The organism is Aquabacterium sp., assembly GCF_016234775.1.
In the GTDB taxonomy this organism is placed as follows: Bacteria; Pseudomonadota; Gammaproteobacteria; order Burkholderiales; family Burkholderiaceae_C; genus Aquabacterium.
Window position 1 is genome coordinate 168925 of record NZ_JACRAH010000001.1, and the last position, 115343, is coordinate 284267.

103 protein-coding genes, 3 tRNA genes, 2 pseudogenes and 1 riboswitch (2 of these 109 only partly in view) are annotated in these 115343 nt (G+C 61.6%); of the genes and pseudogenes, 60 read left to right on the forward strand and 48 right to left on the reverse strand.

Annotated elements, in window-relative coordinates; translation table 11 throughout:
* The 4 genes from urtB to urtE all read left to right on the forward strand — a co-directional run.
* Positions 1-270, forward strand: the 3' end of a protein-coding gene (urtB, locus tag HY836_RS00775; RefSeq protein WP_290672858.1) for an urea ABC transporter permease subunit UrtB. Its footprint begins 1293 nt before the window's first position; only the last 270 of its 1563 coding nucleotides appear in the window; the start codon falls outside the window, past its left edge; the stop codon is at positions 268-270.
* A 147-nt stretch (positions 271-417) separates the two neighbouring features.
* The gene (gene urtC, locus HY836_RS00780; protein ID WP_290672433.1) at positions 418-1542 is read left to right on the forward strand and encodes an urea ABC transporter permease subunit UrtC; all 1125 of its coding nucleotides are present in this window, start codon (positions 418-420) and stop codon (positions 1540-1542) included.
* Positions 1539-2435, forward strand: coding sequence for an urea ABC transporter ATP-binding protein UrtD (urtD, locus tag HY836_RS00785; protein ID WP_290672437.1), 897 nt, complete (start codon positions 1539-1541; stop codon positions 2433-2435). The genes urtC and urtD overlap by 4 nt, the downstream gene beginning before the upstream one ends.
* Before the next feature lie 26 nt (positions 2436-2461).
* On the forward strand, positions 2462-3166 hold the full coding sequence (gene urtE / locus HY836_RS00790) for an urea ABC transporter ATP-binding subunit UrtE (protein WP_290672440.1): 705 nt from the start codon (positions 2462-2464) through the stop codon (positions 3164-3166).
* 4 nt (positions 3167-3170) lie between these two features.
* On the opposite strand, the gene HY836_RS00795 is transcribed toward urtE, so the two are convergent.
* Positions 3171-3368: an oxidoreductase-like domain-containing protein gene (locus HY836_RS00795; protein ID WP_290672443.1), complete on the reverse strand. Its 198-nt coding sequence runs from the start codon at positions 3366-3368 to the stop codon at positions 3171-3173.
* A gap of 145 nt (positions 3369-3513) precedes the next feature.
* Here HY836_RS00795 and HY836_RS00800 point away from each other — a divergent pair, with 145 nt between their 5' ends.
* The 4 genes from HY836_RS00800 (at position 3514) to HY836_RS00815 (ending at position 15250) form a co-directional block, all read left to right on the forward strand.
* Positions 3514-3867, forward strand: coding sequence for an FKBP-type peptidyl-prolyl cis-trans isomerase (locus HY836_RS00800; protein ID WP_290672446.1), 354 nt, complete (start codon positions 3514-3516; stop codon positions 3865-3867).
* Positions 3868-3873: 6 nt separating this feature from the next.
* A complete protein-coding gene (locus HY836_RS00805; protein WP_290672449.1) occupies positions 3874-4305 on the forward strand; it encodes a DUF1841 family protein in 432 nt (143 codons plus the stop codon).
* A gap of 152 nt (positions 4306-4457) precedes the next feature.
* Positions 4458-8069: a Calx-beta domain-containing protein gene (locus tag HY836_RS00810; protein ID WP_290672452.1), complete on the forward strand. Its 3612-nt coding sequence runs from the start codon at positions 4458-4460 to the stop codon at positions 8067-8069.
* 203 nt (positions 8070-8272) lie between these two features.
* Entirely contained in the window at positions 8273-15250 is a 6978-nt protein-coding gene (locus tag HY836_RS00815) for a Calx-beta domain-containing protein (RefSeq protein ID WP_290672456.1), read from the forward strand.
* 83 nt (positions 15251-15333) lie between these two features.
* On the opposite strand, the gene HY836_RS00820 is transcribed toward HY836_RS00815, so the two are convergent.
* Complete coding sequence (locus HY836_RS00820) at positions 15334-15939, reverse strand: c-type cytochrome (protein ID WP_290672459.1); 606 nt, start codon at positions 15937-15939, stop codon at positions 15334-15336.
* Between the two features lie 183 nt (positions 15940-16122).
* Between HY836_RS00820 and HY836_RS00825 the strand changes: the two genes are divergently transcribed.
* Positions 16123-16965 (forward strand): MoxR family ATPase, encoded by an 843-nt coding sequence (locus tag HY836_RS00825; RefSeq protein ID WP_290672462.1) that lies wholly within the window; start codon positions 16123-16125, stop codon positions 16963-16965.
* A 15-nt stretch (positions 16966-16980) separates the two neighbouring features.
* On the opposite strand, the gene HY836_RS00830 is transcribed toward HY836_RS00825, so the two are convergent.
* Positions 16981-18171: a diguanylate cyclase gene (locus HY836_RS00830; RefSeq protein ID WP_290672465.1), complete on the reverse strand. Its 1191-nt coding sequence runs from the start codon at positions 18169-18171 to the stop codon at positions 16981-16983.
* 118 nt (positions 18172-18289) lie between these two features.
* On the opposite strand from HY836_RS00830, the gene HY836_RS00835 reads away from it, so the two are divergent.
* Genes HY836_RS00835 through HY836_RS00845 form a run of 3 tightly spaced genes read left to right on the forward strand, consistent with a single transcriptional unit; the run spans position 18290 to position 25617 of the window.
* A complete protein-coding gene (locus HY836_RS00835) occupies positions 18290-19462 on the forward strand; it encodes a VWA domain-containing protein (RefSeq protein WP_290672468.1) in 1173 nt (390 codons plus the stop codon).
* Positions 19463-21403: an autotransporter assembly complex family protein gene (locus HY836_RS00840; protein WP_290672471.1), complete on the forward strand. Its 1941-nt coding sequence runs from the start codon at positions 19463-19465 to the stop codon at positions 21401-21403. It abuts the gene before it with no gap.
* Positions 21400-25617: a translocation/assembly module TamB domain-containing protein gene (locus HY836_RS00845; RefSeq protein ID WP_290672474.1), complete on the forward strand. Its 4218-nt coding sequence runs from the start codon at positions 21400-21402 to the stop codon at positions 25615-25617. Before HY836_RS00840 ends, HY836_RS00845 begins: the two co-directional genes overlap by 4 nt.
* A gap of 2 nt (positions 25618-25619) precedes the next feature.
* On the opposite strand, the gene HY836_RS00850 is transcribed toward HY836_RS00845, so the two are convergent.
* A complete protein-coding gene (locus HY836_RS00850) occupies positions 25620-26972 on the reverse strand; it encodes a DUF3422 family protein (protein WP_290672477.1) in 1353 nt (450 codons plus the stop codon).
* A 162-nt stretch (positions 26973-27134) separates the two neighbouring features.
* On the opposite strand from HY836_RS00850, the gene HY836_RS00855 reads away from it, so the two are divergent.
* Positions 27135-27749 (forward strand): class I SAM-dependent methyltransferase, encoded by a 615-nt coding sequence (locus tag HY836_RS00855; protein WP_290672480.1) that lies wholly within the window; start codon positions 27135-27137, stop codon positions 27747-27749.
* Between the two features lie 13 nt (positions 27750-27762).
* Here the strand turns inward: HY836_RS00855 and HY836_RS00860 are convergent, their stop codons facing one another.
* A complete protein-coding gene (locus HY836_RS00860; RefSeq protein WP_290672483.1) occupies positions 27763-28209 on the reverse strand; it encodes an OsmC family protein in 447 nt (148 codons plus the stop codon).
* 91 nt (positions 28210-28300) lie between these two features.
* Here HY836_RS00860 and HY836_RS00865 point away from each other — a divergent pair, with 91 nt between their 5' ends.
* The 12 genes from HY836_RS00865 to lgt all read left to right on the forward strand — a co-directional run bounded on the left by HY836_RS00865 (position 28301) and on the right by lgt (position 39020).
* Positions 28301-28633, forward strand: a complete 333-nt coding sequence (locus HY836_RS00865; RefSeq protein ID WP_290672486.1) for a metalloregulator ArsR/SmtB family transcription factor — start codon at positions 28301-28303, stop codon at positions 28631-28633.
* A gap of 37 nt (positions 28634-28670) precedes the next feature.
* Positions 28671-29033: a TIGR01244 family sulfur transferase gene (locus HY836_RS00870; protein WP_290672489.1), complete on the forward strand. Its 363-nt coding sequence runs from the start codon at positions 28671-28673 to the stop codon at positions 29031-29033.
* Between the two features lie 3 nt (positions 29034-29036).
* Positions 29037-30827 carry a SulP family inorganic anion transporter gene (locus HY836_RS00875; protein WP_290672492.1) on the forward strand — a complete coding sequence of 597 codons (1791 nt, stop codon included), beginning with the start codon at positions 29037-29039 and terminating at the stop codon, positions 30825-30827.
* Between the two features lie 26 nt (positions 30828-30853).
* Complete coding sequence (locus HY836_RS00880; protein WP_290672495.1) at positions 30854-31042, forward strand: DUF2892 domain-containing protein; 189 nt, start codon at positions 30854-30856, stop codon at positions 31040-31042.
* Between the two features lie 283 nt (positions 31043-31325).
* On the forward strand, positions 31326-32300 hold the full coding sequence (locus HY836_RS00885; RefSeq protein ID WP_290672862.1) for an ABC transporter substrate-binding protein: 975 nt from the start codon (positions 31326-31328) through the stop codon (positions 32298-32300).
* Positions 32301-32337: 37 nt separating this feature from the next.
* On the forward strand, positions 32338-33303 hold the full coding sequence (locus HY836_RS00890) for an ABC transporter permease (protein ID WP_290672497.1): 966 nt from the start codon (positions 32338-32340) through the stop codon (positions 33301-33303).
* A gap of 11 nt (positions 33304-33314) precedes the next feature.
* Positions 33315-34226: an ABC transporter ATP-binding protein gene (locus tag HY836_RS00895; RefSeq protein ID WP_290672500.1), complete on the forward strand. Its 912-nt coding sequence runs from the start codon at positions 33315-33317 to the stop codon at positions 34224-34226.
* Between the two features lie 9 nt (positions 34227-34235).
* Positions 34236-34997: a creatininase family protein gene (locus tag HY836_RS00900; protein WP_290672503.1), complete on the forward strand. Its 762-nt coding sequence runs from the start codon at positions 34236-34238 to the stop codon at positions 34995-34997.
* 60 nt (positions 34998-35057) lie between these two features.
* Positions 35058-36419, forward strand: a complete 1362-nt coding sequence (gene glnT / locus HY836_RS00905; RefSeq protein WP_290672506.1) for a type III glutamate--ammonia ligase — start codon at positions 35058-35060, stop codon at positions 36417-36419.
* A gap of 4 nt (positions 36420-36423) precedes the next feature.
* Complete coding sequence (nikR, locus tag HY836_RS00910) at positions 36424-36900, forward strand: nickel-responsive transcriptional regulator NikR (RefSeq protein ID WP_290672509.1); 477 nt, start codon at positions 36424-36426, stop codon at positions 36898-36900.
* Between the two features lie 122 nt (positions 36901-37022).
* Positions 37023-38189: a D-alanyl-D-alanine carboxypeptidase family protein gene (locus HY836_RS00915; protein WP_290672512.1), complete on the forward strand. Its 1167-nt coding sequence runs from the start codon at positions 37023-37025 to the stop codon at positions 38187-38189.
* 30 nt (positions 38190-38219) lie between these two features.
* The gene (gene lgt, locus HY836_RS00920) at positions 38220-39020 is read left to right on the forward strand and encodes a prolipoprotein diacylglyceryl transferase (protein WP_290672515.1); all 801 of its coding nucleotides are present in this window, start codon (positions 38220-38222) and stop codon (positions 39018-39020) included.
* Positions 39021-39026: 6 nt separating this feature from the next.
* On the opposite strand, the gene HY836_RS00925 is transcribed toward lgt, so the two are convergent.
* The 5 genes from HY836_RS00925 to HY836_RS00945 all read right to left on the reverse strand — a co-directional run bounded on the left by HY836_RS00925 (position 39027) and on the right by HY836_RS00945 (position 44481).
* Positions 39027-39317: a metal-sensing transcriptional repressor gene (locus HY836_RS00925; RefSeq protein WP_290672518.1), complete on the reverse strand. Its 291-nt coding sequence runs from the start codon at positions 39315-39317 to the stop codon at positions 39027-39029.
* 50 nt (positions 39318-39367) lie between these two features.
* Positions 39368-39580 (reverse strand): DUF2892 domain-containing protein, encoded by a 213-nt coding sequence (locus tag HY836_RS00930; protein WP_290672522.1) that lies wholly within the window; start codon positions 39578-39580, stop codon positions 39368-39370.
* Between the two features lie 34 nt (positions 39581-39614).
* Positions 39615-42908 (reverse strand): efflux RND transporter permease subunit, encoded by a 3294-nt coding sequence (locus tag HY836_RS00935; RefSeq protein ID WP_290672525.1) that lies wholly within the window; start codon positions 42906-42908, stop codon positions 39615-39617.
* Positions 42905-43993, reverse strand: coding sequence for an efflux RND transporter periplasmic adaptor subunit (locus tag HY836_RS00940; protein WP_290672528.1), 1089 nt, complete (start codon positions 43991-43993; stop codon positions 42905-42907). The genes HY836_RS00935 and HY836_RS00940 overlap by 4 nt, the downstream gene beginning before the upstream one ends.
* Positions 43994-44100: 107 nt before the next feature.
* Positions 44101-44481, reverse strand: a complete 381-nt coding sequence (locus HY836_RS00945; protein WP_290672531.1) for a DUF3592 domain-containing protein — start codon at positions 44479-44481, stop codon at positions 44101-44103.
* Between the two features lie 103 nt (positions 44482-44584).
* Between HY836_RS00945 and yfbR the strand changes: the two genes are divergently transcribed.
* The 7 genes from yfbR to HY836_RS00980 all read left to right on the forward strand — a co-directional run bounded on the left by yfbR (position 44585) and on the right by HY836_RS00980 (position 50876).
* Positions 44585-45190 carry a 5'-deoxynucleotidase gene (gene yfbR, locus HY836_RS00950; protein ID WP_290672534.1) on the forward strand — a complete coding sequence of 202 codons (606 nt, stop codon included), beginning with the start codon at positions 44585-44587 and terminating at the stop codon, positions 45188-45190.
* A complete protein-coding gene (locus HY836_RS00955; protein ID WP_290672537.1) occupies positions 45187-46845 on the forward strand; it encodes a SulP family inorganic anion transporter in 1659 nt (552 codons plus the stop codon). The genes yfbR and HY836_RS00955 overlap by 4 nt, the downstream gene beginning before the upstream one ends.
* Positions 46846-46914: 69 nt before the next feature.
* Entirely contained in the window at positions 46915-47856 is a 942-nt protein-coding gene (locus HY836_RS00960) for a hypothetical protein (RefSeq protein ID WP_290672540.1), read from the forward strand.
* 127 nt (positions 47857-47983) lie between these two features.
* Complete coding sequence (locus tag HY836_RS00965; RefSeq protein WP_290672543.1) at positions 47984-48439, forward strand: hypothetical protein; 456 nt, start codon at positions 47984-47986, stop codon at positions 48437-48439.
* A 37-nt stretch (positions 48440-48476) separates the two neighbouring features.
* Positions 48477-49139, forward strand: coding sequence for a Clp protease ClpP (locus HY836_RS00970; RefSeq protein ID WP_290672546.1), 663 nt, complete (start codon positions 48477-48479; stop codon positions 49137-49139).
* Positions 49140-49191: 52 nt separating this feature from the next.
* A complete protein-coding gene (locus HY836_RS00975) occupies positions 49192-50118 on the forward strand; it encodes an ABC transporter ATP-binding protein (protein ID WP_290672549.1) in 927 nt (308 codons plus the stop codon).
* Positions 50115-50876, forward strand: a complete 762-nt coding sequence (locus HY836_RS00980) for an ABC transporter permease (protein WP_290672552.1) — start codon at positions 50115-50117, stop codon at positions 50874-50876. Before HY836_RS00975 ends, HY836_RS00980 begins: the two co-directional genes overlap by 4 nt.
* A gap of 19 nt (positions 50877-50895) precedes the next feature.
* Here HY836_RS00980 and HY836_RS00985 read toward each other — a convergent pair whose 3' ends face one another.
* From HY836_RS00985 to HY836_RS01050, 14 genes are all read right to left on the reverse strand, one after another.
* Positions 50896-52152, reverse strand: a complete 1257-nt coding sequence (locus HY836_RS00985) for a GAF domain-containing sensor histidine kinase (RefSeq protein ID WP_290672555.1) — start codon at positions 52150-52152, stop codon at positions 50896-50898.
* Between the two features lie 94 nt (positions 52153-52246).
* Complete coding sequence (locus HY836_RS00990; RefSeq protein ID WP_290672558.1) at positions 52247-53095, reverse strand: NAD-dependent protein deacetylase; 849 nt, start codon at positions 53093-53095, stop codon at positions 52247-52249.
* Positions 53096-53107: 12 nt separating this feature from the next.
* A complete protein-coding gene (locus tag HY836_RS00995) occupies positions 53108-54118 on the reverse strand; it encodes an inorganic phosphate transporter (protein ID WP_290672560.1) in 1011 nt (336 codons plus the stop codon).
* A 16-nt stretch (positions 54119-54134) separates the two neighbouring features.
* On the reverse strand, positions 54135-54782 hold the full coding sequence (locus HY836_RS01000; RefSeq protein ID WP_290672563.1) for a DUF47 domain-containing protein: 648 nt from the start codon (positions 54780-54782) through the stop codon (positions 54135-54137).
* 146 nt (positions 54783-54928) lie between these two features.
* Positions 54929-55789 (reverse strand): SDR family oxidoreductase, encoded by an 861-nt coding sequence (locus HY836_RS01005; RefSeq protein ID WP_290672566.1) that lies wholly within the window; start codon positions 55787-55789, stop codon positions 54929-54931.
* Entirely contained in the window at positions 55765-56787 is a 1023-nt protein-coding gene (locus HY836_RS01010; protein WP_290672569.1) for an NAD-dependent epimerase/dehydratase family protein, read from the reverse strand. The genes HY836_RS01005 and HY836_RS01010 overlap by 25 nt, the downstream gene beginning before the upstream one ends.
* A complete protein-coding gene (locus tag HY836_RS01015) occupies positions 56784-58478 on the reverse strand; it encodes a fatty acid CoA ligase family protein (RefSeq protein WP_290672572.1) in 1695 nt (564 codons plus the stop codon). The genes HY836_RS01010 and HY836_RS01015 overlap by 4 nt, the downstream gene beginning before the upstream one ends.
* Entirely contained in the window at positions 58475-58768 is a 294-nt protein-coding gene (locus tag HY836_RS01020) for a hypothetical protein (protein ID WP_290672575.1), read from the reverse strand. The genes HY836_RS01015 and HY836_RS01020 overlap by 4 nt, the downstream gene beginning before the upstream one ends.
* A gap of 24 nt (positions 58769-58792) precedes the next feature.
* Positions 58793-59833: a hypothetical protein gene (locus HY836_RS01025; protein WP_290672578.1), complete on the reverse strand. Its 1041-nt coding sequence runs from the start codon at positions 59831-59833 to the stop codon at positions 58793-58795.
* 20 nt (positions 59834-59853) lie between these two features.
* On the reverse strand, positions 59854-60900 hold the full coding sequence (locus HY836_RS01030; protein ID WP_290672581.1) for a 3-oxoacyl-[acyl-carrier-protein] synthase III C-terminal domain-containing protein: 1047 nt from the start codon (positions 60898-60900) through the stop codon (positions 59854-59856).
* Positions 60901-61329: 429 nt separating this feature from the next.
* Entirely contained in the window at positions 61330-62265 is a 936-nt protein-coding gene (locus HY836_RS01035; protein WP_290672584.1) for an alpha/beta hydrolase, read from the reverse strand.
* A 24-nt stretch (positions 62266-62289) separates the two neighbouring features.
* A complete protein-coding gene (locus tag HY836_RS01040; RefSeq protein ID WP_290672587.1) occupies positions 62290-63108 on the reverse strand; it encodes an SDR family oxidoreductase in 819 nt (272 codons plus the stop codon).
* A gap of 7 nt (positions 63109-63115) precedes the next feature.
* The gene (locus HY836_RS01045; RefSeq protein WP_290672590.1) at positions 63116-63958 is read right to left on the reverse strand and encodes an SDR family oxidoreductase; all 843 of its coding nucleotides are present in this window, start codon (positions 63956-63958) and stop codon (positions 63116-63118) included.
* Positions 63959-63982: 24 nt separating this feature from the next.
* Positions 63983-65440 (reverse strand): NAD(P)/FAD-dependent oxidoreductase, encoded by a 1458-nt coding sequence (locus HY836_RS01050; RefSeq protein ID WP_290672593.1) that lies wholly within the window; start codon positions 65438-65440, stop codon positions 63983-63985.
* Between the two features lie 84 nt (positions 65441-65524).
* Between HY836_RS01050 and HY836_RS01055 the strand changes: the two genes are divergently transcribed.
* Positions 65525-66190 carry a TetR/AcrR family transcriptional regulator gene (locus HY836_RS01055; RefSeq protein WP_290672595.1) on the forward strand — a complete coding sequence of 222 codons (666 nt, stop codon included), beginning with the start codon at positions 65525-65527 and terminating at the stop codon, positions 66188-66190.
* A 61-nt stretch (positions 66191-66251) separates the two neighbouring features.
* Here HY836_RS01055 and HY836_RS01060 read toward each other — a convergent pair.
* From HY836_RS01060 to HY836_RS01115, 12 genes are all read right to left on the reverse strand, one after another.
* A tRNA-Asn gene (locus HY836_RS01060) sits at positions 66252-66327 on the reverse strand.
* Between the two features lie 53 nt (positions 66328-66380).
* Positions 66381-66456 (reverse strand) — tRNA-Asn (locus HY836_RS01065).
* Between the two features lie 123 nt (positions 66457-66579).
* Positions 66580-68850 carry a TonB-dependent siderophore receptor gene (locus tag HY836_RS01070; RefSeq protein ID WP_290672597.1) on the reverse strand — a complete coding sequence of 757 codons (2271 nt, stop codon included), beginning with the start codon at positions 68848-68850 and terminating at the stop codon, positions 66580-66582.
* A gap of 17 nt (positions 68851-68867) precedes the next feature.
* Positions 68868-68979: riboswitch (TPP riboswitch) on the reverse strand.
* Positions 68980-68984: 5 nt separating this feature from the next.
* Positions 68985-70058, reverse strand: a complete 1074-nt coding sequence (locus HY836_RS01075) for an NAD(P)/FAD-dependent oxidoreductase (RefSeq protein ID WP_290672600.1) — start codon at positions 70056-70058, stop codon at positions 68985-68987.
* Between the two features lie 26 nt (positions 70059-70084).
* Positions 70085-70408: a ferredoxin FdxA gene (fdxA, locus tag HY836_RS01080; RefSeq protein ID WP_290672603.1), complete on the reverse strand. Its 324-nt coding sequence runs from the start codon at positions 70406-70408 to the stop codon at positions 70085-70087.
* A gap of 62 nt (positions 70409-70470) precedes the next feature.
* A complete protein-coding gene (gene cobA, locus HY836_RS01085) occupies positions 70471-71298 on the reverse strand; it encodes a uroporphyrinogen-III C-methyltransferase (RefSeq protein ID WP_290672606.1) in 828 nt (275 codons plus the stop codon).
* Between the two features lie 11 nt (positions 71299-71309).
* Entirely contained in the window at positions 71310-72635 is a 1326-nt protein-coding gene (locus tag HY836_RS01090) for a GTP-binding protein (RefSeq protein ID WP_290672609.1), read from the reverse strand.
* The gene (gene cysD / locus HY836_RS01095; RefSeq protein ID WP_290672865.1) at positions 72635-73594 is read right to left on the reverse strand and encodes a sulfate adenylyltransferase subunit CysD; all 960 of its coding nucleotides are present in this window, start codon (positions 73592-73594) and stop codon (positions 72635-72637) included. Before cysD ends, HY836_RS01090 begins: the two co-directional genes overlap by 1 nt.
* Positions 73595-73645: 51 nt before the next feature.
* Positions 73646-74527: a phosphoadenylyl-sulfate reductase gene (locus HY836_RS01100; RefSeq protein ID WP_290672612.1), complete on the reverse strand. Its 882-nt coding sequence runs from the start codon at positions 74525-74527 to the stop codon at positions 73646-73648.
* Between the two features lie 26 nt (positions 74528-74553).
* Entirely contained in the window at positions 74554-75060 is a 507-nt protein-coding gene (locus tag HY836_RS01105) for a DUF934 domain-containing protein (protein WP_290672615.1), read from the reverse strand.
* Between the two features lie 29 nt (positions 75061-75089).
* Positions 75090-76799 (reverse strand): nitrite/sulfite reductase, encoded by a 1710-nt coding sequence (locus HY836_RS01110; RefSeq protein WP_290672617.1) that lies wholly within the window; start codon positions 76797-76799, stop codon positions 75090-75092.
* A 98-nt stretch (positions 76800-76897) separates the two neighbouring features.
* Entirely contained in the window at positions 76898-77677 is a 780-nt protein-coding gene (locus tag HY836_RS01115) for a sulfite exporter TauE/SafE family protein (RefSeq protein WP_290672619.1), read from the reverse strand.
* Between the two features lie 106 nt (positions 77678-77783).
* On the opposite strand from HY836_RS01115, the gene HY836_RS01120 reads away from it, so the two are divergent.
* Complete coding sequence (locus HY836_RS01120) at positions 77784-78719, forward strand: patatin-like phospholipase family protein (protein WP_290672622.1); 936 nt, start codon at positions 77784-77786, stop codon at positions 78717-78719.
* A gap of 30 nt (positions 78720-78749) precedes the next feature.
* Here HY836_RS01120 and HY836_RS01125 read toward each other — a convergent pair whose 3' ends face one another.
* The gene (locus HY836_RS01125) at positions 78750-79247 is read right to left on the reverse strand and encodes a DUF192 domain-containing protein (RefSeq protein ID WP_290672625.1); all 498 of its coding nucleotides are present in this window, start codon (positions 79245-79247) and stop codon (positions 78750-78752) included.
* Between the two features lie 116 nt (positions 79248-79363).
* Here HY836_RS01125 and HY836_RS01130 point away from each other — a divergent pair, with 116 nt between their 5' ends.
* The 9 genes and pseudogenes from HY836_RS01130 to HY836_RS01170 all read left to right on the forward strand — a co-directional run bounded on the left by HY836_RS01130 (position 79364) and on the right by HY836_RS01170 (position 87486).
* Positions 79364-81760, forward strand: coding sequence for a cation-translocating P-type ATPase (locus HY836_RS01130; RefSeq protein WP_290672628.1), 2397 nt, complete (start codon positions 79364-79366; stop codon positions 81758-81760).
* A gap of 14 nt (positions 81761-81774) precedes the next feature.
* Positions 81775-81909 (forward strand): annotated as a pseudogene (gene ccoS, locus HY836_RS01135) (cbb3-type cytochrome oxidase assembly protein CcoS); the annotation flags it as partial.
* A 90-nt stretch (positions 81910-81999) separates the two neighbouring features.
* A complete protein-coding gene (gene ccoN, locus HY836_RS01140) occupies positions 82000-83457 on the forward strand; it encodes a cytochrome-c oxidase, cbb3-type subunit I (RefSeq protein ID WP_290672634.1) in 1458 nt (485 codons plus the stop codon).
* Between the two features lie 13 nt (positions 83458-83470).
* Complete coding sequence (ccoO, locus tag HY836_RS01145; protein WP_290672635.1) at positions 83471-84100, forward strand: cytochrome-c oxidase, cbb3-type subunit II; 630 nt, start codon at positions 83471-83473, stop codon at positions 84098-84100.
* A gap of 12 nt (positions 84101-84112) precedes the next feature.
* Positions 84113-84250 carry a cbb3-type cytochrome c oxidase subunit 3 gene (locus tag HY836_RS01150; protein ID WP_290644976.1) on the forward strand — a complete coding sequence of 46 codons (138 nt, stop codon included), beginning with the start codon at positions 84113-84115 and terminating at the stop codon, positions 84248-84250.
* Between the two features lie 14 nt (positions 84251-84264).
* On the forward strand, positions 84265-85200 hold the full coding sequence (gene ccoP / locus HY836_RS01155) for a cytochrome-c oxidase, cbb3-type subunit III (RefSeq protein ID WP_290672637.1): 936 nt from the start codon (positions 84265-84267) through the stop codon (positions 85198-85200).
* Positions 85201-85335: 135 nt separating this feature from the next.
* The gene (gene ccoG, locus HY836_RS01160) at positions 85336-86817 is read left to right on the forward strand and encodes a cytochrome c oxidase accessory protein CcoG (protein WP_290672640.1); all 1482 of its coding nucleotides are present in this window, start codon (positions 85336-85338) and stop codon (positions 86815-86817) included.
* Between the two features lie 17 nt (positions 86818-86834).
* On the forward strand, positions 86835-87092 hold the full coding sequence (locus HY836_RS01165; RefSeq protein ID WP_290672643.1) for a nitrogen fixation protein FixH: 258 nt from the start codon (positions 86835-86837) through the stop codon (positions 87090-87092).
* A gap of 106 nt (positions 87093-87198) precedes the next feature.
* On the forward strand, positions 87199-87486 hold the full coding sequence (locus tag HY836_RS01170; RefSeq protein ID WP_290672646.1) for a hypothetical protein: 288 nt from the start codon (positions 87199-87201) through the stop codon (positions 87484-87486).
* A gap of 53 nt (positions 87487-87539) precedes the next feature.
* On the opposite strand, the gene fnr is transcribed toward HY836_RS01170, so the two are convergent.
* Positions 87540-88256, reverse strand: a complete 717-nt coding sequence (gene fnr, locus HY836_RS01175) for a fumarate/nitrate reduction transcriptional regulator Fnr (protein ID WP_290672649.1) — start codon at positions 88254-88256, stop codon at positions 87540-87542.
* A 196-nt stretch (positions 88257-88452) separates the two neighbouring features.
* Between fnr and hemN the strand changes: the two genes are divergently transcribed.
* The 3 genes from hemN to icd all read left to right on the forward strand — a co-directional run bounded on the left by hemN (position 88453) and on the right by icd (position 92153).
* A complete protein-coding gene (gene hemN, locus HY836_RS01180) occupies positions 88453-89877 on the forward strand; it encodes an oxygen-independent coproporphyrinogen III oxidase (protein WP_290672652.1) in 1425 nt (474 codons plus the stop codon).
* 24 nt (positions 89878-89901) lie between these two features.
* Positions 89902-90744 carry a sulfite exporter TauE/SafE family protein gene (locus HY836_RS01185; RefSeq protein ID WP_290672655.1) on the forward strand — a complete coding sequence of 281 codons (843 nt, stop codon included), beginning with the start codon at positions 89902-89904 and terminating at the stop codon, positions 90742-90744.
* Between the two features lie 155 nt (positions 90745-90899).
* Entirely contained in the window at positions 90900-92153 is a 1254-nt protein-coding gene (icd, locus tag HY836_RS01190) for an NADP-dependent isocitrate dehydrogenase (protein ID WP_290672658.1), read from the forward strand.
* 96 nt (positions 92154-92249) lie between these two features.
* On the opposite strand, the gene HY836_RS01195 is transcribed toward icd, so the two are convergent.
* Positions 92250-92543, reverse strand: coding sequence for a cold-shock protein (locus HY836_RS01195; RefSeq protein WP_290672662.1), 294 nt, complete (start codon positions 92541-92543; stop codon positions 92250-92252).
* Positions 92544-92840: 297 nt separating this feature from the next.
* On the opposite strand from HY836_RS01195, the gene clpS reads away from it, so the two are divergent.
* Both clpS and clpA read left to right on the forward strand, forming a co-directional pair.
* Positions 92841-93194: an ATP-dependent Clp protease adapter ClpS gene (gene clpS / locus HY836_RS01200; protein ID WP_290672665.1), complete on the forward strand. Its 354-nt coding sequence runs from the start codon at positions 92841-92843 to the stop codon at positions 93192-93194.
* On the forward strand, positions 93191-95509 hold the full coding sequence (gene clpA, locus HY836_RS01205) for an ATP-dependent Clp protease ATP-binding subunit ClpA (RefSeq protein ID WP_290672668.1): 2319 nt from the start codon (positions 93191-93193) through the stop codon (positions 95507-95509). The genes clpS and clpA overlap by 4 nt, the downstream gene beginning before the upstream one ends.
* Before the next feature lie 77 nt (positions 95510-95586).
* Here the strand turns inward: clpA and HY836_RS01210 are convergent, their stop codons facing one another.
* From HY836_RS01210 to HY836_RS01230, 5 genes are all read right to left on the reverse strand, one after another.
* Positions 95587-96387, reverse strand: coding sequence for a UDP-2,3-diacylglucosamine diphosphatase (locus tag HY836_RS01210; RefSeq protein ID WP_290672671.1), 801 nt, complete (start codon positions 96385-96387; stop codon positions 95587-95589).
* A 4-nt stretch (positions 96388-96391) separates the two neighbouring features.
* On the reverse strand, positions 96392-96892 hold the full coding sequence (locus tag HY836_RS01215; protein WP_290672674.1) for a peptidylprolyl isomerase: 501 nt from the start codon (positions 96890-96892) through the stop codon (positions 96392-96394).
* A 3-nt stretch (positions 96893-96895) separates the two neighbouring features.
* Entirely contained in the window at positions 96896-97483 is a 588-nt protein-coding gene (locus HY836_RS01220) for a peptidylprolyl isomerase (RefSeq protein ID WP_290672677.1), read from the reverse strand.
* Complete coding sequence (locus HY836_RS01225) at positions 97480-98730, reverse strand: L,D-transpeptidase family protein (protein ID WP_290672680.1); 1251 nt, start codon at positions 98728-98730, stop codon at positions 97480-97482. The genes HY836_RS01220 and HY836_RS01225 overlap by 4 nt, the downstream gene beginning before the upstream one ends.
* Positions 98731-98792: 62 nt before the next feature.
* On the reverse strand, positions 98793-99857 hold the full coding sequence (locus tag HY836_RS01230; protein WP_290672682.1) for a tetratricopeptide repeat protein: 1065 nt from the start codon (positions 99855-99857) through the stop codon (positions 98793-98795).
* Between the two features lie 278 nt (positions 99858-100135).
* On the opposite strand from HY836_RS01230, the gene cysS reads away from it, so the two are divergent.
* From cysS to HY836_RS01260, 6 genes are all read left to right on the forward strand, one after another.
* The gene (cysS, locus tag HY836_RS01235) at positions 100136-101527 is read left to right on the forward strand and encodes a cysteine--tRNA ligase (RefSeq protein ID WP_290672685.1); all 1392 of its coding nucleotides are present in this window, start codon (positions 100136-100138) and stop codon (positions 101525-101527) included.
* Positions 101528-102223 carry a DNA-3-methyladenine glycosylase gene (locus HY836_RS01240; RefSeq protein WP_290672688.1) on the forward strand — a complete coding sequence of 232 codons (696 nt, stop codon included), beginning with the start codon at positions 101528-101530 and terminating at the stop codon, positions 102221-102223.
* Positions 102224-102259: 36 nt separating this feature from the next.
* Complete coding sequence (locus HY836_RS01245; RefSeq protein WP_290672691.1) at positions 102260-103231, forward strand: acetyl-CoA carboxylase carboxyltransferase subunit alpha; 972 nt, start codon at positions 102260-102262, stop codon at positions 103229-103231.
* Between the two features lie 35 nt (positions 103232-103266).
* Positions 103267-104661 (forward strand): tRNA lysidine(34) synthetase TilS, encoded by a 1395-nt coding sequence (tilS, locus tag HY836_RS01250; RefSeq protein ID WP_290672695.1) that lies wholly within the window; start codon positions 103267-103269, stop codon positions 104659-104661.
* Between the two features lie 142 nt (positions 104662-104803).
* Positions 104804-106060 (forward strand): aspartate kinase, encoded by a 1257-nt coding sequence (locus HY836_RS01255; RefSeq protein ID WP_290672698.1) that lies wholly within the window; start codon positions 104804-104806, stop codon positions 106058-106060.
* 66 nt (positions 106061-106126) lie between these two features.
* Positions 106127-106217, forward strand: a tRNA-Ser gene (locus HY836_RS01260).
* A gap of 57 nt (positions 106218-106274) precedes the next feature.
* On the opposite strand, the gene HY836_RS01265 is transcribed toward HY836_RS01260, so the two are convergent.
* Positions 106275-107156, reverse strand: coding sequence for an HDOD domain-containing protein (locus HY836_RS01265; protein WP_290672701.1), 882 nt, complete (start codon positions 107154-107156; stop codon positions 106275-106277).
* Between the two features lie 235 nt (positions 107157-107391).
* Here HY836_RS01265 and HY836_RS01270 point away from each other — a divergent pair, with 235 nt between their 5' ends.
* Positions 107392-108417, forward strand: a complete 1026-nt coding sequence (locus tag HY836_RS01270) for a recombination-associated protein RdgC (protein ID WP_290672704.1) — start codon at positions 107392-107394, stop codon at positions 108415-108417.
* A 22-nt stretch (positions 108418-108439) separates the two neighbouring features.
* Here HY836_RS01270 and HY836_RS01275 read toward each other — a convergent pair.
* Positions 108440-109186: pseudogene (locus HY836_RS01275) on the reverse strand (alpha/beta fold hydrolase); the annotation flags it as partial.
* Positions 109095-110153 carry a M14 family zinc carboxypeptidase gene (locus HY836_RS01280; protein ID WP_290672707.1) on the reverse strand — a complete coding sequence of 353 codons (1059 nt, stop codon included), beginning with the start codon at positions 110151-110153 and terminating at the stop codon, positions 109095-109097. The gene HY836_RS01280 and the pseudogene HY836_RS01275, both read right to left, overlap by 92 nt.
* Before the next feature lie 168 nt (positions 110154-110321).
* On the opposite strand from HY836_RS01280, the gene HY836_RS01285 reads away from it, so the two are divergent.
* Together HY836_RS01285 and HY836_RS01290 are read left to right on the forward strand one after the other, a co-directional pair.
* Positions 110322-110471 (forward strand): hypothetical protein, encoded by a 150-nt coding sequence (locus HY836_RS01285; protein WP_290672710.1) that lies wholly within the window; start codon positions 110322-110324, stop codon positions 110469-110471.
* 106 nt (positions 110472-110577) lie between these two features.
* Complete coding sequence (locus tag HY836_RS01290) at positions 110578-111636, forward strand: sulfate ABC transporter substrate-binding protein (RefSeq protein WP_290672713.1); 1059 nt, start codon at positions 110578-110580, stop codon at positions 111634-111636.
* On the opposite strand, the gene HY836_RS01295 is transcribed toward HY836_RS01290, so the two are convergent.
* Positions 111637-112581 carry a CysB family HTH-type transcriptional regulator gene (locus tag HY836_RS01295; RefSeq protein WP_290672716.1) on the reverse strand — a complete coding sequence of 315 codons (945 nt, stop codon included), beginning with the start codon at positions 112579-112581 and terminating at the stop codon, positions 111637-111639.
* Between the two features lie 352 nt (positions 112582-112933).
* On the opposite strand from HY836_RS01295, the gene HY836_RS01300 reads away from it, so the two are divergent.
* From HY836_RS01300 to HY836_RS01310, 3 genes are all read left to right on the forward strand, one after another.
* Positions 112934-113353, forward strand: a complete 420-nt coding sequence (locus HY836_RS01300; RefSeq protein WP_290672719.1) for a hypothetical protein — start codon at positions 112934-112936, stop codon at positions 113351-113353.
* Positions 113354-113389: 36 nt separating this feature from the next.
* The gene (locus tag HY836_RS01305) at positions 113390-114334 is read left to right on the forward strand and encodes an LD-carboxypeptidase (RefSeq protein ID WP_290672722.1); all 945 of its coding nucleotides are present in this window, start codon (positions 113390-113392) and stop codon (positions 114332-114334) included.
* 109 nt (positions 114335-114443) lie between these two features.
* Positions 114444-115343 carry the 5' portion of an ABC transporter substrate-binding protein gene (locus HY836_RS01310; protein WP_290672868.1) on the forward strand. Its footprint extends 1341 nt past the window's final position, so only the first 900 of its 2241 coding nucleotides appear in the window; its start codon is at positions 114444-114446; its stop codon lies beyond the right edge, outside the window.

Here is a 115343-nt window from a genome sequence, read left to right on the forward strand (position 1 = left end):
CTGGCTGGTTGCGCGCTCTCACAGATCGGCAACGTGGGCCCTGACCTCGGCCAGAACTACATCGTGGACTCGTTCATGGTGGTGGTGCTGGGTGGCGTCGGTCAGATTGCCGGTACCGTGTACGCCGCCTTGGGCCTGGGCCTGATCAACAAGTTCCTGGAAGGGTGGGCAGGTGCCGTGCTGGCCAAGATCATGGTGCTGGTCATCGTGGTGATCTTCATCCAGAAACGTCCGCAGGGCATTTTCGCATTGAAAGGACGAGAGGCCTAGCCTCTCCTCCTTTCACCCCCCTACACGCTTCGCGTGCCCCCCAGGGGGCGCGGCCTAAGGCCCGGCAAAGCCGGATCCTTGGCTCGCAGCTGGATCGTGAGGGTGGGGGCCGCCAAGAGTTGTTCTAGATATTCAACGATGAGCCATATGACGAGTTCTTCAATTCTTCCAAAGCCCAAAGGCGGGCTGATGCTCGGAGCAGGGGGCTGGGGTGCCGTGGTGACGGCCTTGGCAGTGGTGGTCGTTCTGGCGCCCATGCTCAATCTGCTGGTGCCGGCCGGTTCTGCCCTGCATCTATCCGACTATGCGGTGGCCCTGATCGGCAAGATCATGTGCTATGCCATCTGTGCCCTGGCCATGGACCTGATATGGGGCTACACCGGCATCCTGTCGCTGGGGCACGGGCTGTTCTTTGCTCTGGGTGGCTACGGCATGGGCATGTACCTGATGCGTCAGATCGGTCGTGACGGCAGCTACCACTCGGATCTGCCAGACTTCATGGTCTTCCTGGACTGGAAGACCGTGCCCTGGCACTGGACCTTCAGCGAATCCTTCATCGCCCAGATGATCCTGGTGGTGCTGGTGCCCGGCCTGCTGGCCTTCGTGTTCGGCTTCTTTGCCTTCCGATCGCGCATCAAGGGTGTGTATTTCTCGATCATCACCCAGGCGATGACGTTCGCGGCCATGCTGCTGTTCTTCCGCAATGAAACCGGCTTTGGTGGCAACAACGGTTTCACCGATTTCAAGCGCATCCTGGGTATCCCTATCGCGCAGCCTTCCACCCGGATGGTGCTGTTCGTGCTCACCGGCATGACGCTGATCGGCTTCTACCTGATGGCCCGCTGGCTGGTGAACACCAAGTTCGGTCGCGTGCTGCAAGCCATCCGTGATGCGGAGAATCGTGTCATGTTCTGCGGCTACAACCCGCTGGCCTACAAGCTCGCTATCTGGACGCTGTCGGCCGTGATGTGCGCCATTGCCGGTGCGCTGTACGTGCCACAGGTCGGCATCATCAACCCCAGCGAGATGTCGGCGGCGTCCGGTATCGAGATCGCCATCTGGGCGGCGGTCGGTGGGCGCGCCAGCCTGATCGGCCCCATCATCGGTGCCTTCTTCGTCAACGGGGCCAAGAGCTGGTTCACGCAGGCCTTCCCCGAGTTCTGGCTGTACTTCCTGGGTGCCCTCTTCATTCTGGTGACCCTGTACTTGCCACACGGCATCGTCGGTGGTGTCAAGAAGCTGCTCAACAAGAACGCCGAGGTGAAAGCATGACCCCAGACCTGATGGAAGCGGGCACCGAAGCCCTGAACAAGGCCAAGGGCCTGCCCAGCAATGCCGGTGAGTCCGGCGGCCGCGAGGCGGCTTACGGACGCGTGGTGGAACCCGATCAACTGGATGTGCGCCATGGCTCCATCCTGTACCTGGATGACATCTCGGTGAGCTTCGATGGCTTCAAGGCCTTGAACAAGCTGAGCCTGGACATCGCCGTGGGTGAGATGCGCTGCATCATCGGCCCCAACGGCGCAGGCAAGACCACGATGATGGACGTCATCACAGGCAAGACCCGGCCTGATTCCGGCTCGGCCTTCTTCGGCTCGACCATTGATCTGCTGGCTCGCCGTGAAAACGAGATCGCCCAGATCGGCATTGGGCGCAAATTCCAGAAGCCCACCGTGTTCGAACAACTCAGCGTGTTCGAAAACCTGGAGCTGGCCTTGAAGGCCGATCGCCGCGCCCGTGCCTCGGTGTTCTTCAAGCTCAACAGCGAACAACTCGATCGCATCGGCGACATGCTCAAGCTGATCCACCTGAAGGACCAGGCGCAGCGCACGGCGGGCTTGTTGTCGCACGGTCAGAAGCAATGGCTGGAGATCGGCATGCTCCTGATGCAGGATCCCAAGCTCCTGTTGTTGGACGAGCCGGTGGCCGGCATGACCGACGAAGAGACCGAACGCACGGCCGAGCTGTTCCTGTCGCTGGAAGGCGCGCACTCCCTGGTGGTGGTGGAGCACGACATGAAGTTCATTGGCGAGCTGACCACGCAAGGCGTCAATGCCGCGAAGAAGAAGGTCACGGTGTTGCACGAAGGCTCGGTGCTGGCAGAAGGCACCCTCGCTGATGTGCAGGCCAACGAGAAGGTCGTTGAGGTTTACCTCGGTCGTTGATCGGCTTTGATTCAAGGAACAAGAAGATGCTGAACGTAGAAGCCGTCAACCAGTATTACGGTGGCTCGCACATCCTGCGTGGTCTGGATTTCGAGGCCAAGGTGGGCGAGGTCACGGTGGTGCTGGGCCGCAATGGCGTGGGCAAGACCACGCTGCTCAAGAGCCTGATGGGGCTGGTGCCGATCAAGTCTGGCGCGATCAAGCTGGGCGGCGAGGTCATCGACAAGCTCAAGCCCTATGAGCGAGTGCGCCTGGGCGTGGGCTATGTCCCGCAAGGGCGCGAGATTTTTGGCCGTCTGACCGTGGCCGAGAACCTGCAGATGGGCCTGGCCAGCAAGCCGGGTAGTGCCAAGGTGCCCGAGCAGCTGTTCGAGTTGTTTCCCGTGCTCAAGCAGATGATGAACCGCCGTGGTGGTGACTTGTCTGGTGGTCAGCAACAGCAACTGGCCATCGCGCGCGCGCTGGCTGCCGGCCCGAAGATCCTGATCCTGGATGAGCCGACGGAAGGCATTCAGCCCAGCATCATCAAGGACATCGGGCGCGCCATCCGCAAGCTGGCTGATGAAGGCTTGAACGGCCAGAAGATGGCCGTCGTGCTGGTCGAACAGTTCTATGACTTCGCAGCCGAACTGGCTGATCAATACCTTGTCATGGAACGAGGCGAGATCATCAAGCGCGGCCGCGGCTCAGACATGGAAGCCGACGGCGTGCGCCAGCTCATGTCCATCTGAGCGCTCACGACAAGGTGGTGCTGCCTGATGCTGCCTGTTGACGGGCCTGCCAGGCATGCAAGGCCCGGCGGTATTCGTCCATGGCCATGTCGTGGCGATCAAATATGCAGGGGTCACAACCATTGCCGCAGCAGTCGTTGATGTCGGGCTGCTCAGGCGGGTGAGGCATGGGGTCGGATGGCGTATCGGGCTCGGCGTTCATGCCACCATTTTCGCGCACCTTGAAGGGTATTGCCTACCCTGCAGGCTGCTTCCGCTGCTGGTCGCGGTTAGACTCTGTCCTCTTTTTATTTCCCGGATGGTGCCTTTTCATGATGTGCCGTCCCTCACTCGCGAAAGGACCCGCCATGCCCGTCGTTACCACCACTTCCGGTCTCCAGTACGAAGACACCGTTGAAGGCTCTGGCGAGGTCGCCAAGGCTGGTGCCTATGTGACCGTTCACTACACCGGCTGGTTGTATGAAGGTGGCGTCAAGGGCGCCAAGTTCGATTCCAGCAAGGACCGCAACGATCCTTTCGAGTTCCCTCTGGGTGCAGGTCACGTGATCCGTGGCTGGGACGAAGGCGTTCAAGGCATGAAGATTGGCGGCACGCGCATTCTCGTGATTCCTCCTCAACTGGGTTACGGTGCACGTGGCGCTGGTGGCGTGATCCCGCCCAATGCCACGCTGATGTTTGAAGTCGAACTGCTGGGCGTCTGATCCATCATGTTTGCCCCCAGCCAGGAGCAGGTGCGCCAGTTTTTCTGCGAGGCCTGGTCCAAGCACCAGGCTGGTCAACCCTTGACGCCATTGGAGGCGCAGGCGGCGGACTGGATCGTCGAGCATCCCGAGTACCACCCGGACCTGGCTGATGTCGAGGCGGCCATTGCCCGCCAGTACACGGTGGAGGAAGGGCGCACTAACCCCTTCCTGCACCTGTCCATGCATTTGTCGATCACCGAGCAGGTGAGCATCGACCAGCCGCGCGGCGTCAAGCAGGCGGTGCAGTTGCTGGCCCACAAGCTCAACTCCGTGCACGAGGCTCATCATGTGGCCATGGAGGCCCTGGGCGAGATGGTGTGGGAGGCCCAACGCGCCGGCACGCCGTTTGACGGCCATGCCTACATCGACAGGCTTCAGATGCGCGCGACGCGTTGAACGTTCGGGCATCTGTCAATCCGTGAAATCCGTCACGAATCACATGGTTCAAGTGTGACGGACTCCTCTGAAACCGGGGGAGACCGAGGGCGTTAGCGCAACGGTGCTGGCTATACACTCCAGGTGTCAAATTCCGCCTGAAAGAGTGCCACATGCCCGTTCTTGCCATGTCTGCCGGTAAGGTCACTGCCATCTGGGGTAGTGCCTATGTCCGTTCGCCTGACGGCACCATGCGTGCGCTGCAGGTGGGTGACAAAGTGGCCGGTGGCGAGCGCATCATCACCGACGATAACGGCCTGGTTCAGATCTCGCCGATCAAGGGCCCTGCGTTACTGGTCAAGGCCGCGCCGGTGGCCGTCGACAAAGCCATTGCCGGCATCGAGTCACAAGATCCTGATCAGGCGCCTGCTGCTGGTTTGGCCGGTGGTGCCGATGGTGGCATGCAACCCGGTTTGCGTGTGGACCGCGTGGTCGAAACAGTTGGCCAGCTTTCATTTGATTTTGGTGCGGCAGACCGTGTGGTGGCCGTGCCGTTGGCATCCAGCAACGTGAAGAACGGTGTGGTGTTGCCGCCGCAGGTTGCGCCACAAATCAGCATCAACAACGTGACCGTCAATGAAGGCTCGCCAACGGCTGTTTTCACGGTCACGCTGGACAAGCCATCGAGCAATGTGGTGACGGTGTCGTTCGCCACGGAAGACGGCTCTGCCAGGGCGACGAGTGACTTCACGGCGATCACAGGCACGGTGACGTTTCAGCCAGGCGAGACTTCGCAGACGATTGCCGTCCCATTGATCAACGACGCCATCTACGAGGGGCGCGAGCAGTTCACGGTCAAGCTTTCAAGCGCCACCAACGCCTCGATTTTGACTGACACGGGCACCGGCGCGATCCTGGACGACGGGCAGGGCTCGAAGCCCGCTGACGTGACAGCCGATGATGATCGTCCTCGCGTGTTGAGCGTGAGTGATGCCAGCGTCATTGAAGGCCCTGAGCGGAATCTGGAGTTTGTGGTCAAGCTCAGTCATGCCAGCATGACGGACACCATTGTCCGGCTGGATCTGAGCGGTGGTGACGCGCATCCCGCAGCCCCGGGTGTCGATACCGGCGACATGGCGGTGTACCTGGGCAATGGCCCTTTGCCTCTGACGATTCAGCACGACGATCAAGGGCACGCCTATGTGGTCGTACGAGCCTTGACGCCCGTGGATGGCGGCATTGTCGTGCGGGTACCAATCGTGGATGACGCGCTGCCAGAGTACACGGAGTCCCTCAAGTTGCAGGCCGCGGTGGCGCCCGATACCAGTGGTGCACCAGTCGGTGATGTGCACACCGGCCAGGCCACTGTGATCGATAACGACCAGCCCTACATGCTGGTGCAAAGCGGCGAGTCAACGGTGGAGGGCGGCTTTGTTGTCTTTGATGTCACGCTGACCCATGCCGCAGCAGGACCGGTAACCGTGAGCTTGGCGCTGGCTTCGGGGGCGGACGACGCGTCCACGCCGGAAAATGAGTCTGCTACCTTGGGCCAGGATACCGGCACACAGTTGGAGGTGCTCACGGCCGATGGCCAGTGGGTGCCCTTGAATACTGACGGACAGGTCACGTTTGAACAAGGCCAGACCTTGATCCAGGTGCGCGTCGCAACCGTTGATGACCAGGCCCCGGAAGACATCGAGTTCATCAAGTTGCAGGCGGCCGTGATCAGCGGCGAGACCTTGAATCAGACGCATGCCAACCAGACGGCGATCACCGATAACGATCAGCCCTACATGCTGGTGCAAAGCGGTGAACCAGCAGTGGAGGGGGCGCCCGTTGTTTTTGACGTGACCTTGACCCATGCCGCGGCCGGTCCGGTGACGGTGAAGCTGGACCTGGCATCGGGCGTGGATGACATCACCACGCCCGAAAATGAATCGGCTACGTTGGGTCTGGACACGGGTACCACGCTGGAAGTGCTCAACGCCAACGGGCAGTGGGATCCGGTCGGCGCTGACGGCCTGGTGAACTTCGAACAAGGCCAGACTTTGATCCAGGTGCGCGTGGCCACGGTCGACGACAAGATCGCCGAAGACATCGAGTTCATCAAGCTGCAAGCCACGGTCGTCAGCGGCGACACGCTGAACCAGACCCACGCCAACCAGACCGCCATCACGGACAACGATGTGATTCCTGGTGTGTTGGAGCCCATCCATGCTCAAGTGTCGGCGATGGATACCAACTTGATGATCGTGCTGGACACCTCCGGCAGCATGGACTCTGCCAGTGGCATCAGTGGCTTGACGCGCCTGCAGGCCGCCATCCAGGCCATTGACAATCTGATCGACCGCTATGACCAGTATGGGGATGTTGCGGTGCGCCTTGTCGCCTTCGCATCTGAGGCGCATGCCCAGGGCGATGCCTGGCTGAGCGCTCAGCAGGCCAAAGATGTGCTGTCGTCCTTGCAGGTGGGGGGCTCCACCAATTTCGACTATGCACTGGCCGCAGCGCAACAGGCCTTTCACACCAGTGCGGGCAAGCTGGCCAACGCACAGAACGTGGCTTACCTGTTGTCCGACGCCAATCCGACCTTGTCCTCGGCCAATCCCACACCCGGCGTCAATGGGCAAAGCGGCAATCTGACAGAGCCCAGAAAGGGCGATGGCATCGATGCGGCAGAAGAGGCCAGCTGGGTTCAGTTCCTCAACGCCAACCAGATCAAGAGCTATGCCATTGGCATGGGTACCCAGGTCAGCAAGACGTATCTGGATCCCATAGCCTATGACGGGCATGCCAGTAGCAACACGGATGGCGTGGTGGTGAGCCATTTCAGCCAGCTGGAAGGCGTGCTGGCCGGTACCACGCATGATTTTGTCGAAGGCAACCTGTCCGCACACGGCTCGATCGGTCTGCCTGGCGGTGACTTCCAGCACGTGGCCAGTATCACGGTGGACGGGGTGCTACATGACTACAACCCCGCGCAAACGGTGCTGACTTTGACCACTGCATTGGGTGGCGAGTTGACCATGGACATGCAGACCGGCCATTACAGCTACGCGGCGCCAACCGTGCTTGTGAGTGGTCTGGCGCTGGAGTCGTTCGCTTTCAGCTTGCTGACCACGCAAGGTGAGTTGGCATCGTCCACGCTGGACGTGCACATCGATCACACGCAGGTGCAGGTGGGCTCCGACGCTGCTGCTGATGCCTTGACGGGTGGTGCGACCGCGGATCTGATCATGGGCCGCGATGGCGCCGACGTGGTGTCGGCCGATGGCGGCAACGACCTGATCTACGGCAACGGTGGCAACGACGAGTTGCACGGCGGTGCTGGTGACGATCATCTGATCGGTGGGCAAGGCAGTGATGTGATGTTTGGTGATGCCGGCTCTGACGTTTTTGTCTGGCGTTTCAGCGACCATGGCCTGTCCGCTTCTGATGCCGATCGGGCTGTCGACATCGTCAAGGACTTTGACGTGACGCCAGCTGCGGATCAGGGCGACGTGCTTGACCTGAGGGACCTGCTGCAAGGAGAGAACACCCTGGGTGGAACGGGCAATCTGGATCATTACCTGAGCATCGACACGGGCGGTGCTGACACGGTCATCCACGTTGCGCCAACGGGGGACTTCGCAGGTGGCCATCCTGCCAGTGGCACGGAAACGCAAAGCATCGTGCTGGAGGGCGTCAACCTTCGCACGGACATGGGGCTGGATGCAGCGGCAACCAGTCAGCAGGTCATCGCCAGGATGCTGGAGCAGGGCAAGTTGCTCGTCGATCACGCCTGATCTGGCGTCCCATACGTAATTATGGGTTGCATGATCGTATTTGCGTTTGCGTCCTAAATTCCAGATGAACCCCCTTTGAACGAGGGGGGTATGTGGGGCGTTATGCGTCTCACTGTCGGCCGTTAAAAGACCCCCACTTGTTAAGCTACAAGTAATTACAAGTGGGTGAAAAAATGCCGATTCTCGCGATTTCTTCTGGGACTGTGACAGCTGTTTGGGGTAGCGCTTTTCTGCGCAAGCCCAATGGTTCTCTCAAGCCTTTGAACGTGGGGGACAAGGTCGGCCACGGTGCGCAAATCCTCACCACGATGGATGGCATCGTTCAGATTTCACCCGCCAAGGGGGCGCCCATTCTGGTGAGGGTGCCTGCGGATGCGGACAAGGTCATCGCCGGCATTGAAGCGCGTGACGCAGAACTGGTGCCTGGAGCGGGGCTGACAGGCGGCCCCGATGGCGGGCTGCAACCGGGATTGCGCGTTGATCGCGTGAAGGAGTCGGTCGGACAACTCGAGTTCGAGTTTGGTACGGAGCGTGTGCCACCTGCGACGCCCATTCCGTTCTCGTCGCCCAAACAGGTTTACTTTCTGGCGACGAAGATCACAGTGGACGACGGACCTTTGGTCGACAGCGTGAGCAGCCCGACCATTGCCGAGGGGGGTAATCTGGATTTCCAGATCAAGTTGACGCGTCCGGTTGAAAGCGAGACACCGATTGCGCTCAAGTTGGGGAATGGGACCGCTTCATCAGGTGTCGATACCGGCAAGCCTTTGGTGTCGTTCGATGGCGGCAAGAGCTTTACGGCCATTGCCGTCAGCGCTGATGGCTCTGCCACGGTCACGGTCCCCGCAGGGACCTCTGCGGACCAGATCGTGGTGCGCGTGCCGACTCTGCCGGACAGCCTTTCCGAGCTTGACGAGACGTTCAAGGTCCAGGTCTCCACGCCGGGGCAGGGTGCGCCTGCTGTAGGTACCGGAACCATCATCGACGCAACAGGCCAGGCGACCTTGAGCATCAGTGGGCCTGCCAACGTCAATGAGGCAGCGGGGACGGTGACCTATACCGTGACGTTGAGCAACCCGGTTGCGAGCCCCGTTACTGTCAACTTCTCTACCAGCGATGGTTTGGCGCTGGCTGGCAAAGACTACGATGCCACCAGTGGCGTATTGACGTTCGAGCCTAACCAGACGACCAAGACCATTGTCATACCCTTGCGAAATGACTCGACCTACGAGGGGGCTGAGTCGTTTGGTGTGACCATCAGCAAGGCTGTTGGCGCGGTGATCACGGTGGATCGGGTCACCACGACCATTCACGACGACGGCACCGGCAGCGTGCCCAATGGCGGTACCCCTGATGACGACCGCCCCGGCGTGGGCAGCGTGAGTAGCCCGACGATTGCCGAAGGCGGCAACCTGGACTTCCAGGTCACGCTGACACATCCGAGCACGACGCCCACGCCGATTACGCTCAAGCTGGGCAATGGCGCCACGCCAGGCACTGCCACGCCCGGCAGCGACACCGGTAGCCCACAAGTCTCGTTCGATGGCGGCAAGACCTTCAACCCGATCACGGTGGATGCCGAAGGCAACGCCACCATCACGGTGCCTGCCAACACACCGGCCGACCAGATCGTGGTGCGCGTGCCCACGCTGCCAGACAACCTCTCTGAGGTGGCCGAGACCTTCAAGGTTACGGCCAGCACACCGATCAACAGCGTGCCTGTTGAAGGCACGGGCACGATCATCGACGCAACCGGCTTGCCTACACTGAGCATCAGCGGCCCAGCCGATGTCAATGAAGCCGCTGGCACCATCACCTACACAGTGACGCTGAGCAACCCGAGCAGCAGCCCGGTCACGGTCAACTACGGCACGGTAGATGGCTCGGCGCAGTTGGGCAAGGACTTCGCAGCCACGGCTGGCACCTTGACCTTTGCGCCCAACGAGGTCAGCAAAACCATCACGGTGGCGATCACCAACGACGGCACCTACGAAGGCACTGAATCGTTCAAGGTGCAACTGAGCAACCCGGTGGGCGCGGCGATCACCGCCGACCAGGTCACCACAACCATCCACGACGACGGCACAGGTAGTCTGCCCAACGGCGGCACTCCCGATGACGACCGCCCCGGCGTGGGCAGCGTCAGCAGCCCGACGGTCGGTGAAGGCGGCAACCTGGACTTCCAGGTGACGCTGACGCACCCGAGCACGACGCCCACGCCGATTACGCTCAAGCTGGGCAATGGCACCACGCCAGGCACAGCCACGCCCGGTACCGACACCGGCGCCCCGCAAGTCTCGTTCGACGGTGGCAAGACCTTCAACCCGATCACGGTGGACGCCCAAGGCAACGCCACCATCACGGTGCCGGCGAACACGCCGGCTGACCAGATCGTGGTGCGCGTGCCCACGCTGCCGGACAACATCTCTGAACTGGCCGAGACCTTCAAGGTCACGGCCAGCACACCGATCAACAGTGCGCCTGTTGAAGGCACGGGCACGATCACCGACGCAACCGGCTTGCCCACACTGAGCATCAGCGGCCCATCCGATGTGAATGAAGCCGCCGGTACGATCACCTACACGGTGACGCTGAGCAACCCGAGCAGCAGCCCGGTCACGGTCAACTACGGCACCATCAACGGCACAGCCGAGCTGGGCAAGGACTTCGCAGCCACGGCTGGCACCTTGACCTTCGCACCCAACGAGGTCAGCAAGACCATCACGGTGGCGATCACCAACGACGGCACCTACGAAGGCGCCGAATCGTTCACGGTGCAACTGAGCAACGAAGTTGGTGCCGCGATCACCACGGCATCCCAGACCACGACGATCCACGACGACGGCACCGGCAGCTTGCCCAATGGCGGTACGCCCGATGACGACCGCCCCGTGATCGTCGTCAGTAACGCCAGCACCACGGAAGGCACCGCTGCCGTCTTCACCGTGAACCTGGGCCATCCAAGCAGCGCCATCCAGCCTTTGCAATTGACACTGCAGAACGGCACGGCCGAACTGGGCAGCGATTACACGTCTGCCATGGAGGTGTCGTTTGACAACGGGCAGACCTGGCAGTCGGCCGCTTCTGGCACAGCCAACGTGCCCGTGGGCAAAGACAGTTTGCTGGTACGCGTTCCCACGGTCGATGACGCCACGGCAGAGCCATCGGAAGCGTTCACCCTGAACGTCAGCAGCGCCGTCGCGGCCAATGGCAATGGCACAGGTATGGCCACCATCACGGATAACGACGCGCCTCCGACGCTCGACCTGGACGGCAACAACTCGTCCGGCGCTTCGGATCCCGGCTTCAAAGCGGTCTACGTTGAAAACGGTACAGGCGTTCGCGCGGTCGACGGTGACGTCGTGATCACGGATGTCGACAGCGCGCAACTCACTGGTGCCACGATCAAGCTCTCCAACCCGCAAGCCGGTGACGTGCTGGCGTTGGCTGAAAACCTGCCAGCAGGCATCACGGCCACTGTCAACGGCGCGGCCATCGTGCTGGCGGGTGTGGCCAGCCTGGCCGATTACCAGACAGCGCTGCACGCCATCGCCTTCAGTTCGACCTCGGACAATCCATCGACATTGGCCCGTACGGTCGACATCACCGTTACCGACGGCACAAGCAACAGCAATGTGGCCACCAGTGTGATCACGGTTCAGGCGGTCAACGATGCGCCGGCCGTTAGTTCGGCAACCGTGAGCCTGTCTGAAGAAGGTCTGGCAGGCGGTGTCAAGGACCTCATCGGCAACCCCGACACAACAGACGCCACGACGGTCAGCGGCAAGATCGTCATCACGGATCCGGACTCCAGCAACTTCTCGGTCAGCCTGGGTGCGCCCACCGCACCTGTCTTCACCGCCAACGGCACGCAGATCAACTGGGTCAGCGACGGGCTGGGTGGCCTCATTGGCAAGGCCGGTACGGCGGCCAATGCCGCGAACGTGGTGACAGCCACCATCGACAACACGGGGCAGTACAAGGTCACACTTTTGTCTTCGCTCAAGCACGCGGTACAGGGCGAAGACAGCCTGGGCATGAACTTTACGGTGAAGGTCAGTGACGGTGTGGCAACCACCAATTCGACCTTGACGGTCAACCTGGAAGATGACGCACCCAGTGCACCAGCGAACCAGAGCAACACGCTCAGTGTCCAGGACAGCAACCTCCTGTTCGTGCTCGACATCTCTGGCAGCATGAACGATCCGAGTGGCATCGGCACCCTGACGCGCTTGCAGGCAGCCGTGCAATCCATGCAGAAGTTGCTGGACAAGTACGACGACCTGGGTACCGTGGCGGTGCGCCTGGTCACGTTCTCCAATACCGCTCAGACTGTCGGTAGTTCGTGGTTGACGGTGGCCGATGCGAAGGCTAGTCTGGCCACCATCACGGCCACGGGTGGCACCAACTACGACATCGCCCTGAGCACGGCACAAACAGCCTTTGCCACTGCCGCCGGCAAGATCACGGGCGCACAGAACGTGGCCTATTTCTTCTCGGACGGTAACCCGACGCTCTCCAGTGCCAACCCGACGGCCAACGTCAACGGGCAAGACGGCAGCGCCACACAACCCAATCTGGGCGATGGCATTGACGCCACCGAAGAAAGCAGCTGGAGCACCTTCCTCAACAACAACCAGATCAACGCTTTTGCCATCGGCCTGGGCAGCGGTGTGGCCCAGACCTACCTCAACCCGATTGCCTACAACGGCCAGTTCGCGCTGAATCAGGACGGTATCGTCGTGAGCAATCTGAACCAGCTTGACAGCACGCTGTCGGGCACGGTGACAGGTTCGGTCAGTGGCCAGATCTTTGCATCTGGAAATGTGGGCGGCGCAGCATTGGGTGCAGATGGTGGGCACCTGGCATCGATCACCCTGGGCGGCACGGTCTACACCTATGACGCGGCTCATCCGACCTTGTCGGTGACCACACCGTTGGGCAGCCCCTTCACCCTGGACTGGCTGACAGGCAACTACACCTACAAGGCCCCCGATAACCTGATCAACAGCCAGAGCGAGACCATTGGCTACAGCATGGTGGACGGCGACGGAGACATCGTCGGCGCCTCACTGCAACTTAACCTGGTGCTGAACGCACCGGTGGCTGGTGCGCCCACGCTGACCGCGACCAAGGCACATGTGTCGGAAGAAGGTCTGGTGGCGGGCAACAAGGACACCACAGGCGTCAAACCTGATGCCGACACAACGGACAGCACCTTGGGCACCGGCCAGATCACCGTGACCACTACCGGTGGTGCCACCGTGTCCGGCCTGGTGTTGACTGCGCCAAGCGCCAGCATCGTCACCGCATCGGGCAAGACGGTGGTCTGGAGCAGTGACAACGCGGGTGGCCTCATCGGCAAGGACGGTACTGGCGCGAGTGCGGCAACTGTCGCGACCATCTCTGTGACCAAATCCGGCGACTACACCTTCACGCTGCTGCAAGCCCTGGCTCATTCGGAGGCGGGCGAAGACGTCAGGGACATCAGCTTTGGTGTCAAGGTACTGGACTCCACCGGCAAGGTGGGCCTGGGCCAACTCGTTGTCAGCGTGGAAGATGACGCTCCGGTGAGCGGCCCGACCATTGTCGAGAGCCTCAATACCCTCGATACCAACCTGATGATCGTACTGGACAACTCGGCCAGCATGAGCAATGCCAGTGGTATTCCTGGCCTGACTCGACTCGACGCTGCGGTTCAATCCATCCAGAAGCTGCTCGACAAATACGACGACCTGGGTGGCGTGTCCGTGCGCCTGGTAACCTTCAACACCAACGCTCAGACCCAGGGTGCGAACTGGTTGAGCGTGGCGCAAGCCAAGGCCTTGCTGGCCACGATCACAGCAGATGGCGGCACCAACTACGACTACGCGCTGACCCAGGCACAGGCGGCCTTCAATTCAGGTACAGGCAAGATTGCGGGTGCACAGAATGTGTCCTACTTCTTCTCTGACGGTGACCCGACCTTGTCGAGCACCAATCCGACACCTGGTCTTCTCCAGAACGGTAGCCTGGCCCAGCCCAATCTGGGGGATGGCATCGACACCACGGAAGAGGGCGCCTGGCAGACATTCCTCAACAACAACCAGATCAAGAGCTATGCGATTGGCCTGGGAACGGGTGTGACGGCACCGTACCTCCATCCTGTTGCTTATGACGGGCAAGCCAGTGAGAACCTCAATGGCACGGTGGTCACGAGCCTGGATCAGCTCGACACGGCCTTGTCGAGCACCTATGGCGAGACCATCTCCGGCAACCTGGTGACCAGTGGCAAGGCCACTGCGCCGATGGGTGCAGATGGCTTTGGTCATGTCGATAGCGTCACCGTCGATGGGGTGACCTATCGCTACAACGCAGCCAATCCTTCGCTTGCGGTGCACACAGTCCTGGGGGGAGAGCTCAAGGTCGACATGAGCACGGGCGCTTACACCTATGGCGCACCAGGTCAGTTGTCTGGCCCGGTCACTGAGAACGTGACCTTTGCTTTGACAGACAAGGACGGTGACACAGCTTCCTCGACCTTGACGATCAACCTTGATCACACCCTGGTTCTGGTAGGCACGGCACAGGCGGACACCCACGGTGCTTCACAACTGACGGAGTTCATGATGGGGCGTGATGGCAACGATGCCCTGACGGGCAGCGATGCATCCGATCGTTTGTATGGCAACGGGGGCAACGATGTGCTCAACGGCAGCAAGGGCGATGACGTGATCAACGGAGGTGACGGCAACGACACGCTCTCTGGTGGCGACGGCGCTGACGCGCTTGCTGGCGGCCCAGGCAGTGATGTCCTGACGGGTGGCGCTGGCGCAGACGTCTTCGTCTGGCACTTTGCCGATCCTGGTACCTCGGCGGCTTCCCGTGCGGTGGACACCATCAAGGACTTCAGCCTGGCCGATGGTGACAAGCTGGATCTGCGTGACCTGCTGCAAGGTGAGCATACAGGCAACTTGCAGAACTACCTGGAGTTCGACACCTCGACCGCAAACACCATCATCAAGGTCAGCCCAGCCGGTGCTTTCTTGTTAGGTTTTGCCACGAATGCAGCGGAGACCGAGCGCATCGTGCTGGAAAACGTCAACGTGCGCACAGGCTTTGGGTTGAGCAACCTGGCCAGCGATCAGGATGTCATCAACAAGATGCTGACCCAGGGCAAGCTGCTGGTCGATCAGGTATGAGTTTGATCCGTCAAGGCAAAAGGCCCGCGTGTTGAGCGCGGGCCTTTTTACTGCGGACGACGCACAGCAGACTTCAGACAGCCTTACTTCTTGAACTTCGGTTGGGGAACCGTTTTGAGATCAGAGGGCAGGGTGCTGATGTAGTTGGACAGCAACTTGAGCTCTGCCAGTGTGAACAGCTTGGCCTGGGGGCTCATGATCTGGTTGTCTCGACCAATGGTTGAATTGCCCGTGGTCTGGTAGGCCTTGAGCGAGACGTACAAGTAGTCCGCATGCTGACCTGCCAGTTTCGGCATTGTGGGCGAAGACGGCTTGTTCAGCCCTTCGCCGTGGCAGGACGCGCAGTTGCCCTTGCTCAGCAAGGCTTGGACCTCGGCGCTGGGGGCGCCACCTTTGCCGGGGCGTTGTGGTGTGTCCTTGCCATTGGCTTCGTAGAAGGCCGCGATGTCTGCAATGTCCTGATCGGACAATGGCGCCGCAATGCCCTTCATCGTGGGGTGCTTGCGCTCCCCCTTGCGATAGGCATTCAGCGCCGCGACGAGGTAGGCTGCATTCTGCCCGGATATCATGGGTACCTTGTGCACCTCCGGGAAGCTGGCTTGGTAGCCAATGATGCCGTGGCACCCGATGCACATGGCCACCTTGGACTTGGCCGCTGCCGCATCGCCGGGTTTGGTGTCTTGGGCCATGGCCCCGGAAGCGATGAGACCTGCGAAAGTGAGCAGGCCAAGATGCTGAATGATTTTGTTGGGCTGTGTTTTCATGTGTCAGGCGGGGGAAAATAACCGGCAAGTGGAAAAACACGAGACTGCACCCCATTATTAAGGGGGCGCCTATACTGGAACACAGTAACAACCCGGTTGAGTTAGCGCATGAAATTCCAAGGTACTGATCAATATGTCGCCACAGATGACCTGAAACTGGCCGTCAATGCAGCTTTGAAGCTACAGCGCCCCTTGCTTGTCAAGGGTGAACCGGGTACAGGCAAGACGATGTTGGCCGAACAGGTGTCGGAAGCGCTGGGCATGCCGCTGCTGCAATGGCACATCAAATCGACCACCAAGGCGCAGCAGGGGTTGTATGAGTACGACGCTGTCAGCCGACTGCGTGACAGTCAACTGGGTGACGAAAAAGTGCGCGACATCCACAACTACATCGTCAAGGGTGTGTTGTGGCAGGCCTTCGATGCTGATCAGCCTGTTGCCTTGCTGATCGACGAAATCGACAAGGCTGATATCGAGTTCCCCAACGACCTCCTGCGCGAAATCGACCGCATGGAGTTCTACGTCTATGAGACTCGCCAGCTCATCAAGGCCAAGAATCGCCCGCTGGTCATCATCACGTCCAACAATGAAAAGGACCTGCCGGACGCCTTCCTGCGCCGCTGTTTCTTCCATTACATCCGCTTCCCGGATGCGGCCGTGATGAAGCAGATTGTGGAAGTGCACTTCCCTCATATCAAGCAGGATCTGCTGGCAGCAGCCATGCGGCACTTCTACGAGGTGCGCAACCTGCCGGGCCTGAAGAAGAAGCCCAGCACCTCCGAGCTGATCGACTGGCTCAAGCTGTTGGTGGCGGAGGACATTCCGGTGGAAGCGTTGCAAAGCAAGGACGACAAGGTCAGCGTGCCGCCTCTGGTGGGTGCCTTGCTCAAGAACGAGCAGGACCTCAGCCTGTTCGAAAAACTGGTCTACATGGCCCGCAACAACCGCTGATTTCAACGTCTGGCATCAAGCCTGGCGGCTGCGGTTCACGCGATCGGCCGCCAGCACAACCCGGTTGCGGCCCTCGGCCTTGGCCTGGTAGAGCGCCTCGTCGGCGCGTTTGAGCAAGGCCTGCAAGGTCTCGCCTGGTTCGGCTGCGCAGGCCAGGCCGGTGCTGATGCTCACGGCGATGTGCTCGTCGCCCCAAGGGATGTTGATCTGGCAGACCGCTTCGCGCAGGCGTTCGGCCGCTTGCACGGCGCCGTCATGCAGGGTGTGGGGTAGCAGGATGCAGAATTCTTCGCCGCCGTACCGCGCCACGCGGTCTACCTCGCGGGCCTTGGCTTGCAGCGTACGAGACACCGCGCACAACACGGCGTCGCCTGCTGCGTGGCCCAGGCGGTCATTGATGCGCTTGAAATGGTCTATATCGACCAGCAGAACCGTATAAGGATCACCAAAGCGTTGCAGACGCTGGTCTTCACGGTCGAGCAGGTATTCGATGGCGCGGCGGTTGAGCAGTCCGGTCAGGGCGTCGTGGTGCGACAAGTGCTCCAGCCGACGAACCAGGCGCATCACCACGATGTAGCCCAATACGAAACTCGCCAGGATCGACATGGACACGCTGGCGAACACGAAGATGAACTCCGACACGGCGCTCGACCAGTCCAGCCACGGCCAATGGATGGAGGGCGTCATGCCGGTGAGGGCCACCATGGCAAATGCCGTCACCGCCACAGTCAGCATGCCCGAGTGCATCCAGGCGGTGACCACATTGAATTCGGTGCGCAGCGGCTTGAACGTTTCCCTGGCCGTCCGGCCCAGCACCAGGCACAGGGCCAGACTGCTGATCACCACACCAGCCGTGTGCCATCCCAGGCGCAGACACACCGTGACGTTGATGACCGCGATACCGACGGCCACGACGGTGTGCATCACATCGGTCAGGCGCAGTTTCAGGAAGAATTGCAGGCCACGTCGCAGCGAGGTGGCCCCCAGCACCACCAGGGATCCAGCCAGGGCGATGCGAATCGTTTCGCTGCCGAACTCCGGCAACAGCGGCAAGGCCAGCGCCACGCCATTGGCCAGACTGGCCAGCAACCAGTGGCGCGCCGCCTTGCGTGACAGCCCCAGCCACGAGCCCGCCACCCACCACATTGTCGTCGTCAGACAATGCGTGAGCAGGATAAAGGCCAACAACAAATGGCGGGCTTCCATGTTTACTGCGTGCTCGTGTACCAGTTACAAAACAAAAGTCCTGCAAGGAAACAGACCCTGATCTGACGTTTTCGGCCGCCAGGGGCCAAAATACAGTTTGATTCGCAGGACCACCTCTATGCTCATCGATTTCTTCTTCGCTTTGCGCTCTGCTCGGCTGCCGGTAACCATTCCGGAGTACCTCAGCTTGCTGGATGCCATCAAGAATGACGTGATTGGGCCGTCTGTGGATGAGTTTTATCACCTAGCCAAGATGACATTGGTGAAGAATGAAGCGCATTTCGATAAATTTGACCGGGCGTTTTCCGCCTATTTCAGGGGGGTAAGCGAGACCATCGACTTCTCCAAGGACATCCCTCTGGAGTGGCTGCGCAAGCATTTCGAGCGCGAATTGACGCCGGAAGAGAAGGCCAAGATCGAAGCCATGGGTTGGGACAAGCTCATGGACCGCTTCAAGGAATTGATGGAAGAGCAGAAGGAACGACACGAAGGCGGCAACAAGTGGATCGGGACCGGCGGGACATCACCTTTCGGTGCCTATGGGTATAACCCTGAGGGTTACCGCGTGGGCCAGGATCGCTCCCGTAACCGCAGTGCAGTCAAGGTCTGGGACAAGCGCGAATTCAAGGACTACGACGATACGGTGGAGCTTGGCACCCGCAATATCAAGGTGGCGCTGAGGCGTTTACGTAAATTTGCGCGCCAGGGGGCAGCCGAGGAGCTGGACCTGGATAACACCATACATGCAACGGCAGCCAATGCCGGCATGCTGGATATCAAGATGATCCCCGAACGGCACAACGCGGTGAAGGTGTTGTTGCTCATGGACGTGGGCGGCACCATGGATGACCACATTCACCGCGTGGAGGAGATGTTCTCGGCGGCCAAAACCGAGTTCAAGCATCTGGAGTTCTATTACTTCCACAACTGCGTGTACGACTTCATGTGGCGCAACAACCACCGCCGCTATACCGAGAAAGTCCCCACCTGGGACATCATCCGCAAGTACAACAAGGACTACAAGCTGATCTTTGTGGGGGATGCCACCATGAGCCCCTACGAGATCCTGCAGGCCGGCGGCAGCGTGGAATACAACAACGAAGAGCCCGGCGCGGAGTGGATCTCGCGCCTGACGCATGCTTTCCCCAATTTCGTGTGGATCAATCCGGAGCCACAAGGTGTGTGGAACTATCGGCAGAGCGTGTCCATCATGCAGCAGTTGATGGGCGGCCGGATGTTCCCTATGACCTTGCAAGGCCTGGAAGGGGCCATGCGCCTGCTCAGCAAATAAATGACGGGACACAAGCCCACGGGCGGCACGGGCAGGAGCGGTTTCGGGGCGGCCTGTCTGCTTGGCCTTGTCCTGCCTGCCTTGTTGCTTGATGGCGCCTGGGCTCAATCAGCACCTGATCTGGCTGCTCAGGACAACGAGCCCGCGGCCAATGTGCCTGCGCAGCCCCAGACCGGCGAGTTGCCTCGTTCCGACCGCGCCAAACCCGTGGTGTGGCACTTGCAGATCGATGCCCCCAGGCCACTGGACAAACTGCTGCGCAATTTCCTGGATCTGGCCCGTTTCCAGGAGGAGTCCAGCAAGGATCAGAGCCTGGGTATCCGGCGCAGCGAGTTGCGCCGGTTGGTGGTGTTTGCACCGGACCAGGCCAGAGCCTTGCTCGAGGCGGAGGGGTACTTCAACGCCCACATCGTGACCCGGGTCAGCGACGAGGTCGAGGGGCAGCCTGTGGTGGTCAGCATGGAAGTGGATCCTGGGCCACAAACCGTGGTCAGCAAGGTGCAGTTCGTGTTTGAAGGCGATCTGGACACCCGACTAAGCAACAGCGATCCCCTGGCGCAGGCGCTGCTGGACCGGCTGGAGCGCAATTGGGCCTTGCCGGAGGGGCAGGTGTTCAGGCAGGCGGACTGGTCGGCGGCCAAGAATGGCGCGCTGGCGCGCATGCGGGCCGAAGGCTACCCCCTGGCCAGTTGGAGCGGTACCTCCGTCACGGTGGACGCGCAGACACGCCAGGCCAAGATCTTTCTGGTGGCCGATTCTGGTACGGCCGTGGCCTTTGGTGACATCAAGGTGGAGGGGTTGAACCGGCAGCCCGCTTCGGCCGTGATCAATCTGGCCCCTTTCCACAAGGGGGATCCGTACAGCGAAAAGCAGTTGCTGGACTGGCAGGAGCGCATCCAGAAGCTCAACATGTTCGACAACGTGTTCGTGACGACGGATCTGGATCCGACGCAGGCACAGTCGGCGCCCGTGCTGGTTCAGTTGCACGAGTTGCCCATGCAGACGGCCACAACGGGTGTTGGTATCAGCAGCAACACAGGCCCGCGTGTGTCGGGTGAACACGGGCATCGCAACATCTTCGGGCTGGATTGGCAAAGCAAGGCCAAGGTGCAGATCGGTCGCAAGGAGTCGACGGGGCAGTTGGACCTGACATCCCATCCCTGGCCGGGGCGCCGAAGAGGGCTGATCTCGGCACAGGGCTCGTACCAACTCGATGACAACGATGCCGTCACCTCAAGCCAGTACTTGCGCTTCGGTCTCTTGCGCGAAGGCGAGCGGCTAGAGCGCACGGACTATCTGGAGTTCCAACGCGCCGAAGTGCGCTCGTCGGAAGGGCTAGTGGTGTCCAACGCCTCGGCTGTGAGCGGCACATCGCAATGGATCTTCCGTGATGTGGACAGCCAGATCCTGCCGACCAAGGGCTCGACCAGCCTGGGTCAACTGACGGGTGGCCGCTCGTACTCGGCACTCGATGAGCAGGGTTATTTTGGCCGGGCCTATGCCCGCGTGACGGGCTATCTGCCGCTGTGGTCGCACTGGTATGCCACGGCGCGCGCCGAGGTAGGGCAGGTCTTTGCCCGTGATGCCGTCAGCGTGCCGGATACCTTGTTGTTTCGCGCAGGTGGTGATGACTCGGTCAGAGGCTATGCCTACCGGTCGCTGGGGGTACTCAACGAAGGTGTGGTGGTGGGCGGTCGATCGATGGGCACAGGCAGCCTGGAGCTGGCGCACCCCTTGTCGAGCAAGATGCCCAGCCTGTGGGGGGCCTTGTTCATCGATGCCGGTGATGCCGCCAACCGGTTTGGCGATCTGCAGCCCAAGGTCGGTTATGGCGCGGGTATTCGCTGGCGCAGCCCGGTCGGGCCCTTGCGCCTGGATCTGGCCTATGGCAACGAGGTGCAGCGCTGGCGCATGCACTTCAGCGTGGGGATCAGCCTGTGATCGGCCTGCTGGGCAAACTGCTGCGCGCCTTGCTGGTTCTGCTGGCAGCGGCGGGCGTGTTGATCGGTGCCGTGTGGGCGCTGGCGCACAACGAGGCGGCCACATCGCATCTGCTGCCGCTGGTGCCGGGCATCAAGGTGTCGGGGCCGCAGGGCGCCTTGCTGGGTGATTTCCAGGCGACGCGCATCGACATCAGCTTGCCCAGATCCGGGCGCCTGACCTTGATGGAGCCATCGTGGCAGCAACTGAGCATCAAGCCCGATCTCACGGCCTCATGGTGGTTCGGCCTGGACGTGGCGCAGATCAAGGCGCGCAAGCTGGAGCTGGTGTGGGTGCCGGATCCCGTGGTCACGCCCTTGAAGGCGCCACAGGACCTGGGTCTGCCGTTTTCCTTGCGGGTGAAACGCGTGCTGGTGGCGTCGGCGCACAGCAGCCTGTGGGGTGATGGCGCGCCGCTTCAGGCGCTGGATGCTGCCGTGGCCGCGCAACAGGGTGGCCAGGTGCCTGCGGTGCACCTGGTCCAGCTCGCGCATCTGAACTGGTTGAACTGGTCGTTCAAAGGTGTGGCGCAACTGGGTGTGAATCAGGGGCTGCCGCTGAAGGCGGACGTGCAGGCCCTCCAGAACACCGCGCCCGCTCAGGAGGGCGGCACCGAGCCGCAGGCGAAGGGCGAGGCCGTGTTGCATGCGCAAGGCCCCCTGGCCCAGCTGCTGGTGCGGGCAAAACTGAGCCTTCAGCAAGGCGGCCGTTCAACTCAAAGCCTGACACTGGATGGCGAGGTGCAGCCCTTTGCGGCCTGGCCGGTGTCGCGCCTGACCGCTTCGGTGAAGAACCTGAATCTGGCCGATCTGCATCCGGGCCTGCCGGGTACGCTGCTGCATGGGCAGGTGAGCCTGGCGCCGACTGCGCGCAAGGCGCTTCAGGCTCGGCTGGACCTGCGCAACGAGCAAGCCGGTGCCTGGGACGATCAGCGTCTGCCCCTGCGAGCCCTGAAAGGGCTGCTCCTGCTGCCTGATGTACATGCTGCCCAGGATCTGACCCACGCCTGGCGACAGGGCGAGCTGGAGCTGGTAGCGCAGTTGCCTTCTGTGGCCGGTCATGCCCCGGGCGATCTGACGGTGTCGGGTGGCTGGGGTGGCCAGCGTGTGCTCAAGGCGCAATGGCGCGGTGTGGAGCCGCAAGCGCTGTATGGCTTGGCGCCTGCCTTGCAGCTGCAAGGGGCTTTGCAGCTCAAGCCCGACTGGGCCAGTGTGGCCAAGGCGCCGGCTTCGGGCTGGGCACAATTGCGCTCGACTGTGGACTTGAACGTGACGGGCCTTTTCGGGCCCACCTTCTCGACACGGCCCGCGACATCGGGCAAGAAGGGGCGCACGCAGGGGGATGTGCCCGTCAGCCTGGCCATGGAGGGGCGCTATGCGCCCGGTCAGTTCGAGGTGGCTGCGCTGCGGCTGCAGTCTCAGGCTTCGCAGGCCGATCTCAGTGAGGCGGTACTGCGGTGGGGGGCGCCTGCACCGGCTCCCGCATGGTCCGTCAAGGGCCATTTGAAGGTGAAGGATTTTGATCCCCAGGTGTGGCTGCCATGGCCTGCGGGCATGAACGGGCGCAATCAGTTGAACGGCGAGTTGGGCGTGGCGCTGGACGCCAACTGGCGGGGGCGACTGGATCTGGGGCTGCAGTCCAGTCAATTGGCGGGCGTGTCCTTGTTCGGGCAGGCCCAGTGGCGCTCGCCTCAGTCGCCGCAGCGCATGTCGCTGGCGCTGGATCTGAACGCAGGAGGCAACCAGGTACAGGCCCACGCTGACGTGCCGTGGCGCATGGGCAGCGATGGCCGGCTGCAATGGTCGCAAGAGGCCAGCTGGCAAGGCACCGTGCACGCCCCCGCGCTCCAGAGCCTGCAGGCTGTGGCGCCGTTGATCGGTGCACGTCAGGTGTCCGGCGTGGTCGATGGTGCCTTCAAAGGGCACGGTGTGTGGCCCCAATTGAAAACGGATGGGCAGTTGTCGGTGTCGCGCCTGCAGTGGGTCATGGCCAATGGCGTTCAGATGGGGCTGTCATCAGGTCAAGCCAGTTGGGCTGTGGACGGCCAATCGGCTGATGCGCCAGTACGTCTGCAGCTCCATCTGGCGCAATGGCAGACCGCCCATGTGTTGCTGGAGGAGGCGCAGTGGCACGTCAGAGGCAGCGTGCGTCAACACGAGTCGCAACTCACGGCGGACCTGAGTCACAAGCCGCAAACCGGTGGCAGGACGTCCCATTTCCATGTGGCTGCTGCCGTACAGGGCGGCTGGCAGGCGCAGGCCATGAGCTGGCAAGGGCGTGTCAACGAACTGCTCGTCAATCTGGCTGGCAACAAGCCTCGCAGCTTGCTGCAGGCGCAGCCCTTTGGCTTGGTCTGGCGAGATGCCCCGGACGGGCGCTCCTTGCGTGTGGAGCCCACGGCCCTGATGGTGATGGGTGCCGACATGCACCTGAAAAAGCTGAACTGGCAGGCCTTGTCTGCCGCCAGCGACCCGGTCGGCGAGGTCGAGGCCTCGCTCGAACTGGATCCCTTGAACCTGCCTGCCTTGCTGACGTCGTGGCAACCTCAGGCCGGATGGGGCGGGGACCTGTTGCTCCATGGCCGGGTCGATCTGCACCACAGCGCCCGCCAGCCCTGGGTGGTGGATGCCTATGTGGCACGCCAGTCCGGCGACCTCAGCTTGAGCGAGCCCACCATCCAGGGCAACAGCACGCAGCGTCTGGGTATCCGTGACGCCCGTGTCGCGCTGCAGGCGCGCGATGGCGTGTGGACCATGACGCAGCAGTTTGATGGCCGTGTGCTGGGTGTGCTCAAAGGGCGGCAGGTGGTGCAGGCGCGTTCGGCCGACGTGTTGCCTCAGGCGAGCGATCCCTTGTCCGGTCAACTGGATCTGCAGATCGCCAACTTGCGCCCCTGGGGTACCTGGGTTCCGGCTGGCTGGCGCCTGACAGGGCAGATGCAGGCCAAGGCCGAACTCGGTGGCACGCTGGGTGTGCCGCTCTACACGGGGCAGATCAAGGGACAAAGCCTGGGCTTGGGCCAGGCGCTGATGGGCATCAACCTGACAGACGGGCAACTGCAGGTGGATCTGGCCGGAGAGCACGTCAAGTTGACGCAGTTCACGGCTCAGTCGGGTTCACAAGGTGGCCGCATCGGTGCGCAGGGCGAGCTATTGCTCAGTGAATCCCCCCAGGCGCAGTTGACCGTCAAGGCAGAACGCTTCGCGCTGTTGCAGCGCGTCGACCGGCGTGTCGTGATCAGTGGCGACGCGCAGGCCAGCTTTGGTGCCGAAGACATCAAGGTAGATGGTCAGTTGCAGGTGGACGAGGGGCTGATCGACATCACGCGCTCAGACGCTCCGACCATCGGTGACGATGTCAACGTGCTGAATCGGCCTGGCGAGGATCCCGAAGAGCAGGCCGAAGTGGCAGCGGCAACCAGCAACGGTAATGGCAGCAAGCGCAAGCTCAGCGCCAACGTGGCCGTGGACCTGGGGCACAAGCTCAAGCTCAAAGGCAAGGGGCTGGATGCCTATCTGGCCGGCAAGCTGCGTTTGACGACGCCTTCGAACCGGCCAGCGCTCAATGGCACCGTGCATGTCGAGAACGGCACCTTTGCAGCCTATGGGCAGAAGCTGGTGATCGAGCGCGGCGACGTGGTGTTCACGGGTGCGATCGAGAATCCCCGCCTCGATATTCTGGCCATGCGGCCCCAGTCGCCCACGGCTTCTGCCAGCGATGTGAAGGTCGGGGTCAATATCACCGGCACGGCCCAGGATCCTCGCATCCGCCTGTATTCTGATCCCTCCATGTCCGAGACGGAAAAGTTGTCCTGGCTGGTGCTGGGTCGAGGGCCCACAGGCCTGGGCGGGGCGGACATCGGCCTGCTGCAGAGCGCGGCCGTGGCCCTGTTGTCTGGCGAGGGGAGTTCACCTTCAGACAATCTGGTGGCGATGCTGGGCCTGGATGAACTGTCGGTGCGACAAACGGAAAGTGCGGGCTCCACGGCTCGCGATACCGTGGTCAACCTGGGCAAGCAGGTCTCCAAATACTGGTACGTGGGCTACGAACGCAACCTCAATGCCACCAGTGGCAACTGGCAACTGATCTACCGACTGGCGCAGCGCTTCACGGTGCGTGCCCAGGCCGGTGATGACAACGCAGTTGACTTCATCTGGGCATGGAGATGGGATTGAGTTCAGTGCCCCTCGGCATGCAGCTTCTTGTGAATCTGCCGTACGCCCCACCAGATGGCCAACAGCACCAGCGGGATCATCGCGCCTGCCAGCATCTCGGGGTTGACCGGTAGCCCCACCGCTTTGGCTGCCTTGCCACCGTACAGCACCAGGCTGATCACGTAATAGGCAATGGCCGCGATCGACAGGCCTTCCACGGTGCTTTGCAGCCTCAGTTGCAACTCCTGCCCCTTGGTGAGCTTTTCCAGCAGCATCTGGTTTTGCGTTTCGGTGGCGATGTCCACCCGGGTGCGCAACAGGGCACTGGCACGCTCGATCCGCTGAGACAGAGAGCCCAGGCGCTGGGCCGTAGCCTGTACGGTGGCCATGGCCGGTGACAGGCGTTTGAGCAGGAACTCGCCCACCATCTGCGTGCCTGGGATGGCGGTTTCGCGCAATTGCTCGATACGTTGCTCGACCAGGCCCGAGTAGGCGCGCGTGGCCGAGAACCGGTACATGTGCTCCGACGTTGCTTTTTCAACGCGCGCGGCCAGGTGGATGAGTTGTGTCAGCAAGTCCTGATCTGACGCATCTGCGCTTTCCATGCGAGCGGTGATGACGGCCAGTTGCGCTTCCGATTCGGTCAGCATGGCGCTGATCTCTTTGGCTACGGGCAGGCCACGCAAGGCCATGAGCCGGTAGGTTTCCAACTCCAGCAGGCGTTGAGACGTGCGGCCCGAGCGGAGCTCCGACGTGTTGGGGGGGGACACCACCAGCAGGCGCTCGAAGCCACTTTCGCGCAAGTGGAAGTCCGTGAACACGCACGAACGCTTGATGCCCAACAGGGAGACGACGGTCTCTCGCCCTTCGAACCACGGTGTGGCCGTGGCGCGCATGGCTGCAACGTCGTCCACATCACCGTTGATCATCGCCAGGGTGATGGCGGCCACGGTCCGCCCGGGGATGGCGGCCAGCCAGGCTGGATCCACAACGAGCGAGCGCAGCAGCTCGGCTTCGTCGCCCGTTTGCAGAACATGGTCCGGCAAGGCCTGGACGATCGAATAGCGGGTGAACTCGGTGTGGCGCTCCCACTTGAGCGTGTGGTTGGCAAAACGCAGACGCAGGAAGTTGCCATGCAGTTGCGCCAGCGTGAGTGACTCCTGGTCTGGGAGCTGTTGCAGATGGCGCCATTCCTGCTCGCGGCTGATGCCTTCGTTGAGCACGGCCACGTACACCACCAGGGCGGGCAGCCGGATGCGGGCGGGCGGGCGGGCGTGGACCTCGTTGTGCAGGACCTCGCGCAAGGGGTCATCCGAGGGCAGGGCCTTGGGCAGAGCGGATGGCGAGCGGGTGTGGGAGGCAATGTCGGAGGTCATGAACACTCGTCAGGCGATGAAGACAGCCCCTTGATCCTACATGCATGCAAGCCGCAGGCCCGGCGGCCGCTTTGTTTTGACGCAAGTGTCGGCTCGCACGCGTCGCCCCAAGGGCGTGGATGAGGCAAACTTCAGGCAAAGCAACAAGACGAGGTCAGCAGCATGCGCGAGTTCTGGAATCAAAAGTTTGGCGACACTACCTACAAGTACGGTGTGCAGCCCAATGTCTTTCTGCGCGAGCAGGCGTGCCTGATTCCCAAAGGGAGCCGCGTGCTGGTGCCCGGTGACGGCGAGGGGCGCAACGGCGTCTGGCTGGCCGAGCAGGGGCACATGGTCACCTCGGTGGATTGCTCGGATGTGGGCCTGGCCAAGGCGCGCAAGCTGGCGGCGCAGCGCAGCGTGCGCCTGGAAACGCTGGAGAAGGACCTGACCAACTGGGTGCCGGCAGCCGCGTCCGTGGACGCCGTGGTGCTGATCTATGTGCACCTGCCGTCATCACAAAGAACCGCGATCCATACTGCGATGCTGCAGGCCTTGAAACCTGGTGGGCATCTGATTCTGGAGGCCTTCCATCCCACGCAGGTCGGGCTGAGCAGCGGTGGCCCCAAGGATGTGGACATGCTCTACACCGTGGCCGCCTTGCGGGAGGATGCCTTGGCCAGTGGCGTGGCCGGTGTGGAGCTGACAGGGCTGGAGGGGCGCGTCACGCTGGACGAAGGCCCGTTCCATCAAGGGCCTGCTCAGGTCACGCGCTGGGTCTGGCGCCGCGCCGCCTGAGTCTGGCCGATGCTCACTTGAGCATCACGTCATCGGCATCGCGCACATGAACCATGATCGGGATGCCTTGGCCCACGCTCTGCGTGACGGTGCAGTAGGACTCGAACTGTTCCAGCACGCGGTCCAGATGCTGCAGTTGCGCCGCAGGCACGCCGAGTTTGAGCCTGGCGGTGATGGTGCGCACCCGCAGACGACCTTCGGTGTTCCGGCCCACTTCGGCGACCACCTCGCAGCTGATGGGCTCCGGCGCCTGCTTGAACTTGCGCAAGGCAAACAAGAGCGAATCCGACAGGCAATTGCCCACGGCGGCGGCCAGCAATTGCACGGGTGAAGGCCCCTTGGACTGACCGAGGGGCGGTGGTTCATCGGCCAGCAGGGCGGGCACGCCACCTTCGAAGTCAACCTGGAACTGGTAGTCCTGCTGCTGGCTCAGGGTCACCTTGACGGTCTGATCGGACATCTTTCTTTCCTCATGGATGCGAACGGGGCCATGGTGGCCAACTGGATTCACTTTATTGACAAACAATATATCTGTCAACATAATGTTTGACATGAAAGTGAATGACATCGACCTGGTGGCCTTGCAGGCCTCTGCCGAAAAGGCTTGTGCCTTGCTGAAGGTCATGGCCCATACCGATCGCCTGGTTCTGTTGTGCCGCCTGGCGCAAGGTGAGTTCTGTGTGAGCGAGCTGGAGAGCGATCTGGGCATCCGTCAACCCAGCCTGTCGCAGCAACTGGGTGTGTTGCGGCAAGAAGGCCTGGTCGACACCCGCCGCGAAGGCAAGCACATCTATTACCGCCTGGTCAGCGAAGACGCTGCGGCGGTCATGCAGGTGCTGCACAGCCGGATATGCGGAGCGGCCCTGCCGGGGCGCACCTGCTGATGCCGTTTCCATTGACCCATGAAGTGAAGGACTTGTGATGAGCTTGAGCGTGCCAACCAACCCCCTGTGCCCGGAGTTCACGGTGTGCGGTCAGATCAGCCTGACTGATGTGGCGGTACTGGCCCGCAAGGGCTTTCGCAGCATCATCAACAACCGACCGGATGGTGAGGGCGGGCCGGATCAACCGACCAGCGCCCAAATTGAAGCGCAGGCCAAGGCGCATGGCATGCACTATGTGCATTTTCCTGTGTCCAACCTGATGATCAGTGAGGCGCAAGTGGCAGCCTATCAACAGCAATGCGCCGAGTTGCCGCACCCGATCGTGGGTTTCTGCCGTTCGGGTGGGCGTGCCAGCGCTTTGTTCCAGGCCTGCGGTGGCCAGGTTGGCAAGGCAGGCTGAGCCATGAACCCTTCTCGGCGCGCATTGCCCGGCACGGAGGTGCCCTGGGCCTGGCCTGCGCCGTGGATGCGACAGTGGCGGCGCGAGTGGCTGCATGGTGACCTGACCGCCGGACTGGTGGTGGCCGTGATGCTGGTGCCGCAAAGCCTGGCGTACGCGATGCTGGCGGGCTTGCCGCCACAGGCTGGCCTGCTGGCGAGTTTGCTGCCCCTGTTGTTGTATGCCCTGGTGGGCAGCAGTTCGGCGATGTCGGTCGGCCCGGGTGCCATCACCTCCTTGATGGTGGCGCAGGCGCTGGCGCCGCTGGCTCGGGCAGGTTCGGCAGACTACATCGCCATGGCGGGGGTGATGGCCTTGGGTTCTGCCGCGCTGATGTTGCTCATGGGCGTGTTGCGCATGGGCTTTCTGTCGCAATTGTTGAGCAGACCGGTGGTGCAGGGGTTCACGGCGGCCTCGGCCTTGTTGATCCTGTTTGGTCAGATTGCGCCTTTGCTTGGCATGGGTGCCTGGGGCGCCACGCTGCCTGACATGCTGCATGGTGCCTGGCTGCGGCTCATGGCGCGCGAGCCCCTGCATGTGGGTGATGCCCTGGCCGGCCTGGGTGCGCTGATCATGTTGACGCTGTTGGGGCCCCTGGTCAGAGCGGTGGGGCGCGTATTCGGTGCCAGTGCCACCACGCTGGCCATCCAGGAACGGCTGGGGCCTGTGTGGGTGTTGGGGCTTGTCGCCTGGCTGGCCAGTCAGATGTCTGCCTGGGGCATGGCCCCGCCTGCGCTGGTGGGGGCCGTGTCCTTGAGCGGCGCCCTGTCCTTCAACGCTGACATCACGACGCTGGCGTCGCAGGGGGCAGGCCTGCGTGCGCTGTTGATGCCCACCATGCTGCTGGCGCTGGTCGGTTTTGTCAGCAGCATGTCGGTGGCACAGACCTTTGCGCTCAAGCACGGCGAGCGGGTGGATGCCGACCGTGAGTTGCTGGGGTTGGGCTTGGCCAATCTGGGGAGCACCCTGCTGGGTGGCATGCCGGTATCAGGCGGCTTGTCCAGATCCGCAGTGAACGAGGCTGCAGGTGCGCGAAGCCCGCTGGCGGGTGTCATCAGTGCCGCCTTGCTGGCCGCCATGCTGCTGCTGTTGATGCCCTGGCTGGCGTGGCTGCCCAAGGCCGCGCTGGCTGCGGTCATCATCTATGCCATCGCGGGGCTGGTGGAGTGGCAATCCCTGAAGGCGGCCTGGCGCTATGACCGTGCAGATGCTGGTGCCTTCATCAGCACGGCGGCCGGCGTCCTGTTGATCGGGTTCGAGGCAGGGTTGATGTTGGGGCTGGCGTGGTCGCTGGCGGCGATGGTCTGGCGTCACAGCCAGCCTCACATGGCGGAAGTAGGGCGCCTGCCTGGCACGGCGCACTACCGCAATGTGGCCAGGTACGAGGTTGACACCCTGCCGGATGCGGTGATGGTCCGTGTGGACGAGAGCCTGGACTTCACGAACATCCAGCGCGTCGAACTCAAGTTGTGCGAACTGGTGCATGGGCGATCAGGTGGTCAAAGCACAGTGAATCACGTGGTCTTGCTGCTGTCCGCAGTCAATCACATCGACCATACGGCGGTGCAGGCCCTGATCGATCTGGACAAGGCGCTTGCCGATCAGGGCAAGACGCTGCATCTGGCCGAGGTCAAAGGGTTTGTCATGGACAGATTGAAAGCAGCTGGCTTCGATGCCAGATTTGCCGGCCGACACCATCTGAGCGCCCAGGAGGCCTGGGATGCACTGTCGTCGGCCCGAGTGGCTGCAGTTTGATTTTTTTTGTTGAACAGGAGATGAGTATGAAAGCGAACGTTGGTGGACTTGATCGTGCAGCCCGCATCACGGCTGGCGTGACCCTGGTGGCCCTGGCGGCTACCGGTACGGTGGGTGTGTGGGGCTGGATCGGCCTGGTGCCGATCGCCACCGGCCTGTCGGGCTGGTGCCCGGCCTATCTTCCATTTGGTATTACGACCTGCAAGATGAAGTGATCGGCGAGTTGCCGCATCACGATGGGGGCCCTGCGAGGGGCCCTTTGTTTTTGGTGCGTGCACCACCTTGACCGCTTGTGGGCTTTTCTCATGCACTGACGTAGCGCATCAGTGCGCCCCTGCCGGCGCAGAACGTCAATTCACGCGGGTTGACGTGCACCAGCGCAGCGAAAAGCCCCTGGCACGCATGCTGCTCTCTCCTGTTTGGTATTACCAATTGTTCAACCCGTAATAACCGTGAATGGGTCAGATGATGAGCACAACGTCAGCAGTACAGCGTTTGATGGGCGGTTTCAAGGCATTCGCCATCGCCGCAACCCTCGTGGGCACACAGGCGGGATGGTCCGCTCAGCCCCTGAAGATCGGCTACAGCGACTGGCCGGGCTGGGTGGCCTGGCAGGTCGCCATCGACAAGGGCTGGTTCAAGCAGGCGGGCGTGGACGTCAAGTTCGAATGGTTCGATTACTCGGCTTCCATGGACGCATTTGCAGCGGGCAAGATTGACGCGGTCACCATGACCAACGGCGACACGCTCGTCACGGGCGCAGGCGGCGGCAAGGGCGTGATGATCATGCTGACCGACTATTCCAATGGCAATGACATGATCATCGGCAAGCCCGGCATCAAGTCGCTCAAGGACCTCAAGGGCAAGAAGGTCGCCGTTGAAGTGGGTCTGGTCGAACATCTGCTGCTGCTCAATGGCCTGAAGAAGGCTGGGCTGAAAGAGTCCGACGTCACCCTGGTCAATGCCAAGACCAATGAGATGCCGCAAGTGCTGGCCTCCGGTGATGTGGCCGCTGTAGGCGCCTGGCAGCCGATCGCCGGTCAGGCCATCAAGGGTGCGCCTGGTGCCAAGCCTTTGCTGACGTCTGCCGATGAGCCTGGCCTGATCTATGACGTGCTGACCGTCAGCCCGACCAGCCTGGCTGCGCACAAGGCCGAGTGGCAGAAGGTCGTGGGCGTGTGGGACAAGGTGGTGAGCTACATTTCCGACCCCAAGACCCAGCCTGATGCCGTGAAGATCATGGCAGCGCGCGTGGGCGTGGCTCCCGATGCCTACATGCAGTTCCTCAAGGGTACCAAGCTGCTGTCGCTGAGCGAGGGCAAGAAGGTCATGGTCAAGGCCGATGGCTTCAAGTCCTTGTACGGCTCCACCAAGATCGCGGACGACTTCAACGTCAAGAACGCGGTCTACAAGGAGGCTCAGAAGGTGGACAGCTACATCGATGCCAGCCTGACGAACGCCGCGGCCAAGTAAGGCGCGTTCTGCCACCGCTCACTGAGGTTGACCTGTCATGAGTCAGACCGGTTGGTTCGCCGTGCGCGCGGCTTTGACGCCGCGTCGCAAGCTGATGCTGGGCATCGGCTCCTTCCTCCTGCCGCTGATGCTGTGGAGCGCGGTGAGCTACCTGCCGTTCCTGTGGCATCCGCAGGTGCTCATCACGCAGCCAGGCGAGGTGGACTACTTCCAGGTCGGCATGCGTGTCGACAAGGACATCTTCCACGACGAGTGGAAGGGGATGAAGGACGCCGGCAAGGCCTTGCCATCGGGTGAGCCGGCCAACCCGGTCTACCTGCCAGCACCGCATGAAGTGGCTACAGCGTTCTACACGGCGTTCACGACCGCACCGGAACAAAGAGATGCGCCCTGGCTGCATGAAAGCCTGTGGAGCAGCATCCAGATCATCTTCTGGGGCTTCCTGTTGTCGTCGCTCATTGGCGTGCCATTGGGCATCGTGTGCGGCACGTACAGCAGCATCGCCCGGCTCAACGAGCCCTTCATCGAGTTCTTCCGTTATCTGCCAGCCCCGGCATTCGGCGCACTGGCTGTGGCGATCCTGGGCATCCACGATGGCCCCAAGATCGCCATCATCGTGATCGGCACCTTCTTCCAGCAGGTGCTGGTGATTTCCAACACCACCCGCAAGCTGGACTTCGCCTTGCTCGAAGCCGCGATGACGCTCGGCACCAAACGCTGGCGCCTGATCTCTCGCGTGGTGGTGCCCGGCATCCTGCCGGACCTGTACCGCGATCAACGCGTGTTGCTGGGCTGGGCCTGGACCTACCTGATCGTGGCCGAACTCATTGGCACCAGCTCCGGCATCACCTTCTTCATCACACAGCAGGCGCGCTACCAGCACTTCGAGAACGTGTACGCCGCCATCGCGATGATCGGGATCATCGGCCTGGGTATTGATCTGGTGCTGGCCTGGCTGGGCCGCCGGCTCTTCCCCTGGGACCGCTCACAAGGCAAGCACTGAGGCACATCCACATGAGTGAATCGACGGTTTCCTATCTGGATCAGTCCGATGCGGTGCGGGCGCGCTTTGACAAGCTCAAGCAGCGTGAAGTCATCCTGGAAGTCAAAGGTCTGGGCAAGACCTATGACTCGCACCAGGGCCCGGTGACCGCGCTGGACAACATCAACTTCAAGACGCACCGGCGTGAGTTCGTGTGCGTGATCGGGCCGTCGGGTTGCGGCAAGTCCACCCTGATCCGCATCCTTGCGGGGCTGGAGTCGCACAACGCGGGCGAGGTGCTGCTGGATGGCAGGCCGGTCAACGGGCCAGGGCGGGACCGTGGCATGGTGTTTCAGGGCTACACCCTGTTCCCGTGGCTGACCGTCAAAAAGAACGTCATGTTTGGCATGGAGATGAACGACGCGGGTCGCAACGAGGCCGAGTCTCAGACACGCCAATGGCTGGAACTGGTGGGCCTGAGCAAGTTTGCCGATGCCTACCCGCATCAGTTGTCTGGCGGCATGAAGCAGCGTGTGGCCATCGCCCGTGCGCTGGCCAATCAGCCTCGCATCCTGTTGATGGACGAGCCCTTCGGTGCGCTCGATGCCCAGACCCGCGCCAAGATGCAGAACCACCTGCTGGAGATCTGGAAGAACATCGACATCACCATCCTGTTCATCACGCACGATCTGGATGAGGCCATTTTTCTGGCCGATCGCATTCTGGTGCTCAAGGCGCATCCCGGTGCAGTGCAGGAACTGATCGAGGTGCCCGTGCCCCGGCCGCGTTCGGCCATGCAGATTGCCAGCCCAGAGTTCCAGGCCACCAAGGCGCGCCTGGAGGCCTTGATTCACCCACCTTCTGCGCAGGCCGAACACAGCGAGGATGACGACGTCATGCTCAACGTGATCCGCCTGACGGACGTGTCCGACAACGTGGAATGAGGGCACACCATGGCATGGTCACAACTCACCTGGGCTGAACTGCCTGATGCGCTGGGCGCGGCGCAGCAATCGGCCATTCTGCCGATCGGCGCGACCGAGCAGCACGGCCCGCACATGGGTTGCGGCATGGACGCCGTGATCGCCGATGTGCTGTGCAAGGCCGTGGCCGAACGTACTGGTGTGCCCATGTTGCCCACCTTGCCCTATGGCTGCTCGCTGGGGCACAGCCGTCGCTGGCCAGGCACGATTCCGGTGCAGCCCATCACCTTGATCGAACTGGTCAAGCAGATTGGTGATGGGGCTTATCACAGCGGTGTACGCCGCCTGTTCATCGTCAACACGCACGTGACCAATGCGGCGCCACTGCGTTGCGCGCTGGAAATGCTGCGCGCCGAGCACGACGACCTGATGGTGGCCGTGATCAATTCGCCGCAGATCAGCGAGCGTGTGCGGCAATTCCACTTCGCCGATGCCGAAGACTGGCATGCCAATGATGCAGAGACCTCGCTGATGCTGGCCCTGGCGCCCGAGATGGTGCGCCCTGATCTGCACAAGGCGGCTGATGACCCTGATCGCACCGAGGGGCAGGTGTTTGCGCACCCGGTCAACCGCACCAGCCTCAATGGTGTCACCGGCTTTCCCAGCCTGGCCACGGTCGAGAAGGGCCGCCAGGGCTTCGAGTGGATGGTGGAAGACCTGTCGGCGCTGATCCAGCGCGGCATGAGCCAGACGCCGCCTCTGGCGCAATCGTTTTTCGACCGCGTGGGCTGACGACACCACACGGTATGTGCCCCCATCCCGGGGCCGGATCTCGTCGATGGAGTTAGGAAGATGCATTCCCCCGAAGAAGTCACCGCCATCCAGCAGTCCCTCAAGGCCAAGGGTGTGAAGTACTGTATCGGCGCTTACGTGGACATCCACGGCATCCAGAAAGCCAAGGTGGTGCCCATTGACCACCTGCCGCAAATGGCGGTGGGCTCGGAGCGCTACACCGGCTATGCACTCGATGGCCTGGGCCAGGCGCCCAACGAAGACGAACTCACCTCGGTACCCGATCTGAATCACATCGTTCAGTTGCCGTGGGAGCCCAAGATCGCCTGGATGCCGGCCGACAACCACTTCAAGGGCGAGCCCTATCCCTTGAGCACCCGCGTGGCGCTGCAAAGCGTGATGGCCGAGGCCGCCAAGATGGGCTTCGGCATGAACCTGGGCATCGAGTGCGAGATCTTCCTGCTCAAGAAGGAAGCCGATGGCACGCTGTCCGTACCGCATGCCGACGACAAGCTGGTCAAGCCCTGTTATGACGTGAAGGGCTTTGTCGATAACTTCAGCTGGCTCGACAAGGTGGCCACCTGCATCAACGACCTGGGCTGGGACCTGTACTCGTTTGACCATGAAGACGCCAACGGCCAGTTCGAGTTCGACTTCAACTATGCCGACGCGCTGACCACCTGCGATCGCCTCACCTTCTTTCGCATGATGGCCAAGCATTACGCCGAAGAAGAGGGCCTGCTGGCCACCATGATGCCCAAGCCCTTTGCCAACAAGACGGGCAATGGCGCGCACTTCAACATGTCCTTGTACGACCTGAAAACCGGCAAGAACCTGTTTGCCTGTGATCCGAAGGACGATCCTCGTGGCATTGGCCTCACGCCCTTGGGCTATCAGTTCGTGGCGGGCATCCTCAAGCACGGCCGTGCCCTTTGCGCCGTGTTCGCGCCCACGGTCAACAGCTACAAGCGCCTGGTGCGCCGCGGTGCCATGAGCTATTTCTCTTGGGCGCCGGTGTTCAACTCTTATGGCTCCAACAACCGCACGAACTCGGTTCGCATCCCAGCCGGTGGTGGGCGCTGTGAATCACGCAATGCGGATGGCGCCGTCAACCCCTATCTGGCCGCCGCACTGGCTTTGGCTGCAGGCCTGGAAGGCATCCGCGAAGGCCTGAACCCGGGCGAGCCCAACGAAGACAATCTGTACGAGTTGAGTGACGCCCAGCGCCGCGAGCGCGGCATCGAGTTCCTGCCCCAGACCTTGCAGGAGGCCGTGCAGGCCTTTGCGGCCGATCCGCTGGTGGAGTGCACGCTGGGCAAGGCCCTGCGTGACGAGTTCATCACCTACAAGACCCAGGAGTGGGAGGCCTATCACCTCTCGGTCAGCCAGTGGGAAATCGAACGCTACAGCCACATGTTCTGACGCCATGGACGACACATCTGCATCCCCTTCGGACGTCCGCGCCAGCAGCCAGGTCACGCGCATCAGCATTTCGATGCCGGAAGACCTGCTGCAGGAGCTGGACGTGATGGTGGCCCGCCGAGGCTTCGAAAGCCGCTCGCAGGCCATCGGCGCGATGATCAACGACCAGTTGCTGGAGCACAAGCGTCAGTTGGGGGAGCAGGTGATGATGGGCACGATCACGCTGCTGTATGACCGTTCCGTCAAAGGCCTGCAGAAGCAGTTGGCTGACCTGCAGTGCGAGCACATCGATGAGGTCATCAGCTCGCTGCACGTTCACCTGATGGACAAGCAGATGCTGGAAGTGGTGCTGGTGCAAGGGCCGGCCACCCGCTTGCAAGCGATATCGGATGCCATGAGCACGCTGCGTGGTGTGATCACCGGGCGCCTGCAACTGATGGCCGCGACGATCCCGCCGGTGCATCCGTTGATCAAACCTTAGGCAGGGCTCAAGAGGGCGTCTTTACAGACAGTTAACGGGGTCAGGGGCGACAGGGCGCCATACGGGCTGATAATGCGGGGCGCGCGGGCCAACAGCGGGCCTGCCCCCCAATTCCTCTGCCCATGATTGCCACACAACAACACCGTCGTTTCTCCCTCGCACTTGGCGCTGGCGCCGTTTTGCTCAGCTTGGCTGCGTCTGCTCTGGCCGTGGAGATCTCTCCGCCGCCCGCTTTGACCAACAAGGCCTACGTGCTGATGGAGTCCGATACCGGTCAGATCCTGGCGTCGTCGAATCCGGATGTGCCTTTGCCGCCGGCTTCACTGACCAAGATGATGACCAGTTACATCGTCGAGCAGTCGTTGAAATCGGGACGCCTGAAACCAACTGACCAGATTCATGTGAGCCTGAATGCCTGGTGCCGCGGCTCCAGCACCGAATCCTGCATGTACCTGCCGCTCAACAGTTCGGCGTCTGTCATGGACATGCTGCGCGGCATCATCATCCAGTCGGGCAATGACGCCTCCAAGGCTGTAGCCGAGCATCTGGGTGGGTCCGAACAGGCATTTGCGCAAACCATGAATGCCGAAGCGAAACGTCTGGGCATGCGCAACACCCATTTCGAGAACGCCACGGGCTTGCCAGCGCCCACTCACAAGGCCTCAGCGCGAGATCTGGCTGTTCTCGCCCGCGCGATCATCCATGACAGCTCGGTCTACTACCCGATCTACGCGGAAAAGGAATTCAAGTTCAATGGCATCAAACAGGGCAACCGCAATGCCTTGCTGTACACCGATCCAACCGTGGATGGCCTGAAGACCGGGCACACCGAGGATGCCGGCTACTGCCTGACTGCCTCATCCAAGCGCAATGGCATGCGTTTGATCTCGGTCGTCATGGGGACCAGTTCCATGCAGGACCGCGCTGATCAGACGCGCGCCTTGTTCAACTGGGGCTTCAGCTCGTTCGAGAAAGCCAAGGCCGTGGCGGGTGGCGCAGCGTTGGCCTCCGCCCCGTTGCAGTTCGGCAAGGCCGATGTTGTGCCGGTTGGCCTTGTGGCCGATTGGAACGTGATGGTGCCGCGTGGTCAGGCTGGGCAAATCAAGACAACGGTGCAACTCAATCCCGAAATCAAGGCGCCTGTCGCCCGAGGTGCCGTGGTAGGCAAGGTGCTGGTCACGATCGATGGCAAGCCTTATGGCGAGCAGAACCTGGTCGCACTGCAGCCCGTCGAGAAGTCAGGCTTTTTCCTGAACATCTGGCAGCACATCCGCAAGTTGTTCAAGTAATTCACACTGACGCCAAGGCCTTTGCTCGCCATGCTGGTTCACCCACAGTTCGACCCCATTGCGCTGAATCTGGGCTTTCTCAAAGTCCACTGGTACGGCCTGATGTACATGGTGGGTTTCATCCTGTTCCTGCTGCTGGGGCGCTTGCGCGTGCGGCAGGGGCTGGCGCCCATTGCCGAGTTGCAGGTGGACGGCTTTCTCATGTACGGCGCTTTTGGCGTGGTGTTGGGCGGGCGCCTGGGTTATGTGCTGTTCTACAAGCCGAGCTATTTTCTGGCCCATCCCATGGAGATCTTGCAGTTGGGCCAAGGCGGGATGTCCTTTCATGGCGGGTTCCTGGGCGTGGTGATCGCGGGCTGGCTGTTCGCGTTGCGCAACAAGGTGTCCTATGTGCGCTTGTTCGACTTCGTGGTGCCGCTGGTGCCTTTGGGGCTGGCGGCCGGGCGTATCGGCAACTTCATCAATGGCGAGTTGTGGGGCAGGGCTGCGAGCCCTGATCTGCCTTGGGCCATGGTGTTTCCGCAAGCACGTGACGGTGGCGTCCTTCGTCATCCATCGCAACTTTATGAATTCGTACTCGAAGGTGTGCTGCTGTTTGCGGTGATGTGGCTGTTCACTCGAAAGCGCCGCCCGGTCGGACAGGCGACAGCCCTGTTCATGATGGGCTACGGCCTGGTGCGTTTCTGCGTGGAGTTCACGCGCGAGCCTGACAACTTCCTGGGGCTGCTCGGTTTGGGGCTGAGCATGGGCCAGTGGCTGAGTGCCCCGATGATCCTGGTGGGTGCGGTGCTATGGGTGCACTTCACCAAGCAGAATGTCAAGCCTGATTGAACAGCTTCAGCGGATCTTGCCCAGGAGGGCTTCGATGTCCTCGAACATCTCGCCCATGGCCGCAGCATCCTGTGCATCGGTGCCCAATTTGGCCTGTAGTTGCTGCTCCATGAAGCACACGGTCATGCGTACATAGGTGCTGTCCAGCGCCTTGCGCACAGCGGCCATTTGGGTGGCGATGGCCAGGCATCCATCGCCCTCTTCAATCATGCGCTGGATGCCACGCAACTGGCCTTCCGCGCGTTTGAGGCGGTTGAGGATGTCGGTGCGGCTTTTGTCGTTGTCCAGGGCAGCCATGATGCAGTCGTCCGGTGGGCTCGCGTCAGAAGTGGTGCGCGTGCAAGCCTTCATTGTGCACAATCTTTGAAGCCCAGTTTGCGCAGGATGATGGCCATCGGGCAGAAGTTGGTGAAACCGAACTGAAACAGGTTGGCGCCGACAAAGGCCGTGAAGGCCAGAGCCCACTTCGACACAAACAGGGGGCTGCCTTCCACGCCCAGAGCGAGCGAGATCATGATGAATAGCCCGGCGACGATACGGATCATGCGTTCCACGGTCATGGTGTGTGTCCTTTCTAGGATGTAGAGAGCCTGATCAAACGGGCTCATGCAGGCGCCGATAGGCGGCGTAGTACAGAACCGGGATGACCACGAGCGTGAGCAGGGTGGACACCAGAATCCCGAAGATCAATGAGACGGCCAGGCCATTGAAGATGGGGTCGTCGAGGATGAAGAAGGCGCCGACCATGGCGGCGATGCCGGTCAATGCAATGGGTTGGGCCCGCACTGCGGCGGAGTCGACCACGGCCTGTTTGAAGGCCACACCGCGCGCCACCTGCAGTTCAATGAAGTCCACCAGCAGGATGGAGTTGCGCACGATGATGCCGGCCAGCGCAATCATGCCGATCATGGATGTGGCCGTGAATTGCGCACCGAGCAGGGCGTGGCCTGGCATCACCCCGATGATGGTCAGGGGAATCGGCGCCATGATGATCAGCGGCGTGCGATAGGACTTGAACTGCGCCACCACCAGCAGGTAGATCAGGATGAGGCCCACGCCATAGGCTGCACCCATGTCGCGGAAGGTCTCATAGGTGATCTGCCATTCGCCGTCCCACTTGAGCGCGTAGGCCCGGTAGGGATCGGAAGGCTGCTTGATCCAGTATTCGCTGATGGCCCCTGTGCCAGGCAAGGCGGCTGCCTCCAGCTTGCTGCGGATGGCAAACAGACCATAGAGCGGTGAGTCGAGCTGGCCGGCCATGTCGCCAAATACATAGCTCACGGGCATCAGGTCCTTGCTGAACAGCGGCTTGTCGATCACGCCGTGCTCTACCCGCACCAGCTCCGACAAGGGCACGAGTTGCCCGTTGCCTGCGCGCAAGGGCAGGGCCAGCAACTTGTCCAGGCCAATCTGCGATTCTCGTGGCAGCTGGATGCGCACAGGCACGGCGATGCGCGACTGACCGTCGTGCAGATAGGCGGGGTCGGCACCAGACAGCGCAGCCTGCACGGCTTGCGCCACACTGGCGACCGGGATACCGAGCGATTCAGCGCGTTGGCGTTGAACCCGCAGGAACACGCGAGGTGCGTTTTCCTTCAAGCTGGTGTCGATGCCCACGATGTCGGCTGTTTCGCCGAAAGCCTTGGCCACCCTTTGGGCCAGTTGCTGCCGACCGGCCTCATCCGGCCCGTAGATCTCGGCCACCAGGGGTGACATCACCGGTGGGCCAGGGGGCACCTCCACCACCTTGACGCGGGCACCATGACGCGCAGCGATCTTCTCGAGATCGACGCGCAGGCGTTGGGCGATGGCGTGGCTCTTTTCATGGCGGTGGTGCTTGTCCACCAGGTTGACCTGCAGATCACCTTGTTCCGCATCAGCACGCAGGTAGTACTGGCGCACCAGCCCATTGAAAGTGATGGGGGCGGCGGTGCCCGCATAACCTTGCAGATTGAGCACCTCAGGCTGCCTGGCGAGGAAGGCGCTCATGTCTTGCAATGCGGCCGCCGTGTCCTCCATGGCGGTGCCGGCAGGCATGTCCACCACAACCTGGAACTCGCTCTTGTTGTCAAAGGGGAGCATCTTGAGGATCACACCCATGCCCGATGAGGGGATGGTGGCCAGGCCGATCGACAACATCAGCGCGACGATGATGCTCAGGCCCATCGCCCAACGTCTGCCGCGGTGCACCAGCAAGGGCATGAGCACGCGGTTGAAGAGGCCATGCAGCTTGCTTGCCAGCCCAGTTGGCGCATGCCCGGCATCGCCAGGCGTTCCTTCGTGGGGCTTCATGAGCTTGAGCGCGAGCCACGGCGTGACCGTGAAGGCGATGCCCAGCGAGATGGCCATGCCCAGGCTCGAATTGATCGGAATCGGGCTCATGTAGGGGCCCATCAGGCCACTCACAAACGCCATGGGCAGCAAGGCCGCGATCACGGTCAAGGTAGCCAGGATGGTGGGGCCACCCACTTCGTCCACCGCCAGCGGGATGATCTCCTTGAGCGGTTTGCCTGGCGTCAGCTGCTGATGGCGATGGATGTTTTCCACCACCACGATGGCGTCGTCCACCAGGATGCCGATCGAGAAGATCAGTGCAAACAGCGAAACGCGGTTGAGGGTGAAGCCCCAGGCCCACGAGGCAAACAGTGTGGCGGTCAGCGTCAGGATCACGGCGGCGCCCACGATCACGGCTTCGCGGCGGCCCAGGGCAAAGCCCACGAGCAGGATCACCGAGCCGGTGGCAAAGGCCAGCTTCTGGATCAGCTTGTTGGCCTTTTCGGCAGCAGTTTCGCCGTAGTCGCGTGTGATGCTGAGTTCCACGTTGGCGGGCAACACGGTGTTGCGCAGCTCATCCAGCCGCTGGCGCACGGCACGGGCCACGTCCACAGCGTTCTGGCCGGGCTTCTTGGTCACGGTCAACGTCACGGCAGGGAAGGCCTGGCCCGCGCCTTGAACGGCGCTGCTGGGTGCTTGGGCGCCAGCAGTTGCCCCGGCACCGGGTGTGAACCACACGTGCCGTCGGGCTTGCTGAGCACCCCATTCCACTGTGGCGACCTCGCGCAAGTAGATGGGCTTGCCGCGGCTCACACCGACCACCAGATCGCCGACGTCCTCGGCCGAGCGCAGGAACTCGCCGGTTTCGATCGTCAACATCTGGCTCTGGCCGATTGAACCCGTCTGGCCGCTGCCAGGTTGCAGCACGCTGCCGGAGGGCAGGCTGAGGTTTGCTGCAGCCAATGCCTGTTGAAGCGAGCTCAGGTCCACGCCGCGTTCACGAAGGCGGCTCGGATCCAGCGTGACCATCACGGCCTGACCGGGCCCACCGATGGTTTGCACTTCACGCGTGCCGGGGACGCGCTTGATTTCTGCTTCCAGACTGCGCGCTACGCGCTCCAGTTCCAGCGCCGATCGGGCATCGCGGCTCCACAGGGTGATGGCGAGCACGGGCACGTCGTCAATCCCCTTGGGTTTGACGATGGGGGGCAAGGCGCCCAGATTGCGTGGCAGCCAGTCCTGATTGGCGTTGAGCACGTCGTACAGGCGCACCAAGGCATCGGTACGGGGGACACCCACCTTGAACTGCACAGTCAGCACGGCCATGCCAGGGCGTGACACCGAATAGGTGTGCTCGATGTCGGCGATCTGCCCGAGCACTTGCTCGGCAGGGCCTGCGATCATGTTCTGCACGTCCTGGCTGGAGGCGCCGGGGAAGGGCACCAGCACATTGGCCATGGTCACATTGATCTGCGGTTCTTCCTCGCGGGGCGTGACCAACACCGCGAACAAGCCCAGCAACATGGCCACGATGGCCAGCAGCGGTGTCAGGGCGTTTTGCTGAAAGGCCTGGGCCAGGCGCCCTGCGATGCCCATCTGGCTGTGCTCGCTCATGGCTTCATCGGGCTGGCATTGGCCAGGCCCGCCTTCAAGGCGTCTGCGGCGATGGTGTCGCCGGCCCTCAGCCCGCTGAGCACCGTGACCGAGCTTGCCTGTGTGCTGGCAGGGGCGGTACGGACGGCCTGCAGCATGAATTGCCCCTCACGCACCACATAGACGCCCGTGAGTTCGCCCCGTCGGATCACGGCCAGCGCCGGCACGGTCAAGCCGCTTTCAGTGGCGCCTTGGGCGGTGGCTGTTGCCATGTCGCTGAAGCGCACGCGTGTGGTCTGGCCCGGCAGGGCTGCTGTGGTCGGCAAATCCAGGCGCCATTCCACCGTCTGGGAAACGGGGTCAGTGCCAGGCAGAGAGGCCAGGCGCAAGGCTCTAACCCATTGTGGCGCCGCTTGTGATGTGACCGCAGGCAGTAGCACTTCTGCGGTTCGGGCCGACTTGACGCGCTCCGCCAGCGAGGTGGGTACTTGAACCACGGCGCGCATGGCCTGTGGTGCAAACAGGGTCAGGATGGGCCGGCCAGGCGCAGCCAGATCACCCACGTCCGCATGGGTGGAGATGATGCGTCCGTCAAATGGTGCCGTCACGGTCGCGAACCCCTTGGCGAGGGCGGCTTGCGATTGACCCGCTTTCGCCGCATTGAAGGCAGCCTGGGCGGAGCGCCATTGTGCCTGTGCGCTGTCCAGCGCCGTCGCACTGATGAAGCCTTGTGCCTTGAGTGCCTGACTGCGCTCCCATTGCAGTCGTGTGTTGGTCAACTGGGCATCAGCTTGCGCCACATCGGCCTGGCTGCGGATGAGGGCGGCCTGTACATCGCGGTCGTCCACCTGGGCCAGGGCCTGTCCGGCTTTGACGGTGTCGCCAGCCTTGACCAGCAGGGCAGTGATGTTGCCAGCGACCTGGGCTGAGACGGTGCTCTGGCGTATGGCCTGGATCACGCCATCCCACTCCATGACCCCGGCATGGGATTGGGCCTGGACCCGGATGGTGGGCACTTTCTGGGCGTTGCTCTGCGCGACGCTCGGCAGGCAGGCCGCAGCCAAGGTGGCTACCAACAAGGTTTGGACGACAAGGTGTCTGGCCATGAAACGCGCTCCTCAGCAATATACGGTGGGGAGTATACATATACCCCATTGGGTATGCAAGCGTGGCACTTTTCCGGACACCATTGACGGTGTGAAAAAACCGGCGATCAGCCGGGTATCAACACGCTGGACGACGGCTTGGCTGGGTTGTAATAGACCTTGACCTTCTGACCGACCGGAAAGGGCGCAAGCTCATTCAGTGCCTGTTGCTCGTCAAAATGATTCAGGCCAAAGGCGCGCAGGCGATCACCGGTGTACGTTGTGCCGTTGACGGTGTAGCGATAGCGAACTTCGGTGAACCACTCGTGGGTGGGCGTGCCACTTTGCTCACCCGTTTCGTTGCGGGCCCGGGCCCTGGATACCAGCATTTCGCCTTCAACCGAGGGCCAGTTAGGGCTGGCCTGCTTGATCTGCCAGGCATGCCAGGCGAGGTAGACCGCGCCGACGATGAAGGCGATGATCAGGTACTTGCCAAGGTCGTCGGGCATGGATGTGGTGTCTTGAGTGCAATCAGGGTGACAAGCGTCGTGAACCGGCGGGATTTGCGCGAAGATGGGAACCCGTCCTTCTTTGCATGTCGCTGCTGACTTTATGCCTCAAACCGCTGCGCCTCACAGTCCTTTTTACGCCCACCTGTCGCGTCTGCGCTTCATCAAGCGCTGGGGGCTGATGCGCAATGCGGTGGAAGAAGACGTGGCTCAGCACAGCTGGGAGGTCGCCGTGATTGCGCATGCGCTGGCCGTGATCGCGCGTGACGTGCTGGGCAAGCCGATCGACCCCAACGCCGTGGCCACCCGTGCCTTGTTTCACGATGCCACCGAGGCCATCACAGGCGATCTGCCTACGCCGGTGAAGTATTCCCCCGCGATGCGCCACGCCACCCAGAATCTGGAAGGCGAGGTGTGCGAGGAAATGCTGCGCCTTTTGCCGCCCGCCGTGAGGCCTGCCCTGAAATCGGCGATGGACCATCACGAATGGCCAGGTGAGGAGGCTCGTCTGATCAAGTCCGCTGACCGACTGGCCGCCTGGTTGAAGTGCCGGGCGGAGCTACGGTATGGCAACAAGGAGTTCGAGCAGGCGACCGTGCAAGTCAAATCGAAGATTGACGAGCACATGACACCTGAAGTGCAGTACTTCCTGGACACCTTCGGCTCGGCCTACGAGTTGACACTCGATTCGTTGATGCAAGGGGAGTGAGCCTTTTGACCGGGCGTGGACCGAGTTGGCAGGATGTGCTCGCAGGCTTGTCGGTAGCAGGCTTGCTCCTGCCAGAGGCCGTTGCCTATGCAGGCATCGGCAACATGCCGCCGCAGGCCGGCGTGCTGGCGTTGTTCGCCGGTCTGTTGAGCTATGCCCTTCTGGGGAGCAGCCGATTTGCGATCGTGTCGGCCACATCGTCCTCTGCAGCGGTGCTGCTGGCCGCAACGGGCTCGCTGGCTGGCCTGAACACGGTCATGCGCATGGAGTTGGCGGCGGGCCTGGTCCTGCTGACGGGCTTGTTGTTCGCGCTGGGTGCACTGGCCAAGGTGGGCGCAGTGTCGGCCTTCATTTCCAAGCCGGTACTCAGAGGATTCGCTTTCGGCCTGGCCTTGATCATCATCGTCAAACAGTTGCCCAAGTTGTTGGGGGTGCCGGCGCATGGGCATGACGCCCAGGCCTTGCTCATGAACTTGTGGGCCAGTCATGCGCAATGGCATGGTGCCAGCATGATCCTGGGCGTCCTGGCATTGCTGGCGCTGTATGCGTTTTCTCGGCTGGGGCGGCGCTGGCCTGGCGCTTTGTTGGTCATGCTCGCGGGGATCGCGGCGCAGCATCATCTGCAGTTGGCTGACAGGGGGGTGGCTGCCGTCGGCGTCATCGAACTTCATCTCAACCAGCCGGCGTGGCCCTCATTGCAGCGCGAGCAGTGGTTGCGTCTGGGGGAGCTAGCCGTGGCAATGGTGCTCATCCTGTACGCCGAGTCCTATGGCGCCATACGCAGCCTGGCGATCAGGCACGGAGATGACGTTCAGCCCAATCGGGATCTGCTGGCGCTCGGTGTGGCCAACGTGTTGAGCAGCATCGTGCATGGCATGCCGGTGGGCGCAGGCTATTCGGCCAGCGTGGCCAACGAATCAGCGGGCGCGCAGTCCCGCTGGGCGGGCCTGGTTGCCCTGGCCGTTCTGCTGGTGGTGGCCTTGAGCTTGTTGCCTGTGGTTGCCTACATGCCGGAACCGGTACTGGGGGCCATCGTGATCCACGCGGTGACCAACATGCTGGACCCGCGTGTCTTTCGGCCCTATTTCGTATGGCAGCGCGACCGACTGGTGGCCATGCTGGCTGTGGCCGGCGTGCTGTGGCTGGGGGTGCTGGATGGCTTGCTGGCATCCATCGGGATCAGCCTGTTCATGACCTTGCGAGGTCTGGCGCAAGCCCGTGTGGCCGTGCTGGGGCGACTCGACGAGGGGCACGATTTCATCGACGAGAAGCTCTCGCCGCTGGTTCGTCAGGAAGAGGGGTTGCTGATCCTTCGGCCGGAGGCGCCCATGTTTTTCGGCAACGTCGAAAGCCTGATGGCTCAAATACGCGCGCAATGGCGGCGCTGCCCTTCCGCCCGGTGCCTCATCCTGAGTCTGGAGGAGTCGCCCGATCTGGACGGCAGTTGTGTTGAGGCCCTGAAAGACCTGAACATCGACATGGGCAATGCCGGGCAATTACTCATGGTGGCGCGGCTCAAAAGCCGTCCGTACATCGTTTTGCAGCGGGCTGCGCTGCCACAGACGAGCCTCACCATGCTCAGCATTGATGACGCGGTCAAACTGGCGCGTGCGCAACTCGACGCCGGGCACCGCCCGACAAAGAACGGCGGGTGAATTCGCCGACTTGGTGCATAAATTGCTTCTCCTTGGGCTCACACATCACATTTCGCCTGAGGTTGTTTCATGAAGTCGTTTATCCGTGCGGCAGAGATCTGGTTGCCTGCCCAAGACCATTCCTTGCTCGAATTTGGTGCGGGCCTGTTCGGGGATGCCTTGAGTTTTGGTGCACTCAGCCAGACCATGTGTTTCGGTCGCGCTGACGGTTTGCCCGGGGAGGCTTGGGGCAAGGGCCATCCGGTGCTGCTCAAGCATTTCGAAGGGTCGGATTTTCGTCGTATCGGTGCCGCCGACGTGGCAGGCCTGACCTGCGCAGTGGCCTTGCCGTTTTTCAAAGCTGGCGAGGTGAGCGCCGTCGCGGTTCTCTTTGGTGGTGACGACGAGTCCAGCAAGGGGGCGATTGAACTCTGGCGCAATGACCCGCGCATCAGTTCCGATATCACCTTGCTGGATGGCTATTACGGTGGTCTACCTCCTGAATTCGAGCAGTTATCGCGCGATGCCTACCTGCCGCGCGGCATGGGTTTGCCGGGCATGGCCTGGCAGCGGGACGAGTCCGTGATGTTGGGGCAGGCGGACGCCAGCACCAGCTTCCTTCGTGGTAACGCGGCCAGCGACGCGGGCATCTGCCGAGCGCTGGCATGGCCATGCCAGTCCATGACCAATGCCAGCTATGTGCTCATGTTGTTGTCTGGCACAGCAACGCCCGTTGCGCGCCGCATGGAGCGCTGGGTGGTGGACGCAGCCAGTGGCAGCCTGGTTCTGGCAGGAGGCTATTGCGAAACCGAGGGGGAGTTGCCTGGTGCATCTGCGGCGTTCAGTGTGGAGGAGGCTGATCCCTTGATTCGACAACTCCTGAGCGATGGCACCCCCGTTCTGTCTGAGACCGCGCAGTCCATGTCAGGGGTGATCGGGCGCGCAGCCGTCAAGGCTGGCGTCCAGGGGTGCTTGTGCCTGCCCGTCGTGGTTGAAGACAAGGTCACGGAGTTCGTGGCGCTCTATCTTTGAATAGGCGTTTGCGCTGCCTTGTGGGCGGCGCCCTTGATGGCGTAAATACCTGTAAATGTGCGGGAGCGGGTAGACAGGAAGCAGGTCAGGTGCGTTAAATGGTCATCTTCACAACTGGAGTGTCATGATGATCAAGAAGCTCCTGCTTTCTCTGGCGGTGCTGTGCGCCGCCCCCGCGTTCGCCGAAACCAATGTGGGTATTTCGATCGGCATCCACCAGCCCGGGATGTACGGCCGCATCAATATCGGCAACTATCCCGAGCCGGTTGTGGTGTACCCACAGCCCATCATCGTTCAACCCTCGCCGGTTGCGGTCTATCAAAGTCCGATCTATCTGTATGTGCCACCGCAGCATCAACGTGACTGGCGGCGCTATTGCAGTCGCTATAGTGCGTGTGGGCAACCGGTGTTTTTTGTCCGGGAGGAGTGGGTGAAGGAGCGTTGGGAGCGAGAACATGCGCGCGACCGCCGCTTCGCTCCGCCGGATCGACAGGACCATGGGCGTGGTAACGCCTACGGTCACGACAAGGAGCGCCGGGACAAGGGGCGCGGGCATGACCGACGTGATCGCGACCGTGATTGATCGAATAATGGCACGTTGACCTGAGGAGATCTAGAAGATGCGTCCGGTGCTGGGCCGTGTGGCCGAAGATGATGACGGTGCCGAGATGGTGCCTTTCCAGGGCTTGACGCGTTTCGAGCGTCAGTTGCCGGTCCGGCAGGTGTCCTACTACATCTGCGGCGAGTTGCAGGCGCCGCAGTACTACACGGAATTGTTCTACACGCTGCGCACGGCCAGTGACACCGATCTGATCTACCTGCATCTGAATTCGCCGGGTGGAGACTTCAACACAGGCATGCAGTTGATCAACAACATCGCGGCCTCGGATGCCAAGGTGGTAACCGTGCTGGAGGCGCGGGCCTATTCGATGGCCGCCATGGTGTTCCTCAGTGGCGACGAGTTGTACGTTCATGACAACTGTCAGCTGATGTTCCACACCTATTCCGGTTTCTTCTCCGGCAAGGGCCACGAGCAGCAGGCCGAAGTGGCGGCGCTGGGCAAGTGGTTCGAGAAGGTGATGCACCGCATCTGCACGCCCCTGCTGACTGACGAGGAGGTCGACAGCATCATCAAGGGCGCGGATTTCTGGATGGATTCGGATGAGATCCGGCATCGCCTCGGGCAGGAGCGGCGCCGTCGCAAGGAGTCGCAACCCCCGCGGCCTGCTGCGGCCAAGCGTGCCAAGGGCGCGTCCACCGTGAGCCGCAAGCGCAAGGTCTGAGGTCGTCGGGCTGGTCCAAGCAGCGCTGGCCGGTTTCGGTTATCGTTTGCGGATGCAGCCCATTCTTTCTGTTCAGAACCTGTCGAAGTCCTACGCTTCGGGGTTCCAGGCGCTCAAGCGCGTCAACCTGGATATCCACCGGGGTGAGATCCTGGCCTTGCTGGGCCCCAATGGGGCGGGCAAGACCACGCTCATCAGCATCATCTGTGGCATCGTGACGCCCTCTGAGGGCTCGGTCACGGTGGGCGGGCATGACATCGGCCGCGACTACCGCCTCACCCGCAGCCTGATCGGCCTGGTGCCCCAGGAATTGACCACCGATGCCTTCGAAACGGTGTGGGACACGGTCTGCTTCAGCCGCGGCTTGTTCGGCAAGGCGCCGAATCCCTCGCTGATCGAGCAGATCCTCAAGGACCTTTCCCTGTGGGACAAGCGTGACAACAAGATCATCACCTTGTCGGGCGGCATGAAGCGGCGCTTGCTGATTGCCAAGGCCCTGTCGCACGAGCCTCAGATTCTGTTCCTCGATGAGCCCACGGCGGGGGTCGATGTGAACCTGCGCCGGGACATGTGGCAACTGGTGCGCAAACTGCAGCAGGCCGGCGTGACCATCATCCTGACCACGCACTACATCGAAGAGGCGCAGGAGATGGCCGATCGCATTGGTGTGATCAACAAGGGCGAGATCATCCTGGTCGAGAAGAAGGACGAGTTGATGCGCAAGCTTGGCAAAAAGCAGTTGACGCTGCATCTGCCCGAGGCCCTGGCAGCTGTGCCTGCCGGCCTGGACGCCTACGTCTTGACGCTGTCTGCCGATGGCCATGAGCTGTGCTGCACGTATGACGCGCTGGATGACAAGGTCAACGTGCCCGAGTTGCTCAACGCCTTGATCGCTGCAGGCGTTCGTTTCAACGACATTCAGACAACTCAGAGCTCCCTGGAAGACATCTTCGTGGGCCTGGTGGAGCGCGCATCATGAATTTCCACGCCATCCGCGCCATCTACATCTTCGAGATGGCCCGTGCCCGTCGCACGCTGATGCAAAGCATCGTGTCGCCTGTGATCTCGACATCGCTGTATTTCGTGGTGTTTGGGGCGGCCATCGGCTCTCGCATGCAGGAGGTGGACGGCATCAGCTATGGCGCCTTCATCGTGCCGGGGCTGATCATGTTGTCCTTGTTGACCCAGAGCCTGTCCAATGCCTCGTTCGGCATTTATTTCCCGAAGTTCACGGGCACGATCTATGAGCTGCTGTCGGCACCGATCTCGCCGTTCGAGGTGGTGCTCAGCTATGTTGGGGCGGCGGCCAGCAAGTCCATCATCCTGGGCCTGATCATCCTGGCGACGGCAGGCTTGTTCGTGCCGCTGCATGTCGAGCACCCGCTGTGGATGTTGATGTTCCTCGTGCTGACCTCGGTCACCTTCAGCCTGATCGGTTTCATCATCGGCCTATGGGCGGACAGCTTCGAGAAGCTGCAGGTCGTGCCCTTACTGATCATCACGCCGCTGACCTTTCTGGGTGGCAGCTTCTACTCGATCAAGATGCTGCCGCCGATCTGGCAGACCATTTCACTGTTCAATCCGGTGGTCTATCTGGTCAATGGCTTTCGGTGGTGCTTCCACGGGCAGGCCGATGTGGGCCTGGCGGTGAGCCTGGCCATGACCTTGGGTTTCACCGCCGTGTCCTTGATTGTGGTTGCCTGGATCTTCAAGACGGGCTACAAGCTCAAGCGCTGAAGCCTGGCCTTGATGCCTGTCAGTCGGCCGGAGCCAGGGGCAGCACCAGGCGCATGGTGACGCCCCGGCTGCTGTTGTGCAGCATCTCGGCGGTGCCGCCATGCAGTTCCATCACCCGTTTGACAATGTGCAAGCCCAGCCCATGACCAGTCGCGTTATGCGGGTTGGTGCTGCGCACGCCTTTTTCGAACAGAACGGGTACCAGTGATGCGTCCATGCCAGGGCCTTGATCACGCACGTCGAACACCAGTGCCAGAGGGGCATCGGAGTCGCTCAAGGTCAGCACGACAGGCTTGTCTGAGCTGCTGAACGCCAAGGCGTTGGACAGCAGATTGCGCAGCGCGAGCCGCATGAGGCTCATGTCCATGGCCACTGTGCGGGTGATGCTGGGGCGCTCCATCATGATGCGATGACGCTCGGTGTCGGGGAAGTCCGCCAGGGTGAGGCTGATCAGCGTATCGACGTTGGTGTCTGCGCGATCGGCCGGGCCTGATCGGGTGAGCAGGGCGGCCACAGCCAGAGTGTTGTCGATGTTGGCGAGCACTTGCCCCATCACGCCTCTGGCACGCGACAGGCGCTGCGCGGCGCTTGGTTCTTTGGCATCTGTCAGCAGATGCGCCGCGCTTTGCAGTGCAGCAGAGGCGTTGTTCAAGGGTTGTCTGACCTCGTGGGCCAGCACGGTCAGCATGTCGCGGCGTTCGCTTTGCAAGGTTCGCGTTTCCTGCGCCTGGCGCTCCACCTGGTGGCTGAGTTGCTGCTTGTCCTTGATGAGGTGGTCGTAGGCGATCTGCTTGCCCAGCGCGGCGCCCAGGACATCGGCCATCAGTTGCAGTGTGTGGACGTCTTCATCGTTGAAGGCATCCACCTTGTCCGACATCACCTTGAGTACCCCGACGGGGGCCCGGTTGTGCAGCAAGGGGGTGCAGACCATGGAGCGAACGCCGACGCGTCGGCAGGCGGGCAGGTCGACGCGCGGGTCATGCTCGGCGTCCGTGCAGCGAAGTACCTCCAGCGTACGGACACACAAGCCCGAGAGGCTGCTGGCCTGAGACAGGCGCATGCCCACAAAGGGGTTCATGCTGCCGCAGGTGGCTCGGTAAACCATGCTGTCTTGTTCCACCAGTTCTACCACCGCACCTTTGGCGCCAGTGAGCTCCTGCAGGTTGTCGACCACGGTCTGCATGAAAGCGTCAAGGTCGAACGCCGCCTGGACAATGAGCGATTGCATCTGAATGATGCGTTCGAGTTTGACGGGGGGCAGTGCCACCTGAGTCATGTGCGCCCTTCAAGGAAGTGAGCCTGAACTGCCTGAGGTATCAAGGCCATTGTGGCGGTGCAGGGCAGGTTCATGCCAGATGACAATGAAGCGCTCAGGGTGCTCTTTGCAGGATTTGCGTCAAATTTATGAGTGTCGCAGCGCATTCCTGATCGATTTTGACGGTCAACATGGAATCTGCTCGCGTGATGCCATGATTGATGGCGACCACAGGTTTGCCCAGCTTGTGTGCCAGGTCGGCAAACCGGAATCCTGAATAGACCATCAGAGAAGAACCTACTACGATCAGGCCGTGTGCCTGCGCCACCATGTGCGTGGCTGCCTGTACGCGATCGCGAGGGACGTTGTCACCAAAGAAGACGACATCGGGTTTCAGGATCCCGGCGCATTCGGGGCAAACCGGAGGCTGGAACGCCGCGTAAGCGCTGTCTTCCAGGTGCACGTCGCCATCCGGCGCCTGGCTCGACATGACGGGACTGAAACCCGCGTTGCTCGCGTCCAGTTGGGCCTGCAAGGTTGATCGGGGTAGCCTGGTGCGGCATGAAAGGCACACGACTTCGGCCAGCGCGCCATGCAGCTCGATCAGTGTCTGGCTGCCGGCTTTCTGGTGCAGTCCATCGACGTTCTGGGTGATCAAGCCCGTGAGCCAACCTTGTTGTTCCAGCATGGCCAGGGCCGTGTGCCCTGCGTTGGGCTGACACGCCTTGATGCGTGGCCAGCCAAGGAAGCTGCGCGCCCAATAGCGGCGTCGAACCGTTTCGGAGGTCAGAAAGGCCTGGTGCTGAATGGGGCGAGCGTGTTGCCACTGGCCGTGCTCATCCCGGTAGGCTGGGATGCCACTGGCCGTACTGAGGCCCGCGCCTGTGATGGCTGCAAAGGGGCCATGGCGGAGCAAGGCGGCCAGCCGATCGATGTCGTGACTGGCCTGGCCTTGCTCGTTCATGTCAATCCCTGGTCAGAAGACTTGCCGTGCGATCCAATAGGCCACGGCCGCCACAAAGGCAGACGCCGGGATGGTCAGGATCCAGGCCCAGACAATGTTGCCGGCCACTCCCCATCGTACCGCGCTGGCCCGCTGTACCGAGCCCACGCCGACGATGGCGCCGGTGATGGTGTGCGTGGTGGACACGGGCACACCCATGGCCGTGGCGATGAAGAGTGTCAAGGCGCCACCGGTTTCGGCGCAGAAGCCGCCCACGGGTTTGAGCTTGGTGATCTTCTGGCCCATGGTCTTGACGATGCGCCAGCCGCCAAACAAGGTGCCTGCCCCTATGGCCAGGTAGCAGGCCACGATGGTCCAGCCCGGTGGCGATTTGTCTGCAGCAGAGGCATAGCCAGTCGAGATGAGCAGCATCCATATGATGCCAATGGTCTTTTGTGCGTCATTGCCGCCGTGCCCTAGGCTGTAGGCACCGGCTGATACCAGCTGGAGTCGCCTGAACCACGCATCAACGCGTGAAGGTGACACCCTGCGGAAGATCCACGCCACGATCACCATCATCAAGGAGCCAAACGTGAACCCCAGCAAGGGAGACACGAAGATGAAGGTTACCGTGCGCATGATGCCCGCCGAGATCAGGGCGCTGGCACCGGCTTTGGCCATCACGGCGCCCACGATGCCGCCGATCAGCGCATGCGAGGAGCTGCTGGGAATACCGTAAAGCCAGGTGATCACGTTCCATGTGATGGCGCCACTGAGTGCGCCGAACACCACGTAGACGTCCACCACGCCCTTGTCTGCAATGCCTTTGCCTACCGTCGCCGCCACACTCAGGTGGAAAATGAAGATGGCGACGAAGTTGAAGAAGGCGGCAAACATCACCGCCTGCGTCGGGCGCAGCACGCCGGTCGACACCACCGTGGCGATGGAGTTGGCGGCGTCATGGAAGCCGTTCATGAAGTCGAACAGCAGTGCCAGCACCACCAGGGCGACGATGACCCACAGGGCCACGTGCATGGTTGTCATGGTCAGCCTCTCGGGATCAGGAGTTCTCGAGGATCACGCCCTCGATCAACTTGGCCACGTCTTCGCACTTGTCGGTGACGGTTTCGAGCAGTTCGTAGATGGCCTTGAGCTTGATCACTTCACGCACATCAGGCTCTTCACGGAACAGCTTGCTCATGGCCGCGCGCATCACACGGTCGGCATCGGTTTCGAGTTGATCGATCTCTTCGCAGGTCTTGAGGGCTGCTTCGGCGGTCTTGGCGCTGCCGATGTCGTCGAGCAAGGCCACGGCCGATTTCAGACGCTCGCAGCTCTTGACGCACAGGTCGGTCAGGCGAACGATTTCGTCCGTCATGCGGCGCACGTCATACAGGGCCATGGTTTCGGCGGCGTCCTGCATCAGGTCGGCCACGTCGTCCATCGTGTTGATCAGCGAGTGGATCTGTTCGCGGTCGATGGGGGTGATGAAGGTCTTGTGCAGCAGGCGGTTGACTTCGCGGGTGACGGTGTCAGCGGCGCTCTCGGCGGCATCTACTTCCTGGTTGTACTTTTCGCGCAAGCTGGGATCGTTGTAGTTCTTGACCAGGTTGGCGAAGGCGTGGGCAGCCACGACGATGTGATTGGCGTGCTGGTTGAACAGCTCAAAAAAATTGCCCTCACGGGGCAGAAGCTTTCCAAAGATCATGGGCTTTCTCACGTGTCACGGTGGTGACACTGTCTTGGTGTAAGCGCGAATTTTACCCGGGCATGGGCTCATGAATGACCGTCTGTCTGGCGCTGTTGGTCAAATTTCGTGATTGCGGTCGTGCGGAAACGGTCTTGTCCTGCTTTTCAGACCGCAGCCCGCGCTACGCTGTTGAGAATCAGGCGCTCGCGCCAGGCGGTAGGCAGCCAGTTCAGGCAGGCTCGCAGGCGCGCGTTGCGGCCCACGATGTAGCGGGCTTTGGGTGCCTTGCTGCGCAGCGCTTTTTCCACCGCCTTGATCACGGCTTCAACGGGCGTGCCAGGCTCCTGCTGTGCATAGCGCTGGTAGAAGCTGTTGAGCGCCTGGTAATGTGGCGCGAGTGGTGGGGCAAACGCCGGTGCCTGCCTGGCCTGTATGGCTTCAGTGGCCTGCAAGGCCTTGTCCCAGATCGGGGTGTCGATCTTGCCAGGTGCAATCGAGCAGACCTTCACGCCCAGCGGCGCCAGTTCCATGCGCAATGCGGCTGTCATGCCCTCGACGGCATGCTTGGAGGCGACATAGGCAGTCAGCCCCGGCGCGGCAAACAAACCTGAGATGGAGGTGATGTTGACGATGTGGCCCTGAGCCTGTCGCAGCAAGGGCAGGCATGCGCGGGTGACCGCGAAGGTGCCCATCACGTTGACGTTCATCAGGCGCGTCAGTTCGTCCTGTGGCGTTTGCTCCAGGGGGCCGCTGAAGGCCAGACCTGCGTTGTTGATCAGAACGTCCAGTTGCGCATCAGTCCGTGTGGTCACGTCGGCAAGCGCTTCTTCGATGGATGCTGCGGATGTCACGTCCAGACGAACGGGCGTGATGCAGCCTTGCGATCGGGCGATCAGCTCATCGGCGTCTTCACGGCGGCGCACGCCTGCCAGAACGTGGTGGCCTTGCTGTGCAAAGTGCAGTGCCAGCGCCTGACCGATGCCGCTGGATGCCCCGGTAATCAGGATGGATGAGCGAGCGCGCATGGTGCGTCCTGTTCGGTTTGTGTGGCGCTGAACCAGGCGGCGAAGCGCCGGTGAGCTTCGGCCATCGACACCGGCGAGCTCAAGCCAAAGTCCTGCCGTGCGGCTGAGATGTCGAAGTAATGGTGTTTGGCGCAGACGGCGGCCACGGCGCGTGTCAGCTTGGGCTCGCCCAGGCCGGGCAAAGCGGTGTAGATCGCTTCCGACAGCGCACCGATGGCGTACGCCGTGGGGTAGGACACTTGCTTCCTGATGGGCGGCAAGCCGATGGCACCCAGCAGCCCGTCGATCCAGGCCCACATGGACACAGGCTCGGCTTCGTTCACGAAATAGGCCTTGCCGCCGGCTTCGTCGTAGTCCGCGGCCTGCAGGTGCCACCAGGCGGCGTTCTCGACATAGCTCACGCTGATGAGGTTGTGGCCTGAGCCAACACGGATCAGCTTGCCGGCCTTGTGACGCTCGATCAGTGCGGGCAGCAATTGCGTGTCCCGGGGGCCCCAGATGGCATGAGGGCGCAAGGCCGCGGTGACCAGGCCATGTTGGCCATGCGCGGCCAGCACCATCTGCTCTGCCAGCATCTTGGTGTGCTGATAGGCGCTGACGGGTTTGGCGGGGTAGGGCGTCTGTTCGTTGGCATTGCACAGATCGTCAAAGCCGATGACGGCGCTGGGCGAGCTGGTGTAGATCAGCTTGTGCACGCCTGCGGCCTGGCAGGCCTCGATCAGGTTGTGGGTGCCCTGCACATTGGTGCGGTGGAAGTCTTCGTAGCGGCCCCAGGGGCCTGTCTTCGATGCAACATGGAACACGCGCTCGATGCCCTGGCACCCGGCGAGCACCGCGTCGGCATCGGCCAGATCGGCTTGAATCAGCTGCACGCCTTGCTGGCGCAGGAAGGGGTAGTCGCCGCGGCAGAGCACGGCCACGTCGTGACCTTGTGCCTGCAGGGCTTCAACGATGTAGCGGCCCAGAAAGCCGCCGCCGCCAGTGACCAGTGTTTTCATGAGCGAACGCCCTTGTTGATCTGAACTTGCGCCCACTCGGCCAGGATGGGGCGCTCAATTTTGGAGTTGTGCCGCTTGTCCACCGGGAAGGCCTTCGGGTAGGGCAGCACGTGTCTGACGGGAAAGCCCAGGGAGTCCAATCTGGCCTTGTAGGCATGCAGGCGCGTGGGGCTGATCTGGTGTTTGTATTCGGGGTAGAACTCCACCACCATGGCCAGTTCGATCTGGCCTTCCACGTTCACACCCACCAGTGCCGAGCGCCACACTTCCGTTTCGGCGTTGAGCACCTCTTCAACGGGCACCGAGAAATAGCGTTTGCCCTGAGCCTGAACGATGTGCTTGATGCGCCCGCAAAACCACAGCCGGCCTTGCTTGTCGAAGTAGCCGGCATCACCCGTGCGGTGCCAGAAGGGACATGCGCCATCGACCATGTCGGCCTCGCTGGCTTCGATCTTGGTCAGCGCAGTGTTGATGGGGTCGTTGTGATAGCGGGGCGAAACAAGGGCACCGCGCACCACGATCTCGCCGACCTTGCCTTCGGTCAGTTCGGTGACGTCGTGCCAGTGTTGCAGCGCGTGCTCGTCCGTGCGGATGATGCGAACCTCCAGACCCGGCACCACCTTGCCCACGCACACGCCATAGCCCACGGCAGACAGGCGCGCGGTCTCCCGCTCGATTTCGGCGGCGTCGATGGTGCTGATGGGGGTGACCTCGGTGGCGCCATACGGGGTGTGCATCACGCCTTGAGGCATGAGTTGCCCCAGTCGTTCGACCATCTTGTAGGGGATGGGCGCGCCACCGCTGAAAGCTCTGCGGATGCTGGGCAATTGCTTGCCCTTGGCCACACAGTGGCGGCTCAGGCGTTCCCACACGATGGGTGAGGCAAAGCCGGAGGTGATGCCGAAATCTTCGATGGCCTGGATCAGGTTGTCGGGTTTGCAACGGCCTGGGTGCATGGAGCCCATATCGGGGATCACGCTGGTTTGGCCCAGGCAGGGAGAGATCAACGTCGCCACCGGGAAGGCGGCCAGTTCCACGTCCTGCAGGCCAGGTTCGCACATGGTGCCGAAGTGGGCAATCTGCGCGCCCAGGGTGCTGTGCAGGGCTTCCACGCCTTTTGGTGTGCCAGTGCTGCCACTGGTGAAGAAGATGGCAGCCAGATCGCTGCCTTGTGTCTTCACCATGGGGCTGATGGGCGCCTTGCTCTGGCGGATGTCCTGAAGGCGGCGGGTGGCGGGCAGGCGCGCCGCACCGGTGCTGATGAACAACTCGATGCTGGCGAAGGCATCGCCCACGAAGGGACGCAGCGCATGAACGAGTGGCAGGGCAATCATGGCCTGAGGGGCCACCTTGCGCACGCAATCAAGCAGGCGCTTCATGCCCATGGCCGGGTCGATGATGACGGGCGCCGCGCCGAGCTTGAACAGCGCAAAGACGATGACAGGCAGATCCAGATCGGGTCGGATCAGCATCAAGGTCTTGCTGCCACGGCGGATGCCGGCTTCGCGCAGGCAGGCAGCAGTGTGATCGACCTCGCCGAGGAACTGGCCATAGCTGCGCGTTTCGTACAGAAAGCGGCCCGACTTGCTGCGGCGGCGCGCCTGTGCAAAGGCGATGCGACCGGGCTGCTTCAAAGCTTGTGCCTGCATCACCCCGTAGAGGTTGAAATCGCCTGTGACAGACCTGTTCATGCCGACGCCGCCTTGCCGGAGTCTCGCAGGCCTTGCTGAAAGCCCACCACATGCGGCATGCCGAAGATCATGATCTGCACGAGATGCGGCCACAGGGGTTGAGCCTCAGGGCCGAATTTGCGTGTGAAGTAGACGCACTGAGTTGCATGTGCCAGCAGGGACAGGGCCATCACCACATACAGCCAGGCCGGCGGGATGTGAAGGTAAGGGTGGGCCAGTTCGGCCAGACCCAGGACCCAGGACAAGCCGACGATGGTCTTGCTGATGGTGACGTGGCGAGGTGAAATCATGGTGTCTCTCAAGCAGGGCGTGGCTCAGGCGTCCACACGGTGGGCCTGTTGTTGCAGTTCATGCATGGCGATGCACTGGGGCTGGATATCGCCGTCGGTGATGCCGGCGACGCGGTGAAGGTCGGCCATCCAGGCGTGCATCAGGTCCATCGCGGCCTGACGATCGGCATTCAATGAAGGGTGCAACTGCATCGTGAAGCCCGTGCGGCCTTCCCAGGTGAAGCTGCCGGTGGTGATGGGGCACACGGCGCTCAAGGGCGGTGCGCTGACCACCCAGCTGCCTGCCAGCTTGTGCGCATCGGCCTGTGGTGCCTGCCAGGCGCTCATGTTGGCGTACACGCCGAACCAGGCGCGATGGCGCAGCCTGTTGTAGGCCCGGCGGATCATGTCGTCGCTCAGCCAGCGTGCGAAGTTCGTGTAGATCCACGAGCCCCACAGGATGCCCTTGCCGTAGAGACTCTTGAGCTGGCCATAGATGTCCTGGGTGCTGGGTTCGCCGCGCAGCCGCAGCGACACGGGAGCCGTCCAGTTGCCCGATTGGGTCTGGATACCCAGGGAGCGACGAAAGTCGTGCGGCATCATCCAGACGCGTTCGCTGTCTTCCCTGAGGAAGCGTTCTCGGCAGACCTTGTCCAGGCTGGCCAGGAAGAGCGAGGTTTCGCCCACGCCTTGTGATCGGGCGCAGGCACGGAGTTGATCGCTGTGCGCCAGTGACGTCAGGTAGTAGACGAAGCAGCGCTCTGCCTGGCCTGGCGCCTCAGCAGCGTCGGGGCGGCGCCATGGGTAGTTCACCGGCTGGCTGTTGCGCAGGTGCAGCTTCAGCGCAGCCAGGCGGCCGAAGAAGCCCGGCTTGGGCGGGATGCTCTTGTGCGCCTTGGGCGGCATCGAGATGCCCAGCGAGGCCAGGATCTTGACGATCGCGCCGCCGCCATCATCGACTTCGTGCGAGTGCAGGAACCACTGCATCTGATCAGACGCAGGCTGATACACGCCAAAGATCATGTCGATGTTTTCGCCCAGGGACTTGAGCACCCGGTACTTGCGTCCGGACCAATCGGTTGCCATGTCTTGTCAGCCCCGCCGAATCAGTAAACGAAGTTGTAGCGGGTGTAGGACATGCCGGCCGCTGTCATCAAGGCGGTGACCTTGTGACCACGTTCCAGACGGCCTTCCTTCTCGGCGACGGCCAGGGCGGCGGGCACGGAGTTGGTGACCAGGTTGCCGTATTCGGGCAGCATGAACATGTAGGGGATCTTCTTGTCCAGGCGCTTTTCGAGGTCACGCCAGGCTGTCAGCGTGTTGGTGTGCGGGATGAACAGGTCCACCTCGTCAACGGGGATGGGGTTCTCGCGCATCATTTCTTCGAGGTCACCGATGGTGTTGTCCTGCATCTTCTTGCCGTAAGACATGAAACGCAGGCGGCCCTTGCCGGCCATGGACAGGTCACCCATGCGCATGGTCTCGAGGTCGTCGTCGATGATGGGCGACATGCACAGGTCGGCGAATTGCGTGAAGGTGCGGTTGTCGAACTGCCAGGGCTTGTCACCGTCGGCTGTCAGGATGGTGGCGGTGGAGCCTTCGCCCACCGTGTAGCTGGCGAATGCCCATTCCAGATCGGCCAGACTGTTGAGCTTGTGGTTCTGAGCCAGAGGCTGGCCCTCGTGGCAGGCGTACTCGGCCGTGACGATCAGGATGTTCTTGAACTGGCCGGATGCCAGGAAGGCTTGGGCAATCTGCGTGGCGCGGGTCCAGCTGCCGCAGGCTTCGGTCACGTCGAAGCACTGGGTCTTGTCCATGCCCATGGCCTTGGCCACGAAGAAGGCCATGGCCGGTTCGATCACGCGCTTGTCGACGCTGGCGTGGATCAGCAGGTCGATGTCGTTCTTTTCCAGGCCGGCCTGGTCTAGCGCTTCGTTGATGGCGCGTTCGGTGTAGGTGAAGGCCTGCTCGCCTTCAGCCAGCCAGTGTCGGTTTTCAGAGCCGATGTAGGTGAGGTAGTGCTTGATGGTCTGCAGGGCCACGTTGATGTCGCCCTCGAAGCTGTCACGGCTCTGATCGGCCACGATCTGCAGCATCTCGTCGTTGGAGACGGTACGTTCTGGATAAGCAAAGGCGACACCGGCGATGTGCATGGCGGACTTCCAATCAAAGTTGAGCAAACGGGCGTTCTTCGGCGCGTTTCGGCGCGTTCAAGAACAACGATTGCACGAAGTCTGTCAGATAGCGTGTGTCGCGGGATATCCCTTAAATGAGCGTCATATTGATTCGAAAGAAAACGAAAATAGATTCGTTTTGGATCATATGTTTTCGCAAATGACGCGAATGTGACGCGTTGGTCACCCTGCATTTCATGACAAAACGCACGAAAATCGGCTATTTGTGCACGGTTGTGCATTAATTGTGGGGTGGGCAGGCGCGGCTCACCGTTCGTTTGGCCGGGATCCGATTCGCTTTTTTGTAAGAGGTGTTCCCCCGTGAATGGAGGGACCTTGTTGCGAGCCCTGCATCATCCCGACGAGGGCTCGCTGTATGGCTCCGGCCTGGCCGGGCTGGCAGCAAGATCAGAGGCTGCTGAGGAACTGTTGATATGCCTCCGCCGCTTTGGCTGGAGCTTCGACCATCGGCATGTGGCCAATGCCGTCCCAGACATGGACCTGTGCCTGTGGCAAGGCGGATTGCCAGACGGGGACGCTGGAGACGTCAATCAAGCGGTCTTCCTTGCCCCACATCAGCATGACCGGCAGCTTCACTTCGCGGATGCGCACGGGCAGATCGGTTTCCTTGTGGGATTCGGCAAAGATCTGCGTCAATTGATCCCGTCTGGCAATGTAGCGGTCGGCCACGGCGTCCAGCACATAGCCCGGCATGAAGGGCGGCGAGGCCATGGTCATCGGGTAGAAGCGATGGAAGCCTTCCCTGGTGTCGAACACAAAGGGGTTCTGGCCATTGCTCAGCATCACACGCATCTCGCTGGGATGAGGAGAGGGCAAACCTGCCGGATCAACCAAGCCTGCTGATAGCGTGCGTTGCGGGTAACTCACGGCGAATTGCGCGGTGATGAAGCCGCCCATCGAGTTGCCAATGATGTGCGCCTGCTTGATCTGCAACTGGTCCATCAACGCGGCGATGCGGCGTGTCTGGGCCTCGATCGTGTAGCTCCATTCGGGCTTGAAGCCGGTTTCGCCATGGCCAGGCAGGTCGGGGATGATGACCTGGTGGTGGCCGCTGAAGTGCCGTGCAAAGCGCGCCCACACATCCTTGTCGGCGCTGAAGCCGTGGATCATCACGACCGCAGGCCCCGAGCCAGACGATCTGTACAGCGTGATGGGAATGCCCTCGACCGTGACCACCTCCTTGTGCAGGCCATACAGGCGCGACTCGATGGCTGCCGTCAGGTCATACGTCAGTTGACCGATCTTCGGGTAGCTTGTGTAGGACCAAACCAGGGCGAGTGCGCCCAATGCGGCGGCCGCAACCGCTGTCTTCTTGATTGCCATGATGTTGTTTGAGAGGAGGAAAGGTCAGCGCAGACCTTGATAGTGCGTCAGGTCGTGCGAGCGTTTGAGCTCGCGCCAGACGATGGCATTGAGCCAGCGTTGCGGCAGAAAGTTGGAGCCCAGCCAGGTGCGAAAGGCATCCCGGCCATAGACGATCTTCACGCGGCCTTTGCGGATGCCTTGGATCACGTGTTCGACGATGTCTTCGGGTGGTGTGGTCAGATAGTGTTTTGCAAAGGCTTGTGCGGCCGGCTTGCGGGCGATATTGGTCGCGATGCCGCCCGGGTGCACGAGGTGCACGCTGATCGGGCTTTCATGCAGTTCCACCATCAGGGCTTCCGTGAAACCTCGCACGGCGAATTTGCTCGCGCAATAGTCGGACGACGACGGCGAGCCGATCAGGCCAAAGATGCTGGAAACATTGACGATGGCGCCTTCCTTGCGTGCCATCAACTGCGGCAGAAACGCCTTGGTGCCATTGAGCACGCCAAAGAAGTTGATGCGCATGATGCGCTCGTACTCATCTTCCGTGGTCTGCCATGTGGGCAAGGAAGATCCTTCGATGCCAGCATTGTTGATGACCACGTGGGCGCCACCCAGCTTGCGTTGAACGTCATCAGCGAAGGCGTACATGGCCGCCCGGTCTGACACGTCAAAGGCGTTCGACAAGACCGATTGTTTCGTGCCGGGTGGCAACAGGGTGACGGTGTCGGCCAATGCCTTTTTATCGTAATCATTGAGAGCCAGTCTGGCACCTAGGCGCGCAAAGGCCATGGCATAGGCGCGCCCCATGCCGGATCCCGCTCCTGTGACCACCACGACTTTGTCTTTGAAGTCTTTCATGGTGGTCTCAACCTGCGAGCATCTTGCGCGCCACAAAGGCCGATATCGGCTGGTACCAGGAGCCCACCAGCCGCACCATGAAATCCATGATCTTGGCGTCCGGGCCCACGAGCACGCGACGATGGTTGCGCTCCACTGCACGCAGGATCTGCAAAGCGGCGCCTTCTGCCGTGGTCACATTCAACATCTTGTCGAACCGTGAGCGTGCGGCTTCCGCGTCGCCGCCAGTTTTGGCACTCATGCTGTGGTCCATCTTGGCTGCGCGCGCAATGTTGGTACGGATGCCGCCCGGGTGCACGCAGGTGGCGCTCACGCCGCAGTTCTCGATATCCAGCTCCTGGCGCAAGGCTTCGGTGAAGCCACGCACGGCGAACTTGGATGAGTTGTACGTGCCTTGTGTGGGCGAGGCCAGCAAGCCGAACAGGCTCGACGTGTTGACCACGTGGCCGTCTCCCGACTTCTTGAGGTGCGGCAGGAAGGCCTGCGTGCCCCAGACTACGCCCCAGAAGTTGATGCCCATGATCCACTGGAAGTCTTCGGGCTTGACCGTCTCGATGAAGGCACCCAAGGCCACGCCAGCGTTGTTGAAGATCAGGTTGACCTTGCCATGGTCACGCACGACCTGATCGGCCCAGGCATTCATGGCTTCGCGATCTGCCACGTTCAACTTCGCCGTGGTGACCTTGACGCCCAGCTTGCCGGCCATTTGAGCGGTCTCGGCCAGGCCGGCTTCATTCACATCGCTCAAGGCCAGGTGGCAGCCGCGGCGCGCCAGTTCCAGCGCCAGCGTGCGGCCCATGCCTGATGCAGCGCCGGTGATCGCTGCCACCTTGTTCTTGAAGTCCTTCATGGATCTTGTCTCCTCGTGATCGGGTCAGGTGAACAGGTGGTGTGCCGGCTTGAAGGCCTGGCACATGCGACGGAAGGTGAAGCTGAAGCCGGGGAACATGGCGATCACGTGGCCGCTTTTGCTCTGGTACCAGCTGTGGCAGCCGCCTGATTGCCACACGGTCTGCTTCATCTCGCGGTGGATCATGGTGGTGTAGTCGTTCTCGGCCTCGGCCTTCACTTCGATGGACTTGGCCTTGCGAGCCTGCACCGACTTGATGGCACGCATGATGTATTCCATCTGCGCCTCGATCACGAAGATGGCCGATGTGTGGCCGATGCCGGTGTTCGGGCCTGTGACCACGAACAGATTGGGGAAGCCGGGCAGGGTGGTGCCCAGGTAAGCGCGTGGGAATTCCTTCCACACATCACCCACCGACTTGCCGCCCTTGCCGATCACGGGGTAGGAGATCACGCCGTCGGTGGCGTCATAGCCGGTGGAGTAGATGATCAGATCCAGGTCAACCTGCTTGCCTTGCGTGGTCACGATGCCGCGCTCGTTGATTTCGGCGATGCCGTCGTCCTTGGTGTGCAACGTCACATTGGGGCGCGCCAGGGCAGGGTAGAGCGTGCTCGACAGGATGATGCGCTTGCAGCCGATGGTGTAGTCGGGCGTGACAGCGGCCTGCAGCTTGGGATCCTTCAACTGGCGCTTGATGTTCTTGAGTGCGGCCTTCTGGGCCACCACATTGAGCATGGTCTTGGAGTACTTGAAGCCGATCACGCGGCTTTCCAGTGACCAGTAGATGATGGTGCGCAGTGCCTTGTAGATCAGCTTGGATCCCAGCAGCGAGCGTTCGAAATCCGAGAACACGCGGTCAGGGCGGGGCAGCACCCAGTGCGGCGTGCGCTGGAACACATCCAGATGGCCCACATCGGGCGCGATGGCCGGGATCACCTGCGCGGCCGAGGCCCCGCTGCCGATGATGGCCACGCGCTTGCCCTTGTAGTTGTAGTCGTGATCCCACGAGTTGGTGTGGAAGCTGTGCCCCTTGAACGTGTCTCGGCCCTTGAAGTTGGGGATCACGGGCGTGCTCAGCGGCCCCGAAGCGTTGATCAGGAACTTGGCCTGGAAGGTGCCGGCGCCATCGGTGTGGATCTGCCAGACCTGCTGAGCCTCATCCCACTGCACCTTGTTCACATTGGCATTGAGACGCACCTTCTCTTCCAGCTTGTGCTTGGCGATCACGTGCTTGGTGTACTCCACCAGTTCGTGCTGCTCGGCAAACATCTGCGACCATTTGTAGGGCTCGAACGAGAGCGAATAGAGAGGTGATTGCACGTCCACCGCGGCGCCGGGGTAGCTGTTCTGGCTCCAGGTGCCGCCGATCCAGGCACGGCGCTCCAGCATCAGGAAATCGTTGATGCCATTGTTCTTGAGGTTGATGGCCGCAGCCTGGCCGCCAAAGCCACTGCCGATGATGATTGCGGTGTAGGTCTGCATGATTCTGCGGAGTGTGTGGGATTTGGTAAGTGAAGTTGCTTGTCGTCAGTTTACAAGTGAAGTCGATTGTCGTCAAATACGGGTATGACGAAATCCGTGACGAGTGACGACAAAAAGGGCCGCATTTATGGGGGGGAGAACCTGGAAGAGCGCCGCACGCGCCGCCGCCAGCAGTTCCTCGATGCCGGCCTGCAGGTTTTTGGCACCCTGGGCTACCGGGCGGCCACGGTGCGCATCCTTTGCAAGCAGGCTGAGTTGACGGATCGCTACTTCTACGAATCCTTCGACACCACGGAAGACCTGCTGATGGGTGTTTATCGGCAGCAGTGCGAGGCCCTGGAGCAGTGCGTGGTCATGGCGCTGGCCACGGCCGGTGGATCGAGCGATTTCATGACCGCCATCGAGGCGGGCCTGGATGCCGTGTTCACCCACGTTTCGGATCCACGTGTGGCGCGCGTCATCTGGATTGAGGTCATGGGCGTGAGCCCCCGGGTCGACAAGATGTACAACGACACCATGGACGGGTTCGGCAACCTGGTGATGAGCGTGGCCCGTCAGCGCTTTGAGGATCTGGGCACGCAGGATCAGGACGAGATCCGCATGGTGGGCCTGGCGCTGGCAGGCGCCGTGAGCCAGTGCGTGCTGCACTGGTTGCTGGGTGGCTATCGTGAAAGCAAGGCCACCATGGTGTCGGCCACCTCGCGGGTGTTTCGGGGCCTGATGAGCACCTTGCCAGCAAAGAGCGGCTGAGTTGGTGTGCTCGTAGGCTGGAAAAGAAAAAGCCCCAGCATCTGCTGAGGCTTTTGATATCTGGCTCCCCGACCTGGGCTCGAACCAGGGACCTACGGATTAACAGTCCGGCGCTCTACCAACTGAGCTATCGGGGAACAAATCTGCTTGCGCGGCCTTGTGCATGGTGTACACAAGGCGGTGTTAATTTTGGCTCCCCGACCTGGGCTCGAACCAGGGACCTACGGATTAACAGTCCGGCGCTCTACCAACTGAGCTATCGGGGAAAAGTTGCTGCCCATACTTGCGTCGTGGGCATCAGCTGAGAACGCGACTATAGCATGGTTTTGCAAGCTGACCGGCTGCGTTGTGTGTTTTCGTCAGTCGGCCAGGGTGTGCAATTGGGCGCCTCAGAAGTCGATTTGCGCCGAAGCGGTGACGGTGCGGCTTGGCATCGGGAACAGGTAGATCGCGCCAAATGGGTTGGGCGATTCGCGCCAGGCGCGGGTGTCAAACAGGTTGGTGACACCCAGGCGCCAGGTGATGGTCTGGCTCGTCAGGGCTTGCGTGGCGCGCAAACCAAGGTCCACGCGCGTCCACGCTGGCAGCCGGATTGAGTTTTCCGGATCCACCCATCGGTGTCCTTCGTGGACCACGTCGAGCTGCAGCGTCAGGGGCAGACGCGTTGCCCAGGCATAGGCGCCTGAAAGCTTGATCGTGTGCGCCGGGACGTTGACCGGGCTCTTGTTGTTGATGAAGTCCTGGGCACTGCCATGGCGTTTGGCGTCCAGCACCATGCCACTGCCCGCAAGGCTCCACGCGCCCATGCGGCCCTGCCAGTAGCCTTCTAAGCCCTGATGCGTCGACAGGCCATCAGGCATGTAGGTAAGGTTGATGTAGTCCGCTTCAGGCCGCTTGATGTGGAACCAGTTCAGGCCCCATTGTTGGGTGGACTTGTCCAGGGTGTATTGGCCCTTGATCCCCAGCTCCCACTGGCGGCTCTTCATCGTGGGCAGGATGGCGCCTGGGTTGTTGTAGCCCATGCCGTAGGGAGCGGCTTTCAGTTCGATGCCTTCCCCCCAGCTGGCGTAGGCGCGTGTTTGTGGCGCGAAGGTGTAGGCCAGTGCTGCCCAAGGGGTGGCCAGGGATCGGTCATCTGAAGCAGGTGATTCCGAGCCGCCAGTGGGGCTGCTTTCGCGATGCAGTTGGGTGTACCTCACACCTATCCAGGCCTGTGTCTCACGATTGAAGGTCAGCGCATCTTGCAGGCGCCATTCGGTGCTTTGCTCGCGGCGGTTGGAGACCTGGAAGCCAGGCGCAGGTGCCGGGCTGACAGGCGCGTAGGGGTCAGACAGATTGCTGGTTTCTGGCACCTTGTTGTAGGCCTGCGTGGACAAGCCCGATCGGAACAAGGAGCGCAATACGCCAATGGTCATGTCGTGTTGGATGCCGCCGGTTTGCACGCTGCCTTGCACCTCGGCCAGCACGGACCTTGTCAGGCGCAGTTCATTGTCGGATCGGAAGTCGTAGAGGTCGAAATTGCCGTTGGCACAGTAGACCGCCAGGTCCTTGGGGCCATGGAAACAGGTGTAGCCGTCGCCGCTGAGCGGGAAGGCCGCACGGTCGTCGGACTTCAGTCGCTGCTCTCCCACGGTGACTAAGCTTTTCCAGCCTTGCCCCAGATCGCTGCGCAGCCGAATGGTGCCTGTATCGCCTTGCATCTGAACAGGCAGTGTCCAAGGCTGATTGTTGAGGTTGATGCTTGGGTCGATGTCATGTGCCGATGGCAGTTGATCTCCCAACAGGCTGAAGCCAGGCACGCTGGGTTGGCTCATGTAGCTGTGTTCGAATTCTGCTTCCAGCGTGTGACTGCTTGTCAACTTGTGATCCACAGCGAACGCAAACAACTGCCGATGCCCACGCGTGTTGTCCACGTGCGTGGCCAGGCGCTCTGCCGCCGCATTCACGCGCACGCCCCATTCGGCACGCTCGCCAAAGCGGTCGCCCAGGTCCACGCTGGTCAACAGATCACCCGCATCCGTCAGGGCCACGTTGGCCGTGCGAACGCGTCGATCAGGCCGCTTGACCACCAGATTGACCAGGCCACCTGGCGCGCTCACGCCCGCCTGCATGCCACTGGTGCCTTTGAGCAACTCGACGCTGGCCTTGTTGTCCATGGGCAGCCGGGTTTCGGCATTGATGGGCAAGCCTTCGCGACGGTAGTTGTAGGCGTTGTCCAGCGTGAAGCCGCGGATGGTGAGGTAGTCCCAATAGCCGATGGTGTTGTACGAGTCGGTGGTGCTGGCGTCCAGCTTGGTGAGGTCGGCCAGGCGTGTAGCCTGCGCATCCTTCAAGGTGTCCTCGCTGAAGCTTTGTGCCTGCACGGGCTGTTGCCACGCAGGGCCATCGCCCAGGCCGGGGATGCTGGCGCGCGCCTGGCGTTTGGCAGGTGCTGTGACGTTGACCGAGGGCAAGGCGCGCTCGTCATCGCTGCTTTGGGCTTGTGCCGCATCTTGTGCGAGCAGAACCAGCACGGCCAAGGCCAGCGGCGACAGCTTGTTGAGCACCTTCGTGGCGCAGGTAAAGGAATCTTGACGGTGCATTTCGAACAACTCCAGCACGATGACAACGGGCAAGGCACGTTCGGGCGGGAGGCTGCTGGCAGCGCGGGCGGGGCTCATGGCGGGCATGAGTGCAGTGCGTGATGCAGACGCTTTCCTACGCGAGCACGACCTCGGTCAGGTTCAAAGGGACTCTCTCAGCGCAGCAAGCTCGTTGGTAACGAACCGCCCGCACCCCTAGCGATGGTGGGATTCTACTTGGCTATGCCCAGGCGCTGGTGCAGCAGCGGGCTGGTGGTGGTGTAGAGCAGGTGTTGCGGTGCATCCGGGTTGAGCGCGGCGGCTGCATGGTGGGCAGCCAGCGTGGCTTCGTGGAAGCCGCACAGCAGCAGGCGCTTCTTGCCGGGGTAGACGTTGATGTCGCCCACGGCATACAGGCGGGGGATGCTGCTTTCGAAACTGGCGGTGTTCACGGCCACCTGTTTGCGCTCCAGCGCCATGCCCCAGTTGCTCAATGGGCCCAACTTGGGGCTCATCCCCAGACGGATCAGCAGATGGTCCAGAGGCTGGCTGCGTGTCTGCCCATCTGCACCCAGAATCTGCAGGGCCTTGATCTGGCCATCTTCCATCGTGGTTTCGGTGGGCATGCCCACGATCAGGTCGATCTGGCCGACGGCCATCAGCTCGCGTACCGCCGCATCCAGGTCTGTTTCTGCCTGGAACTGATCACGGCGATGCAGCAGGCTCAAGCGGGCAGGGCGTTGTGTCAGATTCGGATGGCGGGCGATGCTGAGCACCGCCGACAAGGCCTCGTCACCGCCGCCGTGGATGATCAGGTGTTGGCCGGCCCATGGCGCAGCGGTGCCGCTCGCTTCATGCAGGAAGTGGTGCACATTGCCAGCCTCGCTCAGGCCGGGCAGGTTCAGCGTGCGCGGCACAAAGGCACCGGCGCCTGCAGCGATGAACACGGCGCGCGCCTGGATCTGCAGGCCCTTGTCCGTCTTGATCTCGAAGCCACCATCGGCGCACGCGCGCAACTCGGACACCATGTGCCCAAGATGCAGGTTGCGTGGGGGGGCGTCAGGCGCATCGGCCGGCATGAAGGGCATGGCCTGAACGAGCAATTGCTGTGTCAGCTCACGCCCGGTGCACAGGGGCACGCCGGGGATATCGTAAATCGGCTTGTCGGGGTACAGCGCGATGCACTGGCCCCCGGCTTGCGGCAACACATCGATGATCTCGGCCTTGAGGCCCAGCAGGCCCAACTGGAAGACCTGAAAGAGGCCGACCGGGCCGGCCCCGATGACCAGGGCGTCTGTGTGGATCATCGAGCGTGCCGCGTGGAAGACGGCAATCAGCGGATCAGTTGATCCAGCTTGCCCGTCTTGTCCTTCCACTCGTCAGCTTCAGGCAGCGGCTCTTTGCGCTTGGTGATGCTGGGCCAGGACTTGGCCAGGTCCGCGTTGATCTGGATGTACTGCTGTTGGTTGCCGGGCACGTCTTCTTCAGGGACGATGGCGTTGACCGGGCACTCGGGGATACAGACCGCGCAGTCGATGCACTCATCGGGGTCGATGACGAGGAAATTGGGGCCTTCGCGGAAGCAGTCCACCGGGCACACGTCCACACAGTCCGTGTATTTGCAGCGGATGCAGGCTTCGGTGACGACGTGGGTCATGTCTGGTCTCTTGTATCGGTTAAAGATGAATAGGGCGAGATTTTACGGGCATGGCTTGCGCATTAGCCTGTCGTAAGGTCTCTTCCTTCGCCACAAATGGCGATATGGGTCAAAGGTTGGTCAGGAAGATCGGTGGCGCCAGCGCCCACGATCACCAGGGTAGGGCGCCCGGCGTGAACCGAACTGGCGTCGCCCAGGGTGCCCACGGTGTGCGTGGTGTGACGCATGTCAGGCCAGCCTGCACGGGAGACCACGCTGACCGTGGTGTCTGCCGGCCAGCCTGCGTCCAGCAAGCCTTTGGACAGCGGCGCGAGCTGGCGCCCGGCCATGTAGAACACTTCCGTGTCCGCGCGCTGCCCCGGGCCCATGCCGCATTGCAGGTCACCCGTGCGGGTCATGGCCGTGGTGAAGCTGACGCTGCGACCTGCGCCGCGGCGCGTCAGCGGGCGTTGGGTGGCGGCAGCCGCAGCCAGGGCCGAGGTCACGCCTGGCACCACTTCGCTGTCGATGCCGGCTTCACGCAAGGCGTGCAGTTCTTCTTCCAGTCGGCCAAACAGGCTGGGGTCACCGCCCTTGAGGCGCGCCACCAGGCCACGTTCACCGTGAATGGCACCCACGGCCAAGGCTTGCTCCACCAGCAACTGGTTGATGCGTGTCTGGCCGTTGAAGTCGCTGCCTTCCTTGCCGGAAAAGCCCCGTTTGCCCACGTCGATCCAGTCGGCCTGCGGCGCCAGATCACGCAGCGAGGCATCCGCCAGCGCGTCGAACAGCACCACCTGCGCCTGCGCCAGCAAACGGCTGCCACGCACGGTGATCAGGTCGGCCTCACCTGGGCCGGCCCCGATGAAGACAACCTTGGCGGTCACGAGTGAACAGGGCTTGTCGGCCATGCTGATGCCTTTCAGGCGGCCTTGACCAGCAGCGCGCCGCTGGTGCGGTTGGTCGTCGGGTCCACCACGATCAGGGCGCCGCCAATGCGGTTGTCCAGATAGGGCTCCACCGGCAGGGGCTGCTGCGTCTGGATCTGCACGCGGCCGATTTCGTTGACGGCCAGCTCGCCGGCGTCACGGTCTTCCAGCGTGTGGATGTCCAGACGGTTGTCGATCGACGAGATGCGCGCCTGCACCCAGCGGTTGCCGTGGCGCACCCAGTACTTGCGGCCGACCACGGCAGGTTCGGTGTCCAGCCAGGCCAGGGTGGCCGTGAAGCTGTCCGTGGGCTTGATGCTGCCGGGCGAGTGGATCCAGTCGCCGCGCGAGATATCGACCTGGCGGTCTAGCACGATGCCGGCCGACTGGCCTGCTTCGCACGCATCGACCACCAGGGCCGAATGGCGCACCTCGGCCACGATGGCGGTTTCGCCGCTCGGGAAGATCTGCACTTCGTCGCCAGCCTTGACCGCGCCGTGGGCAATGCGGCCCCAGAAAGCACGGTATTGATGGCCGGTGCCGGAAGCCGTGGCTTCGCCTTCGCCCACGCTGTCGCGGGTCACGTACTGCACGGGGTGCAGCAGGGCGCCGTCATGGCTTTCGTCGCTCGGAGGCAGTTCTTCCAGCACTTGCAGCAGCGTCGGGCCCTGGTACCAGGGCCAGTTGGCGCTCGGTGTGGTCACGTTGTCGCCGCGCAGGGCCGACACGGGGATCACGCCCTTGCTGTTGATGCCGGCTTGCTGCGCGAAAGCTTCCAGCGAAGCCTTGACGTTGTTGAAGGCGGTCTCGGTGTCCTGCTCGATGGCGTCCAGCTTGTTGATGGCGAACACGATGTTGGGCACGCGCAGCAGGTGGGCCAGCAGGCTGTGGCGGCGCGTCTGGGCCAGCAGGGGCACCGGCGAGGCCTTCCAGTCGATCTTGGTGATGTCGACCAGCACCACGGCCGCGTCAGAACCGGCAGCAGCCGTCACCATGTTGCGGGTGTACTGCTCGTGGCCGGGGGCGTCGGCGATGATGAACTTGCGCGTCTTGGTGGCGAAGTAGCGGTAGGCCACGTCGATGGGGATGCCTTGTTCACGTTCGGCTTCCAGGCCGTCGGTCAGCAGCGACAGGTCGATAGGGGCGCCGGCGGCGCGCTTTTCCAGCGCATCCAGTTGGTCAGCCAGGATGGCGCGGCTGTCGAACAGCAGGCGGCCGATCAGGGTGCTCTTGCCATCGTCAACGCTACCGGCAGTCAGGAAGCGCAGGGCCTTGTGGGCGAGCTCTTCGCGAGCTTCGTTGTGGGTCACGTTAGTCATCAGAAATAGCCTTCCTTCTTGCGGCGCTCCATCGAGGCCTCGGACGTGCGGTCGTCCATGCGGGTAGCGCCACGTTCGCTCACGGTCACGTGCAGGGTCTCAGCAACGATGTCGGCCGGGTTGGCGGCATCGCTCTCGACCGGGCAGGTGCAGGTCATGTCACCCACGGTGCGGAAACGCACGTCCACGGTCTCGATGGTTTCGCCTTCCAGTGCGGGCGTGACCTCGGTCAGCGGCACCAGCAGGCCCTTGCGGCGGATCACCTGGCGGGCGTGCTTGAAATAGATGTTGGGCAGCGGGATGTTTTCGCGGGCGATGTAGAGCCACACGTCCAGCTCCGTCCAGTTGCTGATGGGGAAGGCGCGGAAGTGCTCGCCCGGCTTGATGCGGGTGTTGAACAGGTTCCACAGCTCGGGGCGCTGTTCCTTGGGCTGCCATTGGCCGAAGCTGTCGCGGTGCGAGAAGATGCGCTCCTTGGCGCGGGCCTTCTCTTCGTCACGACGCGCGCCGCCGATCAGGCAATCGAAGCGGTTGTCTTCGATGGCTTCCAGCAGGGTCACGGTCTGGTGGCCGTTGCGCGATTCCAGCGGATGAGCCAGGCGCACGGTGCCCTTCTTGATGGACTCGTCCATGTGCGCCACGATCAGGCGCTCGCCGATCTCGGCCACACGCTTTTCGCGGAACTCGATCACTTCAGGGAAGTTGTGGCCGGTGTCCACGTGCACGAGCGGGAAGGGCAGCTTGCCTTCGAGCTTGCCTTGCGCGTTCTTCATCTTGAAGGCCTTTTCGGCCAGATGCAGCACCACGCAGGAGTCCTTGCCGCTGGAGAACAGCAGGCCAGGGCGCTCGAAACTGGCGGCCACTTCACGCAGGATGAAGATCGCTTCTTCTTCCAGGGCGTCCAGGTGGCGGTGGTCCACATCCGCCAGCAATTGGTTCACATCAGTCATAGCTTCAATTTACTTTCTCGAAATCTGATCGCGCGTGCCTTTTGGCTCCGGCCCGGGTGCTTACGCACCCTTCACATCGGCGTTGCCGATGTGAGCCTGCGCCGAAGCAAAAGGAACAGTCTCGCTGCGCGATCCTGGCGCCGAAGTCTCGGCGCTGGAATGCGACTTGACGTGCAAGCCGCATTCCTTTTTGCTTTCATCTTCCCACCACCAGCGGCCGGCGCGGAAGTCCTCACCCACGGCGATGGCACGCGTGCAAGGCGCACAACCGATGCTGGGCATGAACTGGTCGTGCAGCGGGTTGTAGGGCACGTGGTTGACGGATACGTAGTGCCACACATCGCCCCAGGTCCAGTCGATCATGGGGTTGAACTTGGCGCGGCCCTTGTCGTCCTGTTCGCGCGCGGCCATGTCGCCACGGTTGTTGGACTGTTCGCGGCGCAGGCCGGTGATCCAGGCTGTGCGCTCGGCCAGCATGCGGCTCAAGGGCTCCAGCTTGCGGATGCCGCAGCAGGCCTTGCGCAGGTCGATGCTTTCGTACATGGCCTTCTCGCCATTCTTCTGCACGAACTCGATCACGGCCTCTTTAACCGGCTTGTACACCTCGACGTGGATGCCCATGTCGGCATAGTGCGTCTCGATCGTGCCGATCAGCGAAGCGGTCTCGGGGTTCAATGCGCCCGTTTCCAGCGTGCCAATGGCGATCGGCAGGCGATAGCGGGCGATCAGATCGGTCACGATCATGTCTTCCACGCCCAGGCTGGTCGCCTGCACGACCTTGCCGTCGTGCTCGATGGCCGCAGCCTTGAGCAATTCAATCGTGGCGTGCACCTTGTCGGCGTAGGTCGGGCTGGGGCTGTTATACAGCGCGATGGCCGAACCGGCGGGTGCCGGGCCACCGATCAGCGACGAGACGTCGCCCAGAGAAGAGGATTCGCTCATGTCAGCTCACTCCTTGAGATGCGGGCTCAGGCCGCACGACCAAAAACGGGCTTGGTCGCCTGGATGTCGCCCTGGTAGTGTCCACGGGCCGCAAAGAAGCCCAGAGCACGTTCCGCAGCGGCCCGCTCCTGGTCGGCGCGCAGCACCACGGCGTCAAAACCGGAGCGCGCCATCAGGGGCATCATGTCCACCAGCACTTCGCCGGTGGCACGGATCTCGCCACCAAAGCGATAGCGGGCGCGCAGGATGTGGGCCTGGCTGTAGGCGCGGCCGTCCACCCACTTGGGGAACTGCAGCACCACCAGCGACAGCTTGGCCGCATCGGCTTCCAGCACTTCGATGTCGGTGTCATTGGGCAGGATCACGCCAACCGGCTTGTAATCAGTAGAGCCTTGTGCGGGCCACTGTTCGCGCACGGCATGCCACTGGCCCAGCGTCAGCAGGCTGTAGCTCTTGATTGGCGGGTGAGACATGGGGCCGTCTTCGCCGCCCACGGTGTGCCACTGGTCGTGATGGGTATCGATGAATTTCATGGTGTTCTTTCTCCGTGCATCACGCCCGATCAGGCTGCCTTGGCCGTGGAACGGCGAACGGCGTTCGCTGCGGCCTTGAACGGGTCGATGCCAATGCGCTTGACGGTGTCAACGAACTTCTCGTTGGCAGCACGTTGGCCCTTGTAGGTCTCGATCACGGCTTCGATCACATCCGTGACTTCATCGGCCGCAAACGAGGGGCCGATCACCTTGCCGGCCACGCTGGTGGGCGCGTGATCCGAGCCATCGGAGCCACCCAGGGTGACCTGATACCACTCGCTGCCGTCCTTGTCCACGCCCAGGATGCCGATGTGGCCCGTGTGGTGGTGGCCGCAGGAGTTGATGCACCCGGAGATGTGCAGGTCGATGTCGCCGATGTCGTAGAGCTCGTCCAGATCCTGGTAGCGCTCGATCAGGTCATTGGCGATGGGGATGGAGCGGGCGTTGGCCAGGGCGCAGAAGTCACCACCTGGGCAAGCGATCATGTCGCTGAGCAGGCCCAGGTTGGCCGAGGCCAGCGTGGCGGCCTTGGCGGCTTGCCACAGGGCAAACAGCTGGTCTTCGCGCACAAAGGGCAGCAACACGTTCTGGTCGTGTGTCACGCGCAGTTCGCCGCAGCTGAACTGATCGGCCATGTCGGCGATGGCGTCCATCTGGGCGTCGGTCACGTCACCAGGCGCCTGGCCCACACGCTTGACCGACAGGTGCACGTTCTTGTAGCCCTGTACCTTGTGGCCCTTCACATTGCGTTCCAACCACTTGCCGAACTGGGTCTTGTCGGCGTCGGACGCATCGGCAGGCAGGCCATTGCCGTCAGGCATGAAAGCCTTGACCGCCTCGGGGAAACCGAAGCCCACGTTCACGCGGTCGAACTCGGCCTGCGGGATGATGTGGGCCGCACCGTCGACGTCACGCGTCAGGATGTTGCTGAACTCCTGGTTGACCTGGTCGAAGAACTTCTGGCCTTCTGCCTTGACCAGAATCTTGATCCGGGCCTTGTACATGTTGTCGCGGCGGCCGTAGCGGTTGTACACGCGCACGATGGCTTCGATGTAGACCAGGATCTGCTGCCAGGGCACGAAGCTGTTGATCACCGTGCCAGTGATGGGCGTGCGGCCCATGCCACCGCCCACGATCACCTTGAAGCCAACTTCGCCTTCGTCGTCCTTGACCAGTTGCAGGCCAATGTCGTGCCAGTAGATGGCAGCGCGGTCTTCCTTGGCGCCACTCACCGCGATCTTGAACTTGCGGGGCAAGAAGGCGAACTCGGGGTGCAGCGTGGACCATTGGCGCAGCACTTCGCAATAGGGGCGTGCGTCGATGATCTCATCTTCAGCGACACCCACCATCGCGTCTGCCGTGATGTTGCGGATGCAGTTGCCCGACGTCTGGATGCCGTGCATGTTGACTTCAGCCAGCAGGTCCATCACATCGGCGCTCTTGGCCAGCGGAATCCAGTTGTACTGAACGTTCTGGCGCGTCGTGAAGTGGGCGTAGCCGCGGTCGTACTCGCGGGCGATCTTCGCCAGCTGGCGGATCTGCTTGCTCGACATCTCGCCGTAAGGCACGGCCACGCGCAGCATGGGCGCATGGCGTTGCACATACCAGCCGTTTTGCAGGCGCAGTGGGCGGAACTCGTCATCGCCCAGCTTGCCAGCCAGGTTGCGCTCCAGCTGGTCGCGGAACTGGGCCGCACGCTGGCGGACGAACTGTTTGTCAAATTCGGTGTACTGATACATGGCAAGTCTCCCGCACTCAAGCAGGGTGTCGATGTGTCAAATCTGCCTGGCACGTCACCCCGAGGGGTGAACTGTGCGGCGGCGGTTCTGTTTGTGGATCAAGCGGTCAGCAAAACCTTCTTGGCAGCAAGGACCAGGCAGGCGCAAAGCGCAAAACGCGTGATTGTCTCAGGCAAATGCTTGGTCAGCTTGGCGGCCACCCAGATTGCGGGGATGGAGCCGATCAACAATTCGACCAGCAGCACCCAGTTGACGTTGCCCAGCGACGCGTGGCCTAAGCCGGCGACGATGGTCAGAGGCACCGCATGCGCGATGTCACTGCCAACCAGGCGTTTCATGTCCAGGCGAGGGTAGAGCAGCAGGATCATGGTGGCGCCCAGTGCACCAGCACCGATGGAGCTCAAGGACACCAGCACGCCCAGAATGGCGCCACACAGCACCGTCAGCGGGCCGCGGCGCTCGCGGGTGATCCAGCGCTCCAGCCAGATGCCGACCTTGTACCAGACCGGACGAAACGCCACGGTCACGGCGGTCAGCAGCAAGGCGATGCCCAAAGCGTAGGCCAGGGCACTGTCGCCACTCTTGTGGATCCCGAACTGATGCATGGCAAACAGCGTGAGGATGGTGGCGGGAATGCTGCCCAGCAGGAGCTTTTTGACGATGTGATAGTCGACATGGCCTTCGCGATGGTGCGCGACGGAGCCTGACACCTTGGTCAGACCGGCAAACCACAGGTCGGTGCCAATGGCCACCGCTTTGTCGAGACCAAAGACCGAAATCAGCAGCGGCGTCATCAAAGAGCCGCCACCCACGCCGGTCAGCCCCACAATCGAGCCCACGCCGGCCCCGGCAGCAACAGCCGTCCAATCGAAATTCATTAAACGCTTCAGCTTTCTGAACGCGCCCGCAAGCAGCAAGAGCATGGCGGGCAGTTTGAAGGAGGTTGAAATGTAGAAAACTTTTATATAAATGAAAAGAACAGTTTTGGAAGTTGTTTATTCCTTTGTGGAATATAGAGGGCTCAAGAGGTACGCCGCACTGGGCGCAGCGTTGACGTTGAGTGCCTGCAGCGTTTTCCAGGCGCCCGTGACGCCTCCTCCACCGCCTGTGGCGTCCATCGCCGTGACGCCCAAGCCCGCGCCACGGCCCCCGAAGATCGGGTTGGCGCTGGGCGGTGGTGCCGCGCGTGGTTTTGCCCACATTGGCGTGTTGCAGGTGCTGGAAGAGCAGGGCATCAAGCCCGATCTGATCGTCGGCACCTCGGCGGGTAGTGTGGTCGCTGCGCTCTACGCCTCAGGCAAGACCCCGGCCGAGTTGACCACGATGGCCATGACGCTGGACGAGTCCTCCATCACCGACTGGGTATTCCCCGGGCGATCTCTATTAAAAGGTGAGGCGCTGGCCAAATTCGTGCGCAGCCTGACGGGGGGCAAGCAGATCGAGAGCATGCGTTTGCCACTGGGCATCGTCGCCGCAGACCTGCAAAACGGGCAGCCTATCCTGTTTCGCCGAGGCGACCCAGGCATGGCGGTGCGGGCGTCCAGCTCGGTTCCAGGCGTGTTCGAGCCCGTCAAGATTGGCGGGCGTGAGTACATTGACGGCGGTGCCGTGTCGCCCATCCCGGTTCGTTACGCCAAGCAGATGGGCGCCGACGTCGTGATCGCGGTGGACATCTCGGCCATTCCCGAAGGGCAGCCTACGAAGGGCGCCGTGGACATCCTCCTGCAGACCTTCAACATCATGGGGCATGCCATCAGCCAGTTCGAGTTGCAGGACGCCGATGTCGTGATGCGTCCCAAACTGGAGGGCATCGGCAGCGCCGAATTCAGCGCACGCCGACTGTCCATCCTGGCAGGGCGTGAAGCCGCCCTGATGGTGATGCCCCAGTTGAAGGAGCGCATCGCCGCCAAGACCCGTTGATCCGAGGCGCCGCGAGTGCGGTGCCCAGGCTCAGCGAGGCGTACCGAAAGGCGCGCCCGTGAGCTTGAAACCATCCTTGATGGCGCGTTTGGCAAACCAGCCCGTGTTCATTTCCAGCACGAAGCGCACCGGTTTGGTCGAGCAGTGTGGGTCCAGCGTTTGCGGCTTCATCTCATCCACGTTCACCACCGTGCCATCGTCGGCCACAAAGGCGACGGACAGCGGGATGAGCGTGTTCTTCATCCAGAAGCACTGTTTGCCAGGACGGTCGAAGATGAAGATCATGCCCTCATTGGCGCCCATGCTCGTGCGGTGCATCAGGCCAATCTCGTGCTCCTGAGGGGTCTGAGCCACTTCTGCCTTGATGTTGTGCATACCCGCACCCAGTTGCACGGTCGGGAGGTGCTGGGCGCGATCCTGGGCCCAGGCGCTGGCGCTCAGGCTTGTTGCTGCGATGCACAAGCTGATCGCGCCAAAAACCGCTTTCAAGGCTGGAATGCCGGCAACTTGAAACACAATCCGAGACATTGCGTTGATCCTTGTTGGGGTAAACCCGTAAATTTTCGTGTAGATTGCCCGCCTGTGTCGCCCCAGACCCCGTCAGGGTGACCCCATATGGCAGCCCGACTGTATCAGCGAGCCCGATGAACCCTGCGCCCTCCCAACTCACCAATCCTGTGGCAACGCCTCTGGAGCCGCTGACGTCTGCGCAGGTGGCGGGGTTGGATGATCCTGCCTTGCTGTCTCAGTGCATCGTCGAGATGCCCGCGGGCAGCAGCATGCGCCGCATCGGCTTGGGCTTGTCGGGCATGTACTGCGCGGCCTGCTCGATCACGATCGAAGACGCCATCCTGCGTGTGCCGGGTGTGAAGGAGGTACAGGTTCAGGCAGCGTCACAGCGCGCGCGCATCCTGCTGGACCCTGCACGCACGAAACTGTCCGACATCGTGAGCGCCGTTCAACGGGCTGGCTATCGGGCCTGGCCAGATGCGGCAGCGAGGGCGGGTAACGAGCGCCTGCTGGAGCGCCGCAAATTGCTCTGGCGTCTGTCCGTGGCCGCCTTTTGCATGATGCAGATCATGATGGTCACGACCATGCAGTACGTGGCCGGGCCGGACGCCATTCCCAGGGATCTGTGGAATCTGATGAACTGGGCTGGTTGGGTGCTCAGCCTGCCGGTCATGTTCTTCTCGTGCGGGCCCTTCTTTTCCGGCGCGTGGCGCGCGGCTCGGCAGGGCCACATCTCGATGGACACGCCTGTTGCCCTGGGCATCGCCGCGACCTTCATCACCAGCACGGCCGCCAGTTTCGGCGGGCACGCGATCTTCGGTCACGAGGTGTATTTCGACTCGCTGACCATGTTCGTCACCTTCCTGCTGGGTGGGCGCTGGCTGGAAAGCCGTGCCCGAGAAAAAGTCACCCAATCGCTGGAGTCGCTCCTGGTTCGTCTGCCTGAGGCGGTCGATCGGGTGGTCGCGTCTGACGCGGCATCGGCAGACATCACCGCCGCCCAGACCGAGTCCATCCCCATCTCTTCCCTCAAGCACGGCGATCGCGTTCGCGTGGCGGTCGGGCAGGTTTTCCCGGCTGACGGCCAGATCCTGGTGGGCAAAACCGAGGTCGATGAAGCGATGTTGACTGGCGAGTCGCGAGCCATGCCCAGGCAGGTCGGGCAGATGGTCGTGGCCGGCAGCATGAACCTGGGTGCACCCGTCTGGATGACCGTTGAGCGATTGGGGCCGGATACCCGCTACCAGCAAATCGTGTCGCTCGTGCAGCAGGCCATGACCGAAAAGCCGGGCTGGATGCGTCAGGCGGACCGCATCGCGGGGCCGTTCTTGTGGGGCGTGCTGGTGCTGGCGGCCGGTTCGGCCGTGGCCTGGCAGTTCATCGACCCCGCCCGTTCGGTCTGGGTGGCGGTGTCGGTGCTCGTCGTGACCTGCCCATGTGCCTTGTCGTTGGCGGCCCCTTCTGCCTTGCTGACAGCGGCCGGAGCCATGGCCAAACAAGGTCTGCTGGTGCGGCGTCTGGATGCGCTGGAGGCGCTGGCCCACGTTGATCGCATCTATTTTGACAAGACCGGCACGCTCACCGAAGGCGAGTTGCGCGTCGTGGGGCTGGTCACGGAGCAGGGCGCGCACGAACTGTCTTCGGGCTTGTCAAGCCAGTGGGCCTCGCGCTGGCAGATGGCCGCGGCACTGGCATCCCATTCTCAGCATCCCTTGTCAAAGTCCCTGGTGAAGGCGGCGCAGGATGCGGGCGGATGGCAGGGACAGTCGTGGCTGGATGTGCGCGAGCACGCAGGCAAGGGCGTGGAGGCTCGAGACCAGGACGGCCGGGCCTGGCGCCTGGGTTCGCGACACTGGGTGCTGGAAGGGGCGAGTGCAGATATCGATCATTGGGCGTCGCAGGCCGACGAGGCACGTGTGTGGCTCGCAGCCCGGGCAGAGCAGGGTGGTTTTGATGCGCGCAGTGTGACGGGCTTCGTATTTGACGAGACGTTCCGCCCCGAAGCCGGCCCCGCCATAAAGCGACTGACGGCCCTGGGATGCCAGTCCGCCCTGTTGTCTGGCGATCAGGAAAGTCGGGTAGTTGCTGCAGCGCAACATTTGAGTGCGCATGGTGAAATCGTGATCGCCAAGGCCCACGCCACGCCCGAAGACAAGCTTCAGGTGATTGCGCAAGTGCAGTCCCAGGGGCACCGCGTCGCCGTGGTGGGGGATGGCATCAACGATGCCCCCGTGCTGGCCAAGGCCGATGTCTCGATCGCGCTTGACCAGGGCGCGGCACTGGCGCAATCTCAGGCGGATCTGATCGTGCTGGGCGGGCGCCTGCTGGGGGTGCCGCTCGCCGTGGAAACCGCCAGGCGTGCGATGCGCATCGTCAAGCAGAACCTGGCCTGGGCCGCGTTTTACAACATCAGTTGCATTCCTCTGGCCCTGATGGGGCTGCTGCCTCCCTGGTTGGCGGGGTTGGGCATGGCACTCAGTTCACTGGGTGTGGTCCTGAATGCGCTTAGACTCGGCGCCTTCCGCGCTTGAGGCGGGTACACAACATGGAAATCCTCTACGTCCTCATCCCCGTGTCCGTTTTGCTGGTGCTGGCTGTACTGGCTGTGCTGGGCTGGGCCGTCAACAGTGGACAGTTTGAGGACATCGAACAAGAAGGTCTGCGCATATTGCAGCCCGAAGGGCAAACAGATGGGGGCAACGTTGAGCCTCATCAAGAATAACCAGAGGTTTGCCCTCACAATTTAGTCTGTAACAAAGGAGAAAAAGAGATGGCAACCACCCACTCTGCCACGTACAACGATGGAGTTGTCCGGGCTTTTGCCATTTGCGCCGTGGTTTACGGCGTAGTTGGCATGGCCGTCGGTGTCCTCATCGCGTCCCAGTTGGCATGGCCGGAGCTGAATTTCGGCATCCCATGGCTGACCTACGGTCGGCTGCGTCCACTGCATACCAATGCGGTGATTTTTGCTTTTGGGGGCTGCACCCTGTTTGCGACGTCCTACCACGTCGTGCAACGCACCTGCCAGACGCGCCTGTTCGCCGGGCCGCTCGCCACGTTCACCCTGATCGGGTGGAATCTGGTGATCCTGCTGGCCGTCGTCACCTTGCCGCTGGGTCTGACCTCCGGCAAAGAGTACGCCGAACTGGAGTGGCCAATTGACCTGCTGATCACGCTGGTCTGGGTGGCCTACGCCGTTGTGTTCTTCGGGACCGTCGGCACACGCAAGATCCGTCACATCTATGTGGCGAACTGGTTCTTCGGCTCCTTCATCATTGCCGTGGCCCTGCTGCACATCGTGAACAGCGTGGCCATTCCCGTGATGTCCAGCGACGGTCTGCTGGCCAGCGTCCTGCAACCTCACTCCTACTCTGCCTACGCCGGCGTGCAGGACGCCATGATCCAGTGGTGGTACGGGCACAATGCAGTGGGCTTCTTCCTGACTGCCGCCTTCCTGGGCATGATGTATTACTACATTCCCAAGCAAGCCGGCATGCCCGTTTACTCGTATCGCCTGTCGATCGTGCACTTCTGGGCGCTGATCTTCACCTACATGTGGGCGGGTCCTCACCACCTGCACTACACCGCGCTGCCTGACTGGACCCAATCCGTCGGCATGGTGTTCTCGCTGATTCTGCTGGCACCTTCCTGGGGCGGCATGATCAACGGCATCATGACCCTGTCGGGTGCCTGGTACAAGCTGCGTGACGACGCCATCCTGAAGTTCCTGATCGTGGCCCTGTCGTTCTACGGCATGTCTACCTTCGAAGGTCCGATGATGTCCATCAAGACCGTGAACTCGCTGTCGCACTACACCGACTGGACTGTCGGCCACGTGCACTCCGGGGCCTTGGGCTGGGTGGGTCTGATCTCGATGGGTTCGTTGTACTACCTGATTCCCCGCATGTTCGGTCGTACCACGATGTACTCCGTTCCCGCCATCTCGCTGCACTTCTGGGCTGCGACCATCGGCATCGTGCTCTACATCGCTGCAATGTGGATTGCCGGTGTGATGCAAGGCCTGATGTGGCGCGCTGTGAACCCTGACGGTACCTTGGTCTACACCTTTGTGGAAAGCGTGAAGGCAACCTATCCGTTCTACGTGATCCGCGTGGCCGGTGGTCTGCTGTACCTGGGCGGCATGATCCTGATGCTGTGGAACACCGTGATGACCGCGATCTCTGGTCGCGCCGTCGATGCGGTTATCCCTCAGCCTGCTCACGCCTGATAAGGAGAACAACATGGCTGACAACAACCACAAAGTGAAGTTCTTCTCGCACGAGAAGATCGAGACCAGCAACACGCTGATGATCGTGCTGACGCTGTTCGTGGTGCTCTTCGGGGCACTGGTCGAAATCGTTCCGCTGTTCTTCCAGCACAGCACGACCGAACCCGTGCCTGGTCTGAAGCCCTACACCTCACTGCAACTGGCAGGTCGTGATGTCTACCTCCGCGAAGGCTGCTACAACTGCCACTCGCAGATGATCCGTCCCTTCCGTGCAGAGACCCTGCGCTACGGGCACTACTCCATGGCTGGCGAGTTCGTGTACGACCACCCCTTCCAATGGGGCTCCAAGCGTACCGGTCCTGACCTCCATCGTGTGGGCGGCAAGTACTCCGACGAATGGCACGTTGCGCACTTGCGCAACCCACGTGATGTGGTGCCCGAGTCGAACATGCCTGCCTACCCCTGGCTGGAACAGAACAAGGTTGACCCTGCCGGCATGGCGCCTCGCATGAAGGCGCTGCGCACGGTGGGTGTGCCTTACAGCGATGCAGATATCGCCGGCGCTGCCGACGAAGTCAAGGACAAGACCGAGCTTGATGCCGTGATTGCCTACCTGCAGGTGCTGGGTACAGCTGTCAAATAAGGAGCGACGCACATGGACATCATTGTCGTGAGAAGCATTTTCACCGTTGTGTGTCTGTGCGTTTTCGTGGGCATTGTTGCTTGGGCTTTCAAGCGCGGCAACAAGGCCCAGTTCGAGGAGGCAGGCCGCCTGCCCCTCGCAGAAGATTGACTGGAGGCTCAGATATGAGCGACTTCATTAACAATGGATGGTCGTGGTACGTCATCGCGATCGTGGTGTTTGGTCTCGTTTACTGCGCCATCGTTCTGATCGGTGCAGCCAAGCACAAGGTCATCTATGACGCACAAGGCAATGTCGACAAGACGACAGGTCACATCTGGGATGGCGACTTGCGCGAGTTGAACAACCCGTTGCCTCGCTGGTGGCTGTTCCTGTTCATCATCACCTTGGCCTTTGCTGGTGGTTACCTGGCCTTGTATCCCGGTCTGGGCGACAACAAGGGTACGCTGGGCTGGAGTTCCAAGGGGCAGCTGGAAGCCGAAATGGCCAAGGCCAAGGTTGAGCAAGACAAGATCTTCGCCGCGTTCAAGAACGCTTCGGTGGAAGACCTGGCTCGCGACCCTAAGGCTCACGCCATCGGAGAGCGCCTGTTCCTGAACAACTGCGCGGCCTGTCACGGCTCCGATGCCAAGGGCAACAAGGGCTTCCCGAACCTGACCGACGGTGATTGGCTGCATGGCGGTTCGCCCGAGAAGATCATCGAGACCGTCACGCATGGTCGTCGTGGTCAGATGCCTGTGATGTCCGCTGCGGTCGGTACCCCTGAGGAAGTGCGTCAGGTGGCGAACTATGTTCTGAGCCTGTCTGGTGCTGGCCACAACTCGATCTCTGCGGAGCTGGGCAAGGCCAAGTTCAAGCAGGCTTGTGCGGCCTGTCACGGCGCGGACGGCAAGGGCAACCAGGCTATTGGCGCGCCCAACCTGACCGACAAGATCTGGCTGCATGGCTTCGGCGAAGAAGCCATCATGAGCATGGTCAACAAGGGCAAGCTCAACGTCATGCCGGCTCAGGATACACGCCTGTCGGAAGATCAGATCAAGCTGGTCGCCTCCTACGTGTGGAGCCTTTCTCACACAACACAGACGGCTGCCGCTCAATAAGAGCTGCAAGACCGTGCAAGGAGCCCCTCAATAGCTTGATATCTGTCAAGTGGGGCTCTAAAGTCAAGCGGTGGATCTCTGATTTTGATACCCTATAGGGTATTCATCGGGTCCACCGCTTTTTCCATTTGCGCCATGACTGACACCAGCACAAGCCCCCCTGATCCCAAGCGCGTCATCCCTATTCAGCCCGACCCTGCGGCCGCACAGGCGCGCCGGGAGGAGGTGGTGTCGCTCTACAAAAAGAGCGAGAAAATCTACGCGCGAGAAGTGGCCGGCTGGTTCGCCAACTGGCGTTACGCACTCATCTGGATCACCCAGATCGTGTTTTATGGCACGCCCTGGTTGATGTGGAATGACCGCCAGGCCGTTCTGTTTGACCTGAGTGTTCGCCGCTTTTACATGTTCAATCTGGTCCTGTATCCGCAGGACTTCATCTACCTCACTGCGCTGCTGGTGATTTCCGCGTATGGCCTGTTCCTGTTCACGACAGTGGCGGGGCGGCTGTGGTGTGGATATGCCTGCCCTCAAACGGTCTACACGGAAATGTTCATGTGGATCGAGAACAAGATCGAGGGCAACCGTGCCAAGCGCATGAAGATGGACAAGTCGCCCTGGACGGTCGACAAGCTCTGGCGCAAGTTGGCCAAACACGGTGCCTGGATCACGCTGGCCTTGTGGACGGGCTATACCTTCGTAGGGTATTTCACGCCGATTCGGGTCCTGGCCGCAGAAGTCGTCTCCTTTGGCATGGGCCCCTGGGAAGTCTTCTGGGTGTTCTTCTACGGTTTCGCAACCTATGGCAATGCGGGCTTCATGCGCGAGCAGGTTTGCAAATACATGTGCCCGTATGCGCGCTTTCAGAGTGCCATGTTTGACCGAGACACGCTGATCATCTCTTATGACGCCAAGCGAGGCGAGCCTCGCGGTTCTCGCTCACGCAAGACGGACGCGCAGTCGAAGGGGCAGGGCGATTGCGTGGACTGCACACTGTGCGTACAGGTTTGCCCAACCGGCATCGATATCCGCAAGGGCCTGCAGTACGAATGTATAGGATGTGCCGCTTGTATCGACGTTTGTGATTCGGTCATGGACAAGATGGGCGCGCCCCGCGGTCTGATCCGTTATGCCACGCTCAACTCGATGGACAACGGTTGGGGGAGCAAGGAAATGTGGGCGCGGGTCACCCGTCCTCGCGTGCTGATCTATACGGCAATCCTTTTTATTGTTCTGGGCGTCTTTGCGTCGAGCCTGTATTCGCGACCGCCGTTCCGAGTTGACATTGTTCGCGATCGCGGATCTCTCGCGCGCATCGTCGATGAAGGGTACGTTGAGAACGTCTATCGAATCCAGTTGATGAACGCCAGCGAATCCGTTCAGAAGTACCGTGTGGGTGTCGAGCAGTTGAGTCAATCGCTGGTCAAGGGCGGTGAAGATCTGGTTCTGGGCCCGGCCGAAGCGCGTTGGGTGCCCATTTCCGTCAAGGTGCCGCCAGAGGTGGCGGCGCGGATGGGGTCGGGTGCCTTCCCGATGACCGTGGTGGTCGAGCAGATTCGTCAAGGCGATCAGCCCCAAGTGCACGTTCGCGAAAAATCAACATTCATGGTCCCTCGATGAAGGGCGCAGGAGCAGTCATGTCCTCATCTGAAAACAAGCAGCCTGGTCAGGGCGAGCAATCCAAGCCCTGGTGGCGCTACCCCATCGTCTGGATGGTCGTGGCAGGGCCTGCTGCAGTCGTCGTGGCCTCTTTCTACACGGCATCATTGGCCATCAAGCACGTCGATCCCGTGCTGGATACGTCTGCAGGTCAGGTGAAAACGCCTTCGCAAGCACCGGCCGTCAAGGCGCGTAATCACTCGGCCGAGCCGGCACGCGAACCTGCAGATCGGTGATTCCCCTAGGTGGGCTACCCCCGCATTTAGGGGTTAGTCCTCGATCCTTTGTGCACCCGGAGTAGGAATATGTGATCTGTGTCCCAGTTCAACGAAGGAGAACCGAATGACACAGCGCGTCCTACACGCAGCCCAGATCCTGTGGCCGGCCTTTCTGATCGCCGGCGTCCTTGAGATGGTGGTCTTCTCCTGGGTGGATCCCACCTTGTTGAGGATCGGGCAATGGCAACCAGATGCCCAGACGACCTACAGTCTGGCGTTCTTCGTGTTCTGGGGGTTGGTGACGCTGTCATCGCTCCTGAGCCACTGGATGATGAAAACATCGGACTCCGGTGTCGAGCAGCGCAGAGCGCGCCGCCACGCACGTCGCCAGCATGTCCACAATCATGCGTGAATGAAAAAGGCCCGTTGAAACGGGCCTTTGTTCTTTCAGTTGGTGCTTGCTGATCAGCAGCGCACGCTGTTGACCAATGCTTTCAGGCCGGCCTCATCCGTGATGCGAATGTCGCGTTGTTTGACCTCCAGCAGACCATCTTCCTGAAATTTGGAGAAGGTGCGGCTCACCGTTTCCAGCTTCAGGCCCAGGTAACTGCCAATTTCCTCGCGGGTCATGCGCAGCACCAGTGCTGACGCCGAGAAGCCTCGTGCATGCAGGCGTTGCGTCAGGTTCAGCAGGAAGGCCGCCAGGCGCTCTTCGGCGCGCATGCTCCCCAGGAGCAGCATCACGCCATGGTCGCGCACAATCTCGCGGCTCATGATCTTGTGGAACTGATGCTGGAGATCCGAGAACTCGCGGGACAGGTCTTCCAGTTGCGAATAAGGGATCACGCAAACTTGCGAATCTTCCAATGCAATGGCGTCGCAGGCGTGGCGGTCGGTGCTGATGCCGTCCAGGCCCAACAACTCACCTGCCATCTGGAAGCCCGTGACCTGATCGCGGCCATCTTCCGACGATACACGCGTCTTGAAGAATCCAGTGCGCACGGCATAAACGGAGCGGAAGGGGTCGCCTGTATGAAAAAGCGCATCGCCGCGCTTGACCGTTTTGCGGGTGGCAACCAGTGAATCCAGGTGGGACAGTTGAGGTGCAGACAGCCCCACGGGCAGGCACAGTTCGCGCAGATTGCAGCTGGAACAGGCGACTTTGAAGGTGTCGTATTTCATGGAACAGCCAGACGTACCGCAATGGTCGCTGTGAGAGTGAGAATGAGCGGTCGAATCTGCGGCAGACACGTCTGTAATCGGAAAAGTACTGTTCAGCATGAGGAACCTCAAAGGTTGCCCGATTGTTGCTGCTTCCCCGTTCTAGACCTTGAGCCAGATCAACCCAATAAGGCGACAGTTTGGCACAGTCCCTCGCATGAGTGAATCGGTCCTGCTATCAAATCATGCTGCTCCTGTTATTTCCGGAGAGATCCTGACTCGTCTGGATGTTAGCGGGCCGCGCTATACCTCCTATCCGACGGCCGACCGTTTCGTGGAGGCCTACGGGCCCTCCCAGTATGTGCAGGCGCTGCAACAGCGCGTTGAAGGCGGTGGCGCCGTTGGTGGCGCCGCCACGCCGCTGTCGATTTATGTCCACATTCCTTTTTGCGAGTCGGTCTGCTATTACTGCGCCTGCAACAAGGTCATTACCAAGCATCATGAGCGCGCAGCCGAGTACCTGGAGGCCTTGCGCACGGAAATCGACATGACCGTGGCCCAGCTCGGGCGAGGTCAGGCCGTGTCGCAGTTGCACTTTGGCGGCGGCAGCCCTACTTTCCTGTCCGATGACGAACTGGAGGGGCTGCTCACCACCCTGCAATCTGCCTTTCGCTTCGTGCCAGGTGGCGAGTATTCGATTGAAATCGACCCCAGGACCATCGATGCAGGGCGCCTCAAGCGCCTGGCCGCCATGGGATTCAATCGCCTGAGCTTCGGTGTGCAGGATTTCGATCCCCATGTTCAACAGGCTGTGCACCGTGTGCAACCGTTCGAGCAAGTGGCGGAGTTGATGCAGGCGGCGCGCGCCGAAGGCTTCGAATCCATCAACATGGATCTGATCTATGGCTTGCCCAAGCAATCCTTGGAGAGCTTCCAGCGCACGCTCACGCAGGTGTCGAGCCTCAAGCCGGATCGCATCGCGCTGTACGCCTATGCGCACTTGCCGCAGCGCTTCAAGCCGCAGCGTCGCATTGACGCGTCCGCGCTGCCCAAGGCCGAGGACAAGATCGGCATGCTGTCGATGGCCATCAACCACTTCGGTGGGTCGGGCTATGACTACATCGGCATGGATCACTTTGCCTTGCATCACGACAGCTTGGCTGTGGCGCGCAGGCAAGGGCGCCTGCATCGCAACTTCCAGGGTTACAGCACCCATCCGGACAGTGACCTGATTGGGCTGGGTGTGTCCGCCATCGGCCGCGTTGGAGCGCATTATTGCCAGAACGCCAAGACGCTGGATGAGTATTACGACTCGCTGCGCCGGCGCGAATTCCCGATCGTGCGGGGCTTGATGCTGTCCCGCGATGACTTGGTGCGCCGTGCCGTCATCATGGCCGTCATGTGCCAGGGGCGCGTTGATATCGAATCGATAGAACTCGCTTACCTGATCGATTTCAGGCAATACTTCGCCACTGAACTGCGCCAGTTGGAGCCGCTCGTGGAGTCGGGGTTGGTGCAGCTGGAGTCTGATGGTGTTCGGGTTACCGCCCTTGGTTGGTATTTCGTGCGTGCCATTGCGATGGTGTTTGACAGGCACCTCCAGGCCGACAAGAAGGTCGAGCGCTTCTCGCGCATCATCTGACCGCTGGCATGAAAGGAGCTGGGCATGCTGTCCAGCTTGATGCTGACCGCTTTCCTGATGGGCCTTGGCGGTATACCGCACTGTGCCGCCATGTGTGGTGCGGCCTGTGCCGCACTTCTTCCCCGTGGCGTTCCCTTGATCAGCCTGGCAGGCAGGTGTCTGGGGTATGCGTTGCTGGGCGCCGTGGCCGCGGCCAGTTTTGGCGCGGCCGCCCAATGGGGGCGTCAGTTCTCGTTTTTGCAGCCGCTGTGGATGCTGGCTCAAGCTCTGGTTCTGGTGCTGGGGATCTTGCTGCTGGTCACGGGCGGCATACCCCGTCAGCTCGATGGCCTGGGGCAACAGGTTTATCGCGATGTGCGCGCCCGGCTGAGCGGCAGCGCACTATTCAGTGAGGGGGGCAAGCTGCGTGCGGTCTGGCCACTGGTGGCTGGTATGGCGTGGGCCCTGTTGCCTTGTGGCTTGTTGTATGCCTCCGTCATGGTGGCGGCATTGGCGCCGGACCCGGTGGGCGGTGCGATGGTGATGTTGGCTTTCGCTCTCCCTGGTGCATTGGGTGTGTGGGGCGCGCCCGCCGTGTTGAGATGGCTGTCCGCATGGCGTTCTCCTGCCGCGGTTGGCGCGGGTGCTCCAGCACCCGTCGCTACGTCTCAAAGCGAGTTGGCGCCTGTGCTGTGGCTCAAGTCGGAGCGCGGTGGCAATGGCTCGGCGGCTTGCTCGGGCGCGTCGGAGCGGGCGCAGTGGGTGGCATCATCTGCCTTGATCGATCCCCGGTGGGCTGTGCGTCTGTCCGGACTCATGCTGGTGGGCATGTCCGCCTGGGCGCTCTACCACCAGGTCATGGATCAATGGCGGGCCTGGTGTGCCTGATATGGCCTCGTGGGCGAGGCTAAATGGCAACCTATACCGGTAATCCCCTGGTCTTATTGCGTGCTGATTGAATCTGCTCGCGTAGAATTCTTTTTCACGCTGCCGATATCCATGGCAACGTTTTTTACGGAAACGCCAAACGCGGAGACCAAAACATGTATCAGCACATCAAAGTGCCCGAGGGCGGGCAGAAGATCACGGTGAACCCGGACTTTTCGCTCAACGTCCCCAACAACCCCATCATTCCCTATATTGAAGGTGACGGCACCGGCTTTGATATCACCCCGGTGATGATCAAGGTGGTCGATGCGGCCGTCGCCAAGTCCTATGGCGGTCAGCGCCAGATCCACTGGATGGAGATCTACGCCGGTGAAAAGTCCACCCGCGTTTATGGCCCCGATGTGTGGCTGCCTGAAGAAACGCTGGGCGTACTGAAGGACTACGTTGTGTCCATCAAGGGCCCGTTGACCACGCCCGTCGGCGGCGGCATCCGCTCCTTGAACGTCGCGCTGCGCCAGGAACTGGATCTGTATGTCTGCCTGCGCCCCGTCGTGTATTTCAAGGGTGTGCCTTCTCCGGTGAAAGAGCCAGAAAAGATCGATATGGTGATCTTCCGTGAGAACTCGGAAGACATTTACGCCGGTATCGAGTTCGAAGCGCAGAGCGACAAGGCCAAGAAGCTGATTGCGTTCCTGCAGACCGAGTTCGGCGTCAAGAAGATCCGCTTCCCTGAAACCTCGGGTATCGGCATCAAGCCGGTATCCAAGGAAGGCACCGAGCGCCTGGTTCGCAAGGCCTTGCAATACGCCATCGACAATGACAAGCCCAGCGTGACCATCGTGCACAAGGGCAACATCATGAAGTACACCGAAGGTGGCTTCCGTGACTGGGGCTACGCGCTGGCTCAGAACGAGTTCGGTGCCGAGCTGATGGATGGCGGCCCATGGTGCAAGTTCAAGAACCCCAAGACGGGCAAGGACATCGTCGTCAAGGATGCGATCGCTGACGCGTTCCTGCAGCAGATTTTGCTGCGTCCCGCCGAGTACAGCGTGATTGCCACCCTGAACCTCAATGGCGATTACATCTCGGATGCGCTGGCTGCGCAGGTGGGCGGCATCGGTATCGCCCCTGGCGCTAATCTTTCTGACTCGGTGGCCATGTTTGAAGCCACGCACGGCACGGCGCCCAAGTATGCTGGCAAGGACTATGTGAACCCCGGTTCCGAGATCCTGTCGGCCGAAATGATGCTGCGCCACATGGGCTGGTTTGAGGCTGCCGACATGATCATCAGCGCCATGAACAAGGCCATCCAAGGCAAGAAGGTCACTTATGACTTCGCCCGATTGATGGATGGCGCGACGCAGGTGTCGTGCTCTGGCTTTGGTCAAGTGTTGATTGACAACATGTGACAGCGTGATCTGGCTGTTGAAGTAAAAAAGCCCGCTCGATGAGCGGGCTTTTTTGTGCGCCATTCATTGAAACAATGAATGGCGGTAACTTGATGATCAGTGTGGCAGGCTGTGCCCCGTGCTGCCATGCTCTCGGAAGTGCATGTCGCTCAGTGCATCCGGAGTAAGCTCCGTGCCTGCGGTGCCGTCGACCTGCTGGATGTTCTGGGCGAGCATGCCTTTAGGGCCGGCAACAAGTTCATATTGAACCTTGGAGCCTTGCTTGAGCGTGCGGAACCCGTCCATCTGAATGGCCGAAAAATGAGCGAAGACGTCGCCTCCGCCTTGATCAGGCTCGATGAAACCAAACCCTTTGGCATCATTGAACCATTTGACAGTGCCTGTGGCCATCTGCCCCTCCTACGTTAATTTGTTGTCATTTTCTGAGTGCTGGATGGACCTGTCAAGTGCTGCGGCGCACCAAAATCATTGCCAGATGTGGTGAATGATTTCATATTGCAAAAAAAGCATGGGTGGCTTGACGAACTTGCGCACTTTGACAACAGCAGGTGGGCATGAAGATTGCGCTCAGCCAAAGTGGTCCGGCAAAAAGTCTTGTGTCTGCCGTGAATTTCCTACCCTTGAACTGGGGTCGGTTACCCCAAGATGACAAGACATGATCGCGGACCGTCTCTTAGAATCATTTTCATGACAAATCCGTTTCCCACCCGGTCGTCCGCGACACCTCCTGGCCCAGCCGAGGATGGGCAGGGTGCTGCCGTTGCAGAGAAAGAAGCGCTCGCGCTGGAGCCGCCCAAGCTCTATCAAGTCGTCATGCTCAATGACGATTTCACGCCCATGGAGTTCGTTGTCCTAGTATTGCAGGAGCATTTCCGGCACGATATAGAGACGGCGACGCAGATCATGCTAAAAATCCACCACGAAGGTCGTGGTGTGTGCGGTGTCTATACCAAGGACGTCGCGGCCACGAAGGTCGAACTTGTTCTTGCCGCCGCCCGCCAAGCCGGGCACCCCCTGCAGTGCATTCTGGAGACCGCATGATTGCGCAAGAGTTGGAAGTGAGTCTGCACATGGCCTTCGTCGAGGCCAGACAGCAACGCCATGAGTTCATCACCGTGGAGCATTTGCTGCTGGCCCTGACAGACAACCCCTCTGCTTCCGAGGTGTTGAAGGCTTGCGCCGCCAATCTGGATGAGCTGCGCAAGAACCTGGATCAATTCGTCAGGGACAACACCCCGACGGTTGGTGGCACGGATGAGGTGGATACGCAGCCTACGTTGGGCTTCCAGCGTGTGATCCAGCGCGCCATCATGCATGTCCAGTCCTCTGGCAGTGGCAAGAAGGAAGTGACCGGCGCCAACGTGCTGGTCGCGATCTTCGGCGAGAAGGATTCACATGCGGTTTACTACCTGCACCAGCAGGGTGTGACCCGTCTGGACGTCGTCAACTTCATCGCACACGGTATCCGCAAGGCCGATCCTCCCGAGGCTGCCAAGTCTTCGTCCGAGCCGGGCCAGCCCGAAGCGGAGAAGGAAGAAGCCGAAGGCAAGGCCTCGCCGCTGGAACAGTACACGCAAAATCTCAACCAGATGGCCCGTGAAGGCAAGATCGATCCGCTTATCGGTCGTGACTCCGAAGTCGAGCGCGTGATTCAGGTGTTGTGCCGCCGCCGCAAGAACAATCCCTTGCTGGTGGGCGAAGCTGGCGTGGGCAAGACCGCCATTGCGGAAGGTCTGGCTTGGCGTATCACACAAAATGATGTGCCAGACGTGCTGGCTGATGCCGAAGTCTATGCGCTTGACATGGGCGCGCTGCTGGCAGGTACCAAGTACCGTGGTGACTTCGAGCAACGCCTGAAGGCTGTGATCAAGCAGTTGAAGGAGCAGCCGGGTTCTGTGCTGTTCATCGACGAGATCCACACTTTGATTGGCGCGGGCGCTGCTTCCGGCGGCACCCTGGATGCCAGCAATTTGCTCAAGCCTGCCTTGAGCTCCGGGCAGTTGAAGTGCATCGGTGCGACCACGTTCACGGAGTACCGCGGCATCTTCGAGAAGGACGCGGCCTTGTCGCGGCGCTTCCAGAAGGTGGAAGTGGCTGAGCCATCCGTCGAGCAAACCATTGAGATCCTCAAGGGCTTGAAGTCACGCTTCGAGGAGCACCACAGCGTGAAGTACGCCCTGGGTGCCTTGCAGGCTGCGGCGGAGTTGTCTGCCAAGTTCATCAACGATCGCCATCTGCCTGACAAGGCGATTGACGTGATCGACGAGGCGGGTGCTGCGCAACGTATCCTGCCCAAGAGCAAGCAGAAAAAGACCATCACCCGAGCCGAGGTGGAAGACATCGTGGCCAAGATTGCCCGCGTGCCTTCAACATCCGTCTCCAGTGATGACCGGTCCAAGCTCAAGAATCTGGATCGTGACCTCAAGAGCGTGGTGTTCGGTCAGGATGCGGCGATCGATGCGCTGTCGTCTGCCATCAAGATGGCGCGCTCCGGTCTGGGCAAACCAGACAAGCCGATTGGCTCCTTCCTGTTCTCCGGCCCTACGGGCGTCGGCAAGACGGAAGTGGCCAAGCAACTGGCTTACATCCTGGGCATCGAGTTGATTCGCTTCGACATGTCGGAGTACATGGAGCGCCATGCGGTGAGCCGCCTGATTGGCGCGCCTCCTGGCTACGTGGGTTTTGACCAGGGTGGTTTGCTGACCGAGGCCATCTCCAAGAAGCCGCACGCGGTGCTGCTGCTCGACGAAATCGAGAAGGCGCACCCGGATGTGTTCAACATTCTGCTGCAGGTCATGGATCACGGCACCTTGACGGACAACAACGGTCGCAAGGCTGACTTCCGCAACGTGATGATCATCATGACCACCAATGCGGGTGCCGAGACCTTGCAGAAGGCGTCGATTGGCTTCACCAACCCGCGCGAGCTGGGTGACGAAATGGCCGACATCAAGCGTCAGTTCACACCGGAGTTCCGCAATCGTCTGGATGCTATCGTGGGCTTCAAGGCACTGGATGAAGACGTCATCTTGCGTGTGGTCGACAAGTTCCTGTTGCAACTGGAAGGCCAGTTGGGCGAGAAGAAGGTCGAGGTCACCTTTACGGATGCCCTGCGCCGCTATCTGGCCAAGCGCGGCTTCGATCCGCTGATGGGGGCCCGTCCGATGCAGCGTCTGATTCAGGACACGATCCGTCGTGCGCTGGCTGATGAACTGCTCTTCGGTAGCCTGGTGGATGGCGGTCGCCTGACGGTGAACGTGGTCGACAACGACAAGGGTGAGCCCGAGGTCAAGCTCGACATCCAGCCGAACAAGAAGAGTGACAAGACCAAGCCGGAGGCTGCAACGGCTGAATAAGCCGGGCTTTCTGCCTGGGCTCCGCAAGCAAAAGGCCGACTTCGTGTCGGCCTTTTTATATGGTGCTTGCGCGGTGGTCAGCTTGATGCAAGTGGGATACGCTCGAAGCCTGTCGCGGTCAAGCGCAGTATTTGCGCCCTGGGTGAGCCGTGGTCCAAGTCCCAATCGCTCAACACGTGCCTGCTGGCACCTTCAAAGGCGAATGGTTGGTCAGCAGGGTGATGCGTGTGGCCGTGAATCAGCGTGGCGGCTCCGGCGGCGCGCATCCATTGTTCGGCAGTGCTTTCATCCACGTCAGCCCAGGTTTCAGGCGTCTGGGTTTGCTGCTTCATCTGGCTGGCTTCTCGCATCTGACGTGCCTGCGCCAGCCGGGCTTGCAGCGGATGAGACAGAAAGGTGGATTGCCAGGCCGGATGGCGGACTTGCTGACGGAACCGCAGGTAGTCGGTGTCGGTCAGGCATAACTCGTCACCGTGAATGAGCAGCAGGGTCTGGCCAAACGCGTGCAAGACGGTGGGGGCAGCCAGTCGATGTGCGTGGCAGTCAGTCAGCATGTCCTCGCCAAGCAGGAAGTCCCGGTTGCCCACCATCATCCCAAGGTGAAGCCTGGTGCCAGCCTGGGCAAGAAAGTGCACACAGGCCGCTTCATAGGGCTGGGTGCGCATGTCGTCGCCAACCCAGGCTTCGAAGATGTCGCCAAGCATCAACACCGCATCGGCAGGCGTGCTGGCAAGGTAGTTGGCCAGTGCCTGCGTCGTGCGAGGAAGGTCCTCGTGCAGGTGCAGGTCGGATATGAAATCAATACACCGCCACGAGGGCGGTGCATACAGGATGTCCGGTGCAGGGAAGGGGGGCACGGGCCCCCTTGCATCAGGCATGGTGTCAGATCACGACGGCCTTGGTGATCACGACGTCTTCCAGCGGAACGTCGTCATGGAAACCCTTGCGGCCGGTCTTGACCTTTTCGATCTGGTCAACCACTTCCGTGCCTGCCACAACCTTGCCGAACACGGCATAGCCCCAGCCTTGGGCGGATTCCGACTTGAAGTTAAGGAAGTCGTTGTTGGTGCCGTTGATGAAGAACTGTGCGCTGGCCGAGTGCGGGGCGCTGGTACGGGCCATGGCAATGGTGTACTTGTCGTTCTTCAGGCCATTGTTGGCCTCGTTGGTGATGGGTTCTTTGGTGGGCTTTTGCTTGAGGCCGGGCTCAAAGCCGCCGCCCTGGATCATGAAGCCCTTGATGACGCGGTGGAATACGGTGCCATCGTAGTGGCCACCGTTCACGTAGTCCACGAAGTTGGCCACGGAAACAGGGGCCTTCTCTTCATCGAGTTCCAGGCGGATCACGCCGGCGGTGGTGTGCAGTTCTACGGTCTTGGTCATGGCTTACTTTTCGATGGTCGCGGATTTGATGATCACGGCTTGCGCGGGAACGTCGCCGTGCGGGCCCTTCTGGGTGGTTTCAACCTTGCGGATTTTGTCGACGACGTCCATGCCAGACACAACCTTGCCGAACACGGCATAACCATTGCCATCGGGCGAGCGGGTGGCGTCGAGGAAGTTATTGTCCACCACGTTGATGAAGAACTGCGATGTGGCCGAATCCGGAATGCTGGTGCGGGCCATGGCGACGGTGCCTCGCACGTTGCTCAGGCCGTTGCGGCTTTCCAGCGGAATGGGCGGGCGAGTGGGCTTTTCTTTCATGTCCGGGGTCATGCCCCCACCCTGGATCATGAAGCCAACGATCACGCGATGGAAGATGGTGCCGTTGTAGTGTCCGGCTTTGACGTATTGGACGAAGTTGTCCACCGTTTTGGGTGCTTTGGCCGCATCAAGCTGGACCACGATGTCGCCCATGTTGGTCGCGATCTTCACGTTCTGTGCCAGTGCCAACTGGGTGCTGACCAGCGCGAGGCCGGCTGCAAGCCACTTCAGGCGCGTGGCCATGGTGGTGCGTGTGTTGTGCAGGGTCATCCAATCACTCCTTCGAAGAAGATTTTCCAGAGGCCGCCTTCTTTGCCCCAATATTGACGTTTGACTGCGCCGGTGCGTTGACCGTCAGAGACTTCGCCGAAGGTCACGACCAGGATGTCGCTCTTGTCTTTCCAGCCCAGGATGGCGACATCCTTGAGTTGCAGGGTTCTGCCGCGTTGCTGCGTGACGTCCTTTTCCAGCGTCTGGCGCCACTGGTTCAGGTCACGGGTGCCGTTGGCAAACTGAGGCGAGTAAAACGACATCAGGCGATTGAGGTCGCCGCTGGCCCGCGCCACACGCCAGCCTTCAATCAGGTTGTGCAGGCTGCGCCGTTGCAGTTCGGCCTTGGTCGGGGTCACCCATTGCAGGCTCTTGGCGATCACGACCGGTGTGGAGCGAGGCTGCACGCGGTCAAGGATGGTTTGTAGCTCGGGGTTGGCCAGCACGACGCAGCCGTCGGTGCTGTTGGGGCTGCGCGCGTAACTGTCGCTGGGCACGCCGTGTAGCCAGATGCCGCTACCGGTCTTGCCCAGGCGGCGGTCGTATTCATTGGGGTAATTCAGCGGCAGGGCGCCAATGCCGTAGAAGTCGGTCAGTTTCTTGGCGTCCAGTCGGCTGGTGATGTAGTAGACGCCCAGTGGGGTGCGCTGATCACCTTCAAAGCTCTTGTCTGCACCCAGTCGCCCGATGGAGGCGTAATGGTCGGCCACCAGTTGCAGGCCGTTGGGGCCGTTCTCGAACAGGTAGAGGCGCGATTTGCTGGCGTCTACGGCGATGGCGTGCTTTGTGGTGGGGGGGACTTCAATGAACTGAGTCGGCAGGGCGCCCGTGGGGGGGCGGTCGCGCAAAGCCTGCAGGCGGCGATCGGCTTCCATGCGTAACTGATCCAGGCGTTGCGGAGCCTTCGCGGCCAGGTCGTCAGGCGCATGCCCCATTGATGGCAGCGGGTGGACCTGCGCACTCAGCAGGTCTGCGTAAACCAATTGAGCCAGTTGGAAGTTGGGCACATCCTTGACCAGTGCCTCGGCCTTGTTCAGGGCTTGCCTGGTCTGGCCAGCCCCGATCAGTTTGTAGATGTCCAGCAGGCGTGCTTCAGCGGGCGCCGATTGAGCCTTGAGTTCGGGCAGCGGGGTTGATTGAGTCGCCGCTGCAGACGACGGTGTTTTGCTGCGAATGAGGCGCGCTTGCCCCTCCGTTGCGATCAGGCATGCGGTGATCATCAGCGAGACGAGAAGGTGCTGGCGCACCTTGCGTACTACAGACAGCCCGCCTGTCATGGCAGACGGGCAGCAAAACTCACCAAGACTCATCACGACCCAGCGCTTTCCTTCGCGATCACCCAGTTGTTGCCGGAGCGAACCATGTCCAGCTTCTTGCCGCTGCTGATGCTGAGGCTGTCGGCCTTGTAGTCCTGATGGAAGCGGACTGTGGCCTTGTTGCCGTTGACATCAACCTTGATGCCGGAGATTTTCACCGAAATTGTGTTTTTGCTCGTGATGCGATCGCGGCGTTCCTGTTCCCAGGCCTTTCGGGTCTTGCCGCCGTTGAAGTCCTTGGCATAGGCGGCGAAATAGCCGTCCATATCTTGTTTGCTCCAGGCGGCCGCCCAGGCTTTGACGGCGGATTCGATGTCACGCTCTTGGGCTGCATCACTCTTGGACTCAGGTGCTGGCGACGGGGTTGGCGCAGGCGCTGGGGCGGGTTTGACCGCGGGCGTTGGCGCCGGCGTGGCTGCGGGCGCAGGAGCGGGCTTCGGCACTACCACGGGTGCAGGCGGTGCGGCCGCAACCACTGGTGCGGGCGCAGTTGTCGCCGAGGCTGCCGCAATGGAATTGCGCTCCTTGGGGAACAGATCGCGAATCATCGCCAGCTTGGGGGCCACTTGAGAGCGCGTGTCGATCTGCAGGGCCTTGGAGTAGGCCTGGCTGGCCAGCTTGGCGTAGACATCACCCAGGTTCTCGTACGCGGTGGCGTAGCTGGGGTTGGTGCGAATCGCCATTTCCAGGGCTGTGCGCGCCTTGTCGTACTGACCTTGCTGCGCATACAGCACGGCCAGGTTGTTGAAAGGCTCGGGCAGTTCGGGGAAGTCTTCCGTGAGCTTGGTGAAGGTGGTGATGGCCTCAGGTGCCCGGCCCGCTTGCGACAGGCTGATGCCACGCAGGAAGCGCATCATGGGGTCGCGGGGTTTGCTGGACAGAAATTGGTCGGCTTTTTGCAGGGCCTCGGCGTTCTTGCCTGCCGCGAGCAACTTCTGGACATCGGAGATGTCGTCAGCGCGAACGCTCAGGGCCGTGACGGACAGGGCGGCGATGGCCAGGCACTTGGCGGCGAGAGCAGTGAGGCGGAGTCCAACTTGAGGCGCAACAGCTTGCATGGAGTGATGGTCCAGTTTGTTTGTAATGAGCGCTGGGTGGGCGCTGAATGCCGCGAAACCATTGCGCATTCACGGGTGCGCAACAGCTCGACGCAAACCTCCAGAGAATAGCAGTCAGCTGTCGATCGGGAACTTGTCAGTCACCTTCTTCGATGAGCGGCCCGCTATACTCAACGAATTGTATCTGAGCGGCGTGGTCGCTTAACGTCTTGTATCAGGTGTTGGTGCCAGCCAACCATGTTCGAATACATTCGCCCCAGATCCCCTCTTTCCCTCCCATGAGTTTGCGTCTTTTCAATAGCCTTTCCCGTCAGGTCGAGCCCTTTGTTCCCATGACGGCGGGCCAGGTCCGCATGTATGTGTGCGGCATGACCATCTATGACTATTGCCATGTGGGCCATGCCCGCATGATGATGTCCTTCGATGTGGTGCAGCGCTGGCTGAAGGCCAGTGGCTTTGATGTGACCTACGTGCGCAACATCACCGACATTGACGACAAGATCATTCGTCGCGCGGTCGAGCGAGGCATCACGATTCGCCAGTTGACGGACGAGATGACCGTGGCCATGCACGAGGACATCGCCGCCCTGGGCATCGAGCCCCCGACGCATGAGCCACGTGCTACCGAATACGTCGGGCAGATGCTGGATCTCATCGGCAAGCTGGAGGCCAAGGGGTTGGCCTATCGTGCCCGCAATGGCGATGTGAACTATGCGGTGCGCAAGTTCGAGGGTTACGGCAAGCTGTCGGGCAAGTCGCTGGATCAGTTGCGCGCTGGCGAGCGTGTGGCCGTCGATGATGGCAAGCAGGATCCGCTGGACTTCGTGCTGTGGAAGTCCGCCAAGGCAGAAGAGCCTGCCGATGCGAAGTACCCGTCACTCTATGGCACAGGCCGCCCTGGCTGGCACATCGAGTGCTCGGCGATGGCGTGTTCTTTGCTGGGCGAGCAGTTTGATATTCACGGCGGTGGGCTGGATCTGCAGTTCCCTCACCACGAAAACGAGATTGCGCAAAGCGAAGGCGCCAACGGCAAGCCCCTGGCCAACTTCTGGTTGCACAACGGCTTCCTGAATGTGGACAACGAGAAGATGTCCAAGTCGCTGGGCAACTTCTTCACCATTCGTGATGTGCTCAAGAGTTACGACGGCGAGACCATCCGCTTCTTCGTGCTTCGTACCCACTATCGCAGCCCGTTCAACTACAGCGATGCTGGGCTGGATGATGCGCGCAATGGTTTGCGTCGCCTCTATACCGCGCTGGACGGGATGCAGTTGGATGCCGTTGATGCCTTGGTGATTGACTGGGCCGAGCCTTCTGCCGCGCGTTTCAAGGCCGCCATGGACGAGGACTTCAATACGCCGATCGCCGTGTCGGTGTTGTTTGATCTGGCGGCCGAGGTCAATCGCTCGCGCTCCGTCGAGGCTGCGCGTCTGTTGAAGGCGCTGGCTGGCGTGCTGGGCTTGCTGCAGCAGTCTCCCAAGGCCTATCTACAAGGTGGCACAGGTTCGTCCGGCGTGGATGCGCAGGTGATCGAGGCGTTGATCGTGGCGCGCGCCGAGGCCAAGAAGGCGCGCAACTTCGCGGAGGCTGATCGCATTCGCAACGAGTTGACCGCGATGGGCATCGAGTTGAAGGACAGCGCGCAAGGCACGACCTGGGTGAAAGCTTAAATGGGTACGTCTTCCGCCAAGCCGCCTGCCGACGCGGTGGCCGCCAACCAGTTGGTGACGCCACCTTACTGGGATGAGGCGTGCAAGCACCTGTCCAAGCGAGATCGTGTGATGCGCAAGCTGATCGCTGATCACGGCTCGGCGCGTTTGTACAGTCGTGGCGATGCTTTCACCACGCTGGCGCGCTCCATCGTCGGGCAGCAGATTTCGGTGAAGGCGGCGCAGTCGGTCTGGGAAAAACTGTTGATGTTGTTCGGCCAGCAGCCGCCCGAACAACGCGCGCCACTTTCCGTGCAGGGCTTGTTGGCACAATCGCCTGACAGCCTGCGCCAGGTGGGTTTGTCCGCCCGCAAGGTGGAGTACATGCGCGACCTGGCCAAGCACTTTGACGAAGGTCAGGTGCATGTGGGTCAGTGGCAGCAAATGGACGATGAAGCCATCATCGAAGAGCTGATCGACATCCGCGGCATTGGCCGCTGGACTGCCGAGATGTTCCTGATTTTTCACTTGATGCGGCCCAATGTGTTGCCGCTGGATGACCTGGGCCTGATCAAGGGCATCAGCTTGAGCTATTTCAGCGGCGAGCCTGTGTCTCGCGCGGAAGCTCGTGACATCGCTGAAGCCTGGGCGCCGTACCGCACGGTCGGCACCTGGTACCTGTGGCGCAGCCTCGACCCGCTGCCCGTGGAATACTGACAGACAAGGCCTGGAGTCTAGGAAAGGACGACCGCCATGAGCAAAAGACACTTTCTGGAATTCGAGCAACCGATTGCCGAACTGGAATCCAAAATCGAAGAGCTGCGTTATGTGCAGAGCGAATCTGCTGTTGACATCTCCGAAGAGATCGATCGCCTGAGCAAGAAGAGCCTGCAGCTCACCAAGGACATCTATTCGACCCTGAGCCCCTGGCAGGTCACGCAGATCGCCCGCCATCCTCAGCGCCCTTACACGCTGGATTACGTCAACGATCTGTTCACCGACTTCCAGGAAATGCACGGCGATCGTCATTTCTCCGATGACCTGTCCATCGTGGGTGGCCTGGCTCGCTTCAATGGCCAGCCTTGCATGGTGCTGGGCCATCAGAAGGGCCGCGACACCAAGGAGCGCGCGATGCGCAACTTCGGCATGTCTCGCCCCGAGGGCTACCGCAAGGCGCTGCGCCTGATGCAGACGGCCGAGAAGTTCGGCCTGCCCGTGTTCACGTTTGTGGATACACCTGGCGCCTATCCCGGCATTGGTGCGGAAGAGCGCAACCAGTCTGAGGCTATCGGTCGCAACATCTTCGAGATGGCGCGTCTGGAGGTGCCCATCATCACCACCATCATCGGTGAGGGGGGCTCGGGCGGCGCGCTGGCCATCAGCGTGGCCGACCAGGTGCTGATGATGCAGTACTCGGTGTACTCGGTGATCTCGCCTGAAGGCTGCGCGTCCATCCTGTGGAAGACGGCCGACAAGGCCTCGGATGCGGCGGAAGCGCTGGGCATCACGGCGCATCGCCTGAAGGCGCTGGGGCTGATCGACAAGATCGTCAGCGAGCCGGTTGGTGGGGCACACCGCGATCACAAGCAAGCCTGCGCGAACCTCAAGCGTGCGCTCAATGATGCACTGCGCCAGGTCAGCGACATGAAGGTCAAGGATTTGCTGCAGACGCGCTACGACCGTCTGCAGAGCTACGGCCGGTACAACGACACCAAGGAGCATTGAGCTTCGGCGGTGGCGGCGGCACGTGAAGGACGGTGATGTCGATCCGTGAGTTGCCGCAACTGGGGCGTGTTGCCGTGGCCTACAGCGCGGGGCGGGATTCCACCGCCCTGTTGCACGCGACAGCCTGCGCGGCCCGTGAGTCGGGCGGCCTGGAGGTGCTGGCGCTGCATGTGCACCATGGGCTTAGTTCACACGCGGATGCTTGGCTGGCGCATGCCGAGCAAGTGTGTGCCGAGTGGGCACGTCAAGGCTTGCCAGTGAGGCTGTTGTCGCGGCGGGTGAGCGTGGCGCTTGATGCGGGTGAGGGTGTCGAATCCGCGGCAAGGCGGGCGCGTTATGTTGCCCTGGCCGATATGGCGCGTGAGGCTGGCGCCGATCTGATCCTGCTGGCCCACCATCGTCGGGATCAGGCAGAGACCGTACTGCTACAGGCGCTGCGGGGTGCAGGCGTCAGAGGCCTGGCGGCGATGCCCGCAGACATCGAGCGCGATGGGCTGCGATGGGTTCGCCCCTGGTTGCGCCATCCTCGTGAGGCGATCGAGGCTTATGTTGGCTTGCATGGCCTGGCCTTTGTCGACGATGACAGCAATGGCGACATCCGTTTTGCGCGTAACCGCCTGAGGTTGGACGTCTGGCCTTCCCTGGAGACCGCTTTTCCGCAGGCAGAAGTTTCATTGGCGGCCTCGGCTGACAGGGTGCAGGACGTGTTGCCTGGCGTCGAGGATTGGGCCCAGGGACTGGTCGCTTTGCTGCAGGTCCGTGGCGTAGAGGGTGCGGCTGCTGGCCCGGGGCTGGATGCCGTTCGCTGGGCGGAGCTGTCTGGTGCGGAGCGGCGTGTGTCATTGGCGCACTGGTATCGTAGTTGGCAAGGGTGGTCGCTGTCTGCCAGTTGGCTGCTGAGGCTGGCTCAAGAGGTGCCGGGGTTGGTTTTTCGAAAGCAGCCTGCGCAGTGGCCAGATATCGGGTTGAGCCTGTATCGGGGCGTCTTGTTGCCACTTGAAGGTGAAGGGCTCGTCGCTCAGGCTCGTGTGCTTGACAGTGCGGTGCAAGGCGAATCCAAGGGCGCGGCGACCGCAACGGATTGCAGTTTCTGCGTTGAATCCCCTGGCGACCACGCGCTGACATCCTGGTGTGGGGTCTTGCGGGTGACGCCGGTTCAGGCCGGAGGCGTAGCGCCTTCGCTGTTGCGTCATGTCTTCGCGGCAGGAAGGCGGGGCGGAGAGCAGTTCCAGGCCGGCCCCGGCAGGCCTCCGCGGTCGCTGAAGAAACAGTTTCAGGCTGCGGGGGTGCCCGAATGGCGCCGCAGTGGGCCCCTGATCTGGTCTGGTGAACGACTCGTTTTTGTCCCCGGACTGGGTATCGATGCGAGGTGTCTGGCCTCGGATGGTGGCGTCCAATGGGGCCTCGAATGGGTGCCTGACGCCCGTTAAATACCCGGTTGGTTGACCACGGGCTCGGCCATGAGGCTAAAATCGAGAGTTTGACCGCGCACGCATTTCTGGTTTTCTCGTGTGTTTTCCTTGTGTGCACCCTTTCTGTTAAGGCGTGCGGTCTTTTCCAACAACATCTGACATGGCACTGATCGTTCACAAATACGGCGGCACGTCGATGGGCTCTACCGAGCGCATCCGTAACGTGGCCAAGCGCGTGGCCAAGTGGGTGCGGGCGGGTCATCAAATCGTGGTCGTTCCGTCGGCCATGAGCGGTGAAACAAACCGTCTGCTGGGCCTGGCCAAAGAACTCTCCGCGAACCCCAGCGCTCGCGAACTCGACATGATCGCCGCCACTGGCGAGCAGGTCTCTTCTGGCTTGCTGGCCATTGCCTTGCAGGCCGAAGGCCTGGAGTCGGTCAGCTACGCTGGCTGGCAAGTGCCGATCAAGACCGATTCCGCTTTCACCAAGGCCCGTATCGAGAGCATCGATGACGCCCGCGTGCGTGCCGATCTGGCTGCCGGCAAGGTGGTGGTGATCACGGGCTTCCAGGGTGTGGATCCTGAAGGCAACATCACGACGCTGGGTCGCGGTGGTTCCGACACCTCGGCGGTGGCTGTGGCCGCTGCCATGAAGGCTGACGAATGCCTGATCTACACCGACGTGGACGGCGTTTACACGACCGACCCGCGCGTGGTGCCCGACGCTCGCCGCCTGACGGCCATCAGCTTTGAAGAAATGCTGGAAATGGCTTCGCTGGGCTCCAAGGTGTTGCAGATCCGTTCGGTGGAATTCGCCGGTAAATACCGTGTGCCCCTGCGCGTGCTGTCCAGCTTCACGCCCTGGGATATCGATCTGGCTGAAGAAGCCAAGTCGGGCACGCTCATCAGTTTTGAGGAAGACGAGAAAATGGAACAAGCCGTTGTTTCGGGCATCGCATTCAACCGCGACGAAGCCAAGATCACCGTGGTCGGCGTGCCCGACACCCCTGGTATCGCCTACCAGATCCTGGGCAAGGTTGCCGAGGCCAATATCGACATCGACGTGATCATCCAGAACGTCTCGCACGATGGCAAGACGGACTTCTCGTTCACCGTCCACCGCAACGATTTTGCCAAGACCGTGGAACTGCTCGAAACCAAGGTGCTGCCTTCGCTGGGCGCCGCCAAGGTGGTGGGCGATCCCAAGATCTGCAAGGTGTCGATCGTGGGCATCGGCATGCGCAGTCACGCTGGCATCGCGGCCACGATGTTCAAGACCCTGTCTGACGAGAGCATCAACATCCAGATGATCACGACCAGCGAAATCAAGACCTCCGTCGTCATCGACGAGAAGTACATGGAACTGGCTGTGCGTGCTTTGCACAAGGCGTTTGGCCTGGAAGAAGCGAAGGCCTGATTGACGTTGTTTTGAGCGCAACAATCAGAACGCTCGGATTTCTGGGCTAGAATGCTCGCTGTTGCTGGAGACGTGGCCGAGTGGTCGAAGGTACTCCCCTGCTAAGGGAGCATACGCCAAAAGCGTATCGAGGGTTCGAATCCCTCCGTCTCCGCCAGAACAGGAAACCCCCAAGTGAGTAATCGCTTGGGGGTTTTTCTTTGGCCGTCACAGGTCACTGGTCACCAGCGAAACGCTCGTGCAGTTCGTCCGCCCAGTTGTCGATGTCCGACCTGGAGATCGCCAGCGTTTGCATCGCCAACTCAGCGCCCTTGGCCCATTCGGCGTGATTGTTGAGCCCCTGAAAGCGTTGAATGATGTGCTCGACGACCAGACACAGCGCGATCAGCTCATGTACGACGCTGGTGGCGCCCTCCTTGAGGTAATCGTAGTCATGATGGAGCTTGACGGCGTTGGCGATGTCTTGCGTGAGGCCCCATGAGCGAGCCAGCAGCGAGCCGATGACCGTGTGGTCCGTGGCGTGACGCTCTTGCTCCACCTGCGTGAAGGCCAGTTCGCTGCGGTTGGCTTCGACCAGCGTTTCGACGTAGGAAGGTTGCGTGAAGCGTTGCGCCAGCAAGGGAATGCCGACATCGGCGAACAGGCCCATCGTCTGAGCTGTTTCCGGATCGACCCCGACACGATGCGCGAGCATGCCCATGGCCTGGCTGCGCTTGGAAGACACATCCCAGAACCGGAAGAGGGCGGGGCCGTCTGTCGGCAACACCTTGCGCAAGGCAATTTCCGTGAGAATGTGCTCACATCGCTTGAAGCCGATGATGTTGAAGGCCTCGGAGACATTGCCGATGCGCCGGCTCATGCCCAGCCAGGGGGAGTTGGCCAGCTTGAGCAGTGCGGCCGACATGGCCACGTCCGAGTTGACGATCGCCACCAGGCGATCAATGCGCGGCTCGGCACGTTCCAGTTCCAGCTTGAGATCGACCAGGGAGCTGGGTCGAGGCGGAATGGTGATGTCCTTGAGCATATCGCGCAGCGTGGGGGATGGCGCTGTCTCGCGCTTGTCGCTCCCGAGCTGAGATTCGATGGTGGATTGCATGGAGGCTCCCTGTGGATAGGCTCTTATCGCCTTCTGGTCGGTGATCTGAATCCGAAAACCCGGATGGATATCGGTATTTTTGCTGTGCGCGCCACAAATCAGCCAGCCCGGACACTCCGCTACACTGACCACTCGGGAACGGCGTGCGCGCCAGGGTGCCGTAACGTTTTCCGTCAAGAGAACGCCTCTGCTCGGTCAGGGGCGTTTGCTTTGGTGGGTTAGTAGAAGGTCGAACGTGTTCAAGAATCTGACGGTGTATCGAATCGGGCCGGATTGGGCTGCCAGTGCAGCTGAAATCGAGGCGGTCCTGGACAAAGAGCGTTTTGTTGAATGTGGCGCTACGCAGCAGAAGTCGTCGGGCTGGGTTGAACCCCGTGGCGAGGCCAATGCACCGCTGGTGGAGGTGGTCGATGGCCACATGCTGCTCAAGCTCATGACCGAGCAGCGTGTGGTGCCGGGTTCGGTGGTGAAGCGTCGCACGGAAGAAATTGCCGAGCAGATGGAGAAGAACACCGGCCGCAAGCCTGGCAAGAAGATCATGAAGGAACTCAAGGAGCAGGCCTTGCTGGAGCTGCTGCCCATGGCCTTTACCAAGCAGTCGGTGACACGGGTGTGGATCGCGCCCAAGCAGCGCCTGTTGATGCTCGACAGCGGCAGCCAGTCCAAGGCGGACGAGGTGGTCACGATGCTGATCAACGCCAACCAGGGGCTGGCGCTGTCACTGGTCCAGACCGAGATGTCACCCGCCGTGGCGATGACGCATTGGCTGGGTACGGGCGAGCCGCCTTACCAGTTCACGATCGACCGCGAATGCGAGCTGAAGTCGACCGACGAGATGAAATCGGTGGTGCGTTATGCGCGCCACGATCTGGACACCGATGAGGTGAAGCAGCACATCGTCAGCGGCAAGGTGCCCACGCGCGTGGCCATGACCTGGCGCGATCGCGTGTCGTTCATCCTGAGCGAATCCATGCAGCTCAAGAAGGTGGCCTTCCTTGACGTGGTATTCGAGGGCCCCATGGCAGCTGCCGGCAAGATGGACAAGGGCGAGGCCTTTGATGCCGATGCAGCCATTGCCACCGGGGAGCTGATCGAGTTGATTCCGGATCTGCTGGAGGCGCTCGGCGGCGAGCAGGTCATGGGCCTGGGTTCGACGCTACCTGTGTCGGATGCCCCGGTGGTGCCAGCCAGGACTGAATCTGCGCCACCACCCAAGGAGCTGCATCCAGCGGGAGATCATGCCCCGCCTTGGGATGTCTGAGCAGAGGTAGCTGCCAGCGCTGCGCCAGTTCGGCTGAGCAGGCTGGATGGACCAGCCGGTCGCCCAGGCTGTTGAGTATCAACATGGGCACAGGCGGTCTTTGCTGTGGCGCACGGTAGCGCGTGGCCGCCCATAGTTGGCGCAGGCCGTTGCGTGTGCTCACAGGGTGCTCAGCGCGCAAAGCAAGCCACCTCGCCAGCGTTCCCTCGGGATCGTTCGGGTGCCGCGTGGTCATGGCCATGATGGCGCGTTCCCAGCGTTCCGCATCTGCCTGTCCGAGCAGCAGCTTCAGGATGAGAGGATAGTTGCTCGCTTGCAGGCGATGCCAGAACGGGCTGAAGGGCCGCAGGCTGGTGTTGATCAGCGCGCAACGAGTCAGCTCACCGGGATAGGCGCGAGCCCAGGCGACGGTGACCATGGCACCCAGAGACATGGCGATCATGCTGTAGGGCGGCTGGTGGCCCTGCGCCCGCAGACTGGTCCGGACGGACTCAACCATGTCCTCCACCCGCGTCGGGCTCTCCTGCAGATGCAGTTCGCCATTGCCGGGCAGATCAGGCGTCAGCACCAGGTCGCCAGCGGGCAAGGCCTGCTGGAGCAAGGGCACGAAGGCGCCCCAGTGCCCCTGTTCGCGTGTCAGGCCTCGCAGCAGTATCCAGGTGCTCATGACAGCCCTTTCATTTGGGTCTGACCAGGCCTGATCGCCTGGACTTGGGCAGTTCGGGGTACCAGCGGGCCAGCGCCTGGCGGTGGTGCAGATCGCGCTCATGCTCGTCGGGCTGCCAGCGGCTGTGGCTGGCCACTGCGCGGGTCATGAAGTCCAGCAAGGCCATGTGCCGGCGCAAGACGCGCTGCTGTCGGTGCGCGATCAGCGGGTTGAAGATGCCATGGCGGGTGAACAGCTGGCGCGGGTTCTTCTTCACCCAGATCCACGAACCCATCTCCAGGGTGAGGGGCAGGAAGATGTGCTGAGGGTGCCGCTCTCGGCCCAGCAGGTAGAGGTGATCCCACAGATCACCATGTGTCAGGTAGTGCACGCTTTGCGGCTCGAACACGTAGCGATGGTGTGCGTGGGTCTGGTCAAAGATGCGGTGCAGGGCGTGGAGCTCGGCCAGGTGCGCGATGGGCTCGGTGGTATGGGCAAAGGGAAACCAGATGCGGTCCTGCACACCAAAACCGGAGTGGCAATCGATGGCGGCACTGAAAGGGCTGGTCAACAAGGATTGCTCGACCACCTGACACAGTGCATAGCTTTCTTCTTCCATGGGCGCGCGCTCCGGGCCCCGGTACCAGGGCAGGGTCGCACTCAGACGTTGCCCGCCGATCAGAAAGGGCACGTCTTCCTTGGCATCGATGGGGGCATTGCGCATCAGGTCGACGCCATGAGGATTGGCGCGTGTGCCTTGCCATAGCCCGCCCGGGTTCACCAGGGGCATGAACACCAGTCGGACGTCGGCCAGCAGATCGTGCAGGGCCTTGTCCCACTTCAGGCGGTGAACCAGGCTGCCCAGGTAGGCCAGCACGACTTCGGCGCCGATGCGCTCCAGGCCATGGACGCCGCCAAAAAAACCGATGGCTGGCGCGCCGGGATCGCGGGTGCCCATGGTGACGGCCAGCACGTCAAACTGATGCGAGCCCATCGCGATCTTGCACATCGTCTGGGCGTCCAGATGCGTGCCGCCCAATTCAATCAGGCGATGCAGTTCTTCCAGTTCGGGCAGGGCGGATGCGGGCACGCTGGGGGCGTCGGGTAAACGACGTCGGTTGGGAAGCAAAACCCGAGAGCGTAGGTGCGGCACATGTCAGGTGTGCGACAAGTGGCGGGTGCCTTGTCACCGCCGTGTCATTGGCGCCTCATAAGCTGCCAGGCCAGCCAGGAGCGGTTTTCTGGCAGGAGTACTCACATGCATCGCTCCCATCTGTCCCGCCCTCTCGGGCGGCAGGTCTTCAAGATCGCCATGATCACCGTGGCGGCACTGGGCGGCCTGGTTGAATACGCGGCTCTCCTGCGTGTTCGCCTGGGTTCGCAACTGCATGGCTTGCGTCAATCTTGAGTTCATGCGCGAAGCGCATATGAAGCATTGAATTGCTTCGTTCCCGTCCGGGGCGCCTCTTCATACGATTCAGTCATCGAATCCCACTGATGTCTGCAAAAAAATCATGAAGAAACCCGCTTACCTTGCCGCTCCGTTCTCACGTCGGTTCCTGCTGAACCTCACGCTGTCGGCCGTTGCCATCACATCGATCGGCGTGGCCTCCCTGGCGCCTGTGGTCGCCCACGCCAAGGAGGTCACGCTGCTCAACGTGTCATACGACCCTACGCGTGAGTTTTATCAGGACTACAACAAGGCCTTTGCCAAGTTCTGGAAAGGCAAGACCGGCGACGACGTGACGGTTCGCACCTCACACGGTGGCTCGGGCAAGCAGGCTCGCTCCGTGATCGATGGCCTCGATGCCGATGTGGTGACGCTGGCCCTGGCCTACGACATCGACGAAATCAGCCAGCGCGCCAAATTGTTGCCTGGCGACTGGCAAAAGCGCCTCAAGCACAACAGCTCGCCCTACACCTCCACCATCGTGTTCCTGGTGCGTAAGGGCAACCCGAAGGGCATCAAGGACTGGGATGACCTGGCCCGCCCTGGCGTGCAGGTGATCACGCCCAACCCCAAGACCTCGGGTGGTGCGCGCTGGAACTATCTGGCGGCCTGGGGCTATGCCGCGAAGAGGTTTGGTTCTGATGCCAAGGCGCAGGAGTTCGTGAGCAAGGTCTACAAGAACGTGCCGGTGCTGGACTCAGGCGCACGTGGTGCGACGACCACCTTCGTGGAGCGCGGGATCGGCGACGTCCTGCTGACCTGGGAGAACGAGGCGCTGCTGGCCATCAAGGAACTGGGCCCGGACAAGTTCGACGTCGTGGCCCCGTCCGTGAGTATCGTGGCCGAGCCACCCGTGACGGTGGTCGACAAGGTGGTTGACAAGCGCGGCACGCGAGTTGTGGCCCAGGCTTATCTGGACTACCTGTACTCACCTGAAGGGCAGGATCTGGCTGGGCAGAACTACTACCGGCCGATCGACTCCGCTGCGGCCGCCAAGTACGCCAAGATGTTCCCCAAGATCAACCTGTTCACGATCGATGGTGCCTTTGGCGGCTGGACCAAAGCGCAGAAGACCCACTTCAGTGACGGGGGCGTCTTCGATCAGATCTACATCAAGCGCTGATCAGATATCGAACTGTTCGCCCGTCTCGGCACGGGCGGCCATGTCGACCACCTTGCGCGTCAAGGGCGGCGCGAAGGTCTCGATGAAGGCGTAGAAATAGTTGCGCAGGAAAGCGCCCTTGCGGAAAGCCAGGCGCGTCATGTTGACGGCAAACAGGTGGCCCGCGCCGATGCCGCGCAGGTTCAGGTCGCGCTCTTCGTCAAAGGCGATGGCCGCCACGATGCCGACACCCATGCCCAACTCCACGTAAGTCTTGATCACGTCGGCGTCCATGGCGGTGAGCACGATGGAGGGTGTGATGCTTTCGCGGGAAAAGGCCTCGTCGATGTGCGAGCGCCCCGTGTAGCCTTCGTCGTACGTGATGAGCGGGAAGCGCGACAGGCGTTGGAGCGTCAGAGGCTCCCCATCCAGCAAGGGATGCCCGGGCGGTACCACCACCGCGTGCGTCCAGGTGTAGCAAGGCAGTGTGACCAGTTGTGGGTACTGGGTCAGCGACTCGGTGGCGATGCCGATATCGGCCTCACCGCTGATCAGCATGTTGGCGATCTGGTGGGGCGAGCCCTGGTGCAGGCTGAGCGTGACCTGCGGGTACATCTCGCGGAAATCCTTGACGGCCGAGGGCAGGGCGTAGCGCGCCTGCGAGTGGGTCGCGGCAATCGACAACGGCCCTACGCCGTGCTCGGAAAAGTCGCGAGAAGCCTGGCGCAGGTTTTCGGCATCGACCAGCATGCGCTCGACGATGGGCAGGACCTGCGCGCCGGGTTCTGTCAAGCCGGTCAGGCGCTTGCCTGCGCGGACGAACAGGTCGATACCCAGCTCTTCCTCCAACTCCCGGATCTGTCGGCTGACACCGGGCTGGGATGTGTGCAGGGCATTGGCCACTTCGGTCAGATTGAAGCCTCTGCGAACCGCTTCGCGGACTGATCTTAATTGCTGAAAGTTCATGGCCTTGCCTTCTACATGCGGATTTCGTATTTTGATGTTGCGTGCATATGCGTAAAACAATGATTTGCGCATATGCATGTGCGGATTTCGCAGATGCAGGGCGTTTCCTGACAAAACCAAAACGGCGCGCTCATGTGTGAGCAATTGAAACCGCTGCGCCTTGGGTGCCAGGCAAAGCAGGCGTGCGTGCGATCACGCCGAAACCGGTGTGGCACACATCCAGGTTGAGCGTGGCGCTTCTATTTCAGAGATGGCCGCCAAATGCGTCACGCCTGACAGGGTGACGCCTCTGGACACAACGTGAAGGGCATGCCTTGCTGAAAGCAGGTGTTCCACTCAATTGGAGTCCATCATGCAGGCAACGACACTCTGTTTCAGTTTTGCGGCCGGGTTGATGCTGGCCTTGAGCCAGTCCGCTCAGGCGGGCGTGCCGGACGAGGTTCGCAAGGACTTCGCACACGCTGTCTACAGCGGTTCGCCAGAACTGGTCCACAACCGCAATCCACAGCCCTTGCTACGCGCGGTGATCGTGCTCAATGTGACCCTCGATGAGTCTGACAACTGGCGGGCCGAAGTCTTGCGAACGAATGATACGCAGCCTGAGATGCTGGCGCGGGCGATCGAAACGGTCCGCCGTGCACCGCGTATCCAGTTGAACGACGACGCCAAGGCCGAACTGCGCCGAAATGGCATGGTCGAAGCCTGGCTGTTCGACAACGATGGCAGCTTCCAGGTCAAGACGCTGGCCAAGGCGCAACGCCGCACCTTGTAAGCCAACCGAGGCTGAGACTCAGGTCAGAATAGCGGGATGACTGATGCCCGCTCCTCCCTGATCATCTTCAGCCCCTCCGGCATCGTGCCGGCGGCTGCCCCGGTCCGCAAGGCCGCCAAACGGCTCGCCGCTTTGGGCTTCGATGCCCAGGTGGACGAATCGGCTTTGCTCAAGCACCAGCGCTTTGCCGGTGAAGATGAGGTGAGGCTGGCTGCCATCCACCGTGTGGCTCAAACCGCGCCTGACGTGGCACTGGCCACACGCGGTGGCTATGGCCTGAGTCGGCTGCTGGATCGGATCGACTGGTCACTCATCGCCAGGAGCGTGGAGCGCGGCACCTCCTGGGTTGGCTACAGCGATGTCACGGCGTTGCAATTGGGCGCCCTGGCACACAAGGCCACAGGCCCGGCCAAGGTGGAAGAGGGTGTGACCGCCGGCTTCTGGGCGGGCCCAATGGCCTGTGACGACTTTGGTCGCGCGGACAGCCCGGAAGGTGGCGACGACGTCACCCAGGATTGCTTCGTTGAAGCCATGACGGGCGAGCTGGAAGCCGTGGGCTTTCGCGCCGAGGCCGGTCACGACGGGCTGGAGGTGTCCGGACGCTTGTGGGGCGGTAACCTGGCCATCTTGCAGGCGCTCTTGGGTACGCCTCACTTCCCGAAGATCAAGGGGGGCGTGCTGTTCCTGGAGGATGTCAACGAGCACCCTTACCGGATCGAGCGGGCGCTGCTGCAATTGCATCAGGCCGGCGTGCTCGAACAGCAAAAGGCGATTGTGCTGGGCGCGTTCACCGAATACCGCAAATCGCCCCTGGACCGTGGCTACAACCTCAAGACGGTCATCCAGTATTTGCGCACGCAGATCAAGACACCCATCCTGACGGGGCTGCCTTTCGGGCACGTGCCGGTCAAGCTGACGCTGCCGCTGGGCCGTCAGGTCAACCTGGTGGTGCAAGGGCGCGACGCTTTTGTGATGTGGTGATCCTACCGGGCTACGTGGGCGCCAAGGCAGGACACAATAGGTGCCCATGCACATCTTGCTGACCAGTCTTGCCCAACGCCTCAAAGCCGGTACAAGTCGGGGCGCCAGCCTGAGGCAAATGTGGCGCCTGATGCATCTGGTGCTGGCCAGCCTGCTGCTGTCCGTGCTGGTTGGGTGCGACAACAGCCCGCACCCGGACGGCTCGGCTGCGCAGAACACCCTGTATACCGCGTTCAACGAACGTTCGCCTCGGTATCTGGATCCGACCTCGTCCTACAGCAGCAACGAGACGCCTTATACCTACCAGATCTACGAGCCGCTTTACGCTTACCACTACCTCAAGCGGCCCTACACGCTGATCCCACGGGCAGCGCAGGCCGTGGTGGTGCCCCATTACGTGGACAAGCAAGGCCGCGCGCTGCCGGACGACGCGCCAGCCGATCAGATCGCCGAGAGCATCTACGAGATCCGCATCAAGCCGGGCATCCAGTTCGCGCCGCATCCAGCCTTCGCCAAGGATGCGCAGGGCCAGTACCTGTATCACCACCTGAGCAGGCAGGACGTGGGTGACAAGCGCAGCCCCTGGCAGTTCGAGAAGCAAGGCACCCGCGAGCTCGTGGCTGACGACTTTGTCTATGCCATCAAGCGCCACGCCACCACGCGCACTGCCGCACCGGTCTTCGGCACCTTCTCGGAGTACGTGGTGGGCCTGGCCGAGTATGGCAAGCTGATCCGCGCGGAAGACAAAAAGCTGCGAGCCGGCCTGGCACCGTCGGTGCGAGACAAGCCTTTCCTGGATTTCCGCAAGTGGCCACTGGCTGGCGCCCGGGCCGTGGACAAGCACACCCTGCGTATCCGCATCAATGGCAAGTATCCCCAGTGGAAGTACTGGATGGCCATGACCTTCCTGGCGCCCATCCCCTGGGAGGCTGATGCCTTCTACGCGCAGCCCGGCATGGCCGATCACGGCTTGTCGCTCAACACCTGGCCCGTGGGCACAGGCCCCTAC

Bases quoted from the DNA above. Each gene is read 5' to 3' on its own strand.
- urtC (WP_290672433.1), top strand. From the start codon at position 418: ATGACGAGTTCTTCAATTCTTCCAAAGCCCAAAGGCGGGCTGATGCTC.
- urtD (WP_290672437.1), top strand. From the start codon at position 1,539: ATGACCCCAGACCTGATGGAAGCGGGCACCGAAGCCCTGAACAAGGCC.
- urtE (WP_290672440.1), top strand. From the start codon at position 2,462: ATGCTGAACGTAGAAGCCGTCAACCAGTATTACGGTGGCTCGCACATC.
- HY836_RS00795 (WP_290672443.1), bottom strand. From the start codon at position 3,368: ATGAACGCCGAGCCCGATACGCCATCCGACCCCATGCCTCACCCGCCT.
- HY836_RS00800 (WP_290672446.1), top strand. From the start codon at position 3,514: ATGCCCGTCGTTACCACCACTTCCGGTCTCCAGTACGAAGACACCGTT.
- HY836_RS00805 (WP_290672449.1), top strand. From the start codon at position 3,874: ATGTTTGCCCCCAGCCAGGAGCAGGTGCGCCAGTTTTTCTGCGAGGCC.
- HY836_RS00810 (WP_290672452.1), top strand. From the start codon at position 4,458: ATGCCCGTTCTTGCCATGTCTGCCGGTAAGGTCACTGCCATCTGGGGT.
- HY836_RS00820 (WP_290672459.1), bottom strand. From the start codon at position 15,939: ATGGCCCAAGACACCAAACCCGGCGATGCGGCAGCGGCCAAGTCCAAG.
- HY836_RS00825 (WP_290672462.1), top strand. From the start codon at position 16,123: ATGAAATTCCAAGGTACTGATCAATATGTCGCCACAGATGACCTGAAA.
- HY836_RS00830 (WP_290672465.1), bottom strand. From the start codon at position 18,171: ATGGAAGCCCGCCATTTGTTGTTGGCCTTTATCCTGCTCACGCATTGT.
- HY836_RS00835 (WP_290672468.1), top strand. From the start codon at position 18,290: ATGCTCATCGATTTCTTCTTCGCTTTGCGCTCTGCTCGGCTGCCGGTA.
- HY836_RS00840 (WP_290672471.1), top strand. From the start codon at position 19,463: ATGACGGGACACAAGCCCACGGGCGGCACGGGCAGGAGCGGTTTCGGG.
- HY836_RS00850 (WP_290672477.1), bottom strand. From the start codon at position 26,972: ATGACCTCCGACATTGCCTCCCACACCCGCTCGCCATCCGCTCTGCCC.
- HY836_RS00855 (WP_290672480.1), top strand. From the start codon at position 27,135: ATGCGCGAGTTCTGGAATCAAAAGTTTGGCGACACTACCTACAAGTAC.
- HY836_RS00860 (WP_290672483.1), bottom strand. From the start codon at position 28,209: ATGTCCGATCAGACCGTCAAGGTGACCCTGAGCCAGCAGCAGGACTAC.
- HY836_RS00865 (WP_290672486.1), top strand. From the start codon at position 28,301: ATGAAAGTGAATGACATCGACCTGGTGGCCTTGCAGGCCTCTGCCGAA.
- HY836_RS00870 (WP_290672489.1), top strand. From the start codon at position 28,671: ATGAGCTTGAGCGTGCCAACCAACCCCCTGTGCCCGGAGTTCACGGTG.
- HY836_RS00875 (WP_290672492.1), top strand. From the start codon at position 29,037: ATGAACCCTTCTCGGCGCGCATTGCCCGGCACGGAGGTGCCCTGGGCC.
- HY836_RS00880 (WP_290672495.1), top strand. From the start codon at position 30,854: ATGAAAGCGAACGTTGGTGGACTTGATCGTGCAGCCCGCATCACGGCT.
- HY836_RS00885 (WP_290672862.1), top strand. From the start codon at position 31,326: ATGGGCGGTTTCAAGGCATTCGCCATCGCCGCAACCCTCGTGGGCACA.
- HY836_RS00890 (WP_290672497.1), top strand. From the start codon at position 32,338: ATGAGTCAGACCGGTTGGTTCGCCGTGCGCGCGGCTTTGACGCCGCGT.
- HY836_RS00895 (WP_290672500.1), top strand. From the start codon at position 33,315: ATGAGTGAATCGACGGTTTCCTATCTGGATCAGTCCGATGCGGTGCGG.
- HY836_RS00900 (WP_290672503.1), top strand. From the start codon at position 34,236: ATGGCATGGTCACAACTCACCTGGGCTGAACTGCCTGATGCGCTGGGC.
- glnT (WP_290672506.1), top strand. From the start codon at position 35,058: ATGCATTCCCCCGAAGAAGTCACCGCCATCCAGCAGTCCCTCAAGGCC.
- nikR (WP_290672509.1), top strand. From the start codon at position 36,424: ATGGACGACACATCTGCATCCCCTTCGGACGTCCGCGCCAGCAGCCAG.
- HY836_RS00915 (WP_290672512.1), top strand. From the start codon at position 37,023: ATGATTGCCACACAACAACACCGTCGTTTCTCCCTCGCACTTGGCGCT.
- lgt (WP_290672515.1), top strand. From the start codon at position 38,220: ATGCTGGTTCACCCACAGTTCGACCCCATTGCGCTGAATCTGGGCTTT.
- HY836_RS00925 (WP_290672518.1), bottom strand. From the start codon at position 39,317: ATGGCTGCCCTGGACAACGACAAAAGCCGCACCGACATCCTCAACCGC.
- HY836_RS00930 (WP_290672522.1), bottom strand. From the start codon at position 39,580: ATGACCGTGGAACGCATGATCCGTATCGTCGCCGGGCTATTCATCATG.
- HY836_RS00935 (WP_290672525.1), bottom strand. From the start codon at position 42,908: ATGAGCGAGCACAGCCAGATGGGCATCGCAGGGCGCCTGGCCCAGGCC.
- HY836_RS00940 (WP_290672528.1), bottom strand. From the start codon at position 43,993: ATGGCCAGACACCTTGTCGTCCAAACCTTGTTGGTAGCCACCTTGGCT.
- HY836_RS00945 (WP_290672531.1), bottom strand. From the start codon at position 44,481: ATGCCCGACGACCTTGGCAAGTACCTGATCATCGCCTTCATCGTCGGC.
- yfbR (WP_290672534.1), top strand. From the start codon at position 44,585: ATGCCTCAAACCGCTGCGCCTCACAGTCCTTTTTACGCCCACCTGTCG.
- HY836_RS00960 (WP_290672540.1), top strand. From the start codon at position 46,915: ATGAAGTCGTTTATCCGTGCGGCAGAGATCTGGTTGCCTGCCCAAGAC.
- HY836_RS00965 (WP_290672543.1), top strand. From the start codon at position 47,984: ATGATCAAGAAGCTCCTGCTTTCTCTGGCGGTGCTGTGCGCCGCCCCC.
- HY836_RS00970 (WP_290672546.1), top strand. From the start codon at position 48,477: ATGCGTCCGGTGCTGGGCCGTGTGGCCGAAGATGATGACGGTGCCGAG.
- HY836_RS00975 (WP_290672549.1), top strand. From the start codon at position 49,192: ATGCAGCCCATTCTTTCTGTTCAGAACCTGTCGAAGTCCTACGCTTCG.
- HY836_RS00980 (WP_290672552.1), top strand. From the start codon at position 50,115: ATGAATTTCCACGCCATCCGCGCCATCTACATCTTCGAGATGGCCCGT.
- HY836_RS00985 (WP_290672555.1), bottom strand. From the start codon at position 52,152: ATGACTCAGGTGGCACTGCCCCCCGTCAAACTCGAACGCATCATTCAG.
- HY836_RS00990 (WP_290672558.1), bottom strand. From the start codon at position 53,095: ATGAACGAGCAAGGCCAGGCCAGTCACGACATCGATCGGCTGGCCGCC.
- HY836_RS00995 (WP_290672560.1), bottom strand. From the start codon at position 54,118: ATGACAACCATGCACGTGGCCCTGTGGGTCATCGTCGCCCTGGTGGTG.
- HY836_RS01000 (WP_290672563.1), bottom strand. From the start codon at position 54,782: ATGATCTTTGGAAAGCTTCTGCCCCGTGAGGGCAATTTTTTTGAGCTG.
- HY836_RS01005 (WP_290672566.1), bottom strand. From the start codon at position 55,789: ATGCGCGCTCGCTCATCCATCCTGATTACCGGGGCATCCAGCGGCATC.
- HY836_RS01010 (WP_290672569.1), bottom strand. From the start codon at position 56,787: ATGAAAACACTGGTCACTGGCGGCGGCGGCTTTCTGGGCCGCTACATC.
- HY836_RS01015 (WP_290672572.1), bottom strand. From the start codon at position 58,478: ATGAACAGGTCTGTCACAGGCGATTTCAACCTCTACGGGGTGATGCAG.
- HY836_RS01020 (WP_290672575.1), bottom strand. From the start codon at position 58,768: ATGATTTCACCTCGCCACGTCACCATCAGCAAGACCATCGTCGGCTTG.
- HY836_RS01025 (WP_290672578.1), bottom strand. From the start codon at position 59,833: ATGGCAACCGATTGGTCCGGACGCAAGTACCGGGTGCTCAAGTCCCTG.
- HY836_RS01030 (WP_290672581.1), bottom strand. From the start codon at position 60,900: ATGCACATCGCCGGTGTCGCCTTTGCTTATCCAGAACGTACCGTCTCC.
- HY836_RS01035 (WP_290672584.1), bottom strand. From the start codon at position 62,265: ATGGCAATCAAGAAGACAGCGGTTGCGGCCGCCGCATTGGGCGCACTC.
- HY836_RS01040 (WP_290672587.1), bottom strand. From the start codon at position 63,108: ATGAAAGACTTCAAAGACAAAGTCGTGGTGGTCACAGGAGCGGGATCC.
- HY836_RS01045 (WP_290672590.1), bottom strand. From the start codon at position 63,958: ATGAAGGACTTCAAGAACAAGGTGGCAGCGATCACCGGCGCTGCATCA.
- HY836_RS01050 (WP_290672593.1), bottom strand. From the start codon at position 65,440: ATGCAGACCTACACCGCAATCATCATCGGCAGTGGCTTTGGCGGCCAG.
- HY836_RS01055 (WP_290672595.1), top strand. From the start codon at position 65,525: ATGACGAAATCCGTGACGAGTGACGACAAAAAGGGCCGCATTTATGGG.
- HY836_RS01070 (WP_290672597.1), bottom strand. From the start codon at position 68,850: ATGAGCCCCGCCCGCGCTGCCAGCAGCCTCCCGCCCGAACGTGCCTTG.
- HY836_RS01075 (WP_290672600.1), bottom strand. From the start codon at position 70,058: ATGATCCACACAGACGCCCTGGTCATCGGGGCCGGCCCGGTCGGCCTC.
- fdxA (WP_290672603.1), bottom strand. From the start codon at position 70,408: ATGACCCACGTCGTCACCGAAGCCTGCATCCGCTGCAAATACACGGAC.
- cobA (WP_290672606.1), bottom strand. From the start codon at position 71,298: ATGGCCGACAAGCCCTGTTCACTCGTGACCGCCAAGGTTGTCTTCATC.
- HY836_RS01090 (WP_290672609.1), bottom strand. From the start codon at position 72,635: ATGACTAACGTGACCCACAACGAAGCTCGCGAAGAGCTCGCCCACAAG.
- HY836_RS01100 (WP_290672612.1), bottom strand. From the start codon at position 74,527: ATGAGCGAATCCTCTTCTCTGGGCGACGTCTCGTCGCTGATCGGTGGC.
- HY836_RS01105 (WP_290672615.1), bottom strand. From the start codon at position 75,060: ATGAAATTCATCGATACCCATCACGACCAGTGGCACACCGTGGGCGGC.
- HY836_RS01110 (WP_290672617.1), bottom strand. From the start codon at position 76,799: ATGTATCAGTACACCGAATTTGACAAACAGTTCGTCCGCCAGCGTGCG.
- HY836_RS01115 (WP_290672619.1), bottom strand. From the start codon at position 77,677: ATGAATTTCGATTGGACGGCTGTTGCTGCCGGGGCCGGCGTGGGCTCG.
- HY836_RS01125 (WP_290672625.1), bottom strand. From the start codon at position 79,247: ATGTCTCGGATTGTGTTTCAAGTTGCCGGCATTCCAGCCTTGAAAGCG.
- HY836_RS01130 (WP_290672628.1), top strand. From the start codon at position 79,364: ATGAACCCTGCGCCCTCCCAACTCACCAATCCTGTGGCAACGCCTCTG.
- ccoN (WP_290672634.1), top strand. From the start codon at position 82,000: ATGGCAACCACCCACTCTGCCACGTACAACGATGGAGTTGTCCGGGCT.
- ccoO (WP_290672635.1), top strand. From the start codon at position 83,471: ATGGCTGACAACAACCACAAAGTGAAGTTCTTCTCGCACGAGAAGATC.
- HY836_RS01150 (WP_290644976.1), top strand. From the start codon at position 84,113: ATGGACATCATTGTCGTGAGAAGCATTTTCACCGTTGTGTGTCTGTGC.
- ccoP (WP_290672637.1), top strand. From the start codon at position 84,265: ATGAGCGACTTCATTAACAATGGATGGTCGTGGTACGTCATCGCGATC.
- ccoG (WP_290672640.1), top strand. From the start codon at position 85,336: ATGACTGACACCAGCACAAGCCCCCCTGATCCCAAGCGCGTCATCCCT.
- HY836_RS01165 (WP_290672643.1), top strand. From the start codon at position 86,835: ATGTCCTCATCTGAAAACAAGCAGCCTGGTCAGGGCGAGCAATCCAAG.
- HY836_RS01170 (WP_290672646.1), top strand. From the start codon at position 87,199: ATGACACAGCGCGTCCTACACGCAGCCCAGATCCTGTGGCCGGCCTTT.
- fnr (WP_290672649.1), bottom strand. From the start codon at position 88,256: ATGAAATACGACACCTTCAAAGTCGCCTGTTCCAGCTGCAATCTGCGC.
- hemN (WP_290672652.1), top strand. From the start codon at position 88,453: ATGAGTGAATCGGTCCTGCTATCAAATCATGCTGCTCCTGTTATTTCC.
- HY836_RS01185 (WP_290672655.1), top strand. From the start codon at position 89,902: ATGCTGTCCAGCTTGATGCTGACCGCTTTCCTGATGGGCCTTGGCGGT.
- icd (WP_290672658.1), top strand. From the start codon at position 90,900: ATGTATCAGCACATCAAAGTGCCCGAGGGCGGGCAGAAGATCACGGTG.
- HY836_RS01195 (WP_290672662.1), bottom strand. From the start codon at position 92,543: ATGGCCACAGGCACTGTCAAATGGTTCAATGATGCCAAAGGGTTTGGT.
- clpS (WP_290672665.1), top strand. From the start codon at position 92,841: ATGACAAATCCGTTTCCCACCCGGTCGTCCGCGACACCTCCTGGCCCA.
- clpA (WP_290672668.1), top strand. From the start codon at position 93,191: ATGATTGCGCAAGAGTTGGAAGTGAGTCTGCACATGGCCTTCGTCGAG.
- HY836_RS01210 (WP_290672671.1), bottom strand. From the start codon at position 96,387: ATGCCTGATGCAAGGGGGCCCGTGCCCCCCTTCCCTGCACCGGACATC.
- HY836_RS01215 (WP_290672674.1), bottom strand. From the start codon at position 96,892: ATGACCAAGACCGTAGAACTGCACACCACCGCCGGCGTGATCCGCCTG.
- HY836_RS01220 (WP_290672677.1), bottom strand. From the start codon at position 97,483: ATGACCCTGCACAACACACGCACCACCATGGCCACGCGCCTGAAGTGG.
- HY836_RS01230 (WP_290672682.1), bottom strand. From the start codon at position 99,857: ATGCAAGCTGTTGCGCCTCAAGTTGGACTCCGCCTCACTGCTCTCGCC.
- cysS (WP_290672685.1), top strand. From the start codon at position 100,136: ATGAGTTTGCGTCTTTTCAATAGCCTTTCCCGTCAGGTCGAGCCCTTT.
- HY836_RS01240 (WP_290672688.1), top strand. From the start codon at position 101,528: ATGGGTACGTCTTCCGCCAAGCCGCCTGCCGACGCGGTGGCCGCCAAC.
- HY836_RS01245 (WP_290672691.1), top strand. From the start codon at position 102,260: ATGAGCAAAAGACACTTTCTGGAATTCGAGCAACCGATTGCCGAACTG.
- tilS (WP_290672695.1), top strand. From the start codon at position 103,267: ATGTCGATCCGTGAGTTGCCGCAACTGGGGCGTGTTGCCGTGGCCTAC.
- HY836_RS01255 (WP_290672698.1), top strand. From the start codon at position 104,804: ATGGCACTGATCGTTCACAAATACGGCGGCACGTCGATGGGCTCTACC.
- HY836_RS01265 (WP_290672701.1), bottom strand. From the start codon at position 107,156: ATGCAATCCACCATCGAATCTCAGCTCGGGAGCGACAAGCGCGAGACA.
- HY836_RS01285 (WP_290672710.1), top strand. From the start codon at position 110,322: ATGCATCGCTCCCATCTGTCCCGCCCTCTCGGGCGGCAGGTCTTCAAG.
- HY836_RS01290 (WP_290672713.1), top strand. From the start codon at position 110,578: ATGAAGAAACCCGCTTACCTTGCCGCTCCGTTCTCACGTCGGTTCCTG.
- HY836_RS01295 (WP_290672716.1), bottom strand. From the start codon at position 112,581: ATGAACTTTCAGCAATTAAGATCAGTCCGCGAAGCGGTTCGCAGAGGC.
- HY836_RS01300 (WP_290672719.1), top strand. From the start codon at position 112,934: ATGCAGGCAACGACACTCTGTTTCAGTTTTGCGGCCGGGTTGATGCTG.
- HY836_RS01305 (WP_290672722.1), top strand. From the start codon at position 113,390: ATGACTGATGCCCGCTCCTCCCTGATCATCTTCAGCCCCTCCGGCATC.